This window comes from Pseudomonas sp. A-RE-19 (assembly GCF_019956555.1).
Classification (GTDB): Bacteria; Pseudomonadota; Gammaproteobacteria; order Pseudomonadales; family Pseudomonadaceae; genus Aquipseudomonas.
The window spans coordinates 115,344-200,018 of record NZ_JAHBDQ010000003.1 but is presented as its reverse complement, the minus strand read 5'-3'; the positions used below and the strand labels follow the sequence as shown (position 1 = coordinate 200,018).

The 84,675-nt window shown below is 59.6% G+C and carries 70 protein-coding genes and 3 pseudogenes (1 of these 73 cut by a window edge); 42 read left to right on the top strand and 31 right to left on the bottom strand.

What is annotated here, in order from left to right:
- Positions 1-444: 444 nt before the first annotated feature.
- Both KGB14_RS02905 and KGB14_RS02900 read right to left on the bottom strand, forming a co-directional pair.
- Positions 445-1,938, bottom strand: a complete 1,494-nt coding sequence (locus KGB14_RS02905; protein ID WP_007906810.1) for a CoA-acylating methylmalonate-semialdehyde dehydrogenase — start codon at positions 1,936-1,938, stop codon at positions 445-447.
- Between the two features lie 77 nt (positions 1,939-2,015).
- A complete protein-coding gene (locus tag KGB14_RS02900; protein WP_030128382.1) occupies positions 2,016-3,365 on the bottom strand; it encodes an aspartate aminotransferase family protein in 1,350 nt (449 codons plus the stop codon).
- A 139-nt stretch (positions 3,366-3,504) separates the two neighbouring features.
- Here KGB14_RS02900 and KGB14_RS02895 point away from each other — a divergent pair, with 139 nt between their 5' ends.
- The 3 genes from KGB14_RS02895 (at position 3,505) to KGB14_RS02885 (ending at position 5,875) form a co-directional block, all read left to right on the top strand.
- On the top strand, positions 3,505-4,425 hold the full coding sequence (locus KGB14_RS02895) for a LysR family transcriptional regulator (protein WP_008006295.1): 921 nt from the start codon (positions 3,505-3,507) through the stop codon (positions 4,423-4,425).
- A gap of 210 nt (positions 4,426-4,635) precedes the next feature.
- The gene (locus KGB14_RS02890) at positions 4,636-5,286 is read left to right on the top strand and encodes a TetR/AcrR family transcriptional regulator (protein ID WP_223484011.1); all 651 of its coding nucleotides are present in this window, start codon (positions 4,636-4,638) and stop codon (positions 5,284-5,286) included.
- Between the two features lie 7 nt (positions 5,287-5,293).
- On the top strand, positions 5,294-5,875 hold the full coding sequence (locus KGB14_RS02885; protein WP_223484010.1) for an IMPACT family protein: 582 nt from the start codon (positions 5,294-5,296) through the stop codon (positions 5,873-5,875).
- 402 nt (positions 5,876-6,277) lie between these two features.
- Here KGB14_RS02885 and KGB14_RS02880 read toward each other — a convergent pair whose 3' ends face one another.
- Positions 6,278-6,454 (bottom strand): hypothetical protein, encoded by a 177-nt coding sequence (locus KGB14_RS02880; RefSeq protein WP_223484009.1) that lies wholly within the window; start codon positions 6,452-6,454, stop codon positions 6,278-6,280.
- A gap of 30 nt (positions 6,455-6,484) precedes the next feature.
- Here KGB14_RS02880 and KGB14_RS02875 point away from each other — a divergent pair, with 30 nt between their 5' ends.
- The 3 genes from KGB14_RS02875 to KGB14_RS02865 are packed head-to-tail and all read left to right on the top strand — an operon-like array spanning position 6,485 to position 10,094.
- A complete protein-coding gene (locus KGB14_RS02875) occupies positions 6,485-8,050 on the top strand; it encodes an ABC transporter ATP-binding protein (protein ID WP_223484008.1) in 1,566 nt (521 codons plus the stop codon).
- Positions 8,051-8,061: 11 nt separating this feature from the next.
- A complete protein-coding gene (locus tag KGB14_RS02870; protein ID WP_223484007.1) occupies positions 8,062-9,168 on the top strand; it encodes an ABC transporter permease in 1,107 nt (368 codons plus the stop codon).
- Complete coding sequence (locus tag KGB14_RS02865) at positions 9,168-10,094, top strand: ABC transporter permease (protein ID WP_223484006.1); 927 nt, start codon at positions 9,168-9,170, stop codon at positions 10,092-10,094. Before KGB14_RS02870 ends, KGB14_RS02865 begins: the two co-directional genes overlap by 1 nt.
- Before the next feature lie 84 nt (positions 10,095-10,178).
- Here the strand turns inward: KGB14_RS02865 and KGB14_RS02860 are convergent, their stop codons facing one another.
- Positions 10,179-10,601, bottom strand: coding sequence for a hypothetical protein (locus KGB14_RS02860; protein ID WP_223484005.1), 423 nt, complete (start codon positions 10,599-10,601; stop codon positions 10,179-10,181).
- Between the two features lie 82 nt (positions 10,602-10,683).
- Here KGB14_RS02860 and KGB14_RS02855 point away from each other — a divergent pair, with 82 nt between their 5' ends.
- The 6 genes from KGB14_RS02855 (at position 10,684) to KGB14_RS02830 (ending at position 16,832) form a co-directional block, all read left to right on the top strand.
- A complete protein-coding gene (locus KGB14_RS02855) occupies positions 10,684-11,034 on the top strand; it encodes a MerR family transcriptional regulator (RefSeq protein WP_223484015.1) in 351 nt (116 codons plus the stop codon).
- 25 nt (positions 11,035-11,059) lie between these two features.
- Entirely contained in the window at positions 11,060-11,746 is a 687-nt protein-coding gene (locus tag KGB14_RS02850) for an SDR family oxidoreductase (RefSeq protein WP_223484004.1), read from the top strand.
- A 254-nt stretch (positions 11,747-12,000) separates the two neighbouring features.
- Positions 12,001-13,359, top strand: coding sequence for an 8-oxoguanine deaminase (locus KGB14_RS02845; protein ID WP_223484003.1), 1,359 nt, complete (start codon positions 12,001-12,003; stop codon positions 13,357-13,359).
- A gap of 248 nt (positions 13,360-13,607) precedes the next feature.
- Positions 13,608-14,690 (top strand): BMP family ABC transporter substrate-binding protein, encoded by a 1,083-nt coding sequence (locus tag KGB14_RS02840; RefSeq protein WP_223484002.1) that lies wholly within the window; start codon positions 13,608-13,610, stop codon positions 14,688-14,690.
- Positions 14,691-14,831: 141 nt separating this feature from the next.
- Complete coding sequence (locus KGB14_RS02835) at positions 14,832-15,797, top strand: 2-oxoglutarate and iron-dependent oxygenase domain-containing protein (RefSeq protein ID WP_223484001.1); 966 nt, start codon at positions 14,832-14,834, stop codon at positions 15,795-15,797.
- An 81-nt stretch (positions 15,798-15,878) separates the two neighbouring features.
- Entirely contained in the window at positions 15,879-16,832 is a 954-nt protein-coding gene (locus KGB14_RS02830; protein ID WP_223484000.1) for an adenosine deaminase, read from the top strand.
- Between the two features lie 117 nt (positions 16,833-16,949).
- On the opposite strand, the gene KGB14_RS02825 is transcribed toward KGB14_RS02830, so the two are convergent.
- The 3 genes from KGB14_RS02825 to KGB14_RS02815 all read right to left on the bottom strand — a co-directional run bounded on the left by KGB14_RS02825 (position 16,950) and on the right by KGB14_RS02815 (position 20,448).
- Entirely contained in the window at positions 16,950-18,332 is a 1,383-nt protein-coding gene (locus KGB14_RS02825) for an MFS transporter (protein ID WP_223483999.1), read from the bottom strand.
- 136 nt (positions 18,333-18,468) lie between these two features.
- Positions 18,469-19,203, bottom strand: coding sequence for an ArsR/SmtB family transcription factor (locus tag KGB14_RS02820; RefSeq protein WP_223483998.1), 735 nt, complete (start codon positions 19,201-19,203; stop codon positions 18,469-18,471).
- Between the two features lie 315 nt (positions 19,204-19,518).
- Entirely contained in the window at positions 19,519-20,448 is a 930-nt protein-coding gene (locus KGB14_RS02815; protein ID WP_223483997.1) for a LysR family transcriptional regulator, read from the bottom strand.
- Positions 20,449-20,565: 117 nt separating this feature from the next.
- Between KGB14_RS02815 and KGB14_RS02810 the strand changes: the two genes are divergently transcribed.
- The 3 genes from KGB14_RS02810 to KGB14_RS02800 all read left to right on the top strand — a co-directional run bounded on the left by KGB14_RS02810 (position 20,566) and on the right by KGB14_RS02800 (position 22,326).
- Positions 20,566-20,859, top strand: coding sequence for a putative quinol monooxygenase (locus tag KGB14_RS02810; protein ID WP_223483996.1), 294 nt, complete (start codon positions 20,566-20,568; stop codon positions 20,857-20,859).
- A gap of 32 nt (positions 20,860-20,891) precedes the next feature.
- On the top strand, positions 20,892-21,905 hold the full coding sequence (locus KGB14_RS02805) for a zinc-binding alcohol dehydrogenase family protein (RefSeq protein WP_223483995.1): 1,014 nt from the start codon (positions 20,892-20,894) through the stop codon (positions 21,903-21,905).
- Positions 21,906-22,155: 250 nt separating this feature from the next.
- Positions 22,156-22,326 (top strand): hypothetical protein, encoded by a 171-nt coding sequence (locus KGB14_RS02800; RefSeq protein ID WP_223483994.1) that lies wholly within the window; start codon positions 22,156-22,158, stop codon positions 22,324-22,326.
- 8 nt (positions 22,327-22,334) lie between these two features.
- Here KGB14_RS02800 and KGB14_RS02795 read toward each other — a convergent pair whose 3' ends face one another.
- A complete protein-coding gene (locus KGB14_RS02795; RefSeq protein ID WP_223483993.1) occupies positions 22,335-23,531 on the bottom strand; it encodes a multidrug effflux MFS transporter in 1,197 nt (398 codons plus the stop codon).
- Positions 23,532-23,637: 106 nt separating this feature from the next.
- Positions 23,638-23,835 (bottom strand): heavy-metal-associated domain-containing protein, encoded by a 198-nt coding sequence (locus tag KGB14_RS02790; RefSeq protein ID WP_223483992.1) that lies wholly within the window; start codon positions 23,833-23,835, stop codon positions 23,638-23,640.
- A gap of 161 nt (positions 23,836-23,996) precedes the next feature.
- Here KGB14_RS02790 and KGB14_RS02785 point away from each other — a divergent pair, with 161 nt between their 5' ends.
- The 3 genes from KGB14_RS02785 to cueR all read left to right on the top strand — a co-directional run bounded on the left by KGB14_RS02785 (position 23,997) and on the right by cueR (position 27,363).
- Positions 23,997-24,380, top strand: a complete 384-nt coding sequence (locus tag KGB14_RS02785; RefSeq protein ID WP_223483991.1) for a hypothetical protein — start codon at positions 23,997-23,999, stop codon at positions 24,378-24,380.
- Between the two features lie 179 nt (positions 24,381-24,559).
- Positions 24,560-26,953 carry a heavy metal translocating P-type ATPase gene (locus KGB14_RS02780; RefSeq protein ID WP_223483990.1) on the top strand — a complete coding sequence of 798 codons (2,394 nt, stop codon included), beginning with the start codon at positions 24,560-24,562 and terminating at the stop codon, positions 26,951-26,953.
- Positions 26,950-27,363, top strand: a complete 414-nt coding sequence (gene cueR / locus KGB14_RS02775) for a Cu(I)-responsive transcriptional regulator (RefSeq protein WP_007907120.1) — start codon at positions 26,950-26,952, stop codon at positions 27,361-27,363. The genes KGB14_RS02780 and cueR overlap by 4 nt, the downstream gene beginning before the upstream one ends.
- Here cueR and KGB14_RS02770 read toward each other — a convergent pair.
- Both KGB14_RS02770 and KGB14_RS02765 read right to left on the bottom strand, forming a co-directional pair.
- Positions 27,317-28,531 (bottom strand): MFS transporter, encoded by a 1,215-nt coding sequence (locus tag KGB14_RS02770; protein ID WP_223484014.1) that lies wholly within the window; start codon positions 28,529-28,531, stop codon positions 27,317-27,319. The two genes, cueR and KGB14_RS02770, sit on opposite strands and share 47 nt — an antisense overlap.
- Positions 28,532-28,711: 180 nt before the next feature.
- A complete protein-coding gene (locus KGB14_RS02765; RefSeq protein ID WP_223483989.1) occupies positions 28,712-29,605 on the bottom strand; it encodes a PA4780 family RIO1-like protein kinase in 894 nt (297 codons plus the stop codon).
- Positions 29,606-30,041: 436 nt separating this feature from the next.
- On the opposite strand from KGB14_RS02765, the pseudogene KGB14_RS28620 reads away from it, so the two are divergent.
- Positions 30,042-31,130, top strand: a pseudogene (locus tag KGB14_RS28620) (sensor histidine kinase); the annotation flags it as partial.
- Between the two features lie 90 nt (positions 31,131-31,220).
- The gene (locus tag KGB14_RS28615; RefSeq protein ID WP_370694472.1) at positions 31,221-31,988 is read left to right on the top strand and encodes a methyl-accepting chemotaxis protein; all 768 of its coding nucleotides are present in this window, start codon (positions 31,221-31,223) and stop codon (positions 31,986-31,988) included.
- Positions 31,989-32,090: 102 nt separating this feature from the next.
- On the opposite strand, the gene KGB14_RS02755 is transcribed toward KGB14_RS28615, so the two are convergent.
- A complete protein-coding gene (locus KGB14_RS02755) occupies positions 32,091-32,882 on the bottom strand; it encodes an AraC family transcriptional regulator (RefSeq protein WP_223483987.1) in 792 nt (263 codons plus the stop codon).
- A gap of 84 nt (positions 32,883-32,966) precedes the next feature.
- On the opposite strand from KGB14_RS02755, the gene KGB14_RS02750 reads away from it, so the two are divergent.
- On the top strand, positions 32,967-33,995 hold the full coding sequence (locus tag KGB14_RS02750) for a bile acid:sodium symporter family protein (protein ID WP_223483986.1): 1,029 nt from the start codon (positions 32,967-32,969) through the stop codon (positions 33,993-33,995).
- A 14-nt stretch (positions 33,996-34,009) separates the two neighbouring features.
- On the opposite strand, the gene KGB14_RS02745 is transcribed toward KGB14_RS02750, so the two are convergent.
- Positions 34,010-35,287, bottom strand: coding sequence for an acetyl-CoA C-acetyltransferase (locus KGB14_RS02745; RefSeq protein WP_223483985.1), 1,278 nt, complete (start codon positions 35,285-35,287; stop codon positions 34,010-34,012).
- A 260-nt stretch (positions 35,288-35,547) separates the two neighbouring features.
- Between KGB14_RS02745 and KGB14_RS02735 the strand changes: the two genes are divergently transcribed.
- Complete coding sequence (locus tag KGB14_RS02735) at positions 35,548-36,900, top strand: 3-oxoacyl-ACP reductase (protein ID WP_223483984.1); 1,353 nt, start codon at positions 35,548-35,550, stop codon at positions 36,898-36,900.
- 2 nt (positions 36,901-36,902) lie between these two features.
- Positions 36,903-37,757: a MaoC family dehydratase gene (locus KGB14_RS02730; RefSeq protein ID WP_223483983.1), complete on the top strand. Its 855-nt coding sequence runs from the start codon at positions 36,903-36,905 to the stop codon at positions 37,755-37,757.
- 133 nt (positions 37,758-37,890) lie between these two features.
- Here KGB14_RS02730 and KGB14_RS02725 read toward each other — a convergent pair whose 3' ends face one another.
- The 4 genes and pseudogenes from KGB14_RS02725 to KGB14_RS02705 all read right to left on the bottom strand — a co-directional run.
- Positions 37,891-38,301: a response regulator gene (locus tag KGB14_RS02725; RefSeq protein ID WP_223483982.1), complete on the bottom strand. Its 411-nt coding sequence runs from the start codon at positions 38,299-38,301 to the stop codon at positions 37,891-37,893.
- Between the two features lie 399 nt (positions 38,302-38,700).
- Entirely contained in the window at positions 38,701-39,078 is a 378-nt protein-coding gene (locus KGB14_RS02715) for a DUF6124 family protein (RefSeq protein WP_223483981.1), read from the bottom strand.
- A 475-nt stretch (positions 39,079-39,553) separates the two neighbouring features.
- The gene (locus KGB14_RS02710; protein WP_223483980.1) at positions 39,554-40,342 is read right to left on the bottom strand and encodes a response regulator; all 789 of its coding nucleotides are present in this window, start codon (positions 40,340-40,342) and stop codon (positions 39,554-39,556) included.
- 122 nt (positions 40,343-40,464) lie between these two features.
- Positions 40,465-40,760: pseudogene (locus tag KGB14_RS02705) on the bottom strand (prepilin peptidase); the annotation flags it as partial.
- An 85-nt stretch (positions 40,761-40,845) separates the two neighbouring features.
- Between KGB14_RS02705 and KGB14_RS02700 the strand changes: the two are divergent.
- A pseudogene (locus KGB14_RS02700) lies at positions 40,846-41,139 on the top strand (TadE/TadG family type IV pilus assembly protein); the annotation flags it as partial.
- A gap of 8 nt (positions 41,140-41,147) precedes the next feature.
- Positions 41,148-42,791 carry an ATP-binding protein gene (locus tag KGB14_RS02695; protein WP_223483979.1) on the top strand — a complete coding sequence of 548 codons (1,644 nt, stop codon included), beginning with the start codon at positions 41,148-41,150 and terminating at the stop codon, positions 42,789-42,791.
- A 66-nt stretch (positions 42,792-42,857) separates the two neighbouring features.
- Here KGB14_RS02695 and KGB14_RS02690 read toward each other — a convergent pair whose 3' ends face one another.
- From KGB14_RS02690 to KGB14_RS02675, 4 genes are all read right to left on the bottom strand, one after another.
- Entirely contained in the window at positions 42,858-43,415 is a 558-nt protein-coding gene (locus KGB14_RS02690; protein ID WP_223483978.1) for a DUF4136 domain-containing protein, read from the bottom strand.
- A 106-nt stretch (positions 43,416-43,521) separates the two neighbouring features.
- Positions 43,522-44,142, bottom strand: coding sequence for a DUF4136 domain-containing protein (locus KGB14_RS02685; RefSeq protein ID WP_223483977.1), 621 nt, complete (start codon positions 44,140-44,142; stop codon positions 43,522-43,524).
- A gap of 12 nt (positions 44,143-44,154) precedes the next feature.
- A complete protein-coding gene (locus KGB14_RS02680) occupies positions 44,155-44,904 on the bottom strand; it encodes a methyltransferase domain-containing protein (protein WP_223483976.1) in 750 nt (249 codons plus the stop codon).
- Complete coding sequence (locus KGB14_RS02675; protein ID WP_008011269.1) at positions 44,904-45,206, bottom strand: MazG-like family protein; 303 nt, start codon at positions 45,204-45,206, stop codon at positions 44,904-44,906. The genes KGB14_RS02680 and KGB14_RS02675 overlap by 1 nt, the downstream gene beginning before the upstream one ends.
- 192 nt (positions 45,207-45,398) lie before the next feature.
- On the opposite strand from KGB14_RS02675, the gene KGB14_RS02670 reads away from it, so the two are divergent.
- Positions 45,399-45,692, top strand: a complete 294-nt coding sequence (locus tag KGB14_RS02670) for a hypothetical protein (RefSeq protein WP_223483975.1) — start codon at positions 45,399-45,401, stop codon at positions 45,690-45,692.
- Positions 45,693-45,855: 163 nt separating this feature from the next.
- Positions 45,856-47,196, top strand: coding sequence for an MATE family efflux transporter (locus KGB14_RS02665; protein ID WP_223483974.1), 1,341 nt, complete (start codon positions 45,856-45,858; stop codon positions 47,194-47,196).
- A 25-nt stretch (positions 47,197-47,221) separates the two neighbouring features.
- Here the strand turns inward: KGB14_RS02665 and KGB14_RS02660 are convergent, their stop codons facing one another.
- The 6 genes from KGB14_RS02660 to KGB14_RS02635 form a co-directional block, all read right to left on the bottom strand.
- A complete protein-coding gene (locus KGB14_RS02660; RefSeq protein ID WP_223483973.1) occupies positions 47,222-48,019 on the bottom strand; it encodes a DUF4123 domain-containing protein in 798 nt (265 codons plus the stop codon).
- A complete protein-coding gene (locus KGB14_RS02655) occupies positions 48,016-49,338 on the bottom strand; it encodes a type VI secretion system Vgr family protein (RefSeq protein ID WP_223483972.1) in 1,323 nt (440 codons plus the stop codon). The genes KGB14_RS02660 and KGB14_RS02655 overlap by 4 nt, the downstream gene beginning before the upstream one ends.
- Before the next feature lie 233 nt (positions 49,339-49,571).
- Positions 49,572-51,485: an arginine decarboxylase gene (gene speA / locus KGB14_RS02650; protein WP_223483971.1), complete on the bottom strand. Its 1,914-nt coding sequence runs from the start codon at positions 51,483-51,485 to the stop codon at positions 49,572-49,574.
- A 224-nt stretch (positions 51,486-51,709) separates the two neighbouring features.
- Positions 51,710-52,081: a translation initiation factor Sui1 gene (locus tag KGB14_RS02645; RefSeq protein ID WP_074873454.1), complete on the bottom strand. Its 372-nt coding sequence runs from the start codon at positions 52,079-52,081 to the stop codon at positions 51,710-51,712.
- A gap of 270 nt (positions 52,082-52,351) precedes the next feature.
- Positions 52,352-52,921, bottom strand: a complete 570-nt coding sequence (locus KGB14_RS02640; protein ID WP_223483970.1) for an NUDIX hydrolase — start codon at positions 52,919-52,921, stop codon at positions 52,352-52,354.
- A 3-nt stretch (positions 52,922-52,924) separates the two neighbouring features.
- The gene (locus KGB14_RS02635; protein WP_223483969.1) at positions 52,925-53,992 is read right to left on the bottom strand and encodes a DUF2333 family protein; all 1,068 of its coding nucleotides are present in this window, start codon (positions 53,990-53,992) and stop codon (positions 52,925-52,927) included.
- 290 nt (positions 53,993-54,282) lie between these two features.
- Here KGB14_RS02635 and gcbA point away from each other — a divergent pair, with 290 nt between their 5' ends.
- From gcbA to KGB14_RS02565, 14 genes are all read left to right on the top strand, one after another.
- Complete coding sequence (gcbA, locus tag KGB14_RS02630; RefSeq protein WP_223483968.1) at positions 54,283-55,953, top strand: diguanylate cyclase GcbA; 1,671 nt, start codon at positions 54,283-54,285, stop codon at positions 55,951-55,953.
- 51 nt (positions 55,954-56,004) lie between these two features.
- Positions 56,005-57,951, top strand: coding sequence for a methyl-accepting chemotaxis protein (locus KGB14_RS02625; RefSeq protein WP_223483967.1), 1,947 nt, complete (start codon positions 56,005-56,007; stop codon positions 57,949-57,951).
- A 188-nt stretch (positions 57,952-58,139) separates the two neighbouring features.
- Complete coding sequence (locus KGB14_RS02620; RefSeq protein ID WP_223483966.1) at positions 58,140-59,879, top strand: protein-disulfide reductase DsbD; 1,740 nt, start codon at positions 58,140-58,142, stop codon at positions 59,877-59,879.
- Between the two features lie 132 nt (positions 59,880-60,011).
- The gene (aroQ, locus tag KGB14_RS02615) at positions 60,012-60,464 is read left to right on the top strand and encodes a type II 3-dehydroquinate dehydratase (protein WP_223483965.1); all 453 of its coding nucleotides are present in this window, start codon (positions 60,012-60,014) and stop codon (positions 60,462-60,464) included.
- A gap of 48 nt (positions 60,465-60,512) precedes the next feature.
- Positions 60,513-60,974 (top strand): acetyl-CoA carboxylase biotin carboxyl carrier protein, encoded by a 462-nt coding sequence (gene accB, locus KGB14_RS02610; RefSeq protein WP_223483964.1) that lies wholly within the window; start codon positions 60,513-60,515, stop codon positions 60,972-60,974.
- Positions 60,975-60,991: 17 nt separating this feature from the next.
- The gene (gene accC / locus KGB14_RS02605) at positions 60,992-62,350 is read left to right on the top strand and encodes an acetyl-CoA carboxylase biotin carboxylase subunit (RefSeq protein WP_223483963.1); all 1,359 of its coding nucleotides are present in this window, start codon (positions 60,992-60,994) and stop codon (positions 62,348-62,350) included.
- A 269-nt stretch (positions 62,351-62,619) separates the two neighbouring features.
- Positions 62,620-63,498, top strand: coding sequence for a 50S ribosomal protein L11 methyltransferase (gene prmA, locus KGB14_RS02600; protein WP_223483962.1), 879 nt, complete (start codon positions 62,620-62,622; stop codon positions 63,496-63,498).
- 30 nt (positions 63,499-63,528) lie between these two features.
- Positions 63,529-64,749, top strand: coding sequence for a DUF3426 domain-containing protein (locus KGB14_RS02595; RefSeq protein ID WP_223483961.1), 1,221 nt, complete (start codon positions 63,529-63,531; stop codon positions 64,747-64,749).
- A gap of 185 nt (positions 64,750-64,934) precedes the next feature.
- Positions 64,935-65,945 carry a tRNA dihydrouridine synthase DusB gene (gene dusB / locus KGB14_RS02590; protein ID WP_007907421.1) on the top strand — a complete coding sequence of 337 codons (1,011 nt, stop codon included), beginning with the start codon at positions 64,935-64,937 and terminating at the stop codon, positions 65,943-65,945.
- Complete coding sequence (gene fis, locus KGB14_RS02585) at positions 65,942-66,262, top strand: DNA-binding transcriptional regulator Fis (RefSeq protein WP_030128251.1); 321 nt, start codon at positions 65,942-65,944, stop codon at positions 66,260-66,262. Before dusB ends, fis begins: the two co-directional genes overlap by 4 nt.
- 81 nt (positions 66,263-66,343) lie before the next feature.
- Complete coding sequence (gene purH / locus KGB14_RS02580; RefSeq protein WP_223483960.1) at positions 66,344-67,951, top strand: bifunctional phosphoribosylaminoimidazolecarboxamide formyltransferase/IMP cyclohydrolase; 1,608 nt, start codon at positions 66,344-66,346, stop codon at positions 67,949-67,951.
- 172 nt (positions 67,952-68,123) lie between these two features.
- Entirely contained in the window at positions 68,124-69,419 is a 1,296-nt protein-coding gene (purD, locus tag KGB14_RS02575; protein WP_007937200.1) for a phosphoribosylamine--glycine ligase, read from the top strand.
- A 98-nt stretch (positions 69,420-69,517) separates the two neighbouring features.
- Entirely contained in the window at positions 69,518-72,295 is a 2,778-nt protein-coding gene (locus KGB14_RS02570; RefSeq protein WP_223483959.1) for a hybrid sensor histidine kinase/response regulator, read from the top strand.
- 64 nt (positions 72,296-72,359) lie between these two features.
- Positions 72,360-72,956, top strand: a complete 597-nt coding sequence (locus tag KGB14_RS02565) for a MarC family protein (RefSeq protein ID WP_096513619.1) — start codon at positions 72,360-72,362, stop codon at positions 72,954-72,956.
- Between the two features lie 16 nt (positions 72,957-72,972).
- On the opposite strand, the gene KGB14_RS02560 is transcribed toward KGB14_RS02565, so the two are convergent.
- Positions 72,973-73,719 (bottom strand): hypothetical protein, encoded by a 747-nt coding sequence (locus tag KGB14_RS02560; RefSeq protein WP_223483958.1) that lies wholly within the window; start codon positions 73,717-73,719, stop codon positions 72,973-72,975.
- A 21-nt stretch (positions 73,720-73,740) separates the two neighbouring features.
- Positions 73,741-74,565 carry a hypothetical protein gene (locus KGB14_RS02555; protein ID WP_223483957.1) on the bottom strand — a complete coding sequence of 275 codons (825 nt, stop codon included), beginning with the start codon at positions 74,563-74,565 and terminating at the stop codon, positions 73,741-73,743.
- A gap of 258 nt (positions 74,566-74,823) precedes the next feature.
- Here KGB14_RS02555 and KGB14_RS02550 point away from each other — a divergent pair, with 258 nt between their 5' ends.
- Complete coding sequence (locus KGB14_RS02550) at positions 74,824-75,474, top strand: hypothetical protein (RefSeq protein WP_223483956.1); 651 nt, start codon at positions 74,824-74,826, stop codon at positions 75,472-75,474.
- 168 nt (positions 75,475-75,642) lie between these two features.
- Here the strand turns inward: KGB14_RS02550 and KGB14_RS02545 are convergent, their stop codons facing one another.
- Positions 75,643-82,698, bottom strand: coding sequence for a TcdA/TcdB pore-forming domain-containing protein (locus KGB14_RS02545; RefSeq protein ID WP_223483955.1), 7,056 nt, complete (start codon positions 82,696-82,698; stop codon positions 75,643-75,645).
- A gap of 75 nt (positions 82,699-82,773) precedes the next feature.
- A protein-coding gene (locus tag KGB14_RS02540; protein WP_223483954.1) for a TcdA/TcdB pore-forming domain-containing protein crosses the window boundary here: on the bottom strand, positions 82,774-84,675 show its final stretch. Its footprint extends 5,178 nt past the window's final position; only the last 1,902 of its 7,080 coding nucleotides appear in the window; the start codon falls outside the window, past its right edge — the gene reads right to left on this strand; the stop codon is at positions 82,774-82,776.

Genomic DNA, 84,675 nt, shown 5'->3' with positions numbered 1-84,675 from the left:
CGCGCATTCTACAGCAGCCTCTGTTGCTGTCAAGCGGTTATTTTCAGAAGTTTTCAAAGTTTCGCTTGGAAATCTTTAACAACTTCAACCACTTGCGCTTCCGATCTCTCGTTAGCGGGAGGCGAATTCTACAGCGTTACTCGCTGCTGTCAACACCTCTTTTTCTCCGCTTTCGACCGAGAAGATCGAACCGTTAAAAGAGCCAAACAGCACCGCTCTTTCAACTCCTTCCGGCTTCGATGAACTGAAGCGTAACCGCTGCCGAAAACTTCGTAACTCTTTGTTTACCAAGGAGTTTTCCGTTTCGACTGCGCCGGAAGTGGGGCGAATTATAGACGTCCAGAATCTGCCGTCAACACCAATTTTCACATTTCCGTCATATAAGCCAAAAAAGCCCGAAAACACGAAGGCCGACCTCAAGAGGTCGGCCTTCTTCCCTTCTACTTACAAGCTAGGGAATGCGAATTGCGAAGCCTCATGGCTCGCCCGTTGCGGCCAGCGCTGGGTAATAGCCTTGCGGCGGGTATAGAAACGCACGCCATCCGGGCCATAGGCATGCAGATCGCCAAACAGCGAACGCTTCCAGCCGCCAAAGCTGTGATAAGCCACTGGCACCGGCAACGGCACGTTGACGCCGACCATACCTACTTCGATCTCATCGCAGAACAACCGCGCCGCTTCCCCATCACGCGTGAAGATACAGGTACCGTTGCCATATTCGTGATCGTTGATCAGTTGCATCGCCTCTTCCAGGCTGTTGACCCGAACGACGCACAGCACCGGCCCGAAGATCTCTTCTTTATAGATGCGCATTTCTGGCGTGACGTTATCGAACAGGCAGCCGCCCAGGAAGAAACCTTCCTCATGACCGGCCACGCTCAGACCACGGCCATCCACAACCAAGGTTGCACCTGCTGAAACGCCGTCTTCTATATAGCCACTGACTTTATCGCGAGCCTGACCGGAAACCAGCGGCCCCATGTCCAGGCCGCAGGTTGTACCGGCACCGATTTTCAACGCTTTGACCTGCGGCACCAGTTTGGCCACCAGCGCATCCGCCACTTGATCACCGACGCACACGGCCACCGAGATCGCCATGCAGCGCTCACCGCACGAACCGTACGCCGCGCCCATCAGTGCGCTGACCGCGTTATCCAGATCCGCATCCGGCATCAATACCGCATGGTTCTTCGCCCCGCCCAGCGCCTGGACGCGTTTGCCGCGCTTGGTGCCTTCGGCGTAAATGTATTCGGCAATCGGTGTCGAACCGACGAAGCTCAGCGCTTTGACTTCCGGCGCTTCAATCAAGGCATCCACCGCAGCCTTGTCGCCATGCACCACACTCAGCACGCCTTTGGGCAGGCCGGCTTCCAGTAACAGTTGAGCGATCAGCAACGTCGAGCTTGGATCACGCTCGGACGGCTTGAGAATAAAGCAGTTGCCGCAGACGATCGCCAGCGGGTACATCCACAGCGGCACCATGGCCGGGAAGTTGAACGGGGTAATACCGGCCACCACGCCCAATGGCTGGAAGTCCGACCAGGCATCGATGTTCGGCCCGACGTTACGGCTGTACTCGCCCTTGAGAATTTCCGGTGCCGCACAGGCGAACTCGACGTTCTCGATCCCACGCTTCAATTCACCGGCAGCATCTTCCAGGGTCTTGCCATGTTCTTCGCTGATCAGTTGGGCGATGCGGGCTTCGTTCTGTTCCAGCAATTGTTTGAAGCGGAACATCACCTGAGCACGCTTGGCCGGCGGAGTGTTACGCCAGGCCGGGAACGCAGCCTTGGCCGAGTCGATGGCTTTTTGAATGGTTTCACGGCTGGCCAACGGCAGCTTGTGGATCGCCTGACCGGTGGACGGGTTGAACACATCGGCCGTGCGACCGTCTTCGGTCACCAGTTCGCCATTGATCAAATGCGGGATAAGGCTCATGCGGGGCTCCTGAAAAATTGTCCACGGGCGCCCTTCAAAGGGCGCCTTTTTTCTATTAGAGGGAATAGAGGGAAAAATCAGTCGATCTTGTTCAGCACTTCGCCGACCGCGTCGAACAAGCGATCCAGATCTTGCGGCTTGCTGTTGAAGGTTGGGCCGAACTGCAGGGTGTCGCCGCCGAAGCGCACGTAGAACCCGGCTTTCCACAGAGCCATGCCAGCTTCGAATGGACGCACGATGGCATCGCCGTCGCGAGGCGCAATCTGGATCGCACCGGCCAACCCGTAGTTACGAATGTCGATAACGTTCTTGCTGCCCTTCAAACCGTGCAACGCATTTTCGAAATGCGGCGCGACTTCAGCCACGCTCTGCACCAGGTTTTCCTTCTGCAGCAGGTCGAGTGCCGCCAGGCCAGCAGCGCAGGCCACCGGGTGCGCGGAATAGGTGTAGCCGTGCGGGAATTCCACCGCGTACTCAGGCGTCGCCTGGTTCATGAAGGTCTGGTAGATCTCGGAGCTGGCAATCACCGCGCCCATCGGGATCGCACCGTTGGTGACTTGCTTGGCAATGCACATCAGGTCCGGGGTCACGCCGAAGCTGTCGGCGCCGAACATCGAACCGGTACGGCCGAAACCGGTGATCACTTCGTCGAACACCAGCAGGATGTTGTGCTGATCGCAGATCTCGCGCAGACGCTTGAGGTAACCCTGCGGCGGAACCAGTACGCCAGCGGAACCGGCCATTGGTTCGACGAATACCGCTGCGATGTTCGAGGCATCGTGCAGTTCGATCAGCTTGAGCAGTTCATCGGCCAAGGCAATACCGCCCTGCTCCGGCATGCCACGGGAAAACGCATTGCTCGCCAGCAAGGTGTGCGGCAGATGATCGACGTCCATCATCGCCTGACCGAACAGTTTGCGGTTGCCGTTCACGCCGCCAAGGCTGGTGCCGGCGATGTTCACGCCGTGATAACCACGGGCACGACCGATCATTTTGGTTTTGGTGGCCTGGCCTTTCAGGCGCCAGTAAGCACGCACCATTTTCACCGCAGTATCCGCACACTCGGAACCCGAGTCGGTGAAGAACACGTGATTCAGATTGCCCGGGGTCAGGTCGGTGATTTTCTCGGCCAACTGGAACGACAGCGGGTGACCGTACTGGAAGCCCGGCGAGTAATCGAGGGTGCCCAATTGCTTGGCCACCGCTTCCTGGATTTCCTTGCGGGTATGTCCGGCGCCGCAGGTCCACAGGCCTGAGAGCGAATCGTAGACCTTGCGGCCCTTGTCGTCCGTCAGCCAACTGCCCTCGGCAGCCACGATCAGTCGCGGGTCGCGCTGGAAATTGCGGTTCGCGGTGTAGGGCATCCAGTGAGCATCGAGCTTGAGCTGGCTGGCCAGGGAAGTCGGGGCGTTTTCAGGCACGTTCATGGGCAAAACCTCGCAGGGCAATAAGCGGCGTGGAGATGAAAAGCGTTCTTGCAGCTAAATTGCCACGGAGATAAAGTCGGTGAAATACAACTTTTCTAACCTTCAGTCAGCCAACCACTAAACTTTGAGCAAACAAAGCATGAGCAGCCGTCGCCCCGATCCGTTGGCACAAGTCAGTGACTTTGATATCCGCCTGTTGCGGATTTTTCGCAGCGTCGTGGAATGCGGCGGCTTCTCCGCAGCGGAATCGGTGCTGGGGATCGGTCGCTCGGCGATCAGCCAGCAAATGAGCGACCTGGAGCAGCGCCTCGGCCTGCGCCTGTGCCAGCGAGGTCGCGCCGGTTTTTCCCTGACCGAAGAGGGCCGCGAGGTTTACCAGTCGGCGTTGCAGCTATTAAGTGCGCTGGAAAGTTTCCGCACCGAGGTCAACGGCCTCCACCAGCACTTGCGCGGTGAGTTGACCATTGGCCTGACCGATAACCTCGTCACCCTGCCCCACATGCGCATTACCCACGCGCTGGCGCAATTGAAGGAGCGCGGCCCCGATGTGCAAATCCAGATCCGCATGATCGCGCCCAATGAAGTCGAACAAGGCGTGCTCGACGGTCGCTTGCATGTCGGCGTGGTGCCGCAAGCCAGTGCGTTGTCGGGCCTGGAATATCAACCGCTCTACAGCGAACGCTCGCTGCTGTATTGCGCGGTCGGCCATCCATTGTTCTATGTCGACGACAAACAACTGGACGATGAACGCCTCAACAGCCAGGACGCTATCGCCCCGACCTTCCGTTTGCCCGCCGAGATTCAAGCGCATTACCAGGCGCTTAATTGCACTGCCAGCGCGTCGGATCGCGAAGGCATGGCATTCCTGATTCTGACCGGGCGCTATATCGGTTATCTGCCGGATCATTACGCCAGCCTTTGGGTGCAGCAGGGCCGATTGCGTGCACTGAAACCCAAGGCGCGTTTTTATGACCTGAGCCTGGCATCGGTCACCCGCAAGGGCCGTCGTCCTCATTTGGTTCTGGAGAGCTTTTTGGAGAGTCTGGCGGCGACGCGCTGAACAACTACAGAAACCCGTGGGAGCCGAGCTCGCTCGCGATGGCGCCAGGTCAGTCGCCATTGATGCTGAATGTTAAGCCGCCTTCGCGAGCAAGCTCGGCTCCTACAGGGATTGCGGTGTTCAGGTTTTATCGCGACAGGACTTGTCTGAGGCCTGCGGGTACGCTATCAACGCATCTGGTTGCACCCATCTACCTGTTCGGAAGTGCCTATGACCTTTGAAGTCCCAGCCCACGGCGGCAAACCCGCCAGCCGCATTCGTCAGAAGAACGAAGAGACCATCATCAAAGCCGCCGAAGACGAGTTCGCCCGTCACGGGTTCAAAGGCACCAGCATGAACACCATCGCGCAGAAAGCCGGGTTGCCCAAAGCCAATCTGCATTACTACTTCACCAACAAACTCGGTTTGTACGTGGCGGTGCTGAGTAACATCCTTGAATTGTGGGACAGTACCTTCAATGCCCTGACCGTCGAGGACGATCCGGCAGAAGCATTGACGCGATACATTCGCGCAAAAATGGAATTCTCCCGGCGCCAGCCACAAGCTTCGCGGGTCTTCGCCATGGAGGTCATCAGCGGCGGCGAATGCCTGAGCGAGCATTTCAACCAGGACTACCGCACCTGGTTTCAGGGTCGGGCCGCCGTGTTTCAGGCGTGGATCGACGCCGGCAAAATGGACCCGGTCGACCCGGTGCACCTGATCTTCCTGCTGTGGGGCAGCACCCAGCATTACGCCGACTTTGCCACGCAGATCTGCCGTGTCACCGGGCGCACCAGGTTGACCAAGCAAGACATGGAAGACGCCGGCAACAACCTGATCCGCATCATTCTCAAAGGCTGCGGCCTGACGCCTGCGATCTAAGATACTTATGCCTTTTACCCTCAGCGGCTTTTGCGAATACCGCGAAGAGATTCGCAAAAGCCGCTTCATCGCCCTCGCCGGGCCAATCACTGGCGCAGTCGACGCCCAGGCATTCATCGAGCAGCACAGTGATTTGAACGCCTCGCACAATTGCTGGGCCTGGAAACTCGGCGATCAATACCGCAGCAGCGATGATGGCGAACCCGGCGGCACTGCTGGCAGGCCGATTCTTGCGGCTATCGAAGCGCAGGATTGCGATCAAGTCGCAGTCGTGGTGATCCGCTGGTATGGCGGCATTCAACTGGGCACCGGCGGCCTCGCTCGGGCGTATGGCGGCAGTGCCAACAAATGCCTGCAAGGGGCGCCGAAGGTCGAGCTGATCAGTCGAGTACCCGTCAGTTGTGCCTGTGCATTTAGTGAATTGGCGCTGGTGAAGCTTCGGGTGGCGGAACTGGGCGGTTTGCTGGTGGAGGAAACCTTCACGGCCAATGGCGTGGACCTGCAACTGGCGATCGGCGAGGGGCTGATAGATGCCTTGCAGATGCAGCTGGCGGATTTGAGTCGCGGGCGTATTTTGTTGCGGCGTTAGAAGATCAAAAGATCGCAGCCTTCGGCAGCGCCTACGCCAATCGTGTACAAACGCAATCCTGGAGGAGCTGCCGAAGGCTGCGATCTTTTGGGGCATCCTGATTTGTCCTGCATTCAATAGTTGCCCACATCGGCTGTGCACCCGGCTGTGGATAACCTGAGCACATTCCCCTGTAACCCTTCTGTCATGCGGCTTTGCGGGCTTTGCTCATTTTTTGTCCAAATCGCCATCAACCATGTTTATTCCACGTAAAAACAATTAGTTAGAGCGGTTTATCGCCATTAGAAGAAAGCCCCTCGGTGCTTATGCCCATGCACTCGGCTTGCGCACAGATACTGTGGAACAACCTGTGGATAACCCGTTCATGGCTGCCTCAGCCCCATGTCCGACATAGGCTACAGCCTATTGCTCGTTTTTTGACCAACTCATCGCGCGCAAAAGCGGAGCCTGATCAAAGAACGTGCCCTCAAGTGGTGCCGGATTCGGAATTGAAATAAGGCGAGGCCCCGTCCACAACGCCTCTGCCAGCGCGGTTTTGCCGTTTTCCTGACTCAATGGCCAGGAAATTGCTTTGTCCACAGGCATAACTTCTGTCGACCCGAGCCTGTCATGTCCAACCCCGCGCCGATCCCCGATCAAACACCCCGCCTGCAATTGCGCAGAATCAGTAAGCGTTACCCCGGTTGCCTGGCCAACGATGCCATCGACTTGAGCATTGCACCCGGTGAAATCCACGCCCTGCTCGGCGAGAACGGTGCGGGTAAAAGTACCCTGATGAAGATCATCTACGGCGTCACTCATGCCGACTCAGGGGAGATGATCTGGCAGGGCCAGCGCGTGACCATGCGCAACCCGGCCCAGGCTCGCGGCCTCGGGATCGGCATGGTGTTCCAGCATTTCTCGCTGTTCGAAACCCTCAGCGTGGCGCAGAACATCGCCCTGGCGATGGGCGCGGCGGCGGGTACACCGAAGCAGCTAGAGCCTAAGATTCGTGAGGTGTCCCAACGCTACGGCATGGCCCTGGAACCGGAACGACTTGTCCACAGCCTGTCCATCGGCGAGCGTCAGCGGGTGGAAATCATTCGTTGCCTGATGCAAGACATCCGCCTGCTGATTCTCGATGAACCGACGTCGGTACTGACTCCGCTAGAGGCCGACGAATTGTTCGTCACACTGCGCCGACTGGCGGCCGAGGGCTGCAGCATTCTGTTTATCAGCCACAAGCTCGGCGAAGTACGCGCGCTGTGTCACAGCGCCACGGTACTGCGCGGTGGTCGAGTGGCCGGGCATTGCGTGCCGGCCGAATGTTCGGACCGGCAACTGGCACAGTTGATGGTCGGTGAAGCCGCCGATCTGATTACCGATTACCCAAAGGTCATGGGCGCTGATGCGTTTTTGAGTGTGACAGGATTGTCCTGGCACAACCCGGACCCGTTCGGCTGCTCGTTGAAGCACATTGACCTGAACGTGCGCAGCGGCGAAATCGTGGGGGTCGCCGGGGTCGCCGGCAATGGTCAGGATGAGTTGCTGGCCTTGCTCAGTGGCGAAGAACGATTGCCCCGCAATGACAGCGCAACGATCAGTTTCGGCGGGCAACCGGTGGCGCATCTGCAGCCGGATGCACGACGCAAACTCGGCCTGGCGTTCGTCCCCGCCGAACGCCTGGGCCATGGCGCGGTGCCGGAGCTGAGCCTGGCCGATAACGCCCTGCTGACCGCATTTCAACAGGGACTGGTCAGCAACGGGCTGATCCAGCGCGGCAAGGTCGAAGCGCTGGCCGAAGACATCATTCGCCGCTTCGGGGTCAAGACACCCGATACCCAGGCACCGGCCCGCAGCCTGTCCGGCGGCAACTTGCAAAAATTCATCCTCGGCCGGGAAATCCTTCAGCAGCCGAAATTGCTGGTGGCCGCGCACCCGACCTGGGGCGTGGACGTCGGCGCGGCCGCGACCATTCACCGGGCGCTGATTGCCTTGCGCGATGCTGGCGCGGCGATTCTGGTGATCTCCGAAGACCTCGACGAATTGTTCCAGATCAGCGATCGCCTCGGCGCCCTGTGCGGCGGTCGATTGTCGGCACTGCAGGCCACCGTCGACACCCAACTGAGCGATGTCGGCGGCTGGATGGCCGGTCAGTTCGACGCTCCTCATTCACCAGCCCCCGTAGCGCTTTAACGGAGTTTCACATGCTGCTTTCTCTCGAACCCCGTGGCCAGCAATCGCGCCTGATGTTGTGGTGCTCGCCCTTGCTGGCGGCCGTGTTGACGCTGGGCTGCGGCTCATTGCTGTTTATCGCGCTGGGGCATGATCCACTGCTGACCTTGCACACGTTGCTGATTGCACCGATCAGCGACTGGTACGGCGTCTCCGAATTGTTGGTCAAAGCGTTGCCGATTCTGCTCTGCGCGTTGGGCCTGGCGGTGGCGTATCAAGCACGGATCTGGAACATCGGCGCCGAAGGTCAGTTGCTGCTCGGCGCCCTGGCCGGCAGTGCGCTGGCGGTAAATATCATCGATATGCAAAGTCGCTGGGCGCTGGTGCTGATCCTGCTGGTCGGCACCTTGGCCGGTGCTGCATGGGCCGGGCTGACGGCATGGTTGCGCACGCGCTTCAACGCCAATGAAATCCTCACCAGCATCATGCTCAATTACATCGCCTTGAACCTGCTGCTGTTCTGCGTCCACGGACCGTTGAAGGACCCGGCCGGGTTCAACTTTCCAGAGTCGGCGATGTTCGGCGATGCCAGTCGACTGCCGTTGTTGATGGAGGACGGCCGGGTACACGCCGGGGTCTATTTCGCCTTGCTCGCGCTGGTGGCGGTGTGGGTATTGCTGCAGAAAAGCTTTGTCGGTTTCCAGATCAAAGTGCTTGGGCTGGACAAGCGCGCCGCAGGTTTCGTCGGCTTTCGCGAGAAGCGCCTGATCTGGCTGGCGCTGTTGATCAGCGGCGGTTTGGCGGGGTTGGCCGGGGTCTGCGAAGTCACTGGGCCGATCGGTCAATTGGTGCCGCAAGTCTCGCCGGGTTACGGCTATGCCGCGATCACCGTGGCGTTTCTCGGGCGACTGAATCCCATCGGCATTCTGTTTTCCAGCCTGTTGATGGCGCTGCTGTACATCGGCGGCGAGAGCGCGCAGATGAGCATGAATCTGCCGCAAGCGATCACTCAACTTTTCCAAGGGATGATGCTGTTTTTCCTGCTGGCCAGCGACGTGCTGATTCTCTACCGACCGCGTTTGAACCTGCGCTGGGCTCGCCGTGCGCCAACCACCGCCGTACACGCAGGAGCGCTGTGATGGATATCGATCTGCTGAGCAATATTTTCTACGCCATGGTCCGTTGCGGTACGCCGTTGCTGCTGGTGGCGCTGGGCGAACTGATCTGCGAGAAGAGCGGCGTCCTCAATCTGGGTCAGGAAGGCATGATGCTGTTTGGCGCGGTGATCGGTTTTATCGTTGCGCTGAACAGCGGCAACCTCTGGCTTGGCGTGTTGCTGGCGATGCTCGCCGGGATGCTGTTGTCGTCGCTGTTTGCCTTGGTGGCGCTGGTGTTCAACGCCAATCAAGTGGCGACCGGGCTGGCGTTGACGATCTTCGGCGTGGGCCTGTCGACCTTTGTCGGCGCGGCGTGGGTCGGTAAACCGTTGGCGGGTTTTGAGCCGGTGGCGATTCCTTATTTGAGTGAAATCCCGCTGATCGGGCGGATGCTGTTTGCACAGGATCTGTTGGTGTACCTGTCGTTCGCGCTATTTGCCCTGGTGGCCTGGGTGATTCTGAAAAGTCGCGTCGGGTTGATTATTCAGGCGGTCGGCGAAAACCCGGATGCCGCCAGTGCCATGGGTTTGCCGGTGTTGCGCGTGCGCACGCTGGCGGTGCTGTTTGGCGGGGCGATGGCGGGGTTGGCCGGGGCTTATTTGTCCCTGGCCTACACGCCGATGTGGGCGGAAAACATGAGCGCCGGGCGCGGCTGGATTGCCCTGGCACTGGTGGTATTTGCCAGTTGGCGGGTGTGGCGATTGCTGCTCGGCGCGTACCTGTTCGGGCTCGCCAGCATCCTGCATTTGGTGGCGCAGGGGTTGGGGCTGGCGATTCCATCGAGTCTGCTGGCGATGCTGCCGTATGTCGCGACCATTGTGGTACTGGTGCTGCTGTCCCGGGATGCCGTGCGCACACGGTTGTATGCGCCGGTGTCGTTGGGGCAGCCGTGGCGGGCGGGGCATTAGTGGTTGCCTGCACGGGCCTTATCCCGAGCAGGCTCGGTCCCACAGTTGACCGAGTCGAATCGGATTTTTGTGATGAACACAAATCTACTGTGGGAGCGAGCCTGCTCGCGATGGCTGCCGCACTGGCATCACCTGAACAACGCCCCACGCCAATTCAAAGATCAAGAAAACAACCAGCAATGAGCTGGCCCCATGGAGCAAGGCATACAGCAGCCAAGCCGAAAACAGAAACCGCCCCACCGCGTCATACCGCCCAAACATCTGCTGCGGATCACGAATCCGCAACACCGACCAGACGCACACAATCGACCCCAACAAATTCGCCATCAGCATGTGCATCGGCTCGAACGGCGGTAGGTCGCCAGGCAGATTGAAAGTCTGACTCAGGCTCAACAACACGCCATGCAACGCCACAAAACTCCACGGTGTCACAAAAGCAGCGCTCACGATCAGGTCGTACCAGGCACTGCCACGCACCACGCGGCGATATTGAGTTGAAGTCCACATTGGCCTTGCTCCATAAATTCAGGGAGCAACAAGGCTAAAGCCTGGAGTATGCTCCAGGGTCAAGCCCTCTGGAGACGTCATGATGCGCATCGGTGAATTAGCCCTGGCCAGCGCTGTGAGCCGCGACACGCTGCGCTTCTACGAGCAGCGCGGACTGATCGCGGCGCAACGCAGTGCCAACGGTTATCGCGACTATCCGGCGGAGACGGTGCAACTGGTGCTGTACATCAAGACGGCTCAGCGACTGGGGTTTACCCTTGGCGAGATCGGCAGTAGCGTTGCGGCGTTGTGGCAGGCGCCCGACCCAGCCAATGCCGTTACCCAGCTGTTGCAAGACAAACTGAACCTGATCGAAACCCGCATGGCCGAGCTCGATGCCTTGCGTCAGGAACTGCAACATCGGCTCCGTCAAAGTTGTCCGTTAAATCCGTGATTCTCATCCATCAAGGAAGCCATTCATGTCCAAGGCAAAAACCGCACTCATCATCGGTGCCTCCCGGGGCCTGGGCCTCGGTCTGGTAAAAACCCTGCTGGCCGATGGCTGGCAAGTCACCGCCACCGTGCGCAACCCGCAAAGTGCCGAAGCCTTGCAAGCGTTGGGCAAGGTGCGGATCGAAAAACTCGACATGGACGATCAGCAAGCGGTCATCGCCCTTAGCCAACAGCTCAAGGGCGAAGTGTTCGACTTGTTGTTCGTGAATGCCGGGGTCAAGGGGCCGGAGGTCCAGACGCCGGGCGGCGCGACCCTGGCCGAAGTGGGTCAACTGTTCTTCACCAACGCTGTGGCGCCAATCAATCTGGCCCAGCGCTTCGTCGGGCAGATTCGTGACGGCAGCGGCGTGCTGGCATTCATGAGTTCGGTGCTGGGCAGCGTGACCATGCCCGACGCGCCGGAGCTTGCGTTGTACAAGGCCAGCAAAGCGGCGCTGAACTCGATGACCAACAGCTTCGTCACGCAACTGGGCGAACAGAAACTCACCGTGCTGTCGCTGCATCCGGGTTGGGTGAAGACTGATATGGGCGGTGAAGGGGCGGACATTGATGTGCAAACCAGCACCCGCGGGTTGATCGATCAGGTGAATGCGTATGCCGGCAAGGGTGGGCATCATTTTGTGAACTACAGGGGTGAGACCATTCCCTGGTAACACCACATTCCCCTGTGGGAGCGAGCCTGCTCGCGATAGCGGTCTGACATTCAAAATTAATGCTGAATGCAATGGCCCCATCGCGAGCAGGCTCGCTCCCACAGGGGTCTTGCGTTGTCCTGTCGGGCCGGGCTTGCCCGCGAAGCTTTTTTGTTCGAAACTCCGCACCTCGCCCCCGTGGCGACCCTGGATCAGCAGACAGGGCAACACTGAGCTGGCAACCCTGAACCCAACTTTCAGAGGAGCCGGCCACCATGCCTGCGACCCGTACCTGGTTAAAAAACCCCCTCGCCATTTTCACGGCCAACGCGCTCGATGCCCGTGGCGGCTTAGTTGTGCAAGACGGTTTGATCGTCGAAGTGCTCAGCGCCGGCCAGCAACCCTCGGTGCCCTGTGACCACGTTTTCGATGCTCGCGAACACGTGATCCTGCCGGGGCTGATCAACACCCATCACCACTTCTATCAAACCCTGACCCGTGCCTGGGCACCCGTGGTCAATCAGCCGTTGTTCCCGTGGCTGAAAACCCTCTATCCGGTCTGGGCTCGCCTCACCCCTGAAAAACTTGCCCTCGCCACCAAAGTCGCGTTGGCCGAGTTGCTGCTGTCCGGTTGCACCACCGCCGCCGATCACCATTACCTGTTTCCGGAAGGCCTGGAAAACGCGATCGATGTGCAGGTCGAGAGTGTTCGCGAACTGGGCATGCGCGCCATGCTCACTCGCGGCTCCATGAGTCTTGGCGAAAAAGACGGCGGCCTGCCACCGCAGCAAACCGTCCAGCAAGGCGAAGTGATCCTCGACGACAGCCAACGTTTGATTGCCGAGTACCACGAGCGCGGCGATGGGGCGCAGATTCAAATCGCCCTGGCGCCCTGCTCACCGTTTTCGGTGACCCCGCAGATCATGTCCGCCAGCGCCGAACTGGCGAACACCCTCGACGTACGCCTGCACACGCACCTGGCAGAAACCCTCGATGAAGAGGACTTCTGCCTGCAACGCTTTGGCCTGCGCACTGTGGATTATCTGGACAGCGTCGGCTGGCTCGGCCCACGCACCTGGCTCGCCCACGGCATCCATTTCAACCCCGACGAAATCGCCCGCCTCGGCGCGGCCGGCACCGGTATTTGCCATTGCCCGAGTTCGAACATGCGTCTGGCCTCCGGCATTTGCCCGACGCTGGACCTGACCGCCGCGGGTGCGCTGCTGGGTCTGGGCGTGGACGGTTCGGCGTCCAACGATGCGTCGAACATGATCCTCGAAACCCGTCAGGCGCTGTACATCCAACGGCTGCGTTATGGCGCGGAAAAAATTACGCCGGAGTTGGTACTGGGCTGGGCGACCAAGGGCTCGGCGCAGTTACTCGGGCGCAGCGATATCGGCGAACTGGCAGTGGGCAAGCAAGCGGATCTGGCGCTGTTCAAGCTCGATGAACTGCGCTTCTCCGGCAGCCACGATCCGGTGTCGGCGCTGCTGCTGTGCGGCGCGGATCGAGCGGACCGGGTGATGGTCGGCGGAAAGTGGCGGGTGATCGATGGACAGGTTGAGGGGCTGGATCTGAAAGGGTTGATTGCCGATCATAGCCAGGCGGCTCGGCAGTTGATCGCCGGTACCTGACACAACACCGCTCCCACCGTTTTGTGTGAGGCGCCCGCACCAGTGGATGGCGTGGATTGGTGAGGGCGCACCGGGATGGTTCTGTGGTGAATTGAACATCAAAAGATCGCAGCCTGCGGCAGCTCCTACATGATTTCGCGTACCCCTGTAGGAGCTGCCGCAGGCTGCGATCTTTTGATTTTGTTGTCCTGTTGGTCAGCAATTTGCATTGCCCTCCTCCATCTCACAACAAAATGGAGTTCCCGTTCATGCATAAACGTCCGTTGAAGCAGCTACTTTGCGCTGTCGCCGCAGCCATCGGTCTGAGCGCCAGCCTGACCGCCAGTGCCGCCGACCCGCTGAAAGTCGGCTTCGTCTATATCGGCCCGATCGGTGACCACGGCTGGACGTATCAGCATGAACAGGGACGCAAGGCGTTGGCGGAGAAATTCGGCGAGCAGATCACCACCAATTATGTGGAGAACGTTGCCGAAGGCGCCGATGCCGAGCGGGTGATCCGCAACATGGCCAAGGACCAATACGACCTGATCTTCACCACGTCTTTCGGCTACATGAACCCGACCCTGAAAGTCGCCAAGCAATTTCCCAAAGTGACCTTCGAACACGCCACCGGCTACAAGCAGGACAAGAACCTTGGCACTTACCTGGCACGCACTTACGAGGGCCGCTACGTCGGCGGTTTCCTCGCAGCGAAAATGACCAAGACCAAGAAAATCGGCTACGTCGCTTCCTTCCCGATTCCAGAAGTGATCCGCGACATCAACGCCATCCAACTGGCCCTGAACAAGTACAACCCGGGCACCGAGATCAAAGTGGTGTGGGTCAATTCCTGGTTCGACCCGGGCAAGGAAGCTGACGCTGCCAATGCGTTGATCGACCAGGGCGTGGACGTGGTGTTCCAGCACACCGACAGCCCGGCACCGATCCAGGCGGCCGAACGTCGCGGCGTGTATGCCGTCGGATATGCGTCGGACATGGCGCACTTCGGGCCGAAAGCGGTGCTGACGTCTATCGTCAATAACTGGGGGCCGCACTACATTCAGGCGACTCAGAGCGTGCTCGACCACACCTGGAAATCCCAGGATTACTGGGGCGGTCTGAAGGAGGGTACGGTTGAGCTGCCGATCAGCGACCTGGTGCCAGCCGCGGTGAAAACCGAAGCCGAGCAGATCATTGCCGACATCAAGAGCGGCGCGCTGCATCCGTTCACCGGGCCGATCAAGGACCAGGCCGGCGTGGAGAAAATCCCGGCGGGCGCGACGGCAACCAATGCGCAACTGGCGTCGATGAACTACTACGTCGAAGGGATGAAGGCCGAGATACCGAAGTAATTCCGGCCGAACACAAAACCCTGTGGGAGCGAGCCTGCTCGCGATAGCGGACGGACATTCAACATTGATGCTGAATGTAATGGCCTCATCGCGAGCAGGCTCGCTCCCACAATGGATTTTCAGCGTTCTTAAGGACTGCGCATGAACCAACTCCCAATCATCGACATCAGCCCGCTCTACAGCGCTGATCAAAACGCCTGGAAATCGATCGCCACACAAATCGACCATGCCTGCCGCGAATGGGGCTTTTTCTACATAAAAGGCCACCCGATCGCCCCGTCGCGCATCGACGCTGTGCTCGGCCACGCCCAACGTTTCTTCGCCCTGCCCGCCGCCGAAAAACTCAAAATCGACATCACCCAGACTCGTCACCACCGCGGTTATGGCGCCATCGCCACCGAGCAACTCGATCCGAGCAAACCCAGTGACCTGAAGGAAACCTTCGACATGGGCTTGCACTTGCCGGCCGGTCATCCCGAGGTGCTGGCGGAAAAACCCTTGCGCGGTCCCAACCGTCATCCGTCGATACCCGGTTGGGAATCGTTGATGGAGCAACACTACGTCGACATGCAGGCGCTCGCCCAAACCCTGCTGCGGGCCATGACCCTGGCACTGGGCATCGAGCGCGACTTCTTCGATAGCCGTTTCAAAGAACCGGTCAGCGTGCTGCGGATGATTCATTACCCGCCGCGCCACACCGCCAGCACCGAAGATCAGCAAGGGGCCGGTGCTCACACCGATTACGGCTGCATCACCCTGCTCTACCAGGATGCCGCGGGCGGTCTGCAAGTGCGTAACGTGCGGGGCGAATGGATCGATGCGCCGCCGATCGAGGGCACGTTCGTGGTCAATCTCGGCGACATGATGGCGCGCTGGAGTAACGACCGTTACCTGTCGACGCCGCACCGCGTGATCAGCCCGCTGGGGGTGGACCGGTACTCGATGCCATTCTTTGCCGAACCGCATCCAGACACCGCCATTGAATGCCTGCCCGGTTGCCAGGACGACCAGCATCCGGCGAAGTATCCGGCCACCACCTGCGCCGAATTCCTGCTGTCGCGCTTCGCCGATACCTACGTCTATCGGCGGGAACAGGAAGCTGTGTAATGAACCGGCTGGTCAGGTTTTGCTCATTGTTTCCACGGGCATCTGTAGAATGCCCTCATTGCACCTGACGAGATTTCAAAAATGTACGACTGGCTGAACGCTCTGCCCAAGGCAGAATTGCATTTGCACCTGGAAGGTTCGCTGGAGCCTGAGTTGCTGTTCGCCCTGGCCGAACGCAACAAGATCGCCCTGCCATGGAGCGACGTCGACACCCTGCGCAAGGCTTACGCCTTCAATAACCTGCAAGAGTTTCTCGACCTGTATTACCAGGGCGCCGATGTGTTGCGCACCTCTCAGGACTTCTACGACCTGACCTGGGCCTACCTGCTGCGCTGCAAGGCGCAGAACGTGATTCACACCGAACCGTTCTTCGACCCGCAAACCCATACCGACCGTGGCATCCCGTTCGAAGTGGTGCTCAACGGCATCGCCGCCGCACTGAAGGATGGCGAACAGCAACTGGGTATCACCAACGGGTTGATCCTCAGCTTCCTGCGCCACCTGAGCGAAGACGAAGCGCAGAAAACCCTCGACCAGGCACTGCCATTCCGCGATGCGTTTGTCGCCGTGGGCCTGGACAGTTCGGAGATGGGCCACCCGCCGAGCAAGTTCCAGCGAGTGTTCGATCGTGCACGCAGCGAAGGCTTCCTGACCGTGGCGCACGCCGGTGAAGAAGGCCCGCCCGAGTACATCTGGGAAGCCCTCGACCTGCTGAAAATCCAGCGCATCGACCATGGCGTGCGCGCCATCGAAGACGAGCGCTTGATGCAGCGGATCATCGACGAGCAGATCCCGCTGACCGTGTGCCCGTTGTCGAACACCAAACTGCGCGTGTTCGATCACATGTCCCAACACAACATCCTGGACATGCTCGAACGCGGTGTGAAGGTCACGGTGAACTCCGATGACCCGGCGTATTTCGGCGGGTATGTCACCGAGAACTTCCACGCGCTGTACACCGATCTGGGCATGACCCAGGATCAGGCCAAGCGCCTGGCGCAGAACAGCCTGGATGCGCGGTTGGTGAAACCGTAAGGTTCACCAAATAAACCTGTGGGAGCGAGCCTGCTCGCGATAGCGGACTGACGTTCAACATTGATACTGAATGTTATGGCCTCATCGCGAGCAGGCTCGCTCCCACAGGGACTATGTTCAGCCAACGACCTCTGCCTCACTCAACTCTTCCAGCGTCTTGCCCCGGGTCTCCATCCCGAACATCCACACCACCCCCGCCGCAATCGCAAAGCACATCGCTCCCAACGCAAATACCCCGCCCTGCCCTGTCATCGGGAACACCAGCCCGGTCACCAATGGCCCGAGCAACGACCCCACGCGACCGATGGCCGAAGCAAACCCCGAGCCCGTGGCCCGTGCCGACGTCGGGTACAACTCAGGGGTGTAGGTGTAGAGCACCGCCCACATGCCGAACAGGAAGAACTGCATCAGCAGCCCCGAGGTAATCAACAGGCTGACGTTGCCGCCGAACACCGCACTCTGGCCATAAAGAAACGCCATAACCCCGCCGCCGAGCAACGTCACGACACACACCGGTTTACGCCCCCACCGCTCCACCAGCCAGGCAGCCATGAGGAAACCGGGAATCCCGCCGAGGGAAATCAGCACCGTGTAATACACCGACTGGGTCACCGCGAAACCCGACTGTTGCAACAATGCGCTGAGCCAGGACGTCAGGCCATAGAAACCCAGCAAGGCAAAGAACCACACGCTCCAGATCATCATCGTGCGCTGGCGATATTGCGGCGACCAGATCTGCCGCAGCGCAGAGAAGAAAGTACCCGGGTGACTCGCCACCTGTGGCAGACGAATCGGCTCAGGCAAATCCGCACGGCCCAGTGAAGCCCGAACCCGCGCTTCGATGCGGTGCAAGACCTTGTCCGCCGCGTCATGATGCCCGGCCTGTTCCAGCCAGCGAGGTGACTCGGGAATAAAAAAACGAATCGCCAGGACGAACACCGCCGGTACCGCCAACACCAGAAAAATGTCGCGCCAGCCAATCACCGGCAACAGGAAGTACGACAGTACCCCGGCGGCGACGAAACCGAGCGGCCAAAAACCGTCCATCAACGCGATGTAACGCCCACGGCGTTTGGCTGGAATCAGCTCCGACAGCATCGACTGGGCTATCGGAAACTCCATGCCCATACCGATCCCCAACAGGATTCGGAACAGTGTCAGCGTTTCGACATTCTGCACCGTGGAGCACAGATAGCTGGCGATGCCCCACAACACGATGCTCCACTGAAACACCGGTTTGCGCCCGAAGCGATCGGCCAACATGCCCGACAGCGACGCGCCCACGACCATACCGAAGAAACTCGAACTGGCCAGCAACCCGGCCTGTGCCGTGCTCAAGCCGAACTCGGTTTTGATCGAGCCGAGCAGGAAGGTCATCATCGCCAGGTCCATGGAGTCGAAGAAAAACGCCAGGGCAATGATGATGAAAATGATGCGGTGATAACCGCTGACAGGCAGCCGTTCCAATCGTTCTGCCGCGCTGAAGCTTCGTGTTTCCATGCCACATTCCCCCAATCCGAAAGTCCCCGGATCGAGTGTGCGCGATAGCGGATGGGGGTTATTGCTGGATGCGACCTGGCCACAGCTCTGAACGACGCCTGAAACCCAGGATCCCGGACGTCGCGCCTCAATGGCTCTAAAGCGCCAGTTCCAGCTCGGTTTCCTTGGCGAATCGATGGATTTCACGTTGCCCCGCAGCGGTGATCTGCAAGGCTCGCGAATCGTTGGGCAGGCTCAGCCAGCCGGACTGCATGAACAGCTGCAACAACGCCGCGCCCAATGAGCCACCCATGTGCGGACGTCTTTCGCTCCAGTCCGGGCAAGCGCAGGCCACTCGACCGTTACGGTGGGCCAGCGCCTGGATGAACACACCGCGTGTCGCCAATTGCGTGGCGCCCTTGTGCGTGATCATGACCCGCTGATCGAATTGTTCGATCCAGCCAGCATCCAGCAGGCGTTGATAGAGATCGGCGGCCAGGGTGCCTCCCAGGTGATCGTCGCAAAGCCTGGCCCGCAACAGTGACGACGGTGCCGCTTGAGGTTTGGCGATTGGGCTCGGGCGCTTGAAGATGTCTGGAATGTCCTGGGGAGTACTGGCCAGGGTAGCGCTGGCCAAGGCTTCTATCGCGGCACCGATTTCAGGTGCGGCAAGCCGGAAAAACCGTTTGCGTCCACGGGTTTCGACTTTCAACAGACCTCCGGCGGACAAACGCCCCAAATGCGCACTGGCCGAAGACGGCGACAGGCCGGCCAGCAATGCCAGCTCTTCGGTCTGTCGCGCCGAGCCGTCCATCAAGGCCCACATCATTGCGCTGCGCTTGGGGTCAGCCAGCAACGTGGCGATCTGGCTGATGCAAGGTGCATGTTCCATGTATTCACTCCCTGTTGAATCGTTTCGTCTACTGCTCAGAGACATCTTGACCAGTAATGTGTCGTCGGCCAAGACGCGAAAACCGCCATAAACCGGCAAAGCCACCCACTCACCCAGGCCATTGCTTCGCGGGTGCAGCGAAGGACCGGTGATGACCATGGGGGCTGACCGAATCGAACGCGAACTCGCCATTGCGAGGTCGACGGTGCGTACATGAGGCGAGCGCTAGTATAAGCGGGTTAACCGCCGGTTCCTGCCCTCGGGAATCCATTGGTGGTGATAGTTGCTGACAGAAATTTCGCTATTTGCCTGCGACTAATGATCAATACCCGATATCGTCGGAAATTGACTGCTTATCCGAGCGCATCGGCTGGCAAGCATTTCCCGCAAAAGGTTCACCGGCTTACTCAATTGTGCGCGATGGGCGCACAGCAAATTCAGCGGTGCGCGCTCGCAGAGCAGCTCCGGCATCAGCACTTTCAACCGACCGGCCAGCACATCGGCGGCGACATCGAGCCAGGACTTGTACGCAATCCCCGCCCCCGCCACGGCCCACAGACGCACCACATCGGCGTCGTCACTGAAGCGATCGCCACTGACCGTCAGGCTCACTTCGCGTTTGCCATCGTGGAAACTCCAGTGATCGTGAACCCGGCTACCGAGCATGAACAACAGGCAATTGTGCTGAGCCAGTTGCTCCAGCTGCCGGGGTTCGCCATGCCGGGCCAGATAGCTCGGCGCAGCACAGAGCACACGGCGGTTCTGCGCGGCGATGGGCAACGCCACCAGGCTCGAGTCTTCCGGTTCGCCGTAACGCAAAGCAATGTCCACCGGTTGACGGAACAGGTCGGCGATGCGGTCACCCAGCAATAACCGTACGGTGAGTTTCGGATGCTCACGCTGAAATTCGTCGAGCCACGGCAACAGCAGGTTGCGACCGAAATCCGAAGGCGCCGACAGCTGCAGAATCCCGCTGACCTGATCCTGCCCGCTGGCCAGCAAGCGGCGACCCTCATCGAGATTGCTCAAGGCTGCACGGGCGTATTCCAGAAAGCCCTCGCCTTCAGCGGTCAGGCGCAAGCTGCGGGTAGAACGGGCGAGCAAGCGTGCGCCGAGTTGTTGTTCGATGCGCTTCAATGCCGCACTCGCCACCGCCGCCGACATATCCATCCCCCGCGCCGCCGCCGACAGACTGCCCAGGTCTGCGGCTCGAACGAACAACTGCAAGTCATCGAAACGCAACATCATCAACTCGATTATCAAAAAAATATTGAAAGAGACTGCTCTTTTAGCCGGTTTTATCTTGCAGAGAAATAACCAATCATCTCTCCCATTGAAATCATCCCGTTTCCGGAGTCGACCATGTCCCAGCCGTTTACCGCTATTGCCACCCTCATCGCTAAACCCGGTCAGCAGGACGCCCTCGAACAGCATCTGCGTGCGCTGCTGGAACCGACGCGCGCCGAAGCCGGTTGCAGTCAATACGACCTGCATCAAGACCTCGCCAATCCCCTGGCCTTTTACATGATCGAACACTGGAGCGGCGACGAAGCCCTGCAAGCCCATGACGCCAGCGCCCACATTCAGAACTTTCGCGCCAAGGCCGGCGACTTCCTCGAACACTTCGACCTCAAGCGCCTGCGCACCGTGGCTTGATTCCTTCTTCCAGCACTTTCCAGGAGCCCCACATGAAAGCCGTTGCCTACTACGCCTCCTTGCCCATCAGCGACGAAAAGTCCCTGCAAGATATCGAACTGCCAGAACCGGTCGCCGGCCCGCGCGACCTGTTGGTGGAGGTCAAAGCCATCTCGGTCAACCCGGTGGACACCAAGGTTCGCCAAAACGTCCAGCCTGAAGATGGCGCGGCAAAAGTGCTGGGCTGGGACGTGGCCGGTGTGGTCAAGGCTGTCGGCAGCGAAGTGACCTTGTTCAAGGCCGGGGACAAGGTGTTCTACGCCGGCTCCATCGCCCGTGCCGGCGGCAACAGTGAATGGCATGTGGTTGATGAGCGAATCGTCGGCCATATGCCGAAAACCCTCGGTTTCGCCGAAGCCGCCGCGCTGCCGCTGACCGCCATCACCGCGTGGGAACTGCTGTTCGAACGCCTGCAAGTGCGCGAAGGCAAAACCGATGAAGGCCAGAGCCTGTTGATTGTCGGTGCCGCCGGGGGTGTCGGTTCGATCCTCACGCAACTGGCCAGCCAGCTCACCGGGCTGACAGTCATCGGCACCGCTTCCCGTTCGCAAACCCAAAGCTGGGTGCGTGACCTGGGCGCCGACCAGGTGATCGATCACAGCCAGCCGCTGAGTGCAGAACTCAAACGTGCCGGGTTCGAGCAGGTGACCCACGTCGCCAGCCTGACCCAGACCGATGCACACTTGGATCAACTGGTAGAGGCGTTGGCGCCGCAAGGCAAACTGGCGCTGATCGATGATCCGAAGTCGCTGGACGTGACCAAGCTCAAGCGCAAAAGCCTGTCGCTGCACTGGGAGTTCATGTACACCCGCTCGCTGTTCGAAACCGCAGACATGATCGAGCAACACAAACTGCTCAACCGCGTCGCCGCGCTGATCGATGCAGGCACGTTGAAAACCACGGTCGGCGAGCACTTCGGAACCATCAACGCGGCCAATCTGCGGCGTGCCCATGAGTTGCTGGAAAGCGGCAAGTCCAAGGGCAAGATTGTGCTTGAAGGGTTCTGAAGAGCCGCCTTTGCAGGAGCTGGCGAAGGCTGCGATCTTTTGATTTTGCTTTTAAAAATACAAGATCAAAAGATCGCAGCCTTCGCCAGCGCCTACAGGGTACGACCGAAATATCCGGGATGACGCCGATCCCTGTTGCCGTCAGTCAGAGAGTTGACCGTTGTCACAATTGCGATCGTATTCAGGTCTACAATCGACATCTCTGTGGGGCAATCTTTTACGTGACGTCTTTTACGAGAGGAGATCGGTAATGAATATCCTGATAAAAGAAGTGGCAAAATCTCAGTGGCAGGTCCGCCTGGATCAACACGCTGTGACGTTCCGCAGTGAAGCCGAAGCCCTGGCCTTCACTAAAACGCTTGAAGCACGCTTGCACGCCCCCCATCAGATTCCCGACCGTCAGCATCGCACTGCTGGCTGAGTCCGTCCTCAGACCTGGGCTTGCGTCAGCGCCCGGGCATTTTGCAGACGGCGGGTGAGCATCGCCGCGCTTACCACCAGAATTGCGCACAAGCTGATGACCATGGCCATCGGCATGGCGCTGCCGTCGTGCAAAACCCCCACCAGCGTTGCGGCCCCGGCGGCGACGCTGAATTGCAGACAACCCAGCAACGCCGAGGCACTGCCCGCCCGTGCGCCCTGCCCGCTCATGGCGCAGGCCGAGGCATTGGGAACAATGCAACCCAGGCTGGCGATGCAGATAAACAGCGGGATCAACAACGGCCACAAGTGCACGGTGTGCAACGAACTGACCGCCAACAGGGCCAAACCGCCCGCCAGATAGAACCAGACGGTACGCGCCAGTAAAAAGGCCGGACCGCGCTTGGCCAGCATCCGGGCATTGACCTGGGCCACCAGAATGAAACCCGCCGCGTTAATACCGAACAACCAGCCGAAATGCTCGGCCGGCACGCCATAGAGTTTGATGAACACGAACGGTGAACCGGCGATGTAGGCAAACATCCCGGCGATGGCGATGCCACCGGTCAGTGCATGACCGAGGAAGATCGGGTCCGCCAACAACCGACCATACTGACGCAGCGCGCCCGACAACGGTTGGCGCGGCACATGGGCCGGCAGACTTTCCGGCAGCCCGAGGGTCACCGCCAATCCTGCCAATGCACTGAAACCGGTCAGCACAAGAAAGATCGATTGCCAGCCCGACGTATTGACCAACAACCCGCCCAGCATCGGCGCAAGAATCGGCGCCAGGCCCATCACCAGCATCAATTGTGAAAAGACTTTCGCCGAACCTACCGCATCGCATTTATCGCTGACCACCGCCCGCGAAATCACCATGCCCGCGCAACCGCCCAGCGCCTGGACGAAACGTGCGCCAATCAGCCACTCCAGACTCGGCGCATAAGCACAGGCCAACGACGCCGCGGTGAACAAGCCGACACCTGCCAGCAAGGGAAGGCGTCGCCCAAAGCGATCCGCCACCGGACCGTACGCCAGTTGGCCAATGGACAAACCGAGGAAATAGGCCGCCAGGGTCAGTTGAACGTGTTTTTCGTCGGTGCCGAAAGCGAGCGCCATTGCCGGGAATGCCGGCAGGTAGAAATCGATCGCCAGCGGACCGAAAGCGCTCAAGGCGCCGAGAATCAGGATTGTGCGAAAGTTCATCAGGCGTCCAGGTTAGGCATGCAGGTTGGCATGGATCGGCAGGCCGACAGTCTAGCCGGGCGAGGACGCCTTGAACATTCCGTTAGGTCGCTAACTATTAAAAAACTCAGGCCAGTTTGACGCCATAACCCTCTTCGCTGATCGCGGCGATCACCTGCTCGGCTGTCAGCGCACTTTCAACGCCGACTTCTTTTGCCGCCAGATCGATACGCACGCTGGCTGCGGGATCCTTGGCTTGCAGCGCCTGGGTGATGGCCTTGACGCAATGACCGCAAGACATGCCTTCAACGTTGAACACTTGCATGGGATGACTCCTTTAATGAAGCCCACTGATGAGGGTTGGGGCCAGTCTCGAGCTTGCCACCATGGCAAGGTCAAGTTCTCAAGCAAGCTGCCGGGCTGGCATTCGGCGCCGCGCTCGGCCAAGCTGCGTCCATCTATGACTCGACATCAGGAGATTCAGCCATGCGCTGGTCAGCTCTCAGCCTGTTTGGCTTCCTCAGCCTATTAGCCGCGACACCTTCGGTTCAAGCCGCCGGGGAGGATTACGGTGTGCTGATCATTTCCCGCGAGCGCCTGGAAGTGTCGACTTCCTGCGAGATCGGCGTGTACATCCAGGATCAGTTATCGGCGCGGCTGTTCCAGGAACAGAGCACCTCGTTCAACCTGCCGCCGGGCAATGTGTCCCTGCGCCTCAAACTGTTGCCAGGCCAGGCGCCGGGCTGCAACCCGGGCATGCTCGCGCCGGGATCGCAGAACATCACGCTCAAGGCCGGGGATGTGTTGAAGTTCCGGATTGCGATGACGCAGGAAGGGATGTACCTCAAGCCTGCCGCCCTCGAGTATTGATCACCACCTACCCGTAGGAGCGAGGCTTGCCCGCGAAGAGGCCATAAGAGTCAGCATTGATGTTGAATGTTACGGCCCCTTCGCGGGCAAGCCTCGCTCCTACGATGTTCATATGGCGCTTGACCTTGCCCGCATGGCAAGGTTGATCCTGTAGGCAATTTCTACAGGGAGCGTGACCGATGTCCGAATCCACCACTTTCGATCTGCCGATTGCCGGCATGACCTGCGCCAGTTGCGCCGGACGTGTCGAGCGTGCCTTGAGCAAAGTCATTGGCGCCACGGCCGTCAGCGTCAACCTCGCCACCGAACAGGCCCGGGTTCAAGCACCCAGTGACAGCCTGCCGGCCTTGATGGACGCGGTGCAACAGGCCGGTTACAGCGTGCCGCAACAGTCCCTGGAATTGAGCATCGACGGCATGACCTGCGCGTCCTGCGTCGGCCGCGTCGAACGGGCGCTGGCCAAAGTGCCGGGGGTCAAAAGTGTCAGCGTCAACCTGGCCAACGAACGTGCGCACCTCGAACTACTCGGCCAGGTCGACCCGCAAACCCTGATCGGCGCCGTGACCAAGGCCGGTTACTCCGCCAGCGTCTGGGAAGTCGAACGCCCGCAAGTCGATAATCAACAGCTACGCCTGCACCGGGAACGCTGGGCTTTGCTGGCGGCCATCGCCCTTGCCCTGCCGCTGGTGCTGCCGATGGTGCTGCAACCTTTCGGCGTGCACTGGATGCTCCCGGCGTGGGTGCAATTTGCTCTGGCCACCCCCGTGCAGTTCATCTTCGGCGCGCGCTTCTATATCGCCGCGTGGAAAGCCGTGCGCGCCGGTGCCGGCAACATGGATTTGCTGGTGGCCCTGGGCACCAGCGCCGGCTACGGCTTGAGCGTTTACGCGTGGGCCACTGCAGCCAGTCGCATGCCGCACCTGTATTTCGAGGCCTCGGCGGTGGTGATCGCCTTGGTGTTGCTGGGCAAATACCTGGAAAGCCGCGCCAAGCGCCAGACCGCCAGCGCCATTCGCGCTCTGGAGGCCTTGCGCCCGGAACGAGCCATTCAGGTGATCGATGGCCGCGAGCAGGACGTTGCGATCAGCGCTTTGCGCCTCAACGATCTGGTCATGGTCAAACCCGGCGAACGCTTCCCGGTGGATGGCGAAGTGGTGGACGGCCAGAGCCACGCCGATGAAGCCCTGATCAGCGGCGAAAGCCTGCCGGTGCCAAAACAACCGGGCGACAAGGTCACCGGCGGTGCCATCAATGGCGAGGGTCGGCTGCTGGTTCGAACCTTGGCGCTTGGTGCAGAAACCGTGCTGGCGCGGATCATTCGCCTGGTCGAAGACGCGCAAGCGGCGAAAGCGCCGATCCAGAAACTGGTGGATAAAGTCAGCCAGGTGTTCGTGCCTACGGTGCTGCTGATCGCGCTGGTGACCCTGATCGGTTGGTGGCTGTACGGCGCGCCGCTGGAAACCGCTTTGATCAATGCGGTCGCGGTATTGGTGATCGCCTGCCCTTGCGCACTCGGGCTGGCCACGCCGACGGCCATCATGGCCGGCACCGGTGTGGCCGCGCGCTACGGGATTCTGATCAAGGATGCCGAAGCTTTGGAGCGTGCTCATGAAGTCAGCGCCGTGGTGTTTGACAAGACCGGCACGCTGACCTCGGGCACGCCGCGTATCGCGCATTTGAGCGCCATCGAGGGTGACGAAGCGGCCTTGCTGCAAATGGCCGGTGCGCTGCAACGCGGTAGCGAACACCCGCTGGCCAAGGCTGTGCTGGATGCCTGCACCGAACGCGGCTTGACCGTGGCTGATGTCAGCGACAGTCAATCGCTGACCGGGCGCGGCATTGCCGGCAGCCTCGAGGGTCGACGATTGGCGTTGGGCAATCGGCGTCTTCTGGAAGAAAGCGGCCTGAGCGCCGGGCCATTGGCTGACTCCGCCAGCGCCTGGGAAACCGAAGGCCGGACCCTGTCCTGGCTGATCGAACAAAGCCCCAAACCACAAGTGCTGGGCCTGTTCGCCTTCGGTGACACACTCAAACCCGGCGCCCTGCAAGCAGTGCAACAGCTGAATGCACGGAACATCAGCAGCCACCTGTTGACCGGTGATAACCGCGGCAGCGCCAAAGTGGTCGCCGAGGCGCTGGGCATCAGCGATGTCCACGCCGAAGTATTGCCGGCGGACAAAGCCGCCACCGTCGCCGCACTGAAAAAAACCGGCGTGGTGGCGATGGTCGGCGACGGCATCAACGACGCACCGGCGCTTGCCGCGGCAGACATCGGCATCGCCATGGGCGGCGGCACCGACGTCGCCATGCACGCGGCCGGGATCACCCTGATGCGCGGCGATCCACGGCTGGTGCCGGCGGCGCTGGAGATCAGCCGCAAGACCTACGCAAAGATTCGGCAGAACCTGTTCTGGGCGTTCGTCTATAACCTGATCGGCCTGCCACTGGCGGCGTTCGGCTTCCTCAACCCGGTACTGGCCGGCGCGGCCATGGCGCTGTCGAGCGTCAGCGTGGTGAGCAATGCGTTACTGTTGAAAACCTGGAAACCCAAAGACCTGGAGGACAACCGATGAACATTGGCCAAGCGGCCCGCCAGAGCGGTCTGAGCGCGAAGATGATCCGCTATTACGAGTCCATCGGCCTGCTCAAGGCGGCCCATCGCACCGACAGCGGCTACCGGGTCTATGGCGACGACGATCTGCACACCCTGGCGTTCATCAAGCGCTCTCGGGATCTGGGCTTTTCACTGGAAGAGGTCGGCAAACTGCTGACCCTCTGGCAGGACCGCCAGCGCGCCAGCGCCGATGTGAAGGCGCTGGCCCGTCAGCACATCGACGAGCTGAACCAGAAGATTCGCGAACTCGGCCAACTGCGCGACACCCTGCAAGACCTGGTAGAACATTGCCACGGCGACCACCGCCCGGACTGCCCGATCCTCAAGGAGCTGGCGTCGGGCTGCTGCGCCGAACCCGCTCACTCCTGAGCGCCAACCCCTTCGCCACCAGCAACGTGGTGAGGGGAATGCCGTGGAACAACAGCACCACCGCGCCGGGCGTCCACCACGAATAGAACGGCGCGGCGATCAACATGCCAATGCCGAACCCGGTCATTTGCAGCAGCGTCAGAAAGCTGAAAATCGGCAGGCGCAGATTGTCCGGTTCACGTTGCAGGCGCGACATCAGGCCGACTTCCGAGAAGCCGTCGCCCAAGCCCGCAGGCAACGAGAACAGCAGCAAGCCGTAAAGGGTCTGCTGCTGAAACATCAGGATGAAGCCGCAGGACATCAGCAACACGCCGAAGAAAAATCGCCGTTCAAGGTGGGCGTTGTCCGTACCTTTCAGGCGACTGGCGATCCTCGCTCCGATGAATTTTCCGATGGCCCAGACCGCCAGCATCAGGCCCAGGGTGGTGCTGGCCGACTCGGGTGTCAGCAGTTTTGAAATGATCGGGAGGCCGACGTTGTGCGCGGCGCTGCCCAAAGTGTCGGCCATGGCAACGGCCAGCATCGCCGTCAGCACCGGCGCCGTGCGCAAACCCTGACGCAGGGCCGACCATTCGCCTTGTTGGTGAAGGGGCTCGTCACTGAGTGCCGGTCTGGAAAACCGCAGCGGCACAATCAACAACGCCGCCAGCAGGTAAGTGGCCACGTTCAGGGCAAACACCGTTTCAAAGCCAAACCCCGCCACCAACAACCCCGCCACCAGACTCCCACCGACCATCGCCGCAGACGATGCAGAGGTTATCCAGGCGTTGGTCTTGAGCAGTTGCGCCTTGTCGATCATGTGCGGCAATTGGCTGTTGAGCCCGATGGCGAACATCGAGTTGCCGAACCCCAGGCCGAACGCGATCAGCGGTAACAGCAGCGCTTGTTGGGTGACTGGCAGTACCAGCAGCAGCCCCAGCAAACCGGCGCGCAGCAGGTCGAAGGCAATCAGCGGCAGGCGCCCGGCCCAGCGGCGATAGAACCGGGTGCCAATCAGGCTGGCAAAGATTCCCCCGGCGACACGGCTGGCGAGAAAGATACCGACGCTCATGGCGCTGTTGCTGAGCAGGTAAACGTAAGTGGCCAGGGCGACCATGTTGAGGAAAGCGCCGAAGTCCGAAATCAGCCGGGCGGCGATGATCAGTCGGGCATTGCGGGTGGATGGGATGTTCACAATCAATCCTTGAATGTGGGGATGTTCCTGGCCCTTGTAGGAGCTGCCGAAGGCTGCGATCTTTTGACTTTGCTTCTTAAAACAAGATCAAAAGATCGCAGCCTTCGGCAGCTCCTACAAGGAGATCAGAGGATTGCAAAAAACCCGGCCGAAGCCGGGTTTTGAGTCAACCGATCACTGCATCCAGGGCGGAGGCGGTTCTTCGGCTTTGCTCGGTGGCGCGTCGTCAGCAGCTCGAATCGCTTGCTTACGTTCTTCATCAAGACGTGCCGCCTCGATCTCGCGCATGATCCCGCCGACGTCCGCCAGTTCTTCCGGCTCGTCGAACTCGCCGGTCAATACACTGGCCGGGTGCAGGGTGCCGGCTTCGTACAACGCCCACATCTCCTTGGCGTACTTGGTGCGTTTCAACTCCGGTGCAAAGCGACCGAAGTACGACGCCATGTTGCCCACGTCCCGTTCCAGCATGCTGAACGCATGGTTGTTACCCGCCGCATCCACCGCCTGCGGCAAGTCGATGATGACCGGGCCGGTCGGCGTCAGCAGCACGTTGAACTCGGACAGGTCACCGTGCACCAGACCGGTACACAGCATCAGCACGATCTGCGAAATCAGAAACGCGTGATATTCACGTGCCTGGTCCGGCTCCAGCACCACGTCGTTCAGACGCGGCGCGGCGTCGCCGTACTCGTCGGCCACCAGTTCCATCAGCAGCACGCCTTCAAGGAAGTCGTAAGGCTGAGGAACCCGAACGCCCGCACCGGCCAGACGGAACAACGCCGCCACTTCGGCATTCTGCCAAGCGTCTTCGGTTTCTTTCTTGCCGAACTTGGAGCCCTTGGCCATCGCGCGAGCCTGCCGGCTGTTGCGCACCTTACGGCCCTCCTGATACTCGGCCGCCTGACGAAAACTGCGTTTATTCGCCTCCTTGTAGACCTTGGCACAACGCAGCTCGTTGCCGCAGCGCACCACATAAACAGCTGCTTCTTTACCACTCATGAGTGGGCGCAGCACCTCGTCGACCAGACCGTCCTCGATCAGGGGTTCAATGCGTTTTGGAGTCTTCATCAGCTTTTATTGTGGGTCCTTTATTACCAAACACGCGAAAGTCATTCGTTATACGGCAATCCTCTCATTCGCGGGAGGGGTTGCCGACCTATGAACGTTCCCATGAACATCAAGAAGCACACAATGTGCCGGAATAATCGGGCACAACCCATTGAGCGCTCAGGATCATAGCCGAGCCTGCGCCACTTGTTGATGAAGGGCTACAGGGGCATTTGCGACAGAATCTGACACGTGGATCCCGACCCTTCGCCGTTTTTTTCTCGACAGACCTAAATTTCCACGTTCCTCAGCCGAAGTCATTAGAGAGAAAAGGATTTGTCCGACAATCGCCCCAACGAGGGCGAACCCAAGGATTGGGCTATCAAACGTTTTCGGCTGCCAATAATCCGCGAGTCATCTGCACTGCGTGGGCCTACAAGAAAAAACTGGAGCGCGGATGAACATCAAACAGAAGTTGACCTGGGCGTTTGCAATCATCGCCTGTTTGCCCGTGGTGCTGGTCGCCACCCTCGTGGTGCTGAACTTGCGCAGCGATGCCAAGGATAATTTTGTCGACGGCAGCGGCCGCGAGATTCGTCAGGTCAGCAATGCCATGCAGCTGTTCTTTGACGGCATCAGCCAGAACGTCGATTACCTGGCCACCCAACCGCTGATCAAAAACTCTGACGACAGCCTCAAGACCTACATGAGCGCCAACGCCGAGAGCATTCCCCAAGGCGAGTCGGACAAAAAGGTCTTCGCCCTCCTCCAGGACCTGGGCAACAGCCATCCGGCTTATGCCTATGCCATCCTTGGCACCGCAGCGGGCGGTTACGTGTCCTGGCCGGACGATGCGAAGCTGAGCAATTACGACCCGCGCCAGCGCCCCTGGTATAAAGCCGCGCAGGCCAAACCCGGTAAGCCGTTGCGCACCGAGGCCTATTACTGGGCTCAGGATGACGCGACCTACGTCAGCACCGTGCGCACCATCGATAACAAACTGGGCAGCAACGGCGGCGTGGTCAGCATCGACGTGACGCTCAAGCAGCTCACCGAAATCGTCAAACAGATCAAACTCGGCGAAACCGGCTACCTGATGCTGGTGGAAAACACCGGCAAAGTACTGGTCGATCCGAAGCAACCGGAACACAACTTCAAGGCCCTCAACAGCCTCGGCGACGGCTATGCGCAATTGGCCAAGGCCGGCAAAGGACTGGTGGAAGTCGAGCTCAATGGCGAGCGCTACATGGCCAACGTCTGGCCGTCGGAGCAACTGGGCTGGACCTTTATCGGCCTGATCAAGCAGACCGACGTGATGAGCTCGGCCACTCAACTGACCTGGCTGATCGCAATCATCGCGGCGGTACTGGCGGTGCTCTTCGCCACTGTCGGCGCCAGTTTCGCCAGCCTGATCGTGCGGCCGATCCGCAGCGTGGCCAGCGGTCTGGAAGGCATTGCCCAGGGTGAAGGCGACCTGACCAAGAACCTGCACATCCGTGGCAGCGACGAAACCGCGAAACTGGCGAACTGGTTCAACCAGTTTCTGGCGGCGATTCGCAATCTGATCCAAAGCATCGGCGGCGCCGCGACCAAGATCCTCGCCACGTCCCAGAGCTCGACGCAAGTGTCCAGCGACATGGCCGAAGCCGCCGGGCGTCAGCGTGAAGCGGTGGACATGGTGTCCACGGCGTTCCACGAAATGGTCGCCACCGCCAACGAAGTCGCGCGCTCTTGCAGCCAGGCCGCCGAGTCGGCCGACAGCGGCCAGCGCCAGGCGCGTGAAGGTCAGCAGCAGATCGATGCCGCAGTGAGCAGTGTCGATCGCTTGAGCCAGGAAATCGAACAGTCGGCGCAATCGATGCAGCAGCTTGAGCGCGACAGCAATGACATTCAGTCGATCCTCGGGACCATTCGTTCCATCGCCGAACAGACCAACCTGCTGGCGCTGAACGCCGCCATCGAAGCGGCCCGGGCCGGTGAACAGGGTCGCGGATTTGCGGTGGTGGCCGATGAAGTTCGCGCCCTGGCCAAACGGACTGCTGATTCCACAGCGGAAATCGACGGGCTGCTCGGCAACCTGGCCAAGCGCACCAGCCAGGTGACACAGCAGATGCATGCGAGCCTGGAAGTGTCTCAGCAATCGGTGACCCGCATCGGCGAAGCGCGCAGCAGCTTCGGGCAGATCCGTGAGTCGGTGGATGTGATTCGCGACATGAACACTCAGATCGCTACGGCGGCTGAGGAACAGCATCAAGTGGCCGAAGACATCAATCGCCACATCAGCCAGATTCATGGCGATGCGCAGTTGGTGGCGGAACTGGCGAACTCGGCGCGCCTGGATTCTCAGAGCCTGGCGGGGTTGTCGAATGAGCTGGATGGGTTGGTTCGGCGGTTCAGAACCTGATCCGAAATCCCGGTGGCCGCTTCGCGGCCAATCGCGAGCAGGCTCGCTCCCACAAGGACAGTGCAAAACCCTGTGGGAGCGAGCCTGCTCGCGATGAGGCCATCACTGCCTAAACAGCTCCCCCGGGGTAAACCCGAACAATCCCTTGAACGCCGCAATAAATGCCGACGTCGAGTCATACCCACAAGACAACGCGGCATTGGTCACGCTGTCGCCCTCTTCCAGCAAACTCAATGACGACAGCAGCCGCATGCGCTGCCGCCAGCCGCGGAAGCTCAGCCCGGTTTCACGCTGAAACAGGCGCATCAGGGTTTTCTCCGACGTGCCCAAACGCTCGGCCCACTCCTGCAAGGTCACCGTGCGCTCGGGGTTTTCGATCAGTTCATTGCACAAACCCAGCAACCGCTCATGCCGGGGCAGCGGCAGGGAAAATCCCACCTCCGGCAGACTCGCCAACTGATCCAGCAACACCCCCACCAATCGCGCCTCCTGGCTGTCACCCTGTGGATACTCCACCGGCAACAGGCAAAAACGCTTGATCAACTCCCGCGCCAATGGCGTGACTTCCAGCACCCGGCAACGCCCATCGGCCCATGGGCAGTCCTCGCGGCGCACGTACAGGCTGCGCATCTCGGCGCGCATCGAGGTCACGACCTGATGCTCGAGATCCGCCGGAATCCAGATGCCCCACTGCGGCGGCGCAAAGAAACTGCCCTCGGCGGTGTGCACGCCGAGAACGCCGCTGATGGCGTAGGAAAACTGCACCCAATCGTGACGATGAGGCGGTGTCCATGAGCCGGCATTCAGACTTTCCGCCCGGGCATACAACGGTCGCGGCAACGTCGTCAGCGCCGGGATGGTCCGTTCGAGGGAAAGTTGTCCGTTAGTCGGCATTGATTGGCCTTGTGTCGCAAGACGGCTGATGGGGCCGACGTTAGGCTAAGTCATCAATTCTTACAAATGTATTGAGTGCCACTTATGCATGCCTTCAAACACCTCAAACGCGTGGTCACCGACTGGTTCCTGTGCGGCATGCTGATCGCCACACTGCTGGCGTATTTTTTCCCGAGCTTCGGCGCCACCGGCGGCGGGATGCACGCGGAGTACGTGATCAACATCGGCGTGTTCCTGGTGTTCTTCCTGCACGGGGTCAACCTCTCCAGCGAGCAGATCCGCCACGGCCTGAAAAACTGGAAGCTGCACGTGATGGTTCAAACCTTCACCTTTGCGGTGTTTCCGTTGGTCTGGCTGCTGAGCGACAAACTGCTGGGTTCGCACATTCCGTCGCTGCTGATGCTCGGCTTCCTCTACCTCTGCGCCCTGCCCTCGACCATTTCCTCATCCGTGGCCCTGACCGGTAGCGCGGGCGGCAATGTACCGGCAGCGATTCTCAACGCGAGCCTGTCCAGCGTGCTGGGGATTTTTCTGACACCGTTGCTGGTGAGTTTCGTGGTCGGTAGCGGCGCTGGCGGCATCGATCTGGGTTCGACCCTGCTCGATTTGTGCGCGATGTTGCTGTTGCCGCTGGTGCTGGGCCAGTTGGTGCGGCCGTTGATTGGCAAGTTCTTCGCTCGGCACAAGCGCTACACCAACGTCGCCGACAAACTGGTGATTCTGCTGCTGGTGTACGCGGCGTTTTGCAATTCGATGGTGTCGGGGATGTGGCAACAACAGGGCAACAGCGTGATTCTCACGGCGTTGATGGGCAGCGCGATGCTGCTGGCGATCATTCTGTGGATGACCACCCGCACCGCTCACGCGCTGAAGTTCAGCCCTGCCGATGAGATTGCCGCGGTGTTCTGCGCCAGCAAAAAATCCCTGGCGGCCGGTGCACCGATGGCGGCGCTGATCTTCGGCGCCAACCCCGGCCTTGGCTTGATTCTGTTGCCGATCATGATCTATCACCCATTGCAGCTGATCGTCTGCTCGGTGATGGCCGAGGGTTACGCCAACCGCAACCGGGAACTGGCCGCGCAGCAACGCGCGGCCGTGCTCAACCCCCAGTAATCAGCAATCCGCAATCAGCGCTCGATAATCGCCGTCACGCCCTGGCCGCCCGCTGCGCAGATCGAGATCAACCCTCGGCCCTTGCCCGCCGCGTCCAGCAGCTTCGCCAGGTTGGCGACGATGCGCGCACCGGTGGCGGCAAATGGATGCCCGGCGGCCAGTGAACTGCCCTTGACGTTCAAGCGGCTGCGGTCAATGGAACCCAACGGAGCGTCGAGGCCGAGGCGGGTTTTGCAGAACTCCGGATCTTCCCAGGCCTTGAGTGTGCACAGCACCTGCGCGGCGAACGCTTCATGGATTTCGTAATAATCGAAGTCCTGCAAGGTCAGGCCATTGCGCGCCAGTAAACGCGGCACCGCATAAGCCGGCGCCATCAGCAGCCCTTCGGCACCGTTGACGAAATCCACCGCCGCCGCTTCGCCGTCGCGCCAATAGGCGAGGATCGGCAAGCCGCGCTCCTTCGCCCACGCCTCGCTGCCCAGCAGCACCACCGACGCGCCATCGGTGAGTGGCGTGGAGTTGCCCGCGGTCAGGGTGCCCTTGGCGCTTTTCTCGAAGGCCGGTTTCAGTGAAGCCAGTTTTTCCAGGGTCAGATCCGGGCGCAGGTTGTTGTCCCGGGTCAGACCGAGGAACGGTGTCATCAAATCGTTGTGCCAACCTTCGGCGTAGGACGCGGCCATTTTCTGATGGCTTTCCTGGGTCAGCCGATCCTGCTCGTCGCGCGGGATGTTCCAGGTCTGGGCCATCAATTCACAGTGTTGACCCATGGTCAGGCCGGTGCGCGGCTCGCCGATGCTTGGAAAGTCGGGCATCAAGTGTCGGGGACGCAGTTGCAGGAAGGTTTTCAGTTTGTCGGCGGTGCTCTTGGCGCGGTTGGCTTGCAGGAGGATCTTGCGCAGGCTTTCGTTGACCCCGATCGGCACGTCCGAGGCGGTGTCGACGCCGCCGGCAATGCCACATTCGATCTGACCCAGGGCGATTTTGTTCGCCACCAACAATGTCGCCTCAAGCCCCGTGCCGCAGGCTTGCTGGATGTCGTAGGCCGGCGTCGTCGGCGACAACCGCGAGCCCAGCACGCATTCGCGGGTCAGGCCGTAATCGCGCAAATACTTGAGCAGCGCACCCGCCGCCACTTCGCCCATGCGCACACCGTGCAGGTTATAGCGCTCGATCAGACCTTCCAGCGCTGCGGTGAACATCGCCTGGTTACTGGCAGTGGCGTACGGCCCGTTGGACCGGGCAAAGGGGATACGGTTACCACCGATAATCGCGACGCGACGCAGCTGAGTCATGAAAAAGCTCCTTTTAATCAACTATGAACACCAAACCCTGTGGGAGCGGGCTTGCTCGCGAAGGGGCCATCACCTTCAACATCTCTGTTGACTGACACACCGCTTTCGCGAGCAAGCCCGCTCCCACAGGTTCTGCACTCCCCGAAAGTCCCGTTACAAACTAACCTGCAATGATCAAGCGTAGGCCTTATCTCGTGGGCCGAGCGACTAATTGCCATTCGTGGTCCACACTTTCAACCCCGGCTACTGGAGCGTAATCCATGTCTGATCGCTATATCGACTTCGCCAATTCGTCCATCGGCCATCGCGTGGTCGGAGCCCTGGGTCTTCCGTCGCCGGTACGACTGGAACGCTGGCAAGCAGGCCGGCTGCGGCCTATCGAGGGGGCGCTGTTGATTGGCGGTGGCCCGTTGGCGGAAAAAGTCAGCACGCTCGCCAACCGCCTGACCGACACGATTTACAGCTATGGCACCGATCCGACCCTGGCCACTGCGTGGATTCCCGGCCACGGCCAGAAACTCAAGGCCGTGGTGTTCGACGCCAGTGATCTGGTGCAGGTCGATCAGTTGAAACAGCTGCGCGAGTTCTTCCAGCCACTGATGAAAAACCTCGATCACCATGCGCATCTGGTGATTCTGGGCCGGGCGCCAGAGACCTTGAGCGACCCGTTCGCCGCCAGCGCCCAACGCGCCCTGGAAGGTTTCAGCCGTTCGCTGGCCAAGGAACTGCGCAGCGGCGGCACTTTGCAGCTGATCTATGTTGGTGAAGGTGCCGAAGATCAACTGGAAGGCCCATTGCGGTTTTTCCTCTCGCCCAAAAGCGCGTTCATTTCCGGGCAAGTCATACGCTTGAAGGCGTGTGAGGCGCAGGTGATGGACTGGACTCGCCCCTTGTCAGGGCGCAAGGCACTGGTGACGGGCGCGGCTCGCGGCATCGGCGCCTCGATCGCCGAAACCCTGGCCCGCGATGGCGCCGAGGTGATCCTGCTCGACGTGCCACCGGCCAAAGCCGATCTCGAAGCCTTGGCTGCACGCCTCGGCGGGCGCGGCATCACGCTGGACATCTGCGCCGAAGACGCCGCCGCACAATTGATCGAACACTTGCCCGACGGCATCGACATCGTGGTCCACAACGCAGGCATCACCCGGGACAAAACCCTGGCCAACATGACCCCGGAATTCTGGGACGCGGTGCTGGCGGTCAACCTCAACGCGCCGCAAGTGCTGACCAAGGCGTTGCTCGACAGCGGCACCTTGCGCGACGACGGCCGAGTGATCCTGCTGGCGTCCATCAGCGGCATCGCCGGTAATCGCGGGCAAACCAATTACGCGGCGAGCAAGGCCGGGCTGATCGGCCTGGCCCAGGCCTGGGCGCCGCTGCTGGCTGAGCGCGGTATCAGCATCAATGCGGTGGCGCCAGGGTTCATCGAAACCCAAATGACCGCGCACCTGCCCTTCGGCGTGCGCGAAGCCGGGCGGCGCATGAGTTCGTTGGGCCAGGGCGGCCTGCCGCAAGACGTCGCCGAAGCCGTGGCCTGGATGGCGCAACCGGGCACCGGAGCGTTTAGCGGGCAAGCGTTGCGCGTCTGCGGGCAAAGCGCGTTGGGAGCCTGACCATGACCACCGACTGGCACACACTCAATAGCGAACCGGGCCTGCAGACGCTGTATGTGAAAGCGGCAACGCGACGCAAAATCACCGGCACCACACTGCCTGACCTGGGTTATCACTGCTGGGTCAATGTCGATCCGAAACGCCTGGAGGCGTATCGCAAGGTGTGTGGTTTTGCCGACAACGGGCTGCTACCACCGACGTATCCACACATCCTGGCGTTTGCCTTGCAGATGCAGCTACTCACGGCCAAAGCGTTTCCCTTCCCGTTGCTGGGGCTGATTCACTTGAGCAATCGCATCCGCATCTTGCGCCCCATGGGCGGCGTGCACCGGGTGCGGGTCAGCGTGAAGGTGCAGAATCTGCAACCCCACGCCAAGGGGGCGACATTCGATTTGGTAACGACGCTCGACGACCAGTTGGGCGTGCTGTGGGAGGCTGAAAGCCAGATGCTCTGTCGCGGCGTCAAACTGGAAGGCGAGCCCGTCGAGGAGGCGTTTGCATCGACATTGTCACTGACCGAAGTGGCCCACTGGAAAGCACCCGCGGACATTGGCCGCCGATACGCCAAGGTGTCCGGAGACTACAACCCGATCCACCTGAGTGCGATCAGCGCAAAACTCTTCGGTTTTCCCAGCGCCATCGCCCATGGCCTGTGGAACAAGGCACGTACGCTGGCAGCCCTGACCGATCATTTGCCGACGGCCAACGTCGAGATTGCGGTGCAGTTCAGGAAACCGGTGCGCCTTCCCAGTGAAGTGACACTGATGTCCAGCGCGGCAGGTTCCAGCGGGGATTTTCAGTTGATGGGCGCGGGGGGGATTGAGCATATGGTGGGGCAGTGGCGGCCTGTTGCGTGATTGTTCGGCTGTCAGGCCGCCAGGATCAAAAGATCGCAGCCTTCGGCAGCTCCTACAGGGCAAACGCATAGTCCGTGCAGGAGCTGCCGATGGCTGCGATCTTTTGATCCTGGCTTTCGATCTTGACCGTAGATCAGGAACTCACCAAATCCCGAGGCTGCGGAAACAAATTATTCAACGTCTCCAACAACCGCACGTGATAAATCGGCTTGCGAAACAAATCCAGCACCTGCAACCGCAACATATCACTCACATCATCCATATCCGCATGCCCCGACGTCACAATCACCGGCAAATGCTGCCGCGCCGTATGCTCACGCAAGCGCTTGATCAACGAAATGCCACTCTCCTCCGGCATCCGCAAATCAGTAATCACCAGTGCAATATCAGGATGACGAGTCAAATGATTAAGGGCGAGTTTGACCGACGTTGCGGTAAAACAAGTAAAGCCCTCGCCCTCCAGCAACTCCGCCAGTTCCAGTAACGCATCCTCCTCATCATCGACCAGAAGCAGCTGTTGGCGAGGGAGCGCTGGAGCGTTCATGGGGTAACACCTGCAATGGACTAAGCCTTGACGTTAGAAGCCCTTTGCGGGATTGGCAAATGACTGCCCATTGACAGCAGTCAAATCACAGCGCGACTTGAAGCGTTGTGAACATCGATGTTGTTTCTCTTCCCGGCGTTGCTGATCGTACTGGCCGGCCCCAGCTTCACCGCTCTGGGCCGGGCCTTTGCTCATTGAAAGGCCAACGGCGATCCCGTAGGAGCGAGCGGTGCGGCGATCCGACTTGCCCGCGAAGGCGACCTGACAGCCAACCCATCTCTCGCAGATGCACACGGTTCAATTGTAGGAGCTGAGCTTGCTCGCGAAAGCGGTGTGTCAGACGACATCAATGTTGGATGTCGGACCGCCTTCGCGGGCAAGCCTCGCTCCTACAAGGGGTCAGCTGTGTGGCGCAGGTTTTGGTACACCCACGTTATCCAGCATCCGGTTCGCCGCCAGTTCTGCCAGCATGACGATCTGTTGAATCGCCATCGCCGTGTGCCGGTGCGGCCCTTCCAGATACCCCGCAAAATCACTCGCCATCACGCTGGCCTGGGCCAACGATTCACAGATGTGGGCCAACAGGTCTTCGTCTTTGATATCCGGCGCAATCATGTACATCGTGCTCGGCTTGCGGGCCACGGGGGATTTGAGGGCGGATGGATTGAGGTAGTGGTCGAGCGCGCGGTTAGCGGCGTCGTGGAATTCTTTTGAATCAGCAGATTCGTAAGGGGAAACGTTGTCGGTTTCTGGGGGATTCGGGGTTGGTTTGATCATGGTGAAACTCCATTCGAGGTTTGGAGTTCGCCACTACTGCGACCAAGCAGAAGGGTGGCGAACTGTACGCAGGTTGGTCGACCAGGGAATGGAAACCCGGCAGGGCCTAGGCCCTCCCACGCACAGCTCGCCATTAAGCAAGCACAAAAAAACCGCTCGCGCGGCACTGTGCGCCATTCTAAACCCGGGCGACCAAACCCGATCACTGAATTTTTGCAGCGACGGACAAAGGCTAGAGACGCAGCTTCCGACGGGCAACCTGAAAAACATGTGGGAAGGTTCTGATGTTTTTACCGAGCCATAAACATCGTTGCCTGTAAGGCCGCTTTCGCGAGCAGGCTCGCTCCCACAGTGGTCGGCGTGCATCTGCAAGGGATTGGTCGGCCGTCAGGCCGCCAGGATCAAAAGATCGCAGCCTTCGGCAGCTCCTACAGGAGAAACCATATTCCGTGTAGGAGCGGCGTACTCCAGAAACTCAGTGCGCGGTAAGCCGTCGCACACCGCCATTACCGGGCGACAACGCCAACGCCACTTGCGTGCGGTTATGCATATGCGTCAACCGCAACACCTGCGACACATAAAGCTTCACCGTGTTCTCGGTAATCCCCAACTCACAGGCAATCTGATAATTGGTCTGCCCCTTGCCCACCAACCGCGCCACCTCCAGCTGCCGCGGCGACAGCTGATTGAAAACCGCCGGCATCTCCACCCGCTCGACCTCACTGAATGCACCGTCAGCCGAATCAGACAAAGACGCCGAGGACGGTCCCCGGCGCACCTTGTCCAGATCCTGATACAACTCGTCGATCGACTCACAAAGGTATTGCAGCTTCTGACTCAAATGCCCCAACTGCAGGTTTTTCTGCCGCTCCTGCAAAACCACTTCCTGGCGCTGCAAACCTTCGAGCAACTCATCCAGATCAATCGGCTTTTGATAGTAATCGGCGAACCCGGCGCGCAAGGCCTTGATCACATCCTGCTTGTCTGCGTGGCCGGTGAGCATGATCGCTTCGAACGCCCGGTGTTTACCGGATATTTGTTGCAGCGCTTGAACGAGCTGAATGCCATCCATGTCAGGCATCTGCAAATCACAGAGCACCAGGCCAATATCCTCGTACTCATTGAAACGCTCGATCGCCTGCTTGCCAGACTGACAAGCAACACAGCGATAACCATTGCGCTCGATGAACTCGCAAAGCTCTTCGACAATCAACGGTTCGTCATCGACCACAAGGACTTTTATTGCCGAGGTAACTTTGTTCACGTGTCACTCCATGCCAAGTCTGGCTTGACCGTTCCTGTACCGACGACCACAGGCTGTACAACAACTGTTTTGAAAGTAGACGCACTTTCCAACTATGTACATAGAACAGGTGCCCCCCACGACTAATGCATCGAGGCCAGTGTGAGCAACATGCCCACCAGTACGAACGGCGCAAAGGCTGCTTTTTTGACGTTCCAGGCCCCAGGTAACGAAGACGGTCCCTAAACCTCTGACCGATATACAGCCAGAGTCTTGGCGCCAGCAGCAGCCAGAGCGCGCTGGCCAATCCGGCGCCGATGAAACCGCCGAGCCGGTGCATACCGTCCGTCGCGAGGCCCAGTGTCGCCATCAGTTTCACGTCACCTGCCCCCAGACGTCTCAATGCATAACCGGGCAAGGTGAAGGCCAATGCCGCCAAAGCTATGCACCGGTTAAAAAACGTCCGTTTTAGTTGAATGATTCTATGCTGATACTACGTTGTGATGGTCAGGGTAGACGCACTCATGAAAACAGGCCTCCCCCACAAACAAAAAGGTGCCGTGGCGATTGAGTTCGCCTTGGTGTTCATCATTTTCTTCGCTGTGTTTTATGGGCTGGTCAGTTACAGCCTGCCGCTGTTGCTGATGCAATCGTTCAATCAATCGACGGCCGAAGCAGTGCGCCGCAGTGTGGCGCTGGACCCGAGCACCGCCAATTACGAGACCGCCGTGCGAACCGTTGCCACCACCGAACTGAGTCGGCAACTGGCCTGGATTCCCGCCGCGCTGAACTTCAATGTGGCCAGCGCCCGATCGAGCCTGCAATTTTGAGGACCGGAGACAAGCTCTTCGGGCGCCTGCTCAATCGCCCATCGCCACAGCCCCCGATCGCTCCGGACGCCCCGAGCGTACACAGTGTCGGTGTGCAGATGCATCTGGATGGCGAAGGTCGAGTGATTCACCTGACCGGCCCGTTACGGCATCTGCTGGCGCAACAAATGCCCGGCGCGCAGCCGCCCCGTCTGCTCGATTACCTCATGCCCCACAGTGTTCTGTCGGTCGAAGGCACGCCTGCCGAGTGGCAGGGACAGAGCCTGGACCTGGATTTTTTCAGCCTCGGCGAACAACCCCTGCATCTGCGTGGCTGGGTGCAGCCGTTGGGTGACAACTGGTTGCTGCAGTTGATCGACATCGGCGACCTGCTGCTCGAACGCCGACAAGCGCGCAGCCGCGAGCAATGCCAGTTGCTCGCCGCGCAGGTCAGCGAACCGTTGCGCCTGTGCAGCCTGACGCGCCTGCCCGAGGTGCTGGCGGACCAACTGCAAGGCCTGGCCCTGCGCTTTCAGATCCCGTGCATGGCCATTGCCTTGCTCGACGAACAGGCCGAGGGTTGGCTGATTCACCAGAATTACACGGCCTTCGATGCACCCCGATTGTGGGACATCAATCAACGCCTGGGCACCGGTCTCGACAGTTTGAATGGATCAGCGCCCCAGCCGTTGACCCCCAGCGAATACCCGCGCCTGCAAAGCATCTTCGGCAATGCCGAAGGGTTCGCGGTGCCCTATCACAATGCCCAAGGCGTGGTGGCCTGGTTGCTCTGTGGTTTTTACCCGGTGCAACAGCGTGCCCCCGATCTGAGCGAACGCGACTGGTTGCAACTCACCGCCGCCCTGGCCGGGCCACTGCTTGAGCGCTTGCGCGAGCATCAGCACCATCTGCAACTGGAGCGCCTGGAATCTCTGCAAGCCTTGCTCGGCGAAATGGCCACCGGGCTGGCCCATGAAATCAATCAGCCGTTGAACGCGATGCGCATGGCCATCGTCAATGTGCTCAAGCGCCTGAGCAATGGTGATGCGCAAATCGATTACCTGACAGACAAACTCAACTGCATCGACGCGCAAGTCCAGCGCGCGGCGCGGGCGGTGGATCACATGCGTGTATTTGGTCGGCGCTCGGAGGTCGAGCAGCATCCGTTCAACCCGGCTCAAGCCATCGAGGGCACGCTGTCGCTGCTGTCCGAAGGCATGCGCGGCAGAGGCGTCGAACTGCGAGTCAGCGAGACCGGATTTGAAGTGCAGGTGCGCGGTTACGTTGATCAACTGGAACAGGTGCTGATCAACCTGATGGTCAACGCCCGGGATGCGCTGCTGAACAAACGCGAGGCCGACCCGGCATTCAAACCGTGGATTTCGGTGTACGCCGAGCGCGATGAACACACGGTGCGGCTATGGATCGAGGACAACGGCGGCGGTATCGACCCACGGCTGCTGGAGCGGATTTTCGAGCCGTTCTTCACCACCAAACCGGTGGGCGTCGGCACCGGGCTCGGGTTGTCGGTGAGTTACGGCATCGTCGAGAACATGGGCGGTAAGCTAAGCGTCGGAAACTCGTCCGAGGGCGCGCGGTTTTGTATCGAACTGCCGATTGTCACGGGCGATCAGATCACCCACGTCGGGCACCCCGAATGACGCGTTTTCGTTCTTCGCGGGCAAGCCACGCTCCCACAGGGAACTGTGATGTCAGAGGGTTAAGGTCTAGTGCGGTGGATAATTCGCCAGTATCCGCCCGACTGTCTCGCGGATCGTATTGCTGCGATCCTGCGGGTTCGGTGTGCGGCTGAGCGTCTGCTCGTCGCTGCCGCGCCACACCAGTTTGCCGTCCTTGCCATCGAGCAGGTCGATCTGGATGGTCGCCACCTTATAGCTGACGTTGCGGGTTTCGTTGTACATCGGCCCGCCCCAGTACCCGTTCCATGGGCTACCCCAACCACCGCCATAGTTAGTGGTCACTTGTTGCTGGCGATCTTCGACAATCAGGTAGGTCTGCACCTTCAGGTCCGAGGTGGCACCCGCGGCGGCCGGGCGCAAGCCGCGCTGATCCAGCTGATCGGCAACGGACAGGCGAATGCGCTGTTCGGTCAGGTCACTCATGATCCGCGGGTCTTCGGGACGGTATTGCACGGCGGGCTCTTTCCAGCTCCAGCTACGATAGGCAGCAAAGTCGCGGCTGGAATCGAAGTCATGATTGACCTGGTTGGCGGCGCAGGCAGTGAGCAGTGCGGCCATGGTCAGTAAAGCGAGATTGCGGAACATGATTTTTCTCCGATAGAAGACATGCGCCTGCGGGAGACTTCCTGAACAGGAAGCCAGGGAGCGTTCTCAATCAGCTTCCCCGTCGGGGAAAAAATTGAGAACGCCCCTAGCCAGGAGGATACGCCGACATGGCCTTCTCGACAGCTTCGCGAATGGCATCGGCACGCTCGCTCTGGTTGCCCTGATTGCTGGTTTCGGCACTGGCACTCCACACCGGCTGGCCGGTGCTCGCGTCGAACAGATCGACGCGCACCACCACCACCACTTGTACTTGATAAGTACGAATGACCGGCACCGTGTTGTACATGCCGTAACCGCTGCCGTAGTGGTTGTAACCGCCGCCGTAATACCCCCCGCCGTAACCATAGTCGTCCTGGACCTGACGCAAGCGGGTTTCCAGATGCAGGTCGGCGCTGACCAACAGGTCCGCCGGGCGGTTGTCGTGCAGCGGGCGCAAGCCGCGTTGATCGAGGGCATTGCTGACCGCTTCGGCCACTTGCTCCGAGTCGGCCCAAGCCGTGCCCGGTGGCAAGTGCCCGTTGAGCCAGGCCCAGCTGCGATAGCGCCCGTAATCCCGTGGCGCCGCCGGGTAGGCGCTGCGGTCGAAGGTGCTGGCGGCCTGCGGGGGGGCTGGTGGCAGAGGATTGGACGTCGCGACATAAGGGTTGCTGCCCTGGCAGGCCGCCAACCCGAGACAGATCACCAGTAACCCTGAACGATTTTTCATTTCGCGCTCCGGTCAGATCGGCCGACAGATCCAGTGCAGGTAGCGCCCAAGCCCGGCGAAGCTTGGGTGACGGCGGTGCGCCAGTTCCATTTCGAGCAAGTCCGGCAGTTCGACGCGGGCCTGGAACTCCACCGGCATGTAGTCGTAAAAAACCCGCACCCCACTCTGGGTTTCGACCTGCCACATGCTCTCAAGTTGCGCCGCCAGTTCCCGTGGATCCAGTGGCTGCTGCGGCGTCAGGCTCTGCTTCTCGCCGGCCATGTCATTCTTGCGCATCTTGCGGAAATGGCCCTTGAGCAGGTTGCGGTAGATCAACGCGTCACGGTTGTAGAACGCCAGGGACAACCAGCCGTCCGGCTTCGTCAGCTGATGCAGCACCGGCAAAATCGCATGGGGTTCGGCCAACCACTCCAGCACGGCGTGGCACAGCACCAGGTCGTAGGGTTCGGTGAGCTGACCGAGCAGATCCTGCCACGGCGCCTGAATGAACGTCGCCGTCTGCCCGGCGTCGGCGAAGCGCTGACGGGCACCTTCAAGCATCGGCTCGGCGGGTTCGGCGAGGGTCACCTGATGACCGCGCTGAGCCAGCCACAGCGACATGTGGCCCAGGCCGGCGCCGATGTCCAGTATGCGCAACGGGCGGTCCGGCAGGGTTTCGGCCAGGTCGGCCTGCAATACGGCAAGACGGATCGCGCCTTTGGCGCCACCGTAGATTTTTTCAGCGAAACGGGTCGCCAACTGATCGAAATGACGGTCGCTCATCAGCTGAACCGCCGTTCGCTGTCCGCGAGTTTGCTGCGCACCACTTCATTCATGTCCAACCCCAACTCGCTGCACAGCAGCAGTAGATACAGCACGATGTCGCCGATTTCCTGCCCGGCATGGGCGAGCTTGTCCGCCGGCAACTGGCGCGACTGGTCTTCGGTCAGCCACTGGAAAATTTCCACCAGCTCGGACATTTCCACGCTCGCGGCCATGGCCAGGTTTTTCGGGCTGTGAAATTGCCGCCAATCATTGCGATCGCGAATGGCGTGCAGGCGTTCGGTCAGTTCAACAAGGTTCATCGGGTTCTCCTGAAGGCGTATAGCTTCAGGGGGATGGCGGGTGAAGGCAAGTGACAACGTTACGCCCGCGAACTTTGCGCCATACTCCAAAAAGATCGCAGCCTTCGACAGCTCCTTGGGAACTCGACAGCACGATCAATAGCCCAACGGTCGGATCCGGCAACCACGCCATCATTCCATCAGGACGCACACATGCAGGTAGAAAGCTTTTTCGAATGGCTCGGCCAGGTAATCGGTTCGGCCATCCGGTTCATCATCGATGCCCTCAGTGGTCTGTTCAACCTGTTGAGCCACGCCGGCAGCAATTTTGTCGAAGGGCTGGCCCAGGCACTGGGCATGGACACTTCGATCGTCAGCATCATTACGCTGATCATCGGGTTGATGCTGCTGTGGGCAGCGATCCGCGCCTTCATGAACGCATCGATCATCATGGGGATTATCTGGTTGCTGCTGGGGTTGTGGTTGCTGAGCTGGATTATTCACTAACCCCACCATCCCCTGTGGGAGCGAGCCTGCTCGCGATGACGCCGGCACATTCAACATCCAGGTTGACTGTCAGCCCGCTATCGCGAGCAGGCTCGCTCCCACAATGGAACGATGTAGATTGCGAATGTGTCGCTACAATGCATGCGCCCCCAAAGGAGCCTGCATGTCCAACCTGATTGCCGACTGGCGCGACCGTCCGACTCATCGTCGAGTCTGGGCGCTCGCCGCCCCGATGATTCTCTCGAACATTTCCGTACCGCTGGTAGCGCTGGTCGACAGCACCGTCATCGGCCATCTGCCCCATGCTCATCAGCTCGGCGCTGTCGCGGTGGGGGCCAGTCTGTATACCTTTCTTGCCTGGGCCATGGGTTTTCTGCGCATGGGCTCCACCGGCTTCGCCGCCCAGGCTGCCGGGCGTGGGGATGGCGCCGCGTTGCGGCAGATTTTGCTGCAGGGTCTGTTGTTGGCCATGGGCCTGGCCATTCTGCTGGGCGCATTGGGCGTGCCGTTGAGCGGGGTCGCGCTGCACTTCATGCAACCGTCGGCAGAGCTGGATCAGCTCACCCGCGACTTCTTCCACACGCGGCTGTTCGGCCTGCCGGCGGCGCTGGCCAGTTATGCGCTGGTGGGTTGGTTCCTCGGCACGCAGAACGCGCGGGCTCCGTTGGCGATTCTGCTGAGCACCAACCTGGTCAACATCGCGCTGAACCTGTGGTTCGTGCTCGGCCTGGACTGGGGCGTGGTCGGCGCGGCCCGCGCGTCGGTGATCGCGGAGTGGACCGGCGCGCTGATCGGCTTGTTCATGACCCGCAAAGCCCTGCGCGCCTATCCCGGCCATATCGCCTGGGCAGCGCTGGCGATATGGCAGAGCTGGCGCCCATTGCTGGCGGTCAATCGCGACATCTTCATCCGCAGCCTGGCGTTGCAGTCAGTGTTTTTCCTGATCACCGTGCAGGGTGCGCGGCTGGGTGATGCCACCGTCGCCGCCAATGCGTTGCTGCTTAATGGCCTGCTGCTGACCGCCCACGCGCTGGACGGGCTGGCCCATGCCGTGGAAGCCTTGTGCGGACACGCCATCGGTGCCCGCGATCGAGAGGCCCTGCGCCGCTCACTGGTGGTGGCGTGCGGCTGGTCGTTGCTGGCGAGCCTGGGGTTTGCCTTGCTGTTTCTGTTCGCCGGGCACTTGTTCATCGAGATGCAGACCAACATTCAAAGCGTGCGCGACACCGCGTTCATCTACCTGCCTTACCTCGCCGCGCTGCCGCTGCTTGCCGTCTGGAGTTACCTGCTCGACGGCCTGTTCATCGGCGCCACCCGTGCCCGGGAAATGCGCAACGGCATGCTGTTGACGGTGATCTTGCTGCTGCCCTTCGCCTGGGCGTTGCAAGGCCTGGGCAACCATGGACTGTGGATAACCTTCCTGCTGTTCATGTTGCTGCGCAGCCTGACCCTTGGCGCGTTCGCCTGGTACTTGCGCAAGAACGACAGCTGGCTCAAAGGATGACAAGCGGGGCCGGCCTTCACCGCGTTCAGGGTTGATCGTTCTGCCACAGGTTGCGCAGGCTATCGAGACGCTCCTGCTGGGTGGCTCCCGACAATGGCCGCCCGACCACTGCGTCGGGGTGCTGCAAGCGCAACCACAACCAGCCATCGAGCACCGGGCGCTCACTGAATCCCAGCGCCAGGCCTTCCTGCAGGTGAGCCCATAAACGGTTGTAGTCGGTGCCGGTGGATCGGCTCCAGCGCCAGGCGTGCTGTTCCAGCAGGCAGGTTTGCAAGGTGTCTCGCTGACGCGCACTGAGACTCTCTTCGACGGCCAGCGGCCGGACGGCAAGCCGCGGATTGAACAACTGCTGCCAGCCCTGACAACCAATGGCCCGGTCGGCCCACGTGCCACCGAACCAGCGTAACTGGTCGATCGGACCAAGCCAGCGACTCAGCTCCAGAGCATCGCAGGCATCGAAAAAATAACTCGCCGTGCATGGGTTGTAGTAACTCAACAAGGCCCGGTGATGCAGGCCGAAGGTGATCATCAGCATGCGTCGCAAGTGCTCCAGCAACTGCGACGGCGATGCTTCGCTGATCAGCAGCAACCCGCTCCAGGCATGTGGCTCACGTTGGCACAGCTCGGCCAGCGCCGGACATTCGCGAAGATCGACCAGCGCCGGCCCGTGTTCGCGCAACGGATGCAACTCGGTGCCTTCGAACAACCAGAACCATCGGGTATGAGCGCACTGTTGCCGCAGGTTCACACCGGCCTGAGGCACGCCCGGTATATCGAGTAACAACCATTGCGGGGTCGGGTCGGCCGCCTGAACGGCGATCATGCCGCACCGCTCTCGCCGAGCTGCGTCGCCGCCCGGCAGGTGCACAAAGACTGCGCGCAATGAGCGAAGCTGCCCCCGCCGGGCAGCAGGCACAGGAGCACCAAGGGCTCGCTGGATTGCAGCAAGCCCAGCAAATTGTCGACTGCAAGGCTGGATTCGGTCGTCGAGGCGGGGTGTAAGTCAGGTATGACGGGCTCTGCGCTGGGCGGTGCGCCGGCAAGAAATCCGCTGATCAAAGGTTGGTCAGGATCGCCTTCGATGAAGCTCACCAGTACTTGCGCGCCTTCACGCAACGGCATGACGCCCGAGCCTTTCAGCTCGGGCGCCAACGGTAACCAGCAATGGCTGGGGGCTGCGCCCTCCCCCTGATAGAGCCAGTCGAACTGCACGGCAACCGGTCTGGAGGGATCGGGTCGAGACTCGTCGACATCGACTATCCACGCCCGCTGCAAGCTGTGCATCCTGGGTTTGACAACCGGATGAGCCGCCACGAAAGGCACTTCCTGCGCAATGGCACGGAGCTGATTGCTATAAGCGCGTCCCGGTCCCTGCCCTCCCTGATGTTCGACATGGGTCAGCAGCCAGAGTCGATTCCAATCCGTGCCCGGACGGCCGGACAACTGCATCAGTTGACCGCTGCGCAGCGTCGCCAGGTTCGTCTGTGCTTCGGCCGTCTGCCCACAGCCGTGAAGCGTGAACCGATGCACGCCCGGTCGTTCAGCCTCGCCTTCGAAGAGGCTCTCTTCACCATGGCGAAACTGTCCAGGACCGTCACCGAAGATCAGGCAGTGCCCGTGCGCGCGGTGCTCGAAGTAGTAATGAAGTCGCTCCTGGGTGCACAAACGCTGGAAGAATTGCAGGTCCGATTCCCGGTACTGCGTACAGAAATCCCGGGGCGGGTAATGGCCGCTCAGGTCGAAACGGCAATCTTTGCCGGTAATCCCGTGCTCCTTGAGCACCTGAGCAAGAATCTGCGGCACCGAGCGATTGCTGAAGATGCGCTGACTGAAGCGTTGGGCCAGACAGGCCAGCCTGGGCCCCAGGCGCACACGACAGCGCCTGGGTTCGTCACGATGACCGAGCTGAACGAGGCCCAGCAGTCGCCCGTGAACACCTTGGCCGTTGGCTCCAAAGTGCAAAAAGGCCGGGCGATACAACAGGTTGGCGAGGTCCAGCATCGGGTCGTCGTTCAGCAGATCCACATCGAACACAAAAGGCTCACTGATGGCTTCACTACCGGTAAAGGCCAAGACCTCAAAGGAGTCGGGCAGACCCGCTACATCCAGACGAAATGACGGTTCGTTGACTGGATCGAACATCGGCGATTCTCTACAGGAGGGGCGGCCGGGGATTCTCGCTGAGAGACATGGCCGAGTAGAGTGCCGAAGTACAACTTAGGAAATGACCTACGCGAAAAGAAGACCATATCGCTTGGTTAGCCCGATCTGTGGGTCATTTCGCTAGAAAAAAGAGAAGCCCCGCACCAGGCCATCTGAAATTTCCGCAACGTACGAAGAATTTTCAGACAACCTGATGCGCGCGGCGCCTTACCTCAAGAAGACAGGTAAGACGAACGGGTCAGGCCCAGACGCAAGGCATCGAGGAACTGGGTGCGCTCGGCGGCGCTGATGCGGGCACTGGCGCACTTGTCGCGGTAGTGGGTCATCAGCTCTTCCGGCGACAAGTGCACGTAACGCAGCATGTCTTCGATGGTGTCGTGGGTTTCGATACCGGCGTGGTACACGCTGCCGTCGGCATTCTGGTAGATGTTCACCGAGTCGGTGTCACCGAACAGGTTGTGCATGTCGCCGAGAATTTCCTGATAGGCACCGACCAGGAAGATCCCCAGCAGGTAGTCTTCACCGTCGTTCAAGCCGTGAACCGGCAGGCTGGTTTCGATGCTCTGCTCGTCGACGTATTGCTTGATCTTGCCGTCGGAGTCGCAGGTCAGGTCTTGCAGCACGGCACGGCGCAGCGGCTCTTCGTCGAGACGGTGCAGCGGCAGGATCGGCAGGACCTGGCCGATGGCCCAGGTATCCGGCAGGCTCTGGAATACCGAGAAGTTGCAGATGTACTTGTCGGCCAGCTTGTCGTTGAGTTCGTCGAGCACCTGACGGTGGGAACGCTGACGGGCCTTCAACGAGTTGTGCAGGCGACGGCAAACGGCGAAGTAGCATTGCTCGGCCAGGGCTTTTTGGGCCAGGGTCAGCTTGCCATCGGCGTATTGAGTGGCCACATCGCTCATGTAGTGCGTGGCGCGCCAGTAGGTCTCGGTGACCATTTCGATGTCGGTCGGGCCGAGCAGGTCAACCAGCCACTGCACGGTTTCCGGCAGCTCTTCCTTGCTCTCGATCTGCGGCACGTCGTCGTTGTGTTTCTCGACGTCGGTGACCTGCACCACCAGCATGGCGTGGTGAGCGGTCAGGGAACGGCCGCTTTCGGAGAAGATGTTCGGGTGTGGCAGGCTCTGCGCGTCGCAGAATTCCTTGAGCATCCCGACCACGACACCGGCGTAATCGTCCATGTCGTAGTTGATCGAACTGGCGTTACGCGAGTGCGTACCGTCGTAGTCCACGCCCAGACCACCGCCAACGTCGATGTGATCCACCGGCAGGCCAAGGTTGCGCAGCTCGCCGTAATAACGGATCGCTTCCTTGAAGCCGTGCTGGTAGTCCGCCAGGTTGGCGATCTGCGAACCCATGTGGAAGTGCAGCAGGCGAATGCCCTGGTCCAGACCCGCAGCGCGGAAACGCTCGACCACCGACAACAGTTGCGCTGCCGACAGACCGAACTTGGATTTTTCGCCGCCGGTGTCCGCCCACTTGCTCGAGGCCAGGGACGACAGACGCACGCGCAAGCCGACCTGCGGCTTGACCTTGAGCGACGCCGCTTCTTCGATCACCAGACCGACTTCGGATTCTTTCTCGATCACGATGAACACGTTGTGGCCGAGCTTCTGGCCCATCAACGCCAGACGGATGAACTCACGGTCCTTGTAACCGTTGCAGACGATGGTGCCGCCCTTCGGCGCCAGCGCCAGTACCGCCAGCAGTTCCGGCTTGGAGCCGGCTTCCAGACCGATCGATACGTTCTGGGTGGCGATGATGTTTTCGATCACCGCTTCCTGCTGGTTGACCTTGATCGGGTACAGCGCGGTGTACTTGCTCTGGTATTCCAGGCGCTCGATGTTGGCGTCGAACGCGCCAGTCAGCTGACGCACGCGGTCTTGCAGGATGTCAGGAAAACGCACCAGCAAAGGCAAGGACAAACCGCTTTGGCGCAGTTGGTCGACTTGCTCGAAGAGGTCGATAGGCGAACTGGTCGGGCCGTTCGGACGAACTTCGACGCGACCGGCGTCATTGATCGCGAAATACCCGGCCCCCCAATGGCGAATCCCGTAAACACTGCGGCTATCCGCAACTGTCCATTGGCTGCCATCGTCTTTGCGTGTGCGTCGTACGGACATTGAAGTCCCCTATAAAGAAGTCATAGAGCGTCGCCTTGAGTTCAGGCCGGCGCAGTCTAAAGAATGAAAATGACGATTAGCCTGCATGCAAGGGCCATAGACCTCGCATTCAGCGCTGAGTTTAGAAACCGGTCAGAACAGGCTCTGTGAAAACCATGTAGACGACGCCAGACCAGAGTTGAATCGGGACCGGATCAAGCCGAGGGTGGTTTTCACAGAGGCTGCTAGCCGCCGGACTTCTTCGCTTTGAAACCGTGTTTGATCAGCTCAGCCAAGAGTAGCTCGACATGATCGCCCTGGATTTCGATGATTCCGTCTTTCAACGCCCCACCGGTCCCGCAACGTTTTTTCAACGTCGTGGCCAGATCCTTGAGCGCTTCTTCGGCCAACGGCACACCGGTAATGGTGGTCACCGTCTTGCCGCCACGCCCCTTGCTTTCGCGACGCACGCGAGCGATGCCGTCGCCGGCCGGGATAACGGTTTGTTTGCAGATGCAGGCATCCACCGGCTTACTGCAATCCGGGCAATGACGACCTGCGTCGGTGGAGAATACCAAGCCACCAAGGGCGGCGAAGGATGCGGCTTTTTTGGCCACCGGCAATCCTCTTGGGAGGACAAAGACTGGTCGCGGCAACCCGGGAGGGAGCCATCGACCGCGAAGCCCCACTCAGGCAGGGGCAGCGCTACTGAAACGGAAAACCCGGTGTAGGAGCTGACGAGTGCAACGAGGCTGCGATCTTTTGATCTTGATTCAACAGATCGCAGCCTGCGGCAGCGCCTACAACAAGCAATACCGGTTCAGTTTGAAAAGGTCGCGCAGTGTAACGGCAAAAACGCCGATTGCTAAGAGCCAATCGGCGCCAATTTATGCCTTCTTTGCGACGCCGCTTTGTTGAGCCTTCAAATAACGCTTCAAGGCGGCCAAAGAGTCCGGGCAGTAAGGCTTTTGCTCAATTTCCAGCATCACCTGATCGATCGGGATGAAGCGCGCTTCAAGCACTTCTTCCGGTTGCAGAATCAACGGGCCGTCCCACACCGCCGAAAATGCCGAACACCACAGGCGGTTGCCGGTGTCCTCGAAGAAAAAGTGATCATGGGCGGTCAGTTCCACACCGCTCACGCCCAACTCCTCTTCCAGCTCACGGGCCGCCGATTCGGCGTAAGTCTCGGTGGCCAGCACCATGCCCCCCGCCGCCACATCCCAGTAACCGGGATATATCGCTTTGCTCAGGGTGCGTCGGTGCACGCACAACTCACCGGCAGAATTGAACAGCATGATGTAGGTGCCACGCCCGATCAGCCCGCGTTCGCGCAGGTCGGAGCGCACCAGAGTGCCGAGCAGGTTGTCCTGTTCGTCGACCCAGGCGATGTGTTCGGCATCGGAGGCCGCGCGATGGGCGGCCTCACGCGTGTCATCAACGGAGCTATCGACCATGACTCAGCCCTGATTGAGCAACTGACGCAAGTCGATCACCGCGGCGTTGGCCCGAGAGATGTAATTGGCCATGACCAGCGAGTGGTTGGCCAGCACACCGAAGCCGCTACCGTTGAGGATCATCGGGCTCCAGACCGGCTCTTGCGAGGCTTCCAGTTCACGAATGATCTGGCGCACGCTGACCGTGGCATTCTTCTTGGCCAGCACATCGGCGAAGTCGACTTCGATGGCACGCAGCAGGTGGGACAACGCCCAGGCCTGACCGCGGGCTTCGTAGAACACGTTGTCGATCTGCATCCACGGGGTCTCGACGATTTCTTCGTCGACCTGTGGCACCTGCCCCGGGGCCAGGACTTCGGTTTTCAGTGCGGTGTTGAGCTTGACCCGGCCGACGCTGGCCGACAGCCGTTGCGACAGCGAACCCAAACGGGTACCGACATCGCCCAACCAGTTATTCAGGTTGTCGGCGCGGGCATAGAACAGCGCGCTTTTCTGAGTAGGATCGGACAGGCGCGCCTGATAACGGCTCAGGGAATTGATGCCTTCCTGATACTCGGACTCACTGGATGGCAGCACCCAGCTTTTGTTGTCGAAGTTGAAACGCGGCTCGGCCTTGGCCAGGTCGGCGTCTTCGGTGGACTGCGACTGCGAGCGGGCGAAGTCTTTACGCAGCGCACGGCTCAGGTCGCGGACCTGGACCAGCACGCCATATTCCCAGCTCGGCGTGTTATCCATCCACAGGCCCGGCGGGAAACGGTCGTTGGAAATATAGCCACCCGGCTTGGTCAGCAAGGTGCCGGCGACGGTCTTGAGGGTTTCCACCGTGGTGTATCCGACAACCATCTGCTTGCCTTCTTTCTCGGCCGCCATCTGGGCATTCTGCTGAACCGGGAACAGCGCCGGCTCCTGGCTCCAGTACCAGCCCAGCGCGATAGTCACCAACAGATAAAGGCCAATCAGCGTAGCCAGCGCCCGGCTGAACAACAGGCCGCCGACATAACTGCGGGCGGCCGATTTCGGTTCAGCGGCACGTTCAGGCGCGCTGCCCGCGCGGTTCTTCCAGTCCAGCATGGCGATATCCTTTCAATCACTTGAGTTCATCGGTTCGACCACAACCCTACGCCATCGTGCCTCATTTTGCCGCGCATTAAATCCTGCGGGACATAGCAAGCCACACCATGACTGCAATCGAGCCGCCACTATAAATGAAGCATAGCGTTGAGCCTATGCGACCAGTCGGTCAGAAACTGAATGAAGTCGCTTTGCAGATTATTGACATGCGACACTCATGCAATCGAAAAGAGGTGCTAGCATAGAGCCACCAGTCGATCTCAGCATGCACCCTAACTAGTAGTCAGGATATGACCGAGCCAGAAGACCCCAGCCGTGAGCGCCTCAAGCACCACTTTGCCCAGCGGGTAATTCATCAGGCACGTCAGATTCTTGAGATATGGCAACGCCTGCAACGCAACGAATGGTCCACCACCGACTTATCGGAGCTGAGTGAGGCCAATCTGCGCCTGCTGCGCTTTGCCGAACGTTTCGAACAGCCGGAACACTCCCAGCTGGCGCGCCACATCGGCCAGTCGCTGGAAGCGGTGGACGCCAACCGCGGACGGCTGAGCAGCGGACTGATCACCGACCTCAACCGCCTGATGCAGCGTTTGTCCCGCACCGGCCTGCGCCATGGCGATCAGCTCGAACAAACCTTTCTGCCGCCGCTGCGCAAGCCGATCTACGTGATGCTGCAGGATCACGACCGGGCCGAGCGGCTGGCCAAGCAACTTGAATTCTTCGGGCTCAGCGCTCAATCCCTCGACAGTGTTGCCGCATTCCGCTCCTCGATGGTCGAGCGTTTGCCGGCGGCGATCGTCATGGACGTCGACTTCAGTGGCGCCGGCATCGGCCTGAAACTGGCGGCCGAAGCCCAGGAAGGCCTTGAGCAGCCTTTGCCGCTGCTGTTTTTCAGCCTGCACGAAACCGATACCCCGACCCGCCTCGCCGCCGTGCGCGCCGGTGGCCAGGAATTCCTCACCGGCACCCTCGAAGCCTCGAGCCTGCTGGAAAAGATCGAAGTCCTGACCTGCGTCGCCCAGTACGAACCTTATAAAGTGCTGATCATCGACGACTCCCGCGCCCAGGCCTTGCACACCGAGCGCCTGCTCAACAGCGCCGGAATCGTCACGCGGACCTTGATCGAACCGATCCAGGCCATGGCCGAACTGGCGGATTTCCAGCCGGACCTGATCATCCTCGACATGTACATGCCCGCCTGCACCGGTACTGAACTGGCCAAGGTGATCCGGCATAACGACCGGTATGTCAGCGTACCGATCATTTATCTGTCGGCCGAAGACGATCTGGACAAGCAACTCGACGCCATGAGCGAGGGCGGTGACGATTTCCTGACCAAGCCGATCAAGCCGCGACACTTGATCACCACGGTGCGCAACCGCGCGGCACGGGCACGCAATCTGAAGGCGCGGATGGTGCGCGACAGCCTGACCGGTTTGTACAACCACACCCACATCCTGCAATTGCTCGAAGACTGTTCATTCCGCGCCCGTCGCGAAAGCAAGCCGCTGAGCTTTGCGATGCTCGACATCGACCATTTCAAACGGGTCAACGACAGTCACGGCCATCCCATGGGCGACCGAGTGATCAAGAGCCTGGCGCTGTTCCTCAAGCAACGGTTACGCAAGACCGATTTCATCGGCCGTTACGGCGGTGAAGAGTTCGCCATCGTCATGCCAGACACCGATATTGAATCGGCCTGCAAGGTGCTCGATGAAATCCGTCAGCGCTTTGCCGAAATTCACTACCCCGCTCAGCCCCAGGACCTCTGGTGCACCTTCAGCGCCGGCGTCGTCGAACTGCGCGAAGACTCCGACAGCCTGATGATGGCCAGCCAGGCGGACGAGGCGCTGTACCGCGCCAAGGACGCCGGACGCAACCGCGTGCAAGCCGCGCGGGAATCAAAGCAAAGTGCCACTTTTTCATCGGAATCGACCCATTCGGTCATAACCCTGTAATAGAAACGCAATAAATTCAGGCGCTTACCATTCTTCCGTTGGTAGACCACGATGCGCCTGAAGCTGTTGACCAATCTCAATACCCTCCTTCTGGTCGCCGTGTGCGTAGCCCTTGGCGCCACGCTTTGGTGGTCGCAAAAAGCCCTGGAACGCCCTTATCAATTGATGGAGCGTTATCTGGGCCTGTCTCAGCAGTTTCAAAATGAAGTGGCGCGCAACGTCGAAGATTACCTGGCCAGTGGCGATGCCCTGCGCCTGAGCAACGCCAGCCAGGCCATCGACAGCTTGCAAAAGGAACTCGGCGAGTTGCCGCCCGCCCTGGCCGACACCTTGCGCCCCAGCCTGTCGAGCCTTGAAGCGTTCAGCAAGACGGACCTTTTGGCCGCCGGCAAACTCGCCGGTGATCCGCAGGCCCTGTTGCTGCAAGCCGAACGCGAACTCGGTGCCAGCCTCGATCAGCTCAGCCAATACGCCAGCGGCAACGCGGCGTACCTGACGCCCTTGCTCGTTGCCTCCCGGCACTTGGGCAAACTGTCCCTGGCCCGGGACAAACTGGTCAGCAGCGGGCGCAGCGAACTGGCCGCCGATGTTGAGCGCGAAGTCGCCAGCATCCGTGTTCAGGCTGAACAATTGGATGCCTTGCCGCTGCTGGGCGTGACCACCCGCAGTGAATCGAGCACCGATGATTTCGCCGCGATGATGGGTTTGGACAGCACAGAAAAAGCCGTCGCCGAAGATGCCGGTGTCGGCCTCAAGCGTGAGCTCAACAGCCTGCTCACCCGCTACCCGGCTGAACTGGCGCGCACTCGCGACCAGATCCGGAAACGCGCCGACCTCAGCGCCGCGACGCACTTGAAAATCACCGCCGTGCAGCAGGCCATCGCCGGGCTGGAACCGGTGGTGCGCGCCCAGCACGGACAGATCCAGAGCGAAGTGCGGCTGATGCAAGGGGTGATGATCGGGCTGATCCTGTTGATCGCATTGCTGATCGATACCTTGCAGCGGCGTCTGGCCCGAACCCTGACCAATCTGGCGCCTGCGCTGTCGACCTGGGCCGAGGGTGACTTCAGTCGCGACATTCAACTGGGCGCGACCAACCGCGAGTTGCACGACATTCAAGCTTCGCTCAACCGCCTGCGCGCCTATCTGGTCGACCTGGTCGGGACCATTCGCCTCAACGCCGAGCAGGTCGCCGGCAGCAGTCGGACCCTGGCCGAATTGAGTAATGACCTGCACAGCGGCGCCGAGCATCAGGCCGGCGACACGGCTCTGATCCGCGATTCTCTCGGTGAGCTTGAAGCCACGATTCAACAAGTCGCCGGTGACGCCAGCCAGGCTGCCGATGCCAGTCGTCACGCAGGACTTGCAGTGGAACACGGCCAGAAAGTGATCGGCCTGAGCCTCACCGGGCTGCATGCGCTGGTGGGTGAAGTGCAAGGCAACGCGCAGATGATCGAACATCTGGCCGAAGAGTCGGCGACCATTGGCGGTGTGCTGACGGTGATTCGCTCGATTGCCGACCAGACCAATCTGCTGGCCCTGAACGCCGCCATCGAAGCGGCCCGCGCCGGGGAAATGGGTCGGGGTTTCGCGGTGGTGGCCGAAGAGGTTCGGTCACTGGCGCAACGCACCGCCGGGGCCACGGCCGAGATCCAGACACTGATCGCCGGCCTGCAAACCGCCGCACGACAATCGGTCGAAGGCATGCGCGCTCAGGTCGAACACGCCGAAGCCACGGCCAATCAGGCCCAGGCCGCCGACGGGGCGCTGGATAAAATCGTCGGGGCGATTCAGACCATTTCCGACACCGCCGTGCGCATCGCCGATGTCACTGCCCAGCAGAGCGGCGCTGTCAGCGAAATCCGCGATCACAGTGAGCGGATTCATCAATTGGGTGGGGATAACTTGCTGCGCATCGGCGAGGGGCGAGAGCAAGGGGAGAATTTGTTGGTGTTGGGTGGACGACTGCATACAGCCGTTCAGGCCTTCCGCGTCTGACAAACCGCCCATCCCCCTGTAGGAGCTGCCGAAGGCTGCGATCTTTTGATCTTGCTTTTGATGGTGGCGCATGACACACCGCCAAAGATCAAGATCAAAAGATCGCAGCCTTCGGCAGCTCCTACACCGGTCGGCGTTGTAATGCACTCTCAGCTATCATGCCCACACTTTCGATTCGCGAGATTGTCATGCGCCGTTTGCTCTGCCTGCTGTTTTTAGTGCTCGCCCTGCCGGCCTCCGCCGCCGGGTTGCTGGACAGTCGGCCCAGTTCCACCCTGGGTTCGATCAATAACAGCGCCGACTTTCTGCCGGTGCGCGAAGCCTTTCAGTTGAGCCTGGTAGAAAGCACGCCGCAATCGATCAAGCTGCGCTTCGTCGCCACCGAGGGTTATTACCTCTACCGCCATCGCTTCCAGTTTCGCGCCGACCCGGCCGACATTGGCCTCGGCGCTGCGCAACTGCCCAAGGGCGAACAGAAACACGATGAGTACTTCGGCGATGTCGAGGTTTACCACGGGATTCTCGATGTAGAACTGCCGCGCACCGATTCCCGCGCCTTTACCCTGGCCGTGACCTATCAGGGCTGCGCCGACAAAGGCCTGTGTTACCCGCCCGAGACCGAGCGCCTGAGCATTGATGGCAGTGGCGGCGCGACCACAGCCTGGGGCTGGCGCGAACTGGCGCTGTTTTTCCTCGCAGGTCTCGGCCTGACGTTCACTCCGTGCGTATTGCCAATGCTGCCGATCCTCTCCGGCGTGGTCCTGCGCGGGCAAATCGGTGGTTTACGCGGTTTCAATCTGTCCCTGGCTTATGTGCTGCCGATGGCCGCCTGTTTCGCCGTGCTGGGTGCCTTGATGGGCATGTTCGGCGCGCAGCTCAATCTTCAGGCGCGCTTGCAGTCAGCCTGGGTGCTGGTGCCGTTCGCACTATTTTTCGCGGTGTTTGCCCTCGCCATGTTTGGCGTATTCGAACTGAAACTGCCCTATGCCCTGCGCAGCCGTCTGGACCGCATCGCTGGCCGTACCGAAGGCGGTTCATTGTGGGGCGCGGCGGTGCTGGGCGTGGTGTCGAGCCTGCTGGTTTCGCCTTGTGTATCGGCCCCTCTGGCCGGCGCGCTGCTGTACATCAGCGCCAGCGGCGATGCGCTGGGTGGCGGATTGAAATTGTTCATGCTCGGCCTGGGCATGGGTGCCCCACTGTTGCTGGTGGCGACCGGCGGCGCGGCCTGGCTGCCGAAAAGCGGACCGTGGATGATCTACGTGAAGAACGCGATTGGTGTGCTGCTGCTGGGGCTGGCGATCGGTTTGCTCAGCCGGGTCTTGCCGGGCCAGATCACCTTGCTGCTGATCGGCCTGCTCGCCGGTGGTGTCGGGTTGTTCATGGGCGCGCTGGAATTCGTCTATAAACCGCCGAGAAAACGCCTGGGTCAATTGCTGGGAATACTCCTGCTGTTTTATGCCCTGGCCTGCTGGTATGGCGCGTTCAGTGGCCAGACCGATCCGTTCAACCCCATCGGCCAACCGCGCATTGTCGCGGGCAACGATCAACCGCAAATCACTGGCAATTGGCAAACCATCACCACGCCAGCCGAACTGGATCGCGTCCTCACCGAAGCCAAATCCTCCGGCACGCCGCTGCTACTCGACTGGTACGCCGATTGGTGTATCAGCTGCAAAGTCATCGAACACGACGTGCTCAACGATGCCAAGGTCATCGAAAGCCTCAAAGGCTATCGACTGGTCCGTTTCGACATCACCGCCAGCAACACCGAACAACGCGCCCTGCTCGACCGCTACAAGCTATTCGGCCCTCCGGCGCTGATGTTTTTCGGCAAGGATGGCGTCGAACGTGTCGATGTGCGGGTGATCGGTGAGATCAACGCGACGAACTTCGCCGAACGCGTTGCGAAAGCAAATGACCGGATTTAATCACCCGGTCATATATTTCGCGCAAACATCGGCCATCGTGCTGGCTATTGCATAGAACTGGACAGTCACAAAGGCTTTGCGGCATAGTCTCCGGGTTCTGACAATTGCACACAGATCACAAAGGAGCAGCAGATGGCGACCCTATTGGTTTTACATGGCCCCAACCTGAACCTGCTCGGCACCCGCGAACCGGGCGTCTATGGTGCGACGACCCTGGCGCAAATCAACCAGGATCTGGAACAGCGGGCGCGCAATGCCGGCCACCATTTGCTTTACCTGCAAAGTAACGCCGAGTACGAATTGATCGACCGCATCCACGCAGCGAACAGCGAAGGTGTGGACTTCATTCTGATCAATCCAGCAGCTTTTACGCATACAAGTGTCGCATTACGTGACGCGTTGCTGGCGGTGAGCATCCCATTCATCGAAGTGCATTTGTCTAACGTGCACAAACGCGAACCTTTCCGCCATCACTCTTACTTCTCCGATGTTGCGGTGGGAGTGATCTGCGGCCTTGGCGCCAGCGGTTATCGACTGGCCCTGGAGGCCGCACTAGAGCAGCTTGAAAGACAGGCAACGGCTTGAACAACAAGCGTTAAACGCCCCTGACCGACCCTTGGGAGTTGATGATTCATGGATATCCGTAAAGTTAAGAAACTGATCGAATTGCTGGAAGAGTCCGGTATCGACGAACTCGAGATCAAGGAAGGCGAAGAGTCCGTACGCATCAGCCGTCACAGCAAGACGCCGGCTCAGCAGTACTACGCTCCCGCCCCGATGCATGCTCCGGCGCCTGCGCCTGTCGCTGCCGCTCCGGTTGCGGCCGCTGCTCCCGCCGCTCCGGCTGCGCCTGTGCTGAACGGCAACGTTGCCCGTTCGCCAATGGTCGGCACGTTCTATCGCAAATCTTCGCCGTCCTCGCCGTCCTTCGTTGAAGTCGGCCAGACCGTGAAGAAAGGCGACACTCTGTGCATCGTCGAAGCCATGAAGATGATGAACCACATCGAAGCTGAAAGCAGCGGTGTGATCGAATCCATCCTCGTCGAAGACGGCCAGCCGGTTGAGTACGACCAACCGCTGTTCACCATCGCTTGAACCGCGGAGAAACTTTGATGACTGCGAAGTTGGAAAAAGTTCTGATCGCCAACCGCGGTGAGATCGCCCTGCGGATTCTGCGCGCTTGCAAAGAGATGGGCATCAAGACTGTCGCCGTTTACTCCAAGGCCGACAAAGAGCTGATGCACCTGGGCCTGGCAGACGAATCCGTCTGCATCGGTCCGGCCTCGGCCGCGCACTCTTACCTGCACATTCCGGCCATCATCGCCGCCGCTGAAGTGACCGGCGCTACCGCCATTCACCCAGGCTACGGTTTCCTTGCGGAAAACGCCGACTTTGCCGAACAGGTCGAGAACTCCGGCTTCGCGTTCATTGGCCCGAAAGCCGAGACCATCCGCCTGATGGGCGACAAGGTATCGGCCAAGCACGCCATGATCGCTGCGGGTGTTCCAACCGTTCCGGGTTCCGACGGCCCACTGCCTGAAGACGAAGAAACCGCTCTGCGCATCGGTCGCGAAGTCGGTTATCCGGTGATCATCAAAGCCGCTGGCGGCGGTGGTGGTCGCGGCATGCGCGTCGTGCACAAGGAAGAAGACCTGATCTCTTCGGCGAAACTGACCCGCTCCGAAGCGGGCGCAGCGTTCGGCAACCCGATGGTCTACCTGGAAAAATTCCTGACCAACCCACGTCACGTGGAAGTTCAGGTGCTTTCCGACGGCCAGGGTCACGCGATCCATCTGGGTGACCGCGATTGCTCGCTGCAACGTCGTCACCAGAAGGTTCTCGAAGAAGCGCCGGCACCGGGCATCGACGAGAACGCGCGCGAGGAAGTCCTCGCACGCTGTGTCAGGGCGTGTATCGACATTGGCTATCGTGGCGCTGGCACCTTCGAGTTCCTGTACGAAAACGGCCACTTCTACTTCATCGAGATGAATACTCGTGTCCAGGTAGAGCACCCGGTTTCGGAAATGGTCACCGGCATCGACATCGTCAAGGAGATGCTCAGCATCGCCGCTGGCAACAAGTTGTCGTACACCCAGGATGACGTCGTCATCCGCGGTCACGCGCTGGAATGCCGGATCAACGCCGAAGACCCGAAAACCTTCATGCCAAGCCCTGGCACGGTCAAGCATTTCCACGCTCCAGGCGGCAACGGCGTTCGCGTCGATTCGCACCTGTACAGTGGCTATGCCGTTCCGCCGAACTACGATTCGTTGATCGGCAAGCTGATCACCTACGGCGCAACCCGTGACGAAGCCATGGCGCGCATGCGCAATGCGCTGGATGAAATCGTTGTCGACGGGATCAAAACCAACATCCCGCTGCACCGCGATCTGGTCCGTGATGCTGGCTTCTGCGAAGGCGGAGTCAACATTCACTACCTGGAACACAAGCTGGCTGCCGAAAAGCACTAAGCAGTGATCCATACCAACAAAGCCGCTTTCGAGCGGCTTTGTTGTTTCTGGAGATTGCTTCGGCCCTTGCAGGAGCGAGGCCTGTTCCGCGAACCAGACGCCGCGATGTATCAGAAGGACCAATGCGCCCCCCCCTTCGCGGGCAAGCCCCACCCCTACAAAGAGCATGCACGTATCGGCCTTGTCGTCTTCTGCCTCGCGCTCGCGTAAACTTGCGCGCTTCTCGCAGCCCGCTAGGCTGCAATCTATACTTTTCAAAGGTGCCCGCCATGCCTTGGCTGCAAGTCCGTCTCGCCATCAGCCCAGAACAAGCCGAAACCTACGAAGACGCTTTCCTTGAAGTGGGCGCCGTATCGGTGACCTTCATGGACGCCGAAGATCAGCCGATCTTCGAGCCGGAACTCAATACCACCCCGCTGTGGTCGCACACTCACCTGCTGGCCCTGTTCGAAGGTGGCACCGAAGCCGCCAGCGTACTGGCCCACCTCGAGTTGCTGACCGGCAGCCCGCTGCCCGAGCATCACAGCGAAGTCATCGAAGACCAGGACTGGGAACGCAGCTGGATGGACGGTTTCCAGCCCATGCGTTTCGGTCAGCGCCTGTGGATCGTCCCAAGCTGGCACGCCGCGCCGGAGCCAGATGCGGTGAACCTGCTGCTGGACCCGGGCCTGGCGTTCGGCACCGGCACTCACCCGACCACCGCGCTGTGCCTGGAATGGCTCGACGGCCAGGACCTGAAAGGTTGCAACGTGCTGGACTTCGGCTGCGGCTCGGGGATTCTGGCGATTGCCGCCCTGCTGCTCGGCGCGAAAGAAGCCGTTGGCACCGATATCGATGTGCAGGCGCTGGAAGCCTCGCGCGACAACGCCGGGCGCAACAACATTGCCGAAGCGCTGTTCCCGCTCTATCTGCCGGAAGATCTGCCGCAGGTCCAAGCTGACGTGCTGGTCGCCAACATTCTTGCCGGCCCGCTGGTTTCGCTGGCGCCGCAACTGTCCAGCCTGGTCAAGCCCGGCGGTCGCCTGGCGTTGTCGGGCATCCTCGCCGAACAAGGCGAAGAAGTCGCCGCCGCCTACGCCCAGGACTTCGATCTGGACCCGATTGCCAATCGCGACGGCTGGGTACGCATTACTGGCCGTCGGCGCTAGAATGAGCACCTGCATAAACCGGATTGCCGCATGACCGACAGTTTCGTCACCCAGTGCCCCCATTGCCATACCAGCTTCCGCGTCAGCCACGCTCAATTGAGCGTGGCCCGCGGAGTGGTTCGCTGCGGCTCATGCCTGCAGGTGTTCAACGCCGCCAAACAGTTACTCGAGCAACGGGCTGGCAAGGAAGCAGTCAAACCGGTTGCACCGGCGCCCGTCGAACCGCCCGTGCAGCGAGCCATCAGCCAAAAGCAATGGACCGCTGCCGAAATGGATCTCGACAGCCTGGACCTGGACGAAGAGCTCGCCCGGCTCGAACAGCGGGAAATCCAGCCGACAACGGAATTCGGTCGCCCTCGCGAAGACAGCCTCAGCGCTCGCCGCGATACCACCGGGCACGACGAAGATCCCTGGTCCGACAGCCTCTTCAGTGAGTCGGCCGCCGATCGCGCCAAAGTGGCCGACACGCCTGCGCCAGAACCGACGATCGAGCCGAACAGACACTCGCGCACCGAACCTTCGCTGTCCCTGGAGCCCGCGGAAGTGGACGATGCACCCGAGGTGCAACAGTTGCGCCTGCACGACCCGCTCGACGCCCCGATCCCTTTTGGAGGCCTGTCGGCGACCCCCGACGAGATCGACGAAGACCTGCCCTCGGTCGAGCCTCTGCGCAAGCGGCGCGAACGCAACGAACCGGCCATGCGCGCGGAAGTACTGGAAGACCTGACCGACGACCCGTTGCAACTGGATTGGCAAAAGCGTCGCTCCCCCTGGGGTCGGCGTTTTTTCTGGCTGCTGCTGATCCTGCTCGGTGCCGCGGCCCTCATCGGCCAATACGTCGCCTACCACTTCGACGAACTGGCACGTCAGGACCAGTACCGTCCGTGGTTCCAGCAACTGTGTCCGCACATTGGCTGCACAGTGCCGTCCAAGGTCGACATCGCGAAAGTCAAAAGCAGCAATCTGGTGGTCCGCAGCCACCCGGACTTCAACGGCGCCCTGGTGGTCGATGCCATCATTTACAATCGCGCCCCCTTCTCCCAGCCCTTCCCGCTGCTGGAGCTGCGCTTTGCCGACCTCAACGGCCACCTGATCGCCAGCCGTCGCTTCAAGCCCGGCGAGTACCTCAACGGTGACCTCGAGGGCCTGGCGGAAATGCCGCCGCAAACGCCGATCCACATCGCGCTGGACATTCTCGATCCTGGCCCCAAAGCGGTGAATTACAGCCTGAGCTTCCATTCCCCCGAGTGAAACGCTCAAGCGTTACAGGCTTGACGGCGGTTTCCTGACTTTGACCGTTCAAACCAAACCGCTGGCGATAACGAATTAACTGTTCAGATTTTATCCAATTCAGCCTTTATCCAGTCATCGAGAGCGGGTATCATGCCAACCCTTTTTCGAACTCTCATGATCCGGCCCCACAACAGGGAAGTCCTATGTCGGCGGTACGCATCGGTCCATATACATTGCACAACGGCTTGATTCTCGCCCCCATGGCGGGTGTCACCGACCAGCCCTTTCGTCAGCTGTGCAAACGACTGGGCGCGGGCCTTGTAGTCTCGGAAATGGTCACCAGCGACATGAGCTTGTGGAACACCCGCAAATCGCGGATGCGCATGATCCACGAAGGTGATCCCGAGCCCCGCTCGGTACAGATCGCCGGCGGTGACGCGCAGATGCTGGCGGATGCAGCCCGGGCCAACGTGGAACTGGGCGCACAGATTATTGATATCAACATGGGCTGTCCGGCAAAGAAGGTCTGCAACAAGGCCGCCGGCTCCGCACTGTTGAAGGATGAAGCATTGGTGACCGAGATCCTGCAGGCCGTGGTGGCCGCAGTCGATGTGCCGGTCACCCTGAAGATCCGCACTGGCTGGGACCGGGCGAACAAGAACGGTCTGACGGTGGCGAAGATCGCCGAACAGGCAGGCATTACGGCGCTGGCGGTGCATGGCCGCACCCGTGCCGATCTGTACACAGGTGAAGCCGAGTACGACACCATTGCCGCGATCAAGCAGGCCGTGTCGATTCCGGTCTTTGCCAACGGCGATATCGATTCGCCCGAGAAGGCCCGGTACGTGCTCGACGCGACCGGTGCCGATGGCCTGTTGGTAGGGCGGGCTGCCCAGGGGCAGCCATGGATTTTTCGTGAGATCGACCATTATCTGCGTACCGGCGAAAAACTCCCGGCACCGGAACTGATCGAGGTGGAACGTATTCTGCTTGAGCATCTGGCCGCGCTGCATGCCTTCTATGGCGACGTCATGGGCGTGCGCATAGCTCGCAAGCATGTGGGCTGGTATCTCGCAACCTTGCCGGGCGCCAGGGAGTTCCGCGCCCACTTCAATCGTTTGGAAGATACGGAAGCACAATGCGCCTACGTTCGGGCCTTCTTCGCCGAACGTTACAAGAGCCTGACAGGGGACGGAGAAGGGGTGGCCGCATGACGATGATGACCGAGACTTTAGTGAGTGGAACAACACCCGTGAGCGACAACGTGAATTTGAAACAGCACCTCAATACGCCGAGCGAAGAAGGTCAGACCCTTCGCGGGAATGTCGAGAAGGCGCTGCACAATTATTTCGCCCACCTTGAAGGCGCTGCCGTCACGGATGTGTACAACCTGGTGCTCTCCGAAGTCGAGGCTCCCCTGCTCGAGTGCGTGATGAACTACGTCAAGGGCAACCAGACCAAGGCCAGTGAGTTGCTCGGATTGAACCGAGGCACCCTGCGCAAGAAACTCAAGCAGTACGATTTGCTGTAAGCATTCAATCAAACCAGAAAGGCGCCCGCGTAAAACCGGCCGCCTTTTTTGCTGACTCCTTTGCTTTTGATGGAAATTGAGATGACCGACCAGACTACCCGCCTGCCGATCCGCCGCGCCTTGATCAGTGTTTCCGACAAGACCGGGATCCTTGAATTCGCCAAGGAGCTTGAAGCCCTGGGCGTCGAGATCCTCTCCACCGGCGGGACGTTCAAGCTGCTGCGCGACAACGGCGTTGCCGCAGTGGAAGTCGCGGACTACACCGGTTTCGCAGAAATGATGGACGGTCGGGTGAAAACCCTGCACCCGAAAATCCACGGCGGGATCCTCGGTCGTCGCGGTATCGACGACGCCATCATGAACGAGCACGGCATCAAGCCGATCGATCTGGTAGCGGTCAACCTGTACCCGTTCGAAGCCACCATCAACAAGCCAGGCTGCGACCTGCCGACTGCCATCGAGAACATCGACATCGGCGGCCCGACCATGGTCCGTTCGGCAGCCAAGAACCACAAAGACGTGGCCATCGTGGTGAATGCCAGCGATTACGCCAACGTCCTGGAAAGCCTCAAGGCCGGCGGCCTGACCTACGCTCAGCGTTTCGACCTGATGCTCAAGGCCTTCGAACACACCGCCGCCTACGACGGCATGATCGCCAACTACATGGGCACCGTGAACCAGGCGGCTGAAACCCTCAGCACTGAAGGTCGCAGCGAATTCCCGCGCACGTTCAACAGCCAGTTCATCAAGGCCCAGGAAATGCGCTACGGCGAGAACCCGCACCAGAGCGCGGCGTTCTATGTCGAAGCCAAGCCTGCCGAAGTCGGCATCGCCACCGCGACCCAATTGCAAGGCAAAGAGCTGTCGTTCAACAACGTGGCCGACACCGACGCCGCGCTGGAATGCGTGAAGAGCTTCGTCAAACCGGCCTGCGTGATCGTCAAGCATGCCAACCCGTGTGGCGTGGCCGTGAGCCCGGACGCCGAAGGCGGCATCCGTCAGGCCTATGAACTGGCCTACGCCACCGACACCGAATCGGCGTTCGGCGGCATCATCGCGTTCAACCGCGAACTGGATGCTGAAACCGCCAAGGCCATCGTCGAGCGTCAGTTCGTCGAAGTGATCATCGCTCCATCCGTCAGTGAAGAAGCTCGCGCCATCGTCGCAGCAAAAACCAACGTACGCCTGCTGGCCTGCGGCGAGTGGTCGGCTGATCGCGCTCCGGCCTGGGATTACAAACGCGTCAATGGTGGTTTGCTGGTACAGAGCCGCGACATCGGCATGATCGGCAGCGAAGACTTGAAAGTGGTGACCAAGCGCGCACCGACCGAACAGGAAATCAATGACCTGATCTTCGCCTGGAAAGTGGCCAAGTACGTGAAGTCCAACGCCATCGTCTACGCCAAGAACCGTCAGACCATCGGTGTCGGCGCCGGCCAGATGAGCCGCGTGAACTCCGCGCGTATCGCCGCGATCAAGGCAGAACACGCCGGCTTGCAGGTGCAGGGCGCGGTCATGGCATCGGATGCGTTCTTCCCGTTCCGTGATGGCATCGACAACGCAGCCAAGGTCGGTATCACCGCGGTGATCCAGCCAGGTGGCTCGATGCGCGATAACGAAGTGATTGCTGCAGCTGATGAAGCTGGCATCGCCATGGTCTTTACGGGCATGCGCCACTTCCGTCACTGATACGCCGCGCGCCCTGTAGGAGCTTGTAGGAGCTGTCGAGCGAAGCGAGGCTGCGATCTTTAGATTTTGCTTATAAAAAACAGATCAAAAGATCGCAGCCTCGTTGCACTCGACAGCTCCTACAGTTCTATAAGGATTTGCAGCGCCTTCCCAGATTTTTGAGGTTTTTGAAATGAATGTTTTGATCATTGGCAGCGGTGGCCGTGAACACGCCCTGGCCTGGAAAGTGGCTCAGGATCCGCGCGTGCAGAAAGTTTTCGTTGCCCCGGGCAACGCCGGCACTGCCATTGAAGCCAAGTGCGAGAACGTCGCTATCGACGTGTTGGCCCTTGAGCAACTGGCTGATTTTGCCGAGAAGAACGTGTCCCTGACCATCGTCGGCCCGGAAGTGCCGCTGGTTGCCGGCGTTGTCGATCTGTTCCGCTCCCGTGGCCTGGATTGCTTCGGCCCGACCGCTGGCGCTGCTCAGCTGGAAGGTTCGAAAGCCTTCACCAAGGACTTCCTGGCGCGCCACAAGATCCCGACCGCCGATTATCAGAATTTCACCGAGATCGAGCCGGCCCTGGCTTATCTGCGTGAAAAAGGCGCACCGATCGTGATCAAGGCCGACGGCCTGGCCGCCGGTAAAGGCGTGATCGTGGCCATGACGTTGGCTGAAGCCGAAGACGCCGTGCGCGACATGCTGGCTGGCAACGCATTCGGCGACGCCGGTTCCCGTGTGGTGATCGAAGAATTCCTGGACGGCGAAGAAGCCAGCTTCATTGTCATGGTCGACGGCAAGAACGTACTGCCGATGGCCACCAGCCAGGACCACAAACGCGTCGGCGACGGCGACACCGGTCCGAACACCGGCGGCATGGGCGCTTACTCCCCGGCCCCGGTCGTCACGGCCGAAGTCCACCAACGGGTCATGGATCTGGTGATCTGGCCAACCGTGCGTGGCATGGCCGAGGAAGGCAACGTTTACACCGGTTTCCTTTATGCCGGCCTGATGATCGACAAGGCTGGTAACCCAAAAGTTATCGAGTTCAACTGCCGTTTCGGCGATCCTGAGACCCAACCGGTGATGCTGCGTTTGCAGTCGAGCCTGGTATTGCTGGTCGAAGCGGCTCTGGCGCAGGCGCTGGACAAGGTCGAAGCACAATGGGATCCACGTCCGAGCGTCGGCATCGTATTGGCCGCTGGCGGTTACCCGGGTGACTACGCCAAAGGCGTCGCCATCAACGGCCTGGATGCAGCCGCGGCACTGGAAGGCAAAGTCTTCCACGCCGGTACTGCGCTCAAGGACGGTCAAGTGGTGACGGCCGGTGGTCGGGTGCTGTGCGCAACCGCCATGGGCACCAGCGTCGACGCAGCCCAGCAGCAGGCTTACAAGCTGGCAGCTAAAATCGACTGGGAAGGCTGTTTCTACCGCAAGGACATTGGCTACCGCGCCATTGCCCGCGAGCGTGGCGAAAATCAGGAATAAGCTTCCATTAGGCCAGGCAAGGGCGTGTGGCCCTTGCCGGACTATTCCGGCGCCGCGCATAGTTATATTCTGGCATTAACCTACGAAGGGATTTCGCCGTGCGCTGGCTCAGGATTGCCATAGGCTTCACCGTCACTCTGCTGACCCTGCTCTGCATGCTCCCGGCCCAAGCCGCGCAAGGCAGTGGCTGGGCGGTATTGCTCGACGAACAGGGCGACCTGCAGCTGAGCGACATCCGTTCCGCTCGCTATACCAATCAATTCAGCCCCATCGAACTCGATCGCCTCACCGCGGCCGAGCCTGACGGAGCGCTATGGCTGCGTTTCAGGCTCGCGCCCGGCAACCACGAACAGTTGCTGCGAGTATTCGCACCCGATCTGTCGCACCTCAACCTGTATGTACTCGACGGCGACCAGCTGATCGATCAATCGAATACCGGCAATGGGCAGCCCCAGGCTGATCGCCCCCTGCCCAGCAGCGACTTCATGTTGCCGCTGCCGCAAAGCGACAAGACTCTCGACGTCTACCTGCGACTGGTGTCGGAACACCAGTTACGGCCTTACATCACCCTGCAATCGGCGGTCATGACCGCGGCCAGTCAGAGCCAGACGCTGATCTATGGCCTGCTGTTTGGCTGCATCGGGATGTTGATCCTGCATAACCTGACCCGTTATGCCTATACCCGCTCGCGCAGCAGCCTCTGGCTCGCGGCGTGCGAAGGGCTGCTGTTGCTCAGCCTGGTGCTGCTATTGAACCTGGCCGGCCCATGGTTGCCAAACTGGCGCGCCATACAGACACCCGGAGCCTACCTCGCCTTGCTGCTGACGGCGCCTTGCGGCCTGATGTTCGCCTACCGCTTCTTCGCGCCGCTCGGTCCACACCCGCTGAACAAATTGTTGTTGGGGGACATCCTGTTAATCGTGGTCTGCAGCCTGCTGCTGTTGTTCGTCAACACGCTGCCGCTGAACCTCATCACGTACGCGCTGGTTGCCCTGGCCGGTCTGAGCATGCTGTTCATCAGCGCCCATCACTGGCTAAAAGGTTATCGCCCGGCGCGGCTTTTCGTGGCGGCCATGGTGGTCTTCAACCTGGGCACATTGATTATCCTGCCGGCACTGCTGGGGCTGACCCTGGTCGCTCCCCAAGGCCTGATCATCACCTTGCTGGTGTTTATCTGCATCAGCGGCCTGTTGATGAGCATCGCCCTCGGCGAGCGACAGCGTAGCATCACCGAAGACCGTTTCAGCGTCAGTCGCGACCTGGCCGCCAGCAATGCTGAAATCAACGCCAAGGCGGAGTTCCTGGCGAAGATCAGCCACGAAATCCGCACCCCGATGAATGGCGTGCTGGGCATGACCGAACTGCTGCTGGGCACACCGCTGTCGGTCAAGCAACGCGACTATGTGCAGACCATCCACAGCGCCGGCAACGAACTGCTGACGCTGATCAACGAAATTCTCGACATCTCCAAGCTCGAGTCCGGGCAGATCGAACTGGACGACGTGCAGTTCGATCTCAATGCCCTGATCGAAGACTGCCTGAGCATCTTCCGCGCCAAGGCCGAACAGCAGAACGTCGAGCTGATCAGCTTTATCCAGCCCCAGGTACCGCGCGTCATCAGCGGTGACCCGACGCGCCTGCGCCAGACCCTGCTGAGCCTGCTGGAAAACGCCCTGAAAAAAACCGACGAAGGCGAGATCCTGATTGTCGTCGCTCTGGACGAACGCAGCGCCAAACCGCGGCTGCGCATCGCCGTGCAAGACAGCGGTCAGCCCATGGAGGCGGAAGAGCGCGATGCGCTGATGAATGCCGAACTGCACAGCAAGCACTTCCTCTCGGCCACCAGCCTGGGGGGCAATCTGGGGCTGGTGATTGCCCGTCAGCTGATCCGTTTGATGCAAGGCGAATTCGGCATCAAGAGTGGCACTAACCAGGGCAGCACATTGTGGCTGACCCTGCCACTGGACCCGGACCGTCTCGAACATCCGACCTCGGACCTGGACAGCCCGTTGCAAGGCGCACGGGTACTGGTCGTGGACGACAACGACACCTGTCGCAAGGTGCTGGTGCAGCAGTGCAGTGCCTGGGGGCTGAACGTGAGTGCCGTGCCGTCCGGCAAAGAGGCCCTGGCGTTGCTGCGCACCAAGGCCCATCTGCGCGATTACTTCGATGTGGTCCTGCTGGACCAGAACATGCCCGGCATGACCGGCATGCAACTGGCTGCCAAGATCAAGGAAGACCCAAGCCTGAATCACGACATTCTGTTGATCATGCTCACCGGCATCAGCAACGCACCGAGCAAGATCATTGCGCGCAACTCCGGGATCAAACGCATCCTCGCCAAGCCAGTGGCCGGCTACACCCTCAAGACTACCCTGGCGGACGAACTGAACCAGCGCAACAAAGGCCCGAGTACCTCGCCGCATCTGCCCGCTGGCCCGACCCTTCCGGTCAAGGTGCCCAGCGATTTCCGCATCCTGGTGGCCGAAGACAACAGCATCTCGACCAAGGTTATTCGCGGCATGCTGGGCAAACTCAATCTGCAACCGGACACCGCCAGCAATGGCGAAGAAGCCTTGGTGGCGATGAAGGCCCAGCGTTATGACCTGGTACTGATGGACTGTGAGATGCCGATCCTCGACGGTTTCTCCGCCACCCAGCAATTGCGTGCATGGGAAGTCGGTAACCAGCGGATTCGTACCCCCGTGGTGGCCTTGACCGCACACATCCTTGCCGAGCACAAAGAGCGCGCGCGTCAGGCTGGCATGGACGGGCACATGGCCAAACCGGTCGAGCTGTCGCAGTTGCGCGACCTGATCGAACATTGGGTTGCTCAGCGAGATCAGCAAAACCGGGCAGCGGTTCAGACCTCCTGAGCCGACAGACTCCACAGCGCCTGATAGACTCCCCCTCGACTTCCCTCGCCAGTGAGCTTGCACCATGCTTCACGTGTTGTTCAGCGTTTACCTGAAGATGCTGGTGCTCTACAGCCCGTTCTTCGTGTTGTCCTGTTTCATCAGCCTGACCCGTGGTTATTCGCGCAAGGAACAACGTCGCCTGGCCTGGAAAGTGGCGATTGCCACACTGGTTTCCAGCGTCTTGCTGTACCTGTTCGGGCGGGTGATTTTCAGTGTTTTCGGCATCACGGTGGACGCCTTCCGCATCGGCGCCGGCAGTGTGCTGTTTATCTCGGCATTGGGCATGGCCCAAGGCAAATCGGCGGTGCAGACCGACAACGTGCAACAGGACGTGACTATCGTCCCGCTGACCATCCCCTTGACGGTCGGCCCCGGCACCATCGGCGCCTTGCTGGTGATGGGCGTGAGTCAGCCACATTGGGACGACAAACTCACGGCGATTCTCAGCATTGCCCTGGCCAGTTTCACCGTCGGCGTAGTGCTGTATCTGTCGAACCGTATCGAACGGATTCTGGGTGATCAGGGTTTGCAGATTGTCAGCCGGTTGATGGGGCTGTTCGTGTGCGCATTGGCGGCGCAAATTATTTTTACCGGCGTGAAAGGCTATCTGGTTCCCTGAATACACAAGGCAGGATTTAAAGCCCTCGGCCCTCGCTTTCGCCAATCGATAGAGAGGGCTCAATCTCGATACATTGAGTGCCCCGCAGCCCCCCTAACCACTGCACGGTGTCTTCCCTGTATTCGTTAAAGTGATCCTGATTAAAACGAGCCCGGTAAAACCGGCGTCTTACGGCGCCGTCAATTTTATTCAACCCAATCTCTTTCTCAAAGACATGTTCGTCCATTGCTCCGCGAGTAGCGAAAGACACAGACGTCATATTCAAAAACCCATCCGCCTCCACAATACCTGTCATCACCCTTACCCGCGTCATCTCTGCGCCACCGCCCAATAAGCAGTGTTCTCTAAAAAGTTGCGCCACGTCCGAATCGGGCGACAACGTCGCGACTTTATTCATTGCTGCTGAAACAGCCGCTACCTGACTTTCGGGAAAATGACGGTTAACGGATTCGGCGAGTACCCTCCTCACTGAGAACGTCGCATCAAAAGACCTGGAAAACACCTCATCGGTGTCTTCCTTCACGTAAAAGGTCCAACCACACGCGGATAAGGTGTTCGTAAAGACCTCAAACCATTGCGAGTCATTCAAACCGCCAGGAACATCCTCGTCAGCTGCAAGTTGAGAAAATAGAACAGTATCAAGCACGTCTTGTTTCCTGGCAGGCAATAAAGCCTGCGGCACGACCAGAAAACTGCATGCATTTAAATAAAAAGAATATCTCACTTCCGTACTCCCCCCTTCTAAAAAACAGGCCAGTGACATGAGTCACTGGCCTGACAGGTTTTATTGGGCCTCGTTTTTGCGCCGCTGAAACCTTTTACTCAGGACCGCCTTATAATACTTCCCGAGATACTCTTCCAGATCATCCTTTATTGCCGCATAACGAAGGGGGTTAAAGGTAATGTAAGAGTTACCACGAAAGATAGTACGGCTGGATGTTTTCCAGTCGAAAAAAACAACCCCGGTTTCCTGGTCGCCACCGTCGCTATCGATCGACGCTAACGACGTAATAATAAGGCCGTTCGCCAGTTGGTCGCATGGCATGACCGTCAACCTGACGCCTTTGCTTTTGGTCACTTCACGATGAAACAAATCAATCGCTTCAGGTTCCTTCTTTAGCGCGTCCAATGTCGAGTCGACAATTGCGCTGAGAGCCGTTGCCCCTGGAATTGCCGCTTTCGCCGCCTCAACACCAGCCTTGATAATATCGGTAACAATGTTATCCATTGTCAATTGATGGGAGCGCTTCTCATAGGCGGTATAACCGGAGTCCGCGACAAAACAACCCGCCTCATCCATGCACTGCAGAAACGCGAGGTACCAGGCTTTCGGATCATCACCAGGAACTTCATAGCTCGCCTCCAACTTCGAAAACTTAATAAGATTTTCGATAATCGCCATGTTTTCAAGGGAAATATTTGCGCCATAACCCACCAGCGTATCGGACAATACCGCGGCATCCAATTCTTTGGTTGGACTAGTAGGGTCTATTGCTGCAAATGCCTTTACGCGAGCAACAGAAGGCTGCATTGATTGGCGCTTACTAATGCGCGCCTTTATCAACGCAACGCTTTTATCAAGACCAACGACACTTTCCATAACTTCCATATTCAACATTCCTTTGATGAGTCAATGTATGCCCCCTGTGGGCATGCATTGAATCTATCGCACAGCACTCCAACGAACAAACCGAATCTTGATTCCACACATGTACAACAACCACCCTCAACCAACCAATAAGCAAGAAATATATTAAGAACAAATTCCATAGCATTACTTCATCTCAGCAATTGCAATCTACTTGAGCTACCTATCTCGCGACACCTTTGCATACAAAGCAACTACCAAAATTAATCAGGAAGACTTATGAGTAACAACACACCCTGCGGAATGGTCACAGGCCACAATCTTATCTCGTGTATAGACGAACTATCCTTGCAAGACTTTGATGACATGACAGACTGCACGCGAATTGCAACAAGATCAGCCGACCTCGGCCATGGCCGCTTTGCCAATTCACAAGACTGGCTGGAAGAATATGTTCGCACGTTGATGTTTTTGGGGTGGTCGCTCCATGAAGGCGTCATCAGGACACGCACACGCTCGGATATCACCGGGAGCGTTGCCGACTTCCTGGTACGCAGTGCGCAATCCATGAGCGATTCAAGGCAAGGGAACGCCATGATCGACACCCTGGATGCCTTGAAGCCCGAGAAGCCCGTCGTGCTTTCACTGGATGAAGAAAGTCGTAAAGGGCGTCGCTTCCAGGTAGCACCCTCACGTTACGATTCAAGTGGAAACCTTCATATGGCGGTTTTTAATCTCGAACTGGTTGCCAATACCGAGAAGAGCAGCTTTTTGTTTTGGTCTTGGGAGAAACAAACAGCAAAAATCGTCCAGCAGAGTGCCTTTCTTAAATTGGACAGAGAGGTACTCGACACCAAAAGGGAATTCATGGAGAAGAAACTCAGAGATCAAATCATGAAGCGGTTTGCCTTGGCGAAGAGACAGCCATAAACCCTGCGATAAATGAGCCCCAAAAGGCGTTGCCAGTTTCACTGGCGGGGGTGGTGCTTTATTAGGGTACCTGGTTCCCTGATGCCGGAATGCACAGGGCCGCGAGTTCGACAACCCGCGGCCCTGTGCATTCCAGTCGATGACGCACTCAGCGCATCCCCACGAGACTTACACCTCGTTCAACTGTTCAACGAGGGTTCGCAGCTCTACGCCGTCTTTCTCATCAGCATCCATGGCTTGCACCAACTCATCGAGGGCCACTTCAATGGTACCGTCGAGGATCTGTAAGTTCAGTGTCAACGGATAGAGAGGCGCTGAATCTTCAGCATGAACATTGCGAATAACCAGACTGTGGCCCGTGTCTGGATCGGTCAACAATAACTGCCCTTCGACCAGACTGGCCCGCCATCCATCCTGAATACCGGTAACCAGCATCAATTGGCCAGGCACCCATGACTCAGCGCCCAATAAACGGCGACAATCAACCACAATGCACTCAAGCCGCTGCCAGACAGCACTCGACACGTTACAACTGTTCGCCCCCGGCCCATAACTCAGGATCACCTGAGAGACATCATCAGGTATCAACGGCATAAGGTCCTTGAGTTCACCCTGAAACTCCAGCAACAACACCTCGGCCTCCCGACGGGCAACGCTATTCTCCAGCCACACGTCTCTCGAAGCGCTGTAAGTCACTTGGCTGGGCACTTCGTGGAGCAAGGCTGTCTTTTTGTTTCGAACGCCCAGCAGTCGGGTTTCCAGGCCCGTGTTGACCTCGCCAACCACCTGATCGATGTCCGCGACGTACCATTGATACCCCGAGTAACCGCCAACCGATATAAATGCTTCGTGGGGGTGCTCGCTCACCAATGCTTTCAAGGCGTGCCTCACACCCGCATCGTAAGGATCATTCGTTCCCTGCTTGGCCAGCACCCAATCTCCCGTGACGCCGACAATACGTGCCGGCTCACCGAAGCGCATCTCGAGTTCGACGCCCTCGAACGTTCGCCCTCGCAGACCGGTTTCATGGGCCCATACGTGAGCAAAAGACCATTGCGACCAAACCTTTTGTGGCGCAGGCAGCAGGCCCTGCCGCAGAAGCCGCAAGCCATTGGCAAAGAGTGTCGGTAGTTGTTCAGGTTCAAGAAACGCTTGTCGATAGAGCTGACCCGCAGATACATCCAGCAGCCAGCCCGCCTGATCATCTCGCGTCGTTGCCACTAACCGCACCTGCTTTTCTGGCCCCAAGTCAGCCATTAACCATCGATGGTCGGTGTACCAGGCGCACAGCTTTGCTTCCCCCACGCCGCTACCCAGACCAAGAATCGCAAAGCTCAACGCTTGATAGTTCCTGGCAACAGCCCCAACCTCTGTCCACCATTCAAAACGACTGCCCAGCGGCGCCCTCGCCTCTTCGAGCCAGTCTTCGGTGATGGCGGTCAGCTGCGATTGCCCTTGGTCATCGATATCAAAATACAGCCCCTGCCTGGTCAACGCGACGTAGCGTCCTTCATTGGCGATGACCTCAATCACGCCGCGGGGATCGATACGCTCAGCCTGCGCATCCACACCAGTGATAGCCGCCCCGATCTTCTGGCGATAGAGCGTGCTATTGCGCTTGTCATAGAGCAGGAAGGTATCGCCCGCACTTGTCGCGGGTGTCAGCAATAGCGGGCTCACCGCTCCGTCCGGCCCTTCGGCTTGCGACATATCGGGACGGATCACCAAGCCATCGGCATCACGCACCCATGTGCTGACCGGATCTTCCTTATCTTCAGTCAAGGGTGTTATCGAGACAAACGCCGCAGGCTTATAGTCCACCACCTTCACCTGGGTCAAAGGCCAAAGTTTCTCATCCTGGACCAACAGTTCGTAATCCCAAAAGAAGTCTGACCACGCCTCCATCACATCCTTGAGCAGCAGGCTGCGTTGACGTCCGGTCAGGCGGCCTGCGATCGCCATCAGCTTTACTTCATTCTCGCCCAGCAGGTAGATCACCTCGGCTTCACGGCCCGTGCGCTGTGTCACCTGCTGAACGATACGGATGACCCCATGCCCGAGGTCTTGAAACACCGAAATAGTCGAACCGGGTACCGGATCCATCAGACGATAGAATCGATTGACCTGCCCCGTGACCACGTCAGAGCGCCAGACGAGTGATTCCCGCGGAGAATAGAAATACGCCTGCCCCCCCATAACCGTGCCCAGCCTGGCCTGGTTTGCCAGCGCCGACGGTAAGTCACGAGCGTAGATAAAACGATCATGGGCCTGTTCATAAAAAGCCGTGGTCTGTTGTGGTTCTTGTGGGTCTGCGAACGGAACCGGGAAATGCTGTACCGCGGTGAACGGGCTGGCCAAACGATGGGTGCGGGCCAGTTCCCTGACCCTGGTCTGGATAATCGCAGTGTCGACAGTCGGGTCGGTCTCCAGCTCTTCAAGCAGCAACTGCCGTTGCGTCCAGTCAACCCGAAACGAGTTATGCGAGGTCTGGATAATCAATTCAGGCGTGCCCATGACCTGAACATCGACAGCGCCCAGTTTCAACTGGCCCTCGCCGACGACAATATCCATTTCACTCAACCAGAGCGCATGCAGCGTCCAGGCCATCGGTCGAGATTCCTCAGCCTGCGACAGACTGACCAAGCGTACACCCGGGTCAAGTGTCAACGCGCAAGGGCCGCCCAACCCTTCAATGCTGTAGGACAGCTTGCCATGCAGTATTTTGGGTAGTTCGGGCACCAGCAACGAGCGCGGCGCCTCATCCAGCAAGATGCTGATCGTTGTCTGGACTTCCACCGGATACAAGTTGTGCAAGATGTACTCGGAGGGAAACTTGTAAAAGGTAAACCAGAACCGGCGACTGCCCGCAGCGTCGTACTCCAGCTTCAGCGCGGTTTCAAAATACTCGGAACGGGTGGTCGAAAACGGCAGCGCCGAGTAATCGAACCCGAACCAGGTCTTGGCCACGCAAGGCAATACGATCGCCTGAAAGATCGTCGGATCGGCAATCGGGGCATGCTCCGCCAACCCGAGGTGTTGTCGGATGTTGATGGCTTTTGAACGATCGGGATTAAGATCCGGCGGGTTCAACGTGTAGGTGTTGGCCGACAGAATTTCCTGGCTATCGAAGGTGATCCGCTTCTTGCGCAAATCGATCTCACGGATGTGCGCGTATGGATTGGCATAGAACACACCTTCCTTGATCGAGTGCCCGCCCGTGCGATAAGCCTTATTGACGCGGTTCAGGTACTGACCGATCCGCCGTCCTCGCTCCAGCGTGCCGTTGAACCCCTCTACCAGCGCGCCCACGCCAATGGCCAGCCCGCCGAGGATCACGCCGGCGCCACCAAGAAATGCAGCCGTCGTCGTCGCACCTGCGAGACCCGCGCCCACGCCGGCCACCGACAGTGCCAGGCCTGCCGAATCGAACGCCAACTGCGTGCCGTATTGCGCCTGTTGCAGATCGTCCTTGGCATTGCTCAGCAGATAGATATCAAAACCCAGAGTGGCGAGTTGCAGCACCGTGCCCAGACCATCCCTGGCAAGATGACCCAACGCGTTGACGACCACCGAGGAGGTGGTTCGGGCCACGAGCGATGCGTCGCTCAACGCCACCTGGAACAACTTGACCAGCTCCACGACGTCGACCAAATTGCCATGCGCCAGCTGCGCGTAACTGAGGTAGCCATGCATTTGCACGGCAGTCGTCAGGCTCCGGTCCGCATTGATGTCGTTGAGCTGCTCATGGGATTTGAGCGCCATCAGTAGCGCCTGAACCGTAAAGGCCGCATTCAGGGTATGCACGGCGCTGACCTCAGTCGGGTCAACCCTGCCCGGTACTGATGGCTTGACCGACAGTGTCTGGAAGGTTTCCGTCAGGTAGGAGCGGATTCGCGACAAGACACTGTCGGTGCTCGATACCCTGATGGTGCGCGCGGGGTCCTTGAGACTGACCAGGCTGATCTCATACTGCCCGCCAGGCATCTTCCGCACACTGTCGAACACCGGAGCAAAGTCTCGCCCCAGGTTGCTTTCCGTGTGTAGACGAGCAGTGCTGTGCTGAATCTGTTGTGCCCAATAGCGGGCGTCCAGTTCGCTCAGTCCACGCCCCAATCGGGCATTTTCCGACAACGAACGCGCCCTCAACGCGGCGTGATGCTCCCAGGGTGTCACCGCCACACCGGCACTGATCGGATCATGGCTCAGCAAACCCGCCACCGTATGGTGCGATGCAAGCGGTTGATCGGCGATACGCGGGCCATTGAGGTCGACAACGTTGAACGTCGCGTCCATCAAGTGACTGATGCCATACAGTCTGGACAACTCCGGGCTGCTCAAGAATTGCTCAAGACCACGGTGCAGAGCCTGCGCCTGTTCAAACCCGAAGACTCCAAAATTCGGATCGTAGAAACGGTAGGCACTCGACGCCCCATTGACGATTTTTGCGACCAGCAGGGAATGGCTTTCAGTGTTGAGCATCAGGGTGCTGGTGGACGCCCGAGCCTTCAGTGTCTGCATGACCAGGTCCAGCCGGGACGTCCCCAACAAGGTGCCGGACCGCGCCATGGGCACCGTGCGCAACTCATCGAGGGTTGCCAGAAACGCATGGGTTTCATTGTCGTCGGGAGAGAGGTTTGCGGTGGCCAGCCGGCCGCTCAGAGCATCCACGGCCGAGGGGCCTTTTTCGAGGGCCGCTGCCATGGCCAGCACCAGTGGATAACAGCGTCTTCCGGGATCGCCTTCCCCCCGGATCAGCAATCCCTGAGGCATCAACCTCCCGCTGGAAGCGCCCTGCGCAATGAAGGTTTCCAACACCGTGGCACTGCGCTCGAAGATAAGGTGGCGCAGCTCGTATTGGGCCTGATACTTGATCCTGGCAATGTGCTCACCCCATTGGCGCAAGGTCAACGGCGTCTCGAATGCCAGTGCCTTAAGCACCTGAGCGTTTTGCTTCGAGGGCTCAGCAGGCATCCGGGCAGATGCAGCTCCCGCTTCGAATGCAGGATGCCGACGACTGAGCAAGGCTTGTTCAATGGCTATATAACGCTGGGAGAAACCGCGATCGGCAGTGCTCTCTGCGAGAGTCCGTATGTGCTGCCAGGCTCCTTCGAACCCGATGTTATCCAGCGTCTGCGCGCCGAACAGCCCACCGAGCAGCACTCGATGCACAGGGCTCAACTGATCGAGCGGCAGAGAGCCGTGACCAATGCGGACAATCATTTCGTTCAAGTTACCGATCGGCTCAAAGCCGTGAGCGACCGGAAGGTCGACATTGCCTTGTGCCAGGATCCGCTGACGCTCATCGAAGCTCAGGGACCAAGGCCGATCGAAGCTCAGGTCCCCGCTGAGCTTTTCGTTCATGGCCCGAATCAAGGGGGCTCCCAGGTCATCCAGCAATCGCTGCAAGACGTCGGTCAGCAGTACCGGACGACCTTCAATCACCGGCCAACCTTTTTCGAAGGTCAACAGCTGACCCTTCAGCAGCTCATCGATGTTGCCCTTGTAATGGGATTTATAGCCGCCCTGGCGGCTTTTTTCGGTTTCAAGATCAAACCAGTTCTGCTCGGACTTCGCGCTATCTTTCCAGCTGTGATGGGTTTCTTCTTCGGTGGCGAGGTTGAAACCGTCGAACAGGTCAACCTGATCGCTGATTAATTGGCGAGCCTCAAGGATCGTATGGTTGTTGGCGAAGTCACTTAATCCGCTGGATACCGCCGTAGGTCCGCTCATTCCAATGGCCGATTGGGCGCCGAATTTGATCCCATCGGCATCATAGTCATTGATCGCCTGTAAAAAGCTGTTGAGGCTTTGCACATTTGCTGTCCAGCCTGAAATCGGACCGTATTGTTTTTCCATCTCATGGATGATCAGATCGGAAAATGCCTGGCGATCCTGAAGCGATACATGGCGGCTTAAAGCCTGCGCAACTACCCGGTCCCTGAACTGGTAGTTGCCGCGAATCTTTTCCATGATGGCAGCCAGTTGCGCAGAGCCCGCATGACCGCTCAACAGCGCATTGGATAAGCCGTTGAATGGCGTTTTTATCTGATCCGCCAGCAAATCCGGAGTGTTTTTATTCCCTACGCGCAGACCATTCGACGCAACCATTACGTCATCGAACGGCGCAAAAATATCGCGAAGGGACGGCATGCTTCGGGCAAAGGCTGCCAGCGCCTCTTTGTATTGTTCAGGCACATCGGGACGAAAATCCGCGTACGCACGGCCCCGATTCGGCAAGATTTCCGGGTTGTGATCGAGCAGTATCTGCATCACGCCTATACGTTCTTCGGCACCGAAACCAGCAAGATCCACGTCACCGAGTTTCTTATGCAAAGACGGCAGCAAATCCGTATCAAGGTAGGTTCCACTTTCGATATTCACCGCCTGCAAACGCGTGATATCTGATGCGGCTGCCAGATTGGTGCGAAAAGAGATTTCACGTTCATAAATATCGAACAACGGTTGATCGAAAAGCTCAACACGAATGTCCCGACGTGCAACGCCTACCCCCTCCAAAGATTGAAGATTGCGAGCTTTGAGCGCCTTGAGCGCAACTTCGTCCTGGCCATAGGCACTGACCAGAAGATCGATTCGTGCCTGATCGGCACTTCCTCCGGCCCGGGTGACCGACTGGATATGATCGAACATCTGCTGTCGCAACACGCGAGTCCGTTCGATATAACGACGTGCCAGAGCCGCCGCCGTATCGACGGTGCCCTGCATCCCGAGCGCCTTGGCTGACTCAACGATAATGCGATGGGTCTCATGGGCCAGCAGAGCATCGCTGTCATACCACAGGTTGAGGCTATAACCCTCTGGAGCCAACAGTTGCTTCCAGACATTAATATAATCTCCCTGAATAGCACCAATGCCTCCACCGACCCAGACAAAGTGCAACTTTTTGGGGACGGGCTTGGCAGTACCCAGCAGTTCGACGGTAGTATTTAAACGCCGAAAATAGTCCGCCAACTTATCCTGAACTGTTTGCAGCGAGGCACTTGAACCTTTGGGATTTATTAATTCAAGTGTCTCCTTCAAAAGACTGACTGGCGTCAGCCGGGCCTGCAGACTCGATGCTTGCGCAGCACCTTCGTAGTAACGCAAGGCCGCATCATGCTCGGGCATGGCTTCAAAACCATTCAACGCCGATTCCAACTCGCCGCGCTCAAACAATCTTGAAAAAGAATCAACCTGACCAAGCGTCACAGGAGTTTTACTGTTCATTATCATTTCCTTATGAAAAAAACCGACAGTCACTCACACATTGAACAGGTCCAGTGCGTGAGTGGCTTTCAGAATTTAGCTGGCGACTGCTTCAACTTTTCCGAGCGGCAAAAGTGTATTGAGCAATACGCTATTGGAGCTGTACTTTCTGGCGTGCAGGGCACTGACCAGTGTCGATACCGCAAAGGATTGATAGCCGCCCAATGCCAGAAACACATCGCCACGCAGGGCGGGATCCACCGCAAAGACCTGACGAAAGATCAAACTGTGTCCGCTGTCGGAATCAACAATCACCAAGTGCTCATCGACCCGACTCACCCACAATTGATCCGAAACCACGATATCCCAGATCAATTTCCCTGGCACCGAAGGCGGGTGATCGAGTGCATAGCGGCAATCGACGATGACCGACTCAAGTTTCAACCACGCCGTTCTGGTTAACCGGCTGGTTGTTGCGCCTTGACCCATTTTGAGAACAAGGATGCTGACGTCATCGGCAATCAACGGGAGCAGGTCCTTGTTCGTATCCCCTTCGACCGTTAGTACTTCGGCGTTTCGCTGAATATAAATGAGCGGCCCGACCGTGTTTTGTTGCGGGAAGGTGTGCAAAAAACCATCCCCACGCTCGTGCAGCATCACATTGGTTTGATTCTGGGTGCCCACCAACGTGTATTGCGCCGCAAGAGCGATCGTCGGAATCCGGATCAAGCGCCCGGTCCGGACCACGTACCACTGAAAGCAGTCAGGGTCTTTGACGGAAAGAAAATCAGCGCATCGATGCTCGTTCGCCAGCGCCGCCAGACCTTCAAGCAACTCACCTTCCAATGCAGCGACCCAATGGCAATCAACACCCGTAATCCATGCCGGTTCGTTGTGCTGTAAATCCATCTCTATGCCTTCAAGCGTCGTTGCCCTCAGGCCGGCGCCTTCCACCGTCACGTCGATAAAGGTCCAGGGCGCCCATTCCTGCATGGGGGCCGGCAATGCCTCAGCCTGTAACAGCTTCGTTCCCAGGGCAAATGCCGCGCTCAAGTGGTCCGGATCGATGAAACCCTGGCGAACAATCATGCCGGTTGAAAGATCGAACAGCCAGACGGCCTGGTTGTCCGGGGTAATACTCAGCAGCCGTACTTCTTTCCCATGGCCCAGGTCCGCCAGCAGCAGTCGATCCTCAAGGTACCAGGCGCACAAACCGGCATCGTCCTGGGAGCTGGTCAAACCCAGGATGGCAAAGTTCGGCACCGGGTACTGTGCCGTCACCGTTGCCAGTGCGGACCACCACTGGGGTCGGTTGTTGAACCAGGTTTCGGTCAGCCCGCCCAAGCGCAGGTACCCGTCCGGCGTCATGTTAAAGAACAGGCCGGAGTCGGTCAGTACGAGATAGCCCTGCTCAACGGCGACAACATTTTTCAACCCCTTGGGGGTGATGTCTCTGGAAGACCATTGGGCGCGACCATCCACCATCGACCTTTGCTGTCGCACGAGTCTTTCGGCAGGCTTGTCGTAGGTGACAAACACATTACCCTTGACCTCAGCGGGGGCGAGAAGCAGAAGAGCGGTCAATGCCTTGATTGAGTCTTTCCATCCCCGCAAATGGTGACGCCTGGCAGGTGCGCGGATGATCAAGCCGTCAACGTCCCGGACCCAGATCAGATCCCGAAAGTCAGCCTCCAGCTGCCAACAAATCGATACCAGTGCAGCAGGACGCCAGTTCACGGTATTCGCTGATTCTTCCAACAAGACATAGCCGCCCAGCACCTGCTTCCAATCCGTTAATGTGTCCGCGTCCAGCACTGGCTGCAGTGCTGGAACCAGCCCCAGGGTGATCGAGCTTAGCCACACGGCCCCGTCATGGATCAGATAGGTCAGTTCAGCGTTCGGGCCGTTCTCTGGCGTGAGTTGCTGCACGATCTGAATACCGCCATCGGCCCTGACCTCACAGCGAACACTCGTCGGGGCACCTGTTACAAGCAAACA

What these genes read in the sequence shown, in the direction of transcription:
- KGB14_RS02595 (WP_223483961.1), top strand. Translation starts at nt 63,529, where the DNA reads ATGACCGACAGTTTCGTCACCCAGTGCCCCCATTGCCATACCAGCTTC.
- KGB14_RS02685 (WP_223483977.1), bottom strand. Translation starts at nt 44,142, where the DNA reads ATGAAAAATCGTTCAGGGTTACTGGTGATCTGTCTCGGGTTGGCGGCC.
- KGB14_RS02655 (WP_223483972.1), bottom strand. Translation starts at nt 49,338, where the DNA reads ATGTTCGATCCAGTCAACGAACCGTCATTTCGTCTGGATGTAGCGGGT.
- KGB14_RS02625 (WP_223483967.1), top strand. Translation starts at nt 56,005, where the DNA reads ATGCGCCTGAAGCTGTTGACCAATCTCAATACCCTCCTTCTGGTCGCC.
- KGB14_RS02825 (WP_223483999.1), bottom strand. Translation starts at nt 18,332, where the DNA reads ATGGAAACACGAAGCTTCAGCGCGGCAGAACGATTGGAACGGCTGCCT.
- KGB14_RS02640 (WP_223483970.1), bottom strand. Translation starts at nt 52,921, where the DNA reads ATGGTCGATAGCTCCGTTGATGACACGCGTGAGGCCGCCCATCGCGCG.
- KGB14_RS02800 (WP_223483994.1), top strand. Translation starts at nt 22,156, where the DNA reads ATGAATATCCTGATAAAAGAAGTGGCAAAATCTCAGTGGCAGGTCCGC.
- KGB14_RS02750 (WP_223483986.1), top strand. Translation starts at nt 32,967, where the DNA reads ATGCATGCCTTCAAACACCTCAAACGCGTGGTCACCGACTGGTTCCTG.
- KGB14_RS02865 (WP_223484006.1), top strand. Translation starts at nt 9,168, where the DNA reads ATGGATATCGATCTGCTGAGCAATATTTTCTACGCCATGGTCCGTTGC.
- KGB14_RS02635 (WP_223483969.1), bottom strand. Translation starts at nt 53,992, where the DNA reads ATGCTGGACTGGAAGAACCGCGCGGGCAGCGCGCCTGAACGTGCCGCT.
- gcbA (WP_223483968.1), top strand. Translation starts at nt 54,283, where the DNA reads ATGACCGAGCCAGAAGACCCCAGCCGTGAGCGCCTCAAGCACCACTTT.
- KGB14_RS02690 (WP_223483978.1), bottom strand. Translation starts at nt 43,415, where the DNA reads ATGTTCCGCAATCTCGCTTTACTGACCATGGCCGCACTGCTCACTGCC.
- KGB14_RS02550 (WP_223483956.1), top strand. Translation starts at nt 74,824, where the DNA reads ATGAGTAACAACACACCCTGCGGAATGGTCACAGGCCACAATCTTATC.
- KGB14_RS02620 (WP_223483966.1), top strand. Translation starts at nt 58,140, where the DNA reads ATGCGCCGTTTGCTCTGCCTGCTGTTTTTAGTGCTCGCCCTGCCGGCC.
- speA (WP_223483971.1), bottom strand. Translation starts at nt 51,485, where the DNA reads ATGTCCGTACGACGCACACGCAAAGACGATGGCAGCCAATGGACAGTT.
- KGB14_RS02765 (WP_223483989.1), bottom strand. Translation starts at nt 29,605, where the DNA reads ATGAAGACTCCAAAACGCATTGAACCCCTGATCGAGGACGGTCTGGTC.
- accB (WP_223483964.1), top strand. Translation starts at nt 60,513, where the DNA reads ATGGATATCCGTAAAGTTAAGAAACTGATCGAATTGCTGGAAGAGTCC.
- KGB14_RS02545 (WP_223483955.1), bottom strand. Translation starts at nt 82,698, where the DNA reads ATGAACAGTAAAACTCCTGTGACGCTTGGTCAGGTTGATTCTTTTTCA.
- KGB14_RS02875 (WP_223484008.1), top strand. Translation starts at nt 6,485, where the DNA reads ATGTCCAACCCCGCGCCGATCCCCGATCAAACACCCCGCCTGCAATTG.
- KGB14_RS02670 (WP_223483975.1), top strand. Translation starts at nt 45,399, where the DNA reads ATGCAGGTAGAAAGCTTTTTCGAATGGCTCGGCCAGGTAATCGGTTCG.
- KGB14_RS02715 (WP_223483981.1), bottom strand. Translation starts at nt 39,078, where the DNA reads ATGATCAAACCAACCCCGAATCCCCCAGAAACCGACAACGTTTCCCCT.
- accC (WP_223483963.1), top strand. Translation starts at nt 60,992, where the DNA reads ATGACTGCGAAGTTGGAAAAAGTTCTGATCGCCAACCGCGGTGAGATC.
- KGB14_RS02885 (WP_223484010.1), top strand. Translation starts at nt 5,294, where the DNA reads ATGCCTTTTACCCTCAGCGGCTTTTGCGAATACCGCGAAGAGATTCGC.
- KGB14_RS02840 (WP_223484002.1), top strand. Translation starts at nt 13,608, where the DNA reads ATGCATAAACGTCCGTTGAAGCAGCTACTTTGCGCTGTCGCCGCAGCC.
- KGB14_RS02730 (WP_223483983.1), top strand. Translation starts at nt 36,903, where the DNA reads ATGACCACCGACTGGCACACACTCAATAGCGAACCGGGCCTGCAGACG.
- KGB14_RS02725 (WP_223483982.1), bottom strand. Translation starts at nt 38,301, where the DNA reads ATGAACGCTCCAGCGCTCCCTCGCCAACAGCTGCTTCTGGTCGATGAT.
- KGB14_RS02745 (WP_223483985.1), bottom strand. Translation starts at nt 35,287, where the DNA reads ATGACTCAGCTGCGTCGCGTCGCGATTATCGGTGGTAACCGTATCCCC.
- KGB14_RS02795 (WP_223483993.1), bottom strand. Translation starts at nt 23,531, where the DNA reads ATGAACTTTCGCACAATCCTGATTCTCGGCGCCTTGAGCGCTTTCGGT.
- KGB14_RS28615 (WP_370694472.1), top strand. Translation starts at nt 31,221, where the DNA reads ATGGCCGAAGCCGCCGGGCGTCAGCGTGAAGCGGTGGACATGGTGTCC.
- KGB14_RS02895 (WP_008006295.1), top strand. Translation starts at nt 3,505, where the DNA reads ATGAGCAGCCGTCGCCCCGATCCGTTGGCACAAGTCAGTGACTTTGAT.
- KGB14_RS02835 (WP_223484001.1), top strand. Translation starts at nt 14,832, where the DNA reads ATGAACCAACTCCCAATCATCGACATCAGCCCGCTCTACAGCGCTGAT.
- cueR (WP_007907120.1), top strand. Translation starts at nt 26,950, where the DNA reads ATGAACATTGGCCAAGCGGCCCGCCAGAGCGGTCTGAGCGCGAAGATG.
- aroQ (WP_223483965.1), top strand. Translation starts at nt 60,012, where the DNA reads ATGGCGACCCTATTGGTTTTACATGGCCCCAACCTGAACCTGCTCGGC.
- KGB14_RS02560 (WP_223483958.1), bottom strand. Translation starts at nt 73,719, where the DNA reads ATGTCACTGGCCTGTTTTTTAGAAGGGGGGAGTACGGAAGTGAGATAT.
- KGB14_RS02755 (WP_223483987.1), bottom strand. Translation starts at nt 32,882, where the DNA reads ATGCCGACTAACGGACAACTTTCCCTCGAACGGACCATCCCGGCGCTG.
- KGB14_RS02790 (WP_223483992.1), bottom strand. Translation starts at nt 23,835, where the DNA reads ATGCAAGTGTTCAACGTTGAAGGCATGTCTTGCGGTCATTGCGTCAAG.
- prmA (WP_223483962.1), top strand. Translation starts at nt 62,620, where the DNA reads ATGCCTTGGCTGCAAGTCCGTCTCGCCATCAGCCCAGAACAAGCCGAA.
- KGB14_RS02675 (WP_008011269.1), bottom strand. Translation starts at nt 45,206, where the DNA reads ATGAACCTTGTTGAACTGACCGAACGCCTGCACGCCATTCGCGATCGC.
- KGB14_RS02830 (WP_223484000.1), top strand. Translation starts at nt 15,879, where the DNA reads ATGTACGACTGGCTGAACGCTCTGCCCAAGGCAGAATTGCATTTGCAC.
- KGB14_RS02900 (WP_030128382.1), bottom strand. Translation starts at nt 3,365, where the DNA reads ATGAACGTGCCTGAAAACGCCCCGACTTCCCTGGCCAGCCAGCTCAAG.
- KGB14_RS02850 (WP_223484004.1), top strand. Translation starts at nt 11,060, where the DNA reads ATGTCCAAGGCAAAAACCGCACTCATCATCGGTGCCTCCCGGGGCCTG.
- KGB14_RS02860 (WP_223484005.1), bottom strand. Translation starts at nt 10,601, where the DNA reads ATGTGGACTTCAACTCAATATCGCCGCGTGGTGCGTGGCAGTGCCTGG.
- KGB14_RS02680 (WP_223483976.1), bottom strand. Translation starts at nt 44,904, where the DNA reads ATGAGCGACCGTCATTTCGATCAGTTGGCGACCCGTTTCGCTGAAAAA.
- KGB14_RS02805 (WP_223483995.1), top strand. Translation starts at nt 20,892, where the DNA reads ATGAAAGCCGTTGCCTACTACGCCTCCTTGCCCATCAGCGACGAAAAG.
- KGB14_RS02870 (WP_223484007.1), top strand. Translation starts at nt 8,062, where the DNA reads ATGCTGCTTTCTCTCGAACCCCGTGGCCAGCAATCGCGCCTGATGTTG.
- KGB14_RS02565 (WP_096513619.1), top strand. Translation starts at nt 72,360, where the DNA reads ATGCTTCACGTGTTGTTCAGCGTTTACCTGAAGATGCTGGTGCTCTAC.
- purH (WP_223483960.1), top strand. Translation starts at nt 66,344, where the DNA reads ATGACCGACCAGACTACCCGCCTGCCGATCCGCCGCGCCTTGATCAGT.
- dusB (WP_007907421.1), top strand. Translation starts at nt 64,935, where the DNA reads ATGTCGGCGGTACGCATCGGTCCATATACATTGCACAACGGCTTGATT.
- KGB14_RS02555 (WP_223483957.1), bottom strand. Translation starts at nt 74,565, where the DNA reads ATGGAAGTTATGGAAAGTGTCGTTGGTCTTGATAAAAGCGTTGCGTTG.
- KGB14_RS02735 (WP_223483984.1), top strand. Translation starts at nt 35,548, where the DNA reads ATGTCTGATCGCTATATCGACTTCGCCAATTCGTCCATCGGCCATCGC.
- KGB14_RS02855 (WP_223484015.1), top strand. Translation starts at nt 10,684, where the DNA reads ATGCGCATCGGTGAATTAGCCCTGGCCAGCGCTGTGAGCCGCGACACG.
- KGB14_RS02785 (WP_223483991.1), top strand. Translation starts at nt 23,997, where the DNA reads ATGCGCTGGTCAGCTCTCAGCCTGTTTGGCTTCCTCAGCCTATTAGCC.
- KGB14_RS02820 (WP_223483998.1), bottom strand. Translation starts at nt 19,203, where the DNA reads ATGGAACATGCACCTTGCATCAGCCAGATCGCCACGTTGCTGGCTGAC.
- KGB14_RS02815 (WP_223483997.1), bottom strand. Translation starts at nt 20,448, where the DNA reads ATGTTGCGTTTCGATGACTTGCAGTTGTTCGTTCGAGCCGCAGACCTG.
- KGB14_RS02780 (WP_223483990.1), top strand. Translation starts at nt 24,560, where the DNA reads ATGTCCGAATCCACCACTTTCGATCTGCCGATTGCCGGCATGACCTGC.
- fis (WP_030128251.1), top strand. Translation starts at nt 65,942, where the DNA reads ATGACGATGATGACCGAGACTTTAGTGAGTGGAACAACACCCGTGAGC.
- KGB14_RS02660 (WP_223483973.1), bottom strand. Translation starts at nt 48,019, where the DNA reads ATGATCGCCGTTCAGGCGGCCGACCCGACCCCGCAATGGTTGTTACTC.
- KGB14_RS02810 (WP_223483996.1), top strand. Translation starts at nt 20,566, where the DNA reads ATGTCCCAGCCGTTTACCGCTATTGCCACCCTCATCGCTAAACCCGGT.
- KGB14_RS02890 (WP_223484011.1), top strand. Translation starts at nt 4,636, where the DNA reads ATGACCTTTGAAGTCCCAGCCCACGGCGGCAAACCCGCCAGCCGCATT.
- purD (WP_007937200.1), top strand. Translation starts at nt 68,124, where the DNA reads ATGAATGTTTTGATCATTGGCAGCGGTGGCCGTGAACACGCCCTGGCC.
- KGB14_RS02665 (WP_223483974.1), top strand. Translation starts at nt 45,856, where the DNA reads ATGTCCAACCTGATTGCCGACTGGCGCGACCGTCCGACTCATCGTCGA.
- KGB14_RS02905 (WP_007906810.1), bottom strand. Translation starts at nt 1,938, where the DNA reads ATGAGCCTTATCCCGCATTTGATCAATGGCGAACTGGTGACCGAAGAC.
- KGB14_RS02845 (WP_223484003.1), top strand. Translation starts at nt 12,001, where the DNA reads ATGCCTGCGACCCGTACCTGGTTAAAAAACCCCCTCGCCATTTTCACG.